The 115,343-nt window shown below is 36.2% G+C and carries 119 protein-coding genes, 2 pseudogenes and 4 riboswitches (1 of these 125 running past the window's edge); of the genes and pseudogenes, 44 read left to right on the forward strand and 77 right to left on the reverse strand.

Annotated elements, in window-relative coordinates:
* Positions 1-108: 108 nt before the first annotated feature.
* From RUH95_RS11955 to RUH95_RS11980, 6 genes are all read right to left on the reverse strand, one after another.
* The gene (locus tag RUH95_RS11955) at positions 109-1,428 is read right to left on the reverse strand and encodes a DUF4179 domain-containing protein (protein WP_313893108.1); all 1,320 of its coding nucleotides are present in this window, start codon (positions 1,426-1,428) and stop codon (positions 109-111) included.
* Positions 1,425-1,931: a sigma-70 family RNA polymerase sigma factor gene (locus tag RUH95_RS11960; protein ID WP_313893109.1), complete on the reverse strand. Its 507-nt coding sequence runs from the start codon at positions 1,929-1,931 to the stop codon at positions 1,425-1,427. The genes RUH95_RS11955 and RUH95_RS11960 overlap by 4 nt, the downstream gene beginning before the upstream one ends.
* A 192-nt stretch (positions 1,932-2,123) precedes the next feature.
* Positions 2,124-2,750: a DUF2238 domain-containing protein gene (locus RUH95_RS11965; protein ID WP_313893110.1), complete on the reverse strand. Its 627-nt coding sequence runs from the start codon at positions 2,748-2,750 to the stop codon at positions 2,124-2,126.
* 38 nt (positions 2,751-2,788) lie between these two features.
* Complete coding sequence (locus RUH95_RS11970; protein WP_313893111.1) at positions 2,789-3,571, reverse strand: YqhG family protein; 783 nt, start codon at positions 3,569-3,571, stop codon at positions 2,789-2,791.
* Between the two features lie 37 nt (positions 3,572-3,608).
* Positions 3,609-5,123 carry a DEAD/DEAH box helicase gene (locus RUH95_RS11975; protein WP_313893112.1) on the reverse strand — a complete coding sequence of 505 codons (1,515 nt, stop codon included), beginning with the start codon at positions 5,121-5,123 and terminating at the stop codon, positions 3,609-3,611.
* Between the two features lie 60 nt (positions 5,124-5,183).
* Positions 5,184-5,399 carry a hypothetical protein gene (locus RUH95_RS11980; RefSeq protein ID WP_313893113.1) on the reverse strand — a complete coding sequence of 72 codons (216 nt, stop codon included), beginning with the start codon at positions 5,397-5,399 and terminating at the stop codon, positions 5,184-5,186.
* A gap of 209 nt (positions 5,400-5,608) precedes the next feature.
* On the opposite strand from RUH95_RS11980, the gene RUH95_RS11985 reads away from it, so the two are divergent.
* The 5 genes from RUH95_RS11985 (at position 5,609) to RUH95_RS12005 (ending at position 11,049) form a co-directional block, all read left to right on the forward strand.
* Entirely contained in the window at positions 5,609-6,484 is an 876-nt protein-coding gene (locus RUH95_RS11985) for a radical SAM/SPASM domain-containing protein (protein ID WP_313893114.1), read from the forward strand.
* Between the two features lie 22 nt (positions 6,485-6,506).
* Positions 6,507-7,325, forward strand: a complete 819-nt coding sequence (locus RUH95_RS11990) for a purine-nucleoside phosphorylase (RefSeq protein WP_313893115.1) — start codon at positions 6,507-6,509, stop codon at positions 7,323-7,325.
* A gap of 63 nt (positions 7,326-7,388) precedes the next feature.
* The gene (locus RUH95_RS11995) at positions 7,389-8,201 is read left to right on the forward strand and encodes an aldo/keto reductase (RefSeq protein ID WP_313893116.1); all 813 of its coding nucleotides are present in this window, start codon (positions 7,389-7,391) and stop codon (positions 8,199-8,201) included.
* A gap of 473 nt (positions 8,202-8,674) precedes the next feature.
* Positions 8,675-9,709, forward strand: a complete 1,035-nt coding sequence (locus tag RUH95_RS12000; protein WP_313893117.1) for an ATP-binding protein — start codon at positions 8,675-8,677, stop codon at positions 9,707-9,709.
* Positions 9,710-9,750: 41 nt separating this feature from the next.
* The gene (locus RUH95_RS12005) at positions 9,751-11,049 is read left to right on the forward strand and encodes an ATP-binding protein (RefSeq protein WP_313893118.1); all 1,299 of its coding nucleotides are present in this window, start codon (positions 9,751-9,753) and stop codon (positions 11,047-11,049) included.
* 82 nt (positions 11,050-11,131) lie between these two features.
* On the opposite strand, the gene RUH95_RS12010 is transcribed toward RUH95_RS12005, so the two are convergent.
* The 10 genes from RUH95_RS12010 to dcm all read right to left on the reverse strand — a co-directional run bounded on the left by RUH95_RS12010 (position 11,132) and on the right by dcm (position 21,266).
* Positions 11,132-11,788, reverse strand: a complete 657-nt coding sequence (locus RUH95_RS12010) for a reverse transcriptase-like protein (RefSeq protein ID WP_313893119.1) — start codon at positions 11,786-11,788, stop codon at positions 11,132-11,134.
* A gap of 141 nt (positions 11,789-11,929) precedes the next feature.
* The gene (locus RUH95_RS12015; protein WP_313893120.1) at positions 11,930-12,370 is read right to left on the reverse strand and encodes a DnaA N-terminal domain-containing protein; all 441 of its coding nucleotides are present in this window, start codon (positions 12,368-12,370) and stop codon (positions 11,930-11,932) included.
* Positions 12,371-12,396: 26 nt separating this feature from the next.
* On the reverse strand, positions 12,397-12,729 hold the full coding sequence (locus RUH95_RS12020; RefSeq protein WP_313893121.1) for a hypothetical protein: 333 nt from the start codon (positions 12,727-12,729) through the stop codon (positions 12,397-12,399).
* 224 nt (positions 12,730-12,953) lie between these two features.
* Positions 12,954-14,603 carry a methyl-accepting chemotaxis protein gene (locus tag RUH95_RS12025; RefSeq protein ID WP_313893122.1) on the reverse strand — a complete coding sequence of 550 codons (1,650 nt, stop codon included), beginning with the start codon at positions 14,601-14,603 and terminating at the stop codon, positions 12,954-12,956.
* Between the two features lie 19 nt (positions 14,604-14,622).
* Positions 14,623-15,600: a BMP family lipoprotein gene (locus RUH95_RS12030; protein WP_313893123.1), complete on the reverse strand. Its 978-nt coding sequence runs from the start codon at positions 15,598-15,600 to the stop codon at positions 14,623-14,625.
* Positions 15,601-15,805: 205 nt separating this feature from the next.
* The gene (locus tag RUH95_RS12035) at positions 15,806-16,831 is read right to left on the reverse strand and encodes a threonine aldolase family protein (protein ID WP_313893124.1); all 1,026 of its coding nucleotides are present in this window, start codon (positions 16,829-16,831) and stop codon (positions 15,806-15,808) included.
* 284 nt (positions 16,832-17,115) lie between these two features.
* Positions 17,116-17,343, reverse strand: coding sequence for an HTH-like domain-containing protein (locus RUH95_RS12040; protein ID WP_313893125.1), 228 nt, complete (start codon positions 17,341-17,343; stop codon positions 17,116-17,118).
* Positions 17,344-17,408: 65 nt separating this feature from the next.
* A complete protein-coding gene (locus RUH95_RS12045) occupies positions 17,409-18,542 on the reverse strand; it encodes a PDDEXK family nuclease (protein ID WP_313893126.1) in 1,134 nt (377 codons plus the stop codon).
* On the reverse strand, positions 18,542-19,933 hold the full coding sequence (locus RUH95_RS12050) for a Sau3AI family type II restriction endonuclease (protein WP_313893127.1): 1,392 nt from the start codon (positions 19,931-19,933) through the stop codon (positions 18,542-18,544). The genes RUH95_RS12045 and RUH95_RS12050 overlap by 1 nt, the downstream gene beginning before the upstream one ends.
* A 79-nt stretch (positions 19,934-20,012) precedes the next feature.
* A complete protein-coding gene (gene dcm / locus RUH95_RS12055; RefSeq protein ID WP_313893128.1) occupies positions 20,013-21,266 on the reverse strand; it encodes a DNA (cytosine-5-)-methyltransferase in 1,254 nt (417 codons plus the stop codon).
* Positions 21,267-21,526: 260 nt separating this feature from the next.
* Between dcm and RUH95_RS12060 the strand changes: the two genes are divergently transcribed.
* The gene (locus RUH95_RS12060) at positions 21,527-22,864 is read left to right on the forward strand and encodes a Sau3AI family type II restriction endonuclease (protein WP_313893129.1); all 1,338 of its coding nucleotides are present in this window, start codon (positions 21,527-21,529) and stop codon (positions 22,862-22,864) included.
* 92 nt (positions 22,865-22,956) lie between these two features.
* On the opposite strand, the gene RUH95_RS12065 is transcribed toward RUH95_RS12060, so the two are convergent.
* From RUH95_RS12065 to RUH95_RS12075, 3 genes and pseudogenes are all read right to left on the reverse strand, one after another.
* Entirely contained in the window at positions 22,957-23,571 is a 615-nt protein-coding gene (locus tag RUH95_RS12065; RefSeq protein ID WP_313893130.1) for an NUDIX hydrolase, read from the reverse strand.
* Positions 23,572-24,321: 750 nt separating this feature from the next.
* The gene (locus RUH95_RS12070) at positions 24,322-25,311 is read right to left on the reverse strand and encodes a VanW family protein (RefSeq protein WP_313893131.1); all 990 of its coding nucleotides are present in this window, start codon (positions 25,309-25,311) and stop codon (positions 24,322-24,324) included.
* Between the two features lie 207 nt (positions 25,312-25,518).
* Positions 25,519-25,686, reverse strand: a pseudogene (locus tag RUH95_RS12075) (NUDIX hydrolase); the annotation flags it as partial.
* Here RUH95_RS12075 and RUH95_RS12080 point away from each other — a divergent pair.
* On the forward strand, positions 25,642-25,974 hold the full coding sequence (locus tag RUH95_RS12080; protein ID WP_313893238.1) for an alpha-hydroxy-acid oxidizing protein: 333 nt from the start codon (positions 25,642-25,644) through the stop codon (positions 25,972-25,974). The pseudogene RUH95_RS12075 and the gene RUH95_RS12080 sit on opposite strands and share 45 nt — an antisense overlap.
* A 116-nt stretch (positions 25,975-26,090) precedes the next feature.
* On the opposite strand, the gene RUH95_RS12085 is transcribed toward RUH95_RS12080, so the two are convergent.
* From RUH95_RS12085 to RUH95_RS12135, 11 genes are all read right to left on the reverse strand, one after another.
* A complete protein-coding gene (locus RUH95_RS12085; protein WP_313893132.1) occupies positions 26,091-26,312 on the reverse strand; it encodes a cysteine-rich CWC family protein in 222 nt (73 codons plus the stop codon).
* 762 nt (positions 26,313-27,074) lie between these two features.
* Complete coding sequence (locus tag RUH95_RS12090) at positions 27,075-28,760, reverse strand: methyl-accepting chemotaxis protein (protein WP_313893133.1); 1,686 nt, start codon at positions 28,758-28,760, stop codon at positions 27,075-27,077.
* 75 nt (positions 28,761-28,835) lie between these two features.
* Positions 28,836-30,008: an ATP-grasp domain-containing protein gene (locus RUH95_RS12095; protein ID WP_313893134.1), complete on the reverse strand. Its 1,173-nt coding sequence runs from the start codon at positions 30,006-30,008 to the stop codon at positions 28,836-28,838.
* A gap of 53 nt (positions 30,009-30,061) precedes the next feature.
* Positions 30,062-30,148, reverse strand: a riboswitch (cyclic di-GMP riboswitch).
* Positions 30,149-30,556: 408 nt separating this feature from the next.
* Positions 30,557-31,282, reverse strand: a complete 726-nt coding sequence (locus RUH95_RS12100) for a GntR family transcriptional regulator (protein WP_313893135.1) — start codon at positions 31,280-31,282, stop codon at positions 30,557-30,559.
* 89 nt (positions 31,283-31,371) lie between these two features.
* Positions 31,372-31,689, reverse strand: a complete 318-nt coding sequence (locus RUH95_RS12105; RefSeq protein WP_313893136.1) for a hypothetical protein — start codon at positions 31,687-31,689, stop codon at positions 31,372-31,374.
* Positions 31,671-32,684 carry an anti-sigma factor gene (locus tag RUH95_RS12110; RefSeq protein WP_313893137.1) on the reverse strand — a complete coding sequence of 338 codons (1,014 nt, stop codon included), beginning with the start codon at positions 32,682-32,684 and terminating at the stop codon, positions 31,671-31,673. Before RUH95_RS12110 ends, RUH95_RS12105 begins: the two co-directional genes overlap by 19 nt.
* The gene (locus tag RUH95_RS12115) at positions 32,674-33,171 is read right to left on the reverse strand and encodes a sigma-70 family RNA polymerase sigma factor (RefSeq protein ID WP_313893138.1); all 498 of its coding nucleotides are present in this window, start codon (positions 33,169-33,171) and stop codon (positions 32,674-32,676) included. Before RUH95_RS12115 ends, RUH95_RS12110 begins: the two co-directional genes overlap by 11 nt.
* 105 nt (positions 33,172-33,276) lie before the next feature.
* A complete protein-coding gene (locus RUH95_RS12120; protein ID WP_313893239.1) occupies positions 33,277-33,588 on the reverse strand; it encodes a YrdB family protein in 312 nt (103 codons plus the stop codon).
* A gap of 44 nt (positions 33,589-33,632) precedes the next feature.
* On the reverse strand, positions 33,633-34,310 hold the full coding sequence (locus tag RUH95_RS12125; protein WP_397469503.1) for an MBL fold metallo-hydrolase: 678 nt from the start codon (positions 34,308-34,310) through the stop codon (positions 33,633-33,635).
* Positions 34,311-34,322: 12 nt separating this feature from the next.
* Positions 34,323-34,946, reverse strand: a complete 624-nt coding sequence (locus RUH95_RS12130) for a TetR/AcrR family transcriptional regulator (RefSeq protein WP_313893140.1) — start codon at positions 34,944-34,946, stop codon at positions 34,323-34,325.
* A 245-nt stretch (positions 34,947-35,191) separates the two neighbouring features.
* Positions 35,192-35,962, reverse strand: coding sequence for a sporulation protein (locus tag RUH95_RS12135; protein WP_313893141.1), 771 nt, complete (start codon positions 35,960-35,962; stop codon positions 35,192-35,194).
* A gap of 162 nt (positions 35,963-36,124) precedes the next feature.
* Here RUH95_RS12135 and RUH95_RS12140 point away from each other — a divergent pair, with 162 nt between their 5' ends.
* From RUH95_RS12140 to RUH95_RS12155, 4 genes are all read left to right on the forward strand, one after another.
* Entirely contained in the window at positions 36,125-37,042 is a 918-nt protein-coding gene (locus RUH95_RS12140) for a DMT family transporter (protein ID WP_313893142.1), read from the forward strand.
* Positions 37,043-37,169: 127 nt separating this feature from the next.
* Positions 37,170-37,937, forward strand: coding sequence for an isocitrate lyase/PEP mutase family protein (locus tag RUH95_RS12145; protein WP_313893143.1), 768 nt, complete (start codon positions 37,170-37,172; stop codon positions 37,935-37,937).
* A gap of 20 nt (positions 37,938-37,957) precedes the next feature.
* Positions 37,958-38,524, forward strand: coding sequence for a bifunctional transcriptional activator/DNA repair enzyme AdaA (locus RUH95_RS12150; protein WP_313893144.1), 567 nt, complete (start codon positions 37,958-37,960; stop codon positions 38,522-38,524).
* Positions 38,521-38,997 (forward strand): methylated-DNA--[protein]-cysteine S-methyltransferase, encoded by a 477-nt coding sequence (locus tag RUH95_RS12155; RefSeq protein WP_313893145.1) that lies wholly within the window; start codon positions 38,521-38,523, stop codon positions 38,995-38,997. The genes RUH95_RS12150 and RUH95_RS12155 overlap by 4 nt, the downstream gene beginning before the upstream one ends.
* A 44-nt stretch (positions 38,998-39,041) precedes the next feature.
* Here the strand turns inward: RUH95_RS12155 and RUH95_RS12160 are convergent, their stop codons facing one another.
* From RUH95_RS12160 to RUH95_RS12185, 6 genes are all read right to left on the reverse strand, one after another.
* Entirely contained in the window at positions 39,042-41,084 is a 2,043-nt protein-coding gene (locus tag RUH95_RS12160; RefSeq protein WP_313893146.1) for a bifunctional diguanylate cyclase/phosphodiesterase, read from the reverse strand.
* Between the two features lie 158 nt (positions 41,085-41,242).
* Complete coding sequence (locus tag RUH95_RS12165) at positions 41,243-42,001, reverse strand: SDR family oxidoreductase (RefSeq protein WP_313893147.1); 759 nt, start codon at positions 41,999-42,001, stop codon at positions 41,243-41,245.
* Positions 42,002-42,170: 169 nt separating this feature from the next.
* Positions 42,171-42,845, reverse strand: coding sequence for a DUF6320 domain-containing protein (locus tag RUH95_RS12170; RefSeq protein WP_313893148.1), 675 nt, complete (start codon positions 42,843-42,845; stop codon positions 42,171-42,173).
* Positions 42,842-44,101: a condensation domain-containing protein gene (locus RUH95_RS12175; RefSeq protein WP_313893149.1), complete on the reverse strand. Its 1,260-nt coding sequence runs from the start codon at positions 44,099-44,101 to the stop codon at positions 42,842-42,844. The genes RUH95_RS12170 and RUH95_RS12175 overlap by 4 nt, the downstream gene beginning before the upstream one ends.
* A gap of 40 nt (positions 44,102-44,141) precedes the next feature.
* Positions 44,142-44,966: a DUF4097 family beta strand repeat-containing protein gene (locus RUH95_RS12180; RefSeq protein WP_313893150.1), complete on the reverse strand. Its 825-nt coding sequence runs from the start codon at positions 44,964-44,966 to the stop codon at positions 44,142-44,144.
* Positions 44,967-45,089: 123 nt separating this feature from the next.
* The gene (locus tag RUH95_RS12185) at positions 45,090-45,488 is read right to left on the reverse strand and encodes a MarR family winged helix-turn-helix transcriptional regulator (protein ID WP_313893151.1); all 399 of its coding nucleotides are present in this window, start codon (positions 45,486-45,488) and stop codon (positions 45,090-45,092) included.
* 234 nt (positions 45,489-45,722) lie between these two features.
* On the opposite strand from RUH95_RS12185, the gene RUH95_RS12190 reads away from it, so the two are divergent.
* Positions 45,723-46,550, forward strand: coding sequence for a DNA alkylation repair protein (locus RUH95_RS12190; protein ID WP_313893152.1), 828 nt, complete (start codon positions 45,723-45,725; stop codon positions 46,548-46,550).
* Positions 46,551-46,625: 75 nt separating this feature from the next.
* On the opposite strand, the gene RUH95_RS12195 is transcribed toward RUH95_RS12190, so the two are convergent.
* From RUH95_RS12195 to RUH95_RS12210, 4 genes are all read right to left on the reverse strand, one after another.
* Positions 46,626-48,014 (reverse strand): bifunctional metallophosphatase/5'-nucleotidase, encoded by a 1,389-nt coding sequence (locus RUH95_RS12195; RefSeq protein WP_313893153.1) that lies wholly within the window; start codon positions 48,012-48,014, stop codon positions 46,626-46,628.
* 100 nt (positions 48,015-48,114) lie between these two features.
* Positions 48,115-49,308, reverse strand: coding sequence for a quaternary amine ABC transporter ATP-binding protein (locus tag RUH95_RS12200; RefSeq protein WP_313893154.1), 1,194 nt, complete (start codon positions 49,306-49,308; stop codon positions 48,115-48,117).
* Entirely contained in the window at positions 49,305-50,198 is an 894-nt protein-coding gene (locus RUH95_RS12205) for an ABC transporter permease (protein WP_313893155.1), read from the reverse strand. The genes RUH95_RS12200 and RUH95_RS12205 overlap by 4 nt, the downstream gene beginning before the upstream one ends.
* 42 nt (positions 50,199-50,240) lie before the next feature.
* Positions 50,241-51,236: an ABC transporter substrate-binding protein gene (locus tag RUH95_RS12210; RefSeq protein ID WP_313893156.1), complete on the reverse strand. Its 996-nt coding sequence runs from the start codon at positions 51,234-51,236 to the stop codon at positions 50,241-50,243.
* A gap of 415 nt (positions 51,237-51,651) precedes the next feature.
* On the opposite strand from RUH95_RS12210, the gene RUH95_RS12215 reads away from it, so the two are divergent.
* The 3 genes and pseudogenes from RUH95_RS12215 to RUH95_RS12225 all read left to right on the forward strand — a co-directional run bounded on the left by RUH95_RS12215 (position 51,652) and on the right by RUH95_RS12225 (position 53,549).
* A complete protein-coding gene (locus RUH95_RS12215; RefSeq protein ID WP_397469504.1) occupies positions 51,652-51,816 on the forward strand; it encodes a LytTR family DNA-binding domain-containing protein in 165 nt (54 codons plus the stop codon).
* A gap of 180 nt (positions 51,817-51,996) precedes the next feature.
* Positions 51,997-52,845 (forward strand): annotated as a pseudogene (locus RUH95_RS12220) (ABC transporter ATP-binding protein).
* Positions 52,842-53,549: an ABC transporter permease gene (locus tag RUH95_RS12225; protein ID WP_313893157.1), complete on the forward strand. Its 708-nt coding sequence runs from the start codon at positions 52,842-52,844 to the stop codon at positions 53,547-53,549. Before RUH95_RS12220 ends, RUH95_RS12225 begins: the two are co-directional and overlap by 4 nt.
* An 82-nt stretch (positions 53,550-53,631) precedes the next feature.
* Here the strand turns inward: RUH95_RS12225 and RUH95_RS12230 are convergent, their stop codons facing one another.
* On the reverse strand, positions 53,632-54,591 hold the full coding sequence (locus RUH95_RS12230) for a 2-hydroxyacid dehydrogenase (RefSeq protein ID WP_313893158.1): 960 nt from the start codon (positions 54,589-54,591) through the stop codon (positions 53,632-53,634).
* A 255-nt stretch (positions 54,592-54,846) separates the two neighbouring features.
* Positions 54,847-54,953, forward strand: a riboswitch (TPP riboswitch).
* 83 nt (positions 54,954-55,036) lie between these two features.
* Between RUH95_RS12230 and RUH95_RS12235 the strand changes: the two genes are divergently transcribed.
* The 4 genes from RUH95_RS12235 to RUH95_RS12250 are packed head-to-tail and all read left to right on the forward strand — an operon-like array spanning position 55,037 to position 58,300.
* Entirely contained in the window at positions 55,037-55,618 is a 582-nt protein-coding gene (locus tag RUH95_RS12235) for a YkoF family thiamine/hydroxymethylpyrimidine-binding protein (RefSeq protein WP_313893159.1), read from the forward strand.
* 4 nt (positions 55,619-55,622) lie between these two features.
* Complete coding sequence (locus tag RUH95_RS12240) at positions 55,623-56,201, forward strand: ECF transporter S component (RefSeq protein ID WP_313893240.1); 579 nt, start codon at positions 55,623-55,625, stop codon at positions 56,199-56,201.
* Positions 56,194-57,564: an ABC transporter ATP-binding protein gene (locus RUH95_RS12245; protein ID WP_313893160.1), complete on the forward strand. Its 1,371-nt coding sequence runs from the start codon at positions 56,194-56,196 to the stop codon at positions 57,562-57,564. The genes RUH95_RS12240 and RUH95_RS12245 overlap by 8 nt, the downstream gene beginning before the upstream one ends.
* Positions 57,545-58,300, forward strand: a complete 756-nt coding sequence (locus tag RUH95_RS12250) for an energy-coupling factor transporter transmembrane component T family protein (protein WP_313893161.1) — start codon at positions 57,545-57,547, stop codon at positions 58,298-58,300. The genes RUH95_RS12245 and RUH95_RS12250 overlap by 20 nt, the downstream gene beginning before the upstream one ends.
* Positions 58,301-58,341: 41 nt before the next feature.
* Here the strand turns inward: RUH95_RS12250 and RUH95_RS12255 are convergent, their stop codons facing one another.
* From RUH95_RS12255 to RUH95_RS12265, 3 genes are read right to left on the reverse strand one after another with little or no spacing between them, the layout of a single operon-like run.
* The gene (locus RUH95_RS12255; RefSeq protein WP_313893162.1) at positions 58,342-59,460 is read right to left on the reverse strand and encodes a serine hydrolase; all 1,119 of its coding nucleotides are present in this window, start codon (positions 59,458-59,460) and stop codon (positions 58,342-58,344) included.
* Between the two features lie 19 nt (positions 59,461-59,479).
* Complete coding sequence (locus RUH95_RS12260) at positions 59,480-59,785, reverse strand: hypothetical protein (RefSeq protein ID WP_313893163.1); 306 nt, start codon at positions 59,783-59,785, stop codon at positions 59,480-59,482.
* A gap of 4 nt (positions 59,786-59,789) precedes the next feature.
* Entirely contained in the window at positions 59,790-60,017 is a 228-nt protein-coding gene (locus tag RUH95_RS12265; protein ID WP_313893164.1) for a helix-turn-helix transcriptional regulator, read from the reverse strand.
* A 132-nt stretch (positions 60,018-60,149) separates the two neighbouring features.
* Between RUH95_RS12265 and RUH95_RS12270 the strand changes: the two genes are divergently transcribed.
* From RUH95_RS12270 to RUH95_RS12280, 3 genes are all read left to right on the forward strand, one after another.
* Entirely contained in the window at positions 60,150-61,052 is a 903-nt protein-coding gene (locus RUH95_RS12270; protein WP_313893165.1) for a DMT family transporter, read from the forward strand.
* Between the two features lie 125 nt (positions 61,053-61,177).
* Positions 61,178-61,546, forward strand: coding sequence for a VOC family protein (locus tag RUH95_RS12275; protein WP_313893166.1), 369 nt, complete (start codon positions 61,178-61,180; stop codon positions 61,544-61,546).
* Between the two features lie 22 nt (positions 61,547-61,568).
* Positions 61,569-62,069, forward strand: coding sequence for a DUF1697 domain-containing protein (locus RUH95_RS12280; RefSeq protein ID WP_313893167.1), 501 nt, complete (start codon positions 61,569-61,571; stop codon positions 62,067-62,069).
* A 144-nt stretch (positions 62,070-62,213) separates the two neighbouring features.
* Here RUH95_RS12280 and RUH95_RS12285 read toward each other — a convergent pair whose 3' ends face one another.
* The 6 genes from RUH95_RS12285 to RUH95_RS12310 all read right to left on the reverse strand — a co-directional run bounded on the left by RUH95_RS12285 (position 62,214) and on the right by RUH95_RS12310 (position 69,421).
* Complete coding sequence (locus RUH95_RS12285; protein WP_313893168.1) at positions 62,214-63,245, reverse strand: ribonucleotide-diphosphate reductase subunit beta; 1,032 nt, start codon at positions 63,243-63,245, stop codon at positions 62,214-62,216.
* The gene (locus RUH95_RS12290; protein WP_313893241.1) at positions 63,205-63,660 is read right to left on the reverse strand and encodes a flavodoxin; all 456 of its coding nucleotides are present in this window, start codon (positions 63,658-63,660) and stop codon (positions 63,205-63,207) included. Before RUH95_RS12290 ends, RUH95_RS12285 begins: the two co-directional genes overlap by 41 nt.
* The gene (locus tag RUH95_RS12295; protein WP_313893169.1) at positions 63,660-65,885 is read right to left on the reverse strand and encodes a ribonucleoside-diphosphate reductase subunit alpha; all 2,226 of its coding nucleotides are present in this window, start codon (positions 65,883-65,885) and stop codon (positions 63,660-63,662) included. The genes RUH95_RS12290 and RUH95_RS12295 overlap by 1 nt, the downstream gene beginning before the upstream one ends.
* 163 nt (positions 65,886-66,048) lie before the next feature.
* Positions 66,049-66,227: riboswitch (cobalamin riboswitch) on the reverse strand.
* Between the two features lie 666 nt (positions 66,228-66,893).
* Complete coding sequence (locus RUH95_RS12300; RefSeq protein ID WP_313893170.1) at positions 66,894-67,721, reverse strand: undecaprenyl-diphosphate phosphatase; 828 nt, start codon at positions 67,719-67,721, stop codon at positions 66,894-66,896.
* A gap of 9 nt (positions 67,722-67,730) precedes the next feature.
* A complete protein-coding gene (locus tag RUH95_RS12305) occupies positions 67,731-68,333 on the reverse strand; it encodes a DedA family protein (protein ID WP_313893171.1) in 603 nt (200 codons plus the stop codon).
* A complete protein-coding gene (locus tag RUH95_RS12310; RefSeq protein ID WP_313893172.1) occupies positions 68,333-69,421 on the reverse strand; it encodes a metallophosphoesterase in 1,089 nt (362 codons plus the stop codon). Before RUH95_RS12310 ends, RUH95_RS12305 begins: the two co-directional genes overlap by 1 nt.
* 154 nt (positions 69,422-69,575) lie before the next feature.
* Between RUH95_RS12310 and RUH95_RS12315 the strand changes: the two genes are divergently transcribed.
* The 6 genes from RUH95_RS12315 (at position 69,576) to RUH95_RS12340 (ending at position 73,448) form a co-directional block, all read left to right on the forward strand.
* Positions 69,576-69,929, forward strand: coding sequence for a lmo0954 family membrane protein (locus tag RUH95_RS12315; protein ID WP_313893173.1), 354 nt, complete (start codon positions 69,576-69,578; stop codon positions 69,927-69,929).
* Between the two features lie 13 nt (positions 69,930-69,942).
* Complete coding sequence (locus RUH95_RS12320) at positions 69,943-70,581, forward strand: PspA/IM30 family protein (RefSeq protein ID WP_313893174.1); 639 nt, start codon at positions 69,943-69,945, stop codon at positions 70,579-70,581.
* A 129-nt stretch (positions 70,582-70,710) separates the two neighbouring features.
* Positions 70,711-71,412 carry a cell wall-active antibiotics response protein LiaF gene (gene liaF / locus RUH95_RS12325; RefSeq protein ID WP_313893175.1) on the forward strand — a complete coding sequence of 234 codons (702 nt, stop codon included), beginning with the start codon at positions 70,711-70,713 and terminating at the stop codon, positions 71,410-71,412.
* On the forward strand, positions 71,409-72,467 hold the full coding sequence (locus RUH95_RS12330) for a sensor histidine kinase (protein ID WP_313893176.1): 1,059 nt from the start codon (positions 71,409-71,411) through the stop codon (positions 72,465-72,467). Before liaF ends, RUH95_RS12330 begins: the two co-directional genes overlap by 4 nt.
* Positions 72,442-73,083, forward strand: a complete 642-nt coding sequence (locus tag RUH95_RS12335) for a response regulator (RefSeq protein ID WP_313893177.1) — start codon at positions 72,442-72,444, stop codon at positions 73,081-73,083. The genes RUH95_RS12330 and RUH95_RS12335 overlap by 26 nt, the downstream gene beginning before the upstream one ends.
* 59 nt (positions 73,084-73,142) lie before the next feature.
* The gene (locus tag RUH95_RS12340) at positions 73,143-73,448 is read left to right on the forward strand and encodes a hypothetical protein (RefSeq protein WP_313893178.1); all 306 of its coding nucleotides are present in this window, start codon (positions 73,143-73,145) and stop codon (positions 73,446-73,448) included.
* Position 73,449: 1 nt separating this feature from the next.
* On the opposite strand, the gene RUH95_RS12345 is transcribed toward RUH95_RS12340, so the two are convergent.
* The 7 genes from RUH95_RS12345 to RUH95_RS12375 all read right to left on the reverse strand — a co-directional run bounded on the left by RUH95_RS12345 (position 73,450) and on the right by RUH95_RS12375 (position 81,841).
* Positions 73,450-74,892 (reverse strand): M1 family metallopeptidase, encoded by a 1,443-nt coding sequence (locus RUH95_RS12345; RefSeq protein ID WP_313893179.1) that lies wholly within the window; start codon positions 74,890-74,892, stop codon positions 73,450-73,452.
* Positions 74,893-75,066: 174 nt separating this feature from the next.
* Entirely contained in the window at positions 75,067-75,225 is a 159-nt protein-coding gene (locus RUH95_RS12350; RefSeq protein WP_313893180.1) for a hypothetical protein, read from the reverse strand.
* Between the two features lie 14 nt (positions 75,226-75,239).
* Positions 75,240-75,707, reverse strand: coding sequence for a DinB family protein (locus RUH95_RS12355; RefSeq protein ID WP_313893181.1), 468 nt, complete (start codon positions 75,705-75,707; stop codon positions 75,240-75,242).
* Between the two features lie 108 nt (positions 75,708-75,815).
* Positions 75,816-78,053, reverse strand: a complete 2,238-nt coding sequence (locus RUH95_RS12360) for a histidine kinase dimerization/phospho-acceptor domain-containing protein (RefSeq protein WP_313893182.1) — start codon at positions 78,051-78,053, stop codon at positions 75,816-75,818.
* Positions 78,054-78,194: 141 nt separating this feature from the next.
* Positions 78,195-78,887: a response regulator transcription factor gene (locus RUH95_RS12365; RefSeq protein WP_313893183.1), complete on the reverse strand. Its 693-nt coding sequence runs from the start codon at positions 78,885-78,887 to the stop codon at positions 78,195-78,197.
* A 175-nt stretch (positions 78,888-79,062) separates the two neighbouring features.
* A complete protein-coding gene (locus RUH95_RS12370; RefSeq protein ID WP_313893184.1) occupies positions 79,063-81,012 on the reverse strand; it encodes a hypothetical protein in 1,950 nt (649 codons plus the stop codon).
* Positions 81,013-81,265: 253 nt separating this feature from the next.
* Positions 81,266-81,841, reverse strand: a complete 576-nt coding sequence (locus RUH95_RS12375) for a DUF3238 domain-containing protein (protein WP_313893185.1) — start codon at positions 81,839-81,841, stop codon at positions 81,266-81,268.
* A gap of 260 nt (positions 81,842-82,101) precedes the next feature.
* Between RUH95_RS12375 and RUH95_RS12380 the strand changes: the two genes are divergently transcribed.
* The gene (locus RUH95_RS12380; protein WP_313893186.1) at positions 82,102-84,543 is read left to right on the forward strand and encodes a winged helix-turn-helix domain-containing protein; all 2,442 of its coding nucleotides are present in this window, start codon (positions 82,102-82,104) and stop codon (positions 84,541-84,543) included.
* 220 nt (positions 84,544-84,763) lie between these two features.
* On the opposite strand, the gene yhfH is transcribed toward RUH95_RS12380, so the two are convergent.
* From yhfH to aceA, 3 genes are read right to left on the reverse strand one after another with little or no spacing between them, the layout of a single operon-like run.
* Complete coding sequence (gene yhfH / locus RUH95_RS12385) at positions 84,764-84,886, reverse strand: protein YhfH (RefSeq protein WP_313893187.1); 123 nt, start codon at positions 84,884-84,886, stop codon at positions 84,764-84,766.
* Between the two features lie 17 nt (positions 84,887-84,903).
* Complete coding sequence (aceB, locus tag RUH95_RS12390) at positions 84,904-86,499, reverse strand: malate synthase A (protein WP_313893188.1); 1,596 nt, start codon at positions 86,497-86,499, stop codon at positions 84,904-84,906.
* Between the two features lie 29 nt (positions 86,500-86,528).
* Entirely contained in the window at positions 86,529-87,812 is a 1,284-nt protein-coding gene (gene aceA / locus RUH95_RS12395; protein ID WP_313893189.1) for an isocitrate lyase, read from the reverse strand.
* Positions 87,813-88,002: 190 nt separating this feature from the next.
* On the opposite strand from aceA, the gene RUH95_RS12400 reads away from it, so the two are divergent.
* Entirely contained in the window at positions 88,003-88,659 is a 657-nt protein-coding gene (locus RUH95_RS12400; RefSeq protein WP_313893190.1) for a LytR/AlgR family response regulator transcription factor, read from the forward strand.
* Positions 88,660-88,836: 177 nt separating this feature from the next.
* Here RUH95_RS12400 and RUH95_RS12405 read toward each other — a convergent pair whose 3' ends face one another.
* Positions 88,837-89,142, reverse strand: a complete 306-nt coding sequence (locus RUH95_RS12405) for a DUF3817 domain-containing protein (protein WP_313893191.1) — start codon at positions 89,140-89,142, stop codon at positions 88,837-88,839.
* Between the two features lie 30 nt (positions 89,143-89,172).
* Positions 89,173-90,033, reverse strand: coding sequence for a DMT family transporter (locus RUH95_RS12410; protein ID WP_397469505.1), 861 nt, complete (start codon positions 90,031-90,033; stop codon positions 89,173-89,175).
* A 108-nt stretch (positions 90,034-90,141) separates the two neighbouring features.
* On the opposite strand from RUH95_RS12410, the gene RUH95_RS12415 reads away from it, so the two are divergent.
* Positions 90,142-90,372, forward strand: coding sequence for an excisionase family DNA-binding protein (locus RUH95_RS12415; RefSeq protein WP_313893193.1), 231 nt, complete (start codon positions 90,142-90,144; stop codon positions 90,370-90,372).
* Positions 90,373-90,635: 263 nt separating this feature from the next.
* On the opposite strand, the gene RUH95_RS12420 is transcribed toward RUH95_RS12415, so the two are convergent.
* The gene (locus RUH95_RS12420; protein ID WP_313893194.1) at positions 90,636-91,622 is read right to left on the reverse strand and encodes a homoserine dehydrogenase; all 987 of its coding nucleotides are present in this window, start codon (positions 91,620-91,622) and stop codon (positions 90,636-90,638) included.
* 116 nt (positions 91,623-91,738) lie between these two features.
* Positions 91,739-93,031, reverse strand: coding sequence for an O-acetylhomoserine aminocarboxypropyltransferase/cysteine synthase family protein (locus tag RUH95_RS12425; RefSeq protein WP_313893195.1), 1,293 nt, complete (start codon positions 93,029-93,031; stop codon positions 91,739-91,741).
* 118 nt (positions 93,032-93,149) lie between these two features.
* Positions 93,150-93,265, reverse strand: a riboswitch (SAM riboswitch).
* Between the two features lie 142 nt (positions 93,266-93,407).
* Between RUH95_RS12425 and RUH95_RS12430 the strand changes: the two genes are divergently transcribed.
* Together RUH95_RS12430 and RUH95_RS12435 are read left to right on the forward strand one after the other, a co-directional pair.
* Positions 93,408-94,049 (forward strand): glycerol-3-phosphate acyltransferase, encoded by a 642-nt coding sequence (locus RUH95_RS12430; RefSeq protein WP_313893196.1) that lies wholly within the window; start codon positions 93,408-93,410, stop codon positions 94,047-94,049.
* A gap of 18 nt (positions 94,050-94,067) precedes the next feature.
* A complete protein-coding gene (locus tag RUH95_RS12435) occupies positions 94,068-94,655 on the forward strand; it encodes a YdcF family protein (protein WP_313893197.1) in 588 nt (195 codons plus the stop codon).
* 788 nt (positions 94,656-95,443) lie between these two features.
* Here the strand turns inward: RUH95_RS12435 and RUH95_RS12440 are convergent.
* On the reverse strand, positions 95,444-96,262 hold the full coding sequence (locus RUH95_RS12440; protein WP_313893198.1) for a hypothetical protein: 819 nt from the start codon (positions 96,260-96,262) through the stop codon (positions 95,444-95,446).
* A gap of 383 nt (positions 96,263-96,645) precedes the next feature.
* On the opposite strand from RUH95_RS12440, the gene RUH95_RS12445 reads away from it, so the two are divergent.
* Positions 96,646-97,497, forward strand: coding sequence for a helix-turn-helix domain-containing protein (locus RUH95_RS12445; RefSeq protein WP_313893199.1), 852 nt, complete (start codon positions 96,646-96,648; stop codon positions 97,495-97,497).
* Between the two features lie 15 nt (positions 97,498-97,512).
* Complete coding sequence (locus RUH95_RS12450; protein WP_313893200.1) at positions 97,513-97,863, forward strand: YdcF family protein; 351 nt, start codon at positions 97,513-97,515, stop codon at positions 97,861-97,863.
* 79 nt (positions 97,864-97,942) lie between these two features.
* Here RUH95_RS12450 and RUH95_RS12455 read toward each other — a convergent pair whose 3' ends face one another.
* Genes RUH95_RS12455 through RUH95_RS12465 form a run of 3 tightly spaced genes read right to left on the reverse strand, consistent with a single transcriptional unit; the run spans position 97,943 to position 99,845 of the window.
* Complete coding sequence (locus RUH95_RS12455) at positions 97,943-98,716, reverse strand: GNAT family N-acetyltransferase (protein WP_313893201.1); 774 nt, start codon at positions 98,714-98,716, stop codon at positions 97,943-97,945.
* A 13-nt stretch (positions 98,717-98,729) separates the two neighbouring features.
* On the reverse strand, positions 98,730-99,080 hold the full coding sequence (locus RUH95_RS12460) for a GIY-YIG nuclease family protein (RefSeq protein WP_313893202.1): 351 nt from the start codon (positions 99,078-99,080) through the stop codon (positions 98,730-98,732).
* An 18-nt stretch (positions 99,081-99,098) separates the two neighbouring features.
* Positions 99,099-99,845, reverse strand: coding sequence for a DUF2087 domain-containing protein (locus tag RUH95_RS12465; protein ID WP_313893203.1), 747 nt, complete (start codon positions 99,843-99,845; stop codon positions 99,099-99,101).
* Between the two features lie 165 nt (positions 99,846-100,010).
* Here RUH95_RS12465 and RUH95_RS12470 point away from each other — a divergent pair, with 165 nt between their 5' ends.
* The 5 genes from RUH95_RS12470 to RUH95_RS12490 all read left to right on the forward strand — a co-directional run bounded on the left by RUH95_RS12470 (position 100,011) and on the right by RUH95_RS12490 (position 105,171).
* On the forward strand, positions 100,011-101,708 hold the full coding sequence (locus tag RUH95_RS12470; RefSeq protein ID WP_313893204.1) for a M3 family oligoendopeptidase: 1,698 nt from the start codon (positions 100,011-100,013) through the stop codon (positions 101,706-101,708).
* 53 nt (positions 101,709-101,761) lie between these two features.
* Complete coding sequence (locus RUH95_RS12475; protein WP_313893205.1) at positions 101,762-102,181, forward strand: RDD family protein; 420 nt, start codon at positions 101,762-101,764, stop codon at positions 102,179-102,181.
* A gap of 103 nt (positions 102,182-102,284) precedes the next feature.
* Complete coding sequence (locus RUH95_RS12480; RefSeq protein ID WP_313893206.1) at positions 102,285-102,932, forward strand: lysoplasmalogenase; 648 nt, start codon at positions 102,285-102,287, stop codon at positions 102,930-102,932.
* Positions 102,933-102,969: 37 nt separating this feature from the next.
* Entirely contained in the window at positions 102,970-104,196 is a 1,227-nt protein-coding gene (pepT, locus tag RUH95_RS12485; RefSeq protein ID WP_313893207.1) for a peptidase T, read from the forward strand.
* A 12-nt stretch (positions 104,197-104,208) separates the two neighbouring features.
* Positions 104,209-105,171 carry a DMT family transporter gene (locus RUH95_RS12490; protein WP_313893208.1) on the forward strand — a complete coding sequence of 321 codons (963 nt, stop codon included), beginning with the start codon at positions 104,209-104,211 and terminating at the stop codon, positions 105,169-105,171.
* Between the two features lie 429 nt (positions 105,172-105,600).
* On the opposite strand, the gene RUH95_RS12495 is transcribed toward RUH95_RS12490, so the two are convergent.
* Together RUH95_RS12495 and RUH95_RS12500 are read right to left on the reverse strand one after the other, a co-directional pair.
* Entirely contained in the window at positions 105,601-105,939 is a 339-nt protein-coding gene (locus RUH95_RS12495) for a DUF6054 family protein (protein WP_313893209.1), read from the reverse strand.
* 83 nt (positions 105,940-106,022) lie between these two features.
* Complete coding sequence (locus tag RUH95_RS12500) at positions 106,023-107,240, reverse strand: NAD(P)-dependent malic enzyme (protein ID WP_313893210.1); 1,218 nt, start codon at positions 107,238-107,240, stop codon at positions 106,023-106,025.
* 362 nt (positions 107,241-107,602) lie between these two features.
* Here RUH95_RS12500 and RUH95_RS12505 point away from each other — a divergent pair, with 362 nt between their 5' ends.
* The 3 genes from RUH95_RS12505 to RUH95_RS12515 all read left to right on the forward strand — a co-directional run bounded on the left by RUH95_RS12505 (position 107,603) and on the right by RUH95_RS12515 (position 108,867).
* The gene (locus tag RUH95_RS12505) at positions 107,603-108,292 is read left to right on the forward strand and encodes a hypothetical protein (protein WP_313893211.1); all 690 of its coding nucleotides are present in this window, start codon (positions 107,603-107,605) and stop codon (positions 108,290-108,292) included.
* 64 nt (positions 108,293-108,356) lie between these two features.
* The gene (locus tag RUH95_RS12510; protein ID WP_313893212.1) at positions 108,357-108,668 is read left to right on the forward strand and encodes a DUF3243 domain-containing protein; all 312 of its coding nucleotides are present in this window, start codon (positions 108,357-108,359) and stop codon (positions 108,666-108,668) included.
* Positions 108,661-108,867, forward strand: a complete 207-nt coding sequence (locus RUH95_RS12515) for a hypothetical protein (protein ID WP_313893213.1) — start codon at positions 108,661-108,663, stop codon at positions 108,865-108,867. The genes RUH95_RS12510 and RUH95_RS12515 overlap by 8 nt, the downstream gene beginning before the upstream one ends.
* Before the next feature lie 42 nt (positions 108,868-108,909).
* On the opposite strand, the gene RUH95_RS12520 is transcribed toward RUH95_RS12515, so the two are convergent.
* The 5 genes from RUH95_RS12520 to RUH95_RS12540 form a co-directional block, all read right to left on the reverse strand.
* Positions 108,910-109,449 (reverse strand): biotin transporter BioY, encoded by a 540-nt coding sequence (locus RUH95_RS12520; protein ID WP_313893214.1) that lies wholly within the window; start codon positions 109,447-109,449, stop codon positions 108,910-108,912.
* Between the two features lie 264 nt (positions 109,450-109,713).
* Positions 109,714-110,169: a PH domain-containing protein gene (locus RUH95_RS12525; RefSeq protein WP_313893215.1), complete on the reverse strand. Its 456-nt coding sequence runs from the start codon at positions 110,167-110,169 to the stop codon at positions 109,714-109,716.
* Positions 110,170-110,181: 12 nt separating this feature from the next.
* The gene (locus tag RUH95_RS12530; protein WP_313893216.1) at positions 110,182-111,261 is read right to left on the reverse strand and encodes an AI-2E family transporter; all 1,080 of its coding nucleotides are present in this window, start codon (positions 111,259-111,261) and stop codon (positions 110,182-110,184) included.
* A gap of 156 nt (positions 111,262-111,417) precedes the next feature.
* Positions 111,418-112,854: a DEAD/DEAH box helicase gene (locus tag RUH95_RS12535; RefSeq protein WP_313893217.1), complete on the reverse strand. Its 1,437-nt coding sequence runs from the start codon at positions 112,852-112,854 to the stop codon at positions 111,418-111,420.
* Positions 112,855-112,871: 17 nt separating this feature from the next.
* Positions 112,872-113,171, reverse strand: coding sequence for a cupin domain-containing protein (locus tag RUH95_RS12540; protein WP_313893218.1), 300 nt, complete (start codon positions 113,169-113,171; stop codon positions 112,872-112,874).
* A gap of 106 nt (positions 113,172-113,277) precedes the next feature.
* On the opposite strand from RUH95_RS12540, the gene RUH95_RS12545 reads away from it, so the two are divergent.
* Positions 113,278-113,499 (forward strand): DUF2187 family protein, encoded by a 222-nt coding sequence (locus RUH95_RS12545; protein WP_313893219.1) that lies wholly within the window; start codon positions 113,278-113,280, stop codon positions 113,497-113,499.
* Here RUH95_RS12545 and recQ read toward each other — a convergent pair.
* Both recQ and RUH95_RS12555 read right to left on the reverse strand, forming a co-directional pair.
* A complete protein-coding gene (gene recQ, locus RUH95_RS12550) occupies positions 113,484-115,250 on the reverse strand; it encodes a DNA helicase RecQ (RefSeq protein ID WP_313893220.1) in 1,767 nt (588 codons plus the stop codon). The genes RUH95_RS12545 and recQ overlap by 16 nt on opposite strands.
* A 59-nt stretch (positions 115,251-115,309) precedes the next feature.
* A protein-coding gene (locus RUH95_RS12555; RefSeq protein ID WP_313893221.1) for a hypothetical protein crosses the window boundary here: on the reverse strand, positions 115,310-115,343 show its end. The gene runs 200 nt beyond the window's last position; the window shows 34 of its 234 coding nt (coding positions 201-234); its start codon lies beyond the right edge, outside the window — the gene reads right to left on this strand; it ends in the stop codon at positions 115,310-115,312.

Consider the following 115,343-nt stretch of genomic DNA (forward strand, 5'->3'; position numbering starts at 1 on the left):
AAGACACCGCCCTTTCACGGCGGTAACACGGGTTCGAATCCCGTAGGGGTCATCTTAAAAATCCTGTCCATCTTTAATAGATGAACAGGATTTTTTCTTTGTACATATTTAATCTCTTTCATTCAATGGTATTTTTATCTCTGCTGAACCATTTAAGTAGTTTGGATAACTCCAAAAATACAGGCGAATTGGATTCACTTTATCCTTCATATTAAATGTATAACTCGAATTATTGTAACCACCTTCAGCTGAAATTTGAGAAACTTGTCTTGAGTAAAATTCTTGATTGTTTGCATCAACTACACTACTAAATAACTCATTGATATGGTTTTCCTTTGATTCTGGATATGTGAAACTAACCGTACTACTATCCTTTATTTCAATATCTAGCGGTGTCAGATCTGGTACGCTTACAACTTCCTTGTTTTCAAAATCAATTTCCACATAATCTTGTCCTTTTGGCAATGCCTCCACTTTCCCGATGTGAAGCGTTAGGCTTCGCGGCCCTCTAAAATAATTACTTTGAATGAAATAACTCCCTTTTCCTTTACGAAGATCACCAAATCCTGTAGATCCATTCGCTATCTTTCCCCACTCTTCCCCTTTTTCATCCAGTAGCTTCAATTCTCCAAATTGTAAAATTTGCATCGCGTTTGCTTGATCTAGGGCAAGCTTCACCTCAGCACGTAAGGGAGAAATTTTTAGTGATTGGATTATTATCGTTTGATCGTCGATTTCCACTTCTTTATTAATCTCATACAATTTAGATTTTGCTATATCTTTTTTTAATATAAACGGAATCGAAAAAGTTGTTTCATGTTCATCTTCTAATGTAAAATCCAGACGAAAATTTGGATGATCATAATTAATTCCTTCACTTGCTGTAATTTCAATTTTATCTTCAACAATATTTGTATTTTCCTTACCATACCAGCCGTAACCGATAGCCATTTGGATTGGTAGGTCATTTTGTACCACATTAATATCCTTTGTATTTAAATTTGAAATATCATATGGAGCCTCTAATCGATAAGATAATACCATCCCTGATTCATCCGCAATAACACCGAGTAACGTAAATGTTAAGTTATTTTTCGTATCTACAATATTCAGCTCTTCATAATAATAATTTTTAAAAATATCTTCTACTCCTTTATCATACGCAATCATTTCTACAAGTGAGGATAAGACCGGAATTTTAGCTACTGTAGCTGCGAATACTGGTGATACACGAATAGAAGTAACAAATACACATAGTATCGCTGCAATGACCACTAGTTGCTTTAATGATCGAGTTCGAAATTTTTTCTTATCATGCACTTTTTTTATACCTTGTAAGCGTGCTTGCGAAAGTGCTTCCTTTGGTATAGAAATCGCCTCTAGTTCTCCTGTTAATTTCTTATACTCATTATCGTCCATTCCATTCATTTAGCATCCTCCTCTTTGAAAAATAGGCGTAGTTTTTGAAGCGCAGTATGCAATCTCGATTTCACCGTGCCTTCTGGGATATTTTGCACTTCTGCGATATCTTGGTTTTTCATATCTCGAAAATATTTCAAAAAAATAAGCTCCTGCTGTTCGTGGGATAACTTTGCTAAGGCTTCTCTTAATTCTAAGCTTGAGTTGTCATGATATTCTCCAATTTCTACTGTATCTCGAAGTTGCATGCGACTCTTTTTCTTTTGTATGTCATGACACACATTGAGTAAAATCCTCACTAACCAAGTACTTAAATAGGTGGGCTCTTTTACCGTATGTATCTTTCTAAAACTTCGATAGGTTAATTCTTGCATCGCCTCTATTGCATCATGCTCATTGTGAAAATAACTGGACGCTATACGATATAGTACATCCTCGAATAATTCATGTATTTCAATAAACGCCTGCTCATCACCAGCAATCGCTTTTTTGGCTAGTTCAATTTCCAACATATCACCTCACCTCTTATCCCTCTTTATTATTAGACTCTACTACAAGCAAGTTCGTTCATGCCGAAAAAAATTAAGTTCGTACTGTTTTATGACATAAAAAAAGCTAAAAAGCATCTAAGCCCTTTAGCATTAACGTCACTTCATATAAAGCAATCCACCATTTAAAATTTCGATTTTGACTGTAAACATTAACTAAACCTTTCCACTCTTGTTTAACATTTTATCATGTAATTTCGAAAAAATGGCTAACGCGAGGATGGAACCTACAAAAGCTAAAAGCATATCCCATTGTGCATCCCATTTATCTCCTTGCATACCTAAAAAGTCTTTAGATACTTTCCCTCCTTTAGATATTTTAGTACTCAACCATTCGACGATTTCATACAATGCAGCGATTGAAAGCACTATGCTAGTACTTATACCAAACAGCCAAGCTCCTTTTACCAATTGCGTATTACGTAACAACACTTCTCTTATTACAATCGCTAGTAACCCTTTTAAAAAATGACCAAATCGATCATAATTATTTCGTTTTAAATCGAACTCATCTTTTATCCAATTAAATAGCGGAACTTCTGAGTATGTGTAATGACCGCCGATAAATGTCAGGATAGATAAAAGAGCAATGATAAAATAAGATAGTGTAGTGAAACGGAACTTATTATAAGTTACGATGACAATGATTATTATAATGACTCCAGGACTAACTTCCGCTAGCCAATCTAAATAATCTGAAGGATTAATAGCCGACCAAACAAAGACCAGTGCAACGACTAATAGTAGAGCAAAATGAATCTTTGAGCCTTTATCTAAAATCACTGTATGCACTCCTTACTGCATGTCGCTATAAATCAACTTCACTTCATATAAAATAGTCCACCATTTATTATTTCAATTTTAATGCGAGCTTCGTATTGTTCTTTCATTGCTTGCTTCTCCATCTCGTAACATTCTGGCTTGTTCTCCATCCCTTCATAGAAATATTCTAGTATGTCCTGATCCTTTTGCCATCTCCCTTTCGCTTCCTCGGCCCATAAGTGATCATCTTGTTCGATAATCTGTTCAATTATCTTATCCAATCGTTCAAGACCCCGAACAGGCTTTATAATAAACGGCAAATTAAATGTATGCTTTGACTGATATGTTTCTAAATTCACTTCATGTAACGATTCTTGAAAATCCTCTCTCACAATACCTGTAATTAAATTAATTCCGAAAGAATAAAGCATTTCCATTGTTTGATCGCTATAATACGATACTTTATAATTCACACCTAACCAAGGAGTCAAAATGGTTTGCGCTTCTCCTTTTCCCAAAACTCTCTCATACATTAGTACAAATGCCCCTAACTCCTTCGTGGTTTGAAACAATCGATTCAGCCGAGGAGAACCAAAATGGACAACTTCACCTTTTACGTCCGCACCTAGCTTGTTTTGATCTGTGATTAAATTTAATAAAGCTGGGTTCGGTACACCTCCCGTACTTTCTATATTTCTCCAATAAAAAGGACGATTCATAATCTTTTTATCCATATCTATCGTTAATTGAACAGTAATATAATCAGGATGATTCGATAATATTTGGCAGCTCGTTTCTTTAAAAAATACCGACAAATACTTGTGCACTTGCTGCGGATACATATGCATTCTCCTTTTATATTTTCAGCTTAAACAGACTTTAGAAAGTGGATAAAATATCATCCAACTCTCCCACCACTTTTTCAAAAACATCAATTTTTGCATAAAGAAAATCCAAAATATTCTGTTCGATCGTATTATTAATCGCTAAATTATAAATATGCACGTCGTACTCCTGCCCTAGCCGATGAACACGACCAATTCGCTGCTCTAACTTCATCGGATTCCAAGGTAAATCATAATTGATAACATGATGGCAAAACTGTAGGTTAATACCTTCCCCACCTGATTCCGTTGCAATTAAAACTTGCGCTTGTTCTTGAAATAAACGCTTCATCCAATCACGTTTACTTTTGCTGAACTTTCCATTAAAAAGGACACTTGTAATTCCTTTTGTATTTAAATACCATTGCAAATAAGCTTGCGTAGCACGATACTCTGTAAAAATAATTACTTTATCATTTGCCTCGGTAATAATTTCGTACGCTTTTTCTACTTTTGAGTTTATTTCCAATGCCATTAATTTTTGAATTACTGTTTCTACGTGGTCTATTTCCTCTTCGTTCGTACAATTTTGACGCATTTTATTTAAAGTTAAGTATGTCGCTTCCTTGCTACTGCACATTTCTTTTTGTAGTGTAATCATCGAAAATGCACCAGAAAAAACAGGGGAAATATTTTTAAGGTCGACAATTAAATCATAAACCTCTTTTTCTTCTTCACTAAATTCTATTGGAATGATTTGCACTCGACGATTTGTCCATTCGATTCCGGTATTTTGCCTTCTATTTCTCACCATTACTTGTTTAACTAATTCTTTTAAATAATCATCATGCTTACTATCAGAAAATGATGATTGAAATGCCTCAAGATTACCTAGATGACCGGGTTTCAATAAAGATATAAGATAAAATAATTCAAACACGTCATTTTGTACTGGCGTTGCAGTTAGCAACAAACAAAACTTTTTCTTTAAACTTTGCACAAACTCGTAAATTTGGGTTTTATGATTTTTAAGTTTATGTGCTTCATCAATAATAATCATGTCATAGTTTTGCGCGTGAATCAGTTCTCTATGTGGGCTCCTCTTTGCCGTATCCATACTCATGACAACGATGTCGTAATATTCTATTGGTGTGTTTTTTCTATAAGGAATTGCTGGAATATAAAATTTATAATTCAACTCTTCAACCCATTGATTAATCAAAGAAGCTGGTGCTAAAATCAACGCTTTTTTGACAAGCCCACGAATTAAGTATTCTTTCAATATCAATCCAGCCTCAATTGTTTTACCAAGACCAACTTCATCTGCCAGAATTGCTTTTCCATTCATCCGTTCGATAACTGTTTCAGCTGCTTCTAATTGGTGTGCAAGAGGAGTTAAATTCGGTAAATATTTGGGAGATTGTAGGCCGGAGAAATCAGAGATAATATTAGCTTTTACTACTTCATAGCTCATTTTATAAAGCTCCCAATTATTCCATGGTTCTACATTGTCCAATCTATTCATAAAGCCTTCTTTCCACTCAGTTGACCTTTCTATCTTCATCAACATCACCTCATGCTACTTTTGTCTTTCTTAAGTTGCCCCAAAATGATGATTGAATGCATCTTTTCAAGATTTGTTTATTCTATGATATTCGGATATTTGAATCACTCGAACATCCCGTGTATTTAATTCATGATAAATTCCTCTGCTGTCTCGAAATGAAATGTATTGATCTCGTTCATTTTGAACTAGCTCTTCCGCTATTTCTTGGCTTTCCAAATGAATAAACCTTCTTATGTAATGTTCCTCATCAAAAAAGTATGTTACTTTGAATTCTTTCACCACTTTTATCTCCTAACAGTTAGTTGACTTCATGCAATAGTATCTTATTTTCCCCAGTTTTCTTTAGAATATCCAAAGCTTCATGGTTTAGTTTTTTATTGTCTAGATTAGGGTTTTTCAAACTTTCAAAAACTGCTCAATGTACTAGAAATTCTGTTAGAATGGGGATAGTCATTTTATTAAATTTGAATTGGAATGGTGATTAAACATTGAAAACGTTTAAAAAAATGTATATTGAAATTACAAGCGTTTGTAACCTTGCTTGTAGCTTTTGCCCTCCTACTAGTCGAAAGGCAAATATTATCAAATTAGATGCGTTTAATAATATACTTGATCAGATTAAAGACCATACAAAATATATTTATCTCCATGTTAAAGGAGAGCCTCTCCTACACCCTAGAGTCGATCAGTTGCTAGATGCCAGCCACGCCAAAGGATTTAAAGTAAATATCACGACAAACGGGACACTTATTCAAAAAAATAGGCATAAGCTTTTAGGTAAACCAGCACTACGACAAATGAATTTCTCCCTTCATAGCTTCGACGGACATGAAGGATCAACAAATCGTGAGCAATATTTGTCGACCATTCTGTCCTTTGCCAAAGAAGCTGCGGAACAAGGCGTTATTATTTCATTTAGATTATGGAATTTACAGCGAGATAATGCTACAAGTGAAGATAAAAGACGAAACCAAGAAACATTAACAATCTTGGAGCAAGAATTTAATCTCGATTACAAAATTGAAGAAAAAGTCGTGCCTGGAAGCGGCATTAAAATTGCGGAAAGAATTTATATTAACCAGGATCACGAATTCCAATGGCCTAGTTTACTTGCACCAGAAGACGATGGGAAAGGATTTTGCCACGCACTTCGTAGCCAAGCAGCTATTCTTGTAGATGGAACAGTTGTCCCTTGCTGTCTTGACGGGGAAGGCGTTATTAACCTCGGCAATATCAATAAAACCCCTTTCTCTGAAATTGTAGAAAGTGAACGAGCAAATAATCTTTACGATGGTTTTACTAGACGGGAAGCTGTCGAAGAAATGTGTAGAAAATGCGGATTTAGACAGAGATTTGGAGTTTAAACATTTTTAGGAGGAATTATTCATGCATAACATTCAAGATATTATAGAAACTAGAGATTTTATTATGAGCAAGACAAACGATCGTCCTATGGTCGGAATGATTTTAGGATCAGGCTTAGGAACGCTTGCGGACGAAATTAAAAACCCTGTCAAAATCCCTTATAGCGAAATTCCCCATTTTGCAAAATCGGAAGCAATCGGACATGCAAACGAACTTGTTATTGGTGAGTTAAACGGAAAAATCGTGGCCGCTATGAAAGGACGTTTTCATTATTATGAAGGATATACTTTAGATGAAGTAACCTTCCCAGTACGTGTTATGAAAGCGTTAGGTATAGAAAATTTAATCATTACAAATGCTTGCGGTGCTGTTAATACAAGCTTCATCCCTGGAGATTTGATGATTATTACAGACCATCTTAATTTAGTTGGTACTAATCCATTAATGGGACCAAACAACGATGAATTAGGAACTCGTTTCCCTGACTTATCGCAAGTGTATAACAAGGAACTACGTACTATCGCCGAAACAGTAGCGAGCGAACAAAATATACCTTTGCAGCATGGTGTCTATGCTTGGTGGAGTGGTCCAGCCTATGAGACTCCAGCGGAAATCCGTATGATTCGTACATTAGGAGCTGATGCTGTCGGCATGTCAACAGTACCTGAAGCTATTGTTGCAACACATGCAAATATGAAAGTACTCGGTATTTCTTGCTTAACGAATATGGCGTGTGGAATATTAGACCAACCACTAAACCACAACGAAGTAATTGAAGTTGCTGGAAAAGTTAATGCCAAATTTGTTGGATTAGTTAAAGGTATTTTACAAGAGATTTAACAAGTTGTTTGAATACTTTTTAAAATGCATGGTAAGATGAAATCATAAAGGGGAGTGATTTTAGTGGATTTTATAACACTTAGCAATGGCTTGAAAATTCCACAGATTGGTTTTGGTGTGTGGAGAGTTGATAATGATACAGAGGCACCAGCTGCAGTCGCAGAAGCACTTCGCGTAGGTTATCGCCATATTGATACAGCAGCAGTTTATAAAAATGAAGAAGGTGTCGCAAAAGGTATTGCCACTTCTGGAGTTCCACGTGCAGACATATTCCTAACGTCAAAAATTTGGAACGATGATATCCGCTCCGGTCGTACGAAAGAAGCATACCAAGAATCGCTCAATCGCCTGAATACAGATTACCTAGACCTTTGTTTACTACATTGGCCAGTCGATGGTATCGTAGAAGCATGGCATGCACTTGTCGAATTATATGAAGAAGGCAAAGTAAAAGCAATTGGAGTTTCTAATTTCAAGCAGCACCATTTGGAACAGTTAAAAAATGCTGGCCTAATGACACCAATGGTCAACCAAATTGAGCTGCATCCACAACTTCCTCAAAAAGAGTTTGTAGCATACTTAAAAAATGAAGGCATTCATGTAGAAGCATGGAGCCCATTAATGCAAGGAAAGTTCATGGACATCGAACTATTCCATGACCTAGCAAATAAATACAGTAAAGCACCATCACAAATCGTGCTTCGCTGGCATTTACAATCAGGACATATTGCCTTACCAAAATCGGTAACACCAAGCCGTATCCAAGAAAACTTAAACGTTTTTGACTTCGAATTATCTACAGAAGATATAGCAGCAATTGATACAATCGCATCAAACGTGCGTATCGGTCCAGATCCAGACGAAATCGATTTTTAAAAAGAAAAATGGCAGGTACCTTTACGCCTAGCTTTAAGATTGTAGTCGAACTCAGATACTTGGGTTTATCTACAATCTTTTTTGTTTTGAAACGGAATCCTACTACTAATGTCTATCCATATATTAACCTTACTCCTTTAAATGATGTTTCTTTGCTAATATTGCAAAAATTTAATAAATAACATTGTATATTCCCCATTCTTTCTTTACTATTGATTTATATAAACTATTAGAAGAGGTATATTTTGGGTAATATAACAATGCATTTTCTATTTAATCTTTCCTTATTAATGATTCTATTTTTCCTTTGTTTTTTATTATCTAAGAGAATGGGTAGTATCTATTTGCTCAAACGAACAGCCATTTTTTATTTTGTCGTCTCATTAATACTTTGTTACCTTTTTTCTTATCCCATATACGATAAGTTTGTATTAGATTTGAGAATAGTTCCTTTTCTAATAGGCGGACTCTATATGAGGTTAAGTCCTATACTAGGATTTCTAGTTATTTTCATTCGTGCATTCCATGGAATAGATATTGGATTCTTTGTAGGTGCTGCTTTTTATACTATGCTTAGTTTTTTTATATGGTTTATTTCTCCTTGGTTTTTAAAACTTACTTCTAATAAACGAATACTTTTTTCCACCGGTATTACTTTACTGATAAGTGTTTGTATTCTATTAATCTTCGCATTAAGACTAGCATCTACCGATCAAATATTAGACTTGTTCATAGCTTACTTAATTGTCCCACCACTTGGAGTTGCAATTATTTCTTACATCATTGAGATAAGAGAAAAGATTCAACATATGCAACAACAATTAGTAATAGAGGAGAAGTTGGCCGCAGTTGAGCAAATGGGGGCTGCAATTTCTCATGAAATTCGGAATCCTTTAACTGCAGCTATTGGATTTGTTGAACTCCTCGACCAAGTTTCTCAAGATCATAATAATAAAGCAAAATATCTCTCCATAATAAAAGATGAGTTAGATTCAGCAGAAGCAATTATACAAGATTATTTAACGTTTTCCAAACCAATTATTGAATCGACAGAAGAACTAGATATTCAGAAGGAACTAACGAACATTATAAAATTATTACAGCCTCTAGCTAATTATCATTCCGTAAAGGTTTCTACTGATTTTTTTTCCTGTGGATCGATTGATGGAGACCAGTCGAAATTCCACCAGTGCTTTATTAATATTATTAAAAATTCAATTGAATCCATGCCTCATGGCGGTGCATTATTGATTAAGACAACTGCCAACCAGAGCAAGATAATTATTACTATACAAGATACAGGTTTAGGTTTGAGTAACGAAGAAATTAAACGCTTAGGGGAACCATATTACTCTACGAAGGGGCCTGAGGGAACTGGCCTCGATATCATGGTGGCTTACAGTATATTACGTGCAATGAGAGGTACAATTGAAGTTCAAAGTGAAATTGGCAAAGGTACCATTTCCCAATTTCACTTTAAGCTTCATAAAATTAAGAGAAAAAAATGATACATCTTTTATGTATAAATTAGTATTGGGGAGATAATCGCTTGGAATTAACAGTATATTTCTTTTTCAACTTATCTTTGTTAATCGCATTACTATTTTCAGGACTTTTATGGGCAGAAAAAACGACAGGATCTTTGTCTTCACAATCTATTCCCATTGTCTATTTTACCGTTAGTTTATTACTCTGTTTTATGTTTACTTATCACATAGAAGGTCTTAATGTCGTATTCGATTTGCGAAAAATTCCATTCATTGTTGGCAGCCTGTATTTGGGGTTAGGCCCTTTATTGGCTTCAATCATTATATTCGTAAGAAGCTTGCTTGGAATTAATTATGGGTTTTGGATGACGGTCTTTTACTATGGAGGACTTGCTATTCTTTTTTGGCGAATCTCTCCATGGTTTTTAAAACGCTCTCCCAAGCAGCGCATTCTTTTTTCCGTCTGCGTATCGTTTCTTTTTAGTTTAGCCCAAACTTTTACTATGGGAATTTGGGACTTGCCCTACACCAGTACGGAAGTTTGGTTCGCCTATTTAGTCATTCAACCAATTGGAGTTGGAGTTATTTCTTATATTATTGAAGAAGTAATTATGATCATCCAATTGCGCAAACGTACGATAAAGTCCAAAAGATTAGAGGTCGTTGAACGAATGGGTGCAGCTATTAGTCATGAAATTCGTAATCCCTTGACAGCAGCGAATGGTTTTGTTCAACTCTTGCAATGCGATTCTATTTCAAAAGAAAGCCAAATTCAATACCTCTCCATTATTAAAAGCGAGCTGAAATCAGCTGAAAGGGTTATTCAAGATTATTTGAATTACTCTAAACCTGAAATTAAATCAGTGGAATCCTTCCTTGTACACGAGGAACTAGAACAAGTCATCCAATCGTTACAACTAGTTGCAAAACGAAGTTCAGTCAAAATAGTTTCTATGTTTTCACTTGGTGTAAAAATTGAAGGAGATAGACAAAAATTTCATCAATGCTTTGTAAATGTCATGAAAAATGCAATAGAAGCAATGCCAAACGGGGGAATCTTAACAGTTGAAACGGAGTACACGCCAACGACTGTAAGTATTTTCATTAAAGATACTGGTTCAGGCATGACATTTGAACAATTAGCACGTTTAGGTGAGCCTTACTATTCAACAAAAGGAAACAAAGGGACAGGACTCGGCATCATGGTAGTCAATAGTATCATACGTGCTATGAATGGAATCATTCACGTAGAAAGTGAAGTTGGAAAAGGAACATCATTTAAATTTACATTCCCTTTAATTTCCGTTTTTCCGGAATTAGTAAATATTCAAGAGACAGGGAAGGATTTCGTTACGAGTTGATTTAATATGCGAAAGTGGTCAGATTCCTGGCATCGGTCCAAAAGATAGTCCCCAATCTAAAAGTCGATTGGGGAGCTATCCTTTAATCTAATTCACTCGTCGCGGTAATCTCAATATCATTCAAAGCTTGTGTCGCTAACCTATCCGCTTCTGCATTCAATTTTCGAGGAACCAACTTATACTCTGGTCGAATACCAAGATTCTCTAACTTGCGATCAATTTTATCTGCCCAGTTGGACAAGTCCTTCTCCACCACTGGCCACTCTTCATTCATCTGATTAATAACTACTTGTGAATCCCCGATGAAACGAACCGGCAAATGATGAACATTCAACTGCTCCAACTCCAGCACACTCAAATGAAATGCCGCATACTCCGCCTCATTATTTGACATAAGCCCAGAAGCAGAGGCATTTCTCCGCAGCCGATACGATTTCCCACTCTGCTCATAATAAATCACACACCCAAGACCCGAGCGATTCGTGGCACGATCGAACCCACCATCAAAATACACCGTAACATTATGCGGTTCTGTCTCCATCTCCTTCAAGTACTTCTTCATTTCCTTAACCGTCCACGTACTATCAAACTGATCAATAAACATCATACTTTTAGCTCGACCAATCCGCTCCAAATCCTCCGCAAACAATACTGCATCTGCTAGAGCCATCTCCTCAGAGCGAAAAACAGTTTCCACGCCATTAGGTAGCCTGTATGCCCATTCTATTCGGATATTCATCGGTGTATCCTCCTCGTGTTTATTAGTTGTATTTGAAATATACTCCCTACATCTAGAACATTCAAATAGTATATAAAAATCCTCCATCCGAGAAGTCATTCAAGGGTGGAGGATTTTCTATACAGACTATTTATAAATGACTTAATCGTCCTTTAAAACTTGAAACTCCAAAAAGTATTCCATACCTGTTACTTCTTCCACTGTTGAAAGGATTTTGCCATAGTAATGTTTTTTGACCCAATCTAATTGAAAGCTGTTATTAAAATTAATACAAACATGCTGGTTATTTCCTCTCACAGCAGTTGTTCCTTTCAACCACGTTTCGAAAGAAGCACTTGAAATGTCCCGCTCCAGTATCATCAATACTTTTTTCCACTCTGAAAAATCTTCCCCATCTATTATATCCAGTGCTTCATATTGTAGGTTCTTCTCCACATTTGAATCATCCTCTTCTTGAAAAAGGATTTTAAACTTGCCTACCCCAGGAATGTTAAGTGTTGATACAGAACCTTCTGCCTTCATGTTTTTAAAATGAAGTAAAAGTTCAGCTTCTGATTCTATTTTCACCATTTTATTTAACAAATCCTTTCCTCCATTCAAAACAACTATTATCTTCGTGCGGCTAGTTCTTTTCTAATCCGTGATATTTTATAAATTTGATTGCTTACCGGTATTGCTTTAAAACGCTTATAAAACATTGGCAGGACAAGCCCAACATAATCATCTAAAAACTTATTTTCCATTCTTTCTTCTATAAGCACTCTATACTTCACCAAAGCACTTACAATCAGCTCTTCATTTGGCTCAGACATACTAATTGTCTCTATATATTGAATAGTCCGAGTCTTCTTGGACTGTAAAATTTTCTCTACTTTTTTTTCATAGTCTTTCGTATTTTTTACTTCTACTATCATATTTACTACCGTTATTACTTCAATCATTTGTAATCCTCCATGCGAGATACTATTACTTATCGTACCATATTGCATTGCTATGCCACACGGATAATTTCTTGACTAATAGAAAATCCCTTAAATCCGTCAGTTCACTCTTCATGTGGTGAAAAAGAGCGTAATAATTGCAGATACATATGGTGCCATTACACAAAAAGCATGCTCATCATTTAACCAGATGAGGTTATTTGATGGCATGCTTTTTGATTAGGTTAAATAGTAAATTTCGATACTCTATGTTGCAACTCTTCCGCTAGATTAGCTAGGGATACAGCTGCAGCAGTAACTTCTTCCATTGATGCTAATTGTTCTTCGGATGCAGCACCTACTGAATTGGAGCTATCTGAAGTTAGCTTAGCAACAGCGGACATTTCTTTTGCATGAGCTGATACTTGTGTCACTTTAACTTTAATATCATTTGAAATAGTTGAAATATTTTCTACTTGTTCTTTTACTTGTTCTACAGCTACGAGAATATCATTAAAAGTGATTTGCGTGTCACTAGCAATATTTAGTCCAGAACGAACTCGATCCTTTACATCATTAATCGATGTAACTGTTTTTTTCGTATCACTTTCAATTTCGGTAGCTATACTTGTAATACCTAAAACAGAATGTTTCGTTTGCTCTGCAAGCTTTCTAACTTCATCTGCTACTACTGCAAATCCTTTTCCAGCTTCTCCAGCTCTTGCAGCTTCTATTGCTGCATTTAGTGCTAATAAATTCGTTTGTTCTGCAACGTCTGTGATTAACTTTAATACATGGACTATTTCTTTCGTGCGGTCATTTAGAGTTACAAGTGCATGATCTGTATACTCTACCGCTTCGTTTATTAAATTCATCTGTTCTACTGTACCTTTAACAAAATTAGAACCTTGTTGAGTCTTTTCATTTGTCGAAAGGGTTAGCTGTAATGCTAATTCTGCTTTTTCCGCTATTTGAGAGATAGCATTTGAGCTTTCTTCTGCTGATTGTGCTGACTCATCCGACATAGAAGTTTGTTGTTCTGCTCCTTCTGATACTAATTGAATGGAGGTAGAAATTAACTCGGTACCCTTCATCGTTTCATCTGCGCTTGCCATCAACTCTTCAGCTGAAGCCGCAACTTGATTAGAGCTATCAGAAACATGTGTAATAACGTCTCTTAAATTAATGGTCATTTGCTCAAAGGCATTTTGTAAGGCAGCCACTTCATCGCGCGTCTGTACTTTTACATGATTTACCGCTAAGTTTCCATTTGCAATTTCTTCAGCATTTTTTGTAATTCTTCTTATCGGTTCGACAATCCGATTGGTGAAGAAGAAAACGAGTATACTACTTCCTACTAAAAGTAGTAAAACTAAAATAACGGAAATGGATATAATTCCATTGATCTTAGTTTGTAAATCTGCTTGCATAGTCTCATATTGTGCTGTGATATCTCTTTTCATCTCAATAACGTCATTAGTTAAGCCTTTAGTTCGCAAAGACTGACGCTTAATTTCGGATTGATTTTGAACTATTATTGCACCGTTAGACTCGTCTAGTATTGCTTCGAATTTATGTAAGATTTTTTCAGATAATTTCTTTTGATCTTTACTTGTTAAGGAAGGCGATAATTGGTCGTAAATAGATTTAATAGATGCTAAGTCCATCTCTATGTCGTTTTTATTGCTTTCCGAAAGATTTAATGAGTAAGCATTTAAAGACTTTTGTAGGCTTTTTGATGAACTATTTAGTTCCTCTACCGTAACCAAAGTTTGGACAATCTCTTGCGTTGAAGATTTTAAAGCTGATAACTGAATAATATTGTACCCAATAATACAGGCAGATAACAATAAAGGGGTAATCGAAATCATTAATATCTTTTGTTTAAGTTTCATTTGTCTTTCATCTCACTTCCTATTCATTTACAGTGATAGTTCCATTTGCAATATCTTCTTTTAACTTTTCGAGTGTGTTTTTTTCCATTGGAGAAAGTTCAATAATACGTATAGGAGCTATATCTACACCAGCTTCTTTTATGCCTAATTCAAAATCCTTTTTGGAAACTTTTCCTGTTTCAACCCATTCTTTTACGGCATTATATATAGCAGCATCGACTTGTTTTAACATAGAAGAAACTACAGCTTTTTCAGCTAAATAAAACTGATCGCTATCTACACCAAAAGAATATGTTCCAGCTCGTTGCGATTCTAGTATGACACCTACTCCAGTGTATCCTGCAGCCGGATAAATAAAATCTGCATTTGATAAAATCATCTCTTGCGCAATACTTCCACCTAATTTATCGTCATCAAAGCTTCCTGCATATTTAGAAAGTACTTGAGCCTCTGGGTTTACTTCTTTTACACCTTTTATAAAACCATTTTCAAATTTTTTGATTATAGGATTTTCCATTCCACCAACGAATCCGACGACATTACTACTAGTTTTCATGCCTGCTATTGCTCCTATTAAATAGGATGCCTCTTCTTCCTTGAACGTTATATTAATGACGTTCGGTAATTCTGACTTAGCATCGACTAGCAAGAAGGTACTATTTGGATACTTTTTTGCAACAGTTTCAAGTTCCTCTTGTATAGCAAAACCTAACCCAATTATTAGATCATTTTTTTCCGCTACAAGCTGTTCCAGTCCTTCTTCATTCGTTTTCGTATCTTGAATTTCTCGATAATCGAAAGATATATTTAATTCGTCTCTAGCTTTTTCAAGTCCAGCAAATCCTAAATCAGAAAAAGACTGATCTCCTAATCCTGCTTCGGAAAGCATTATTCCTATCTTAACCTTTTTGTTTTCTGGGTTTTCATTATCATTTGAACATGCTGATAGTACTGATGCCAAAATGAATATTATACAAATAATAAAATGTTTGCGCATATAACCATTCCTAACTGTTTAATGTTGTCACGAGATTTCTATCGTCTAGATAATTAAGTTATTAACATTAGGTAGAATACACGAAATTGTAAGATACTTTCCAAGACTTATATAAAGGACAATTCACCTTCATAAACGAAAGCCGAGGGAAGCGACAATGTCACTTCCCTCGGCTTTTCTATATATATATATATCAATTGCTCAACTAATTAGATTTTTTTATATTCTCAACAAATGCTCTTACTTCTTCCTCTTTCGTTGCCCATGACGTTACTAGTCGAATTGCAGAATGTGTAGCATCAATCTTTTCCCATACAATAAACGAATAATCTTTTTCAAGCTCTGCAATTAGTGTGTTCGGTAATATCGGAAAGATTTGATTCGATGGAGAATGGGCCAAAAATGAAAAATGGGCATTGATACATTCTTCCCTCAAAATAATTGCCATCTTATTCGCATGCTGAGCCAATTCGAAAAACAAATCATCACGGAACAGCTCATAAAATTGAATACCTAACAGTCTCCCTTTTGCGAGAAGAGCCCCTTTTTGCTTCAAATGAAAACGAAAATCTTCTTTTAAAGAATTACAGCAAATAACTAACGCCTCTCCTAAAAATGCTCCATTCTTGGTCCCACCAATATAGAAAGCATCCACAAGTGCTGGAATATCACTTAGTTTCAGGTCATTCTCATCTGAGCACAGCGCTGACCCGAGTCTTGCCCCATCCATATATAAGATAAGATTATGCTCTTTACAAAAATTTCTTAAATCTATTAGTTCACTCTTTTTATAGATAGAGCCAATTTCTGTTGAATTTGATAGGTAAACTAACTTTGGTTTTACCATATGTTCATCTGTATGCAGGTCCAGCACTTCTTTTATTAGAGAGGAATTCAGTTTTCCATCTATCGTTTCTACCGCTATAACCTTATGTCCTGTAGCTTCAATCGCGCCTGTTTCATGTGTAAAAATATGACCCGTACTAGCTGCGATCGCAGCTTCATGTGGTCGAAGAAAAGCAGAAATTGCTGTTAAATTTGTTTGAGTACCGCCCGATAGTAGGTGAATATCAATGTCCTGGCTCCCTAACTTCTCCTTCAAAAGCTCAATTGCTTTTTGAGTAAAACTATCAGCTCCATAGCCCTCTTCTTGTACAGAGTTTGAATCTATTAAAGCCTGTAAAATTCTAGGGTGTGCTCCCTCTGCGTAATCATTTTTGAAGCTATACATATGAATTCCTCCATTTATAAATATTTTTATCTTATTGTGTGTTACAGGGATGCACTTTTTTAAGGAACCAACATAACACATACCAATTGATCAATCATCATTCGGATTCGTCTTTTTTCTAGTTTTATTAGATTATACTTAGAATTGAGAGAAGATAACAGGAGAATATTATAATGTTATGAATATAGTGTAATGAAAAGAAAAACCTAAAGGAAGTGGCATCGGTTAGATGGGAGTTTTCCTTTAAGTTTTTTTATTATCTATCTAGATCGGTATATCTTAGTCTAGTTTTTGGACACAACGTACCTTGAGAGTTTTATACCTTTACTCACTTCTGTAGCATAAGAACGATTTATTCCTGACGCAACAATAATATCACTAACTTTATATCGTCTTTCTTGAATTACTTCAGCATATTTCACTCCAAATAAATGGATATTAGCAACTTGATAACCATCTGGAGCATTTTCATACATACTTTTTAGTATTAAACCTAGTTCACTCTTTGTCATAGTTCATCCTCCAGTTTAGTAAAGTAATCCTACTTTTCATTTCTATTAAATAACTTTATATACTATCAACTCCCTACTTCTATAAATTCTAGTTTATTCTCACTTTCGTTATAGACATACTTAATTAATCTCAAATTCGACCAATGCATTGTGTTTGCTGGTCGACGTCCTTTGACAAAAGTGCGCTTTCCTATTTCTTCTTTCAAATTTACTACTTCCTCAGGAAATCCTTGGGCAATTATAAATGCTTCAATCATTGAATAGTCGCCGAAACTGTATTCTTGATTTATCCAGTCAACGTACTTCATCAACTGGTTGATTACCTCTATATCAGCAATATCCTTCTTTATCTCTATCGTTAAATATTTAGAAATAGTTGGAAAACCAGGGATAAATCTGTATCCAAAAACATCCATCTTATCCATGTAGTCTACTGGCTTAAAAGGTGAAGAAACAACTTGATGTGATAAGTAATCCCATTTACCAAAGACCCCATTTTGGCTCGCTTTTATGTAATCAATTACCCCTGCTTCTATAGCCATTTCATGTCTAATTTTTCTCCCGTCAGAAGCCAAACTTAAAATATTTTTGGCATTCACTATGTAATTTTCATTCACTAAGTTTTTTATTCGAGTATGCAGACTGCCTGATATAGAAAAAATATTTTGTGGATTAGTAATTTCAAGTTCATTTGTTTTAAGAATAATATCAAACAATGCTTTATTTTCAACATCATCTATTTTTATAAAAGACAATTTCCATAATACACGCAGCATTTTAAACGCCTCTGGGTTGGAAGCTAGTACATCATCCATATCAATCCCATTATTAAAAAAGTGTGGTGCACTATTAAATCTACATATAAATCGATTGGCTAGATTAAATGAAGATTTGTTCAAGATCATTTTGTCTTTTAGATTTGAAAATCCTTCTGTAACTGGAATATCTGCCCCTGGAAAGTTTAAGTGCTTACATTCGTTATTGATATTAATAAGTTTACCGATTCCATATATCTTTCTTTTTATAAAAAAATAAACATTGTCTCCCTCAGACATAGATAAGAAATCAGCAAATGTACCTTCATGAGAAATTCCCCAAATGTTCTTTTCTGGGATTTTCAAATTAGTACTATAAACTCCGTTTTTAATAATTTCATTTAATGATTCGATACTATCAAGAGTAAAAATATAACCTGCCATTAATTGTTCTCCTCGTCGTTAATCACCGATACTATGTATTCTTTATCAAACCAAAATGCCTGCTTTGCAATCATTTGGCCATCCGGTAAAAGAGTTTTGTCTTGTCCATTTCTTCCTTTAGGTCGAATATGGCAAAGACCATTAGTACCTGCAGATGGTAAATTATTTTTTGCTACTATTTTTCTTCCCCGCTGAATATTATCAATATGTACTCCTGAGATAAGTTGTTTCTGAAGACTAAAATAAAAATCTTTCAAAGTCACTTCAACTTCGGCGATTGGCATATTCCATAGTTTGATACCTTTAAAAAACAACTCCCTATTTTTATTTTCTACTTCTGTTTCTCTAAACTCAAAAATAACAAATAATAATTTTGTTTCTTCGAAGTAGTTCTTAAGCCAACTTTCTTCCCACTTTTCTTTCGCCCATTCAAGAAAATCCACATTTTTAAATGACATATGTTCACAGGGTTTTCCATTCTTATCTAATCGAATCGTTTTAAATTGAATATTAGCTTTTGAAAATTCTTCAATATCATCAAGTTTTGTTCCTTTTACCCCTAATAAAGCACTTACGAAATCAGGCACAAAACTTTTCGCTTTATTAATCGTAATATTATTTTCTTCTGCAATTTGTGTAAGTGTTTTACCTATATGAGAACGAAATCTACCCTGTAAAATCTCTTCAAAAGTTCTATTTTTTAATTCCTGCTTATTAGTAATAGAAATCATATCTTTGTTCGAAATAACTTTTCTTGCAACACCAGTTATGTAACTTGCTTTTAAACTATAGGCCCTTTGCATGGCAGGTGCAGTATTGAATGGTTGAGTTCTTAAAGAATCCTTATTTTTACCTTTCGTACATGCACCTAGATATATTGTATCCGCTTCAGAAAGCTCATGCGCTTTACCCATCTTAATTTTATTTGTTATGAACTCCCAATCTTTCTTAATAATATGCAGGTCTTCTTCACTAAAAGTTAATAGGTGGCTTTTTAGAACTTGATATTCCGAACGATGAATTTCAGGAATCCATTGATAAAACATAAGCAATATTTTTTCGTTTTTTGTCCAAAAACTCGAAGTCTCAAATGTATTTAGTACCTCTTTATGATAGTTAATAATATTTAATACTAATCGTTCTTTAGCAGAAATTGTTTTGTTCTTATTTAGTTTCAACGCAGTAACCTTCAATTCTATGCCTAAATTAGCGAAATCAGCTTCTGACTTAGAATTAATTTCATACCCAAAGAAACTTTCTTCTATTATTTGTCCAAGTTGCCCTTTTGACTTGGGATTAGCAATTCTTCCACTTCTATCAATCTCGCCAAAGGTTTTCCCTTCTGCTTCTTTCGCCTTATATAAGAGTACATCCTCAGTTTCATAGAACATCGTTCTACCTCCCATAAAATCTAAATATTAACAGTATTTTATCATATATAAAAAAAAGCCGATACTTGTAGTATCAGCTTTACAAAGACAATTCTAATTGAACGTCAGTTTTAACATTAATTTTTTCTATCTCTTCAATTCTATTACCCATACGTTCTATCAATCCAACAACAAGCGCATTTCCCATACAAAAATACCGCATGCGGTCTGACATAGTGCTTGTCCAGTTATCTTCAAATCCATTGAGACGCTCACATTCTAAAGGAGTTAAGAAACGTTTTCGACCATTTACCTCAATAATATGGGTGCTCCTGTTAGTCGAACCCTCACTTGTTAACATCGTTCTACCCGGCTTGTCTAAATCATCCGTTGGAGACATTCCTCCTTCAGAAAATTGGTAGACATGACCTTCAGCTGATTTTCGTTCTATTTTCTTAGGACCGCGTAAATAAGCAAACTTTTCACTAGTTGATTCAGACAAATAGAACTTTTCATCCACTTTAGATTCATCAATAAGAATATCTCGTAAAGTTATTGTTCTTTCTTCTACTGGTATAACTTGTGTAGTAAAAACATAACCACCCTTCATATATCCAGCCGTGTGGAATCCAAATGAAAAATTGTCCGATATTTCCACAATATCTGTCGGTAAAGTAACAGAAGTTATTCTATCCTTATAAGGTTCAATTTGGACTGGAAAAGGCTTAGCAAAAAAACCTTCTTTAAAAACAATCTGATCTTCTGAATAGTTATTTTGTGCCTGTTCAAAAGCAATCCCGTTTTTATATGCAAAAATAAAAACTCGTCTTCTTTTTTGAGCAAACCCATATTCCGCTGCATTTATAACGCGCCATTCTACTGTATAATTTAAATCTCTAAACGTCGCTAACATTACAGCAAAATCTCGACCACGCTGGGATGAAGGTGATTTTAATAAACGATCTACATTTTCTAATAAAACATACTTAGGTTGTGTTTTTTCTATTACTCTTTTGATTTCCCAAAACAAAACTCCCTTTTTACCTTGAAGCCCTTTTTCTCCGGAAAGAGTACGTGCGACAGAGTAGTCTTGGCAAGGAAATCCTCCAACCACTAAATCCGGTCCTAAATCTATAAAAGTTTCATTCGAAACCTTCGTTATATCTTCATTTGAATGTATTCCCGATTCAAAATTGTGTACATAGCAATCGAAAGCATCTTGTGCTTTTCGAGATGGTTCCCATTGATTACCCCAAACCACTTCAAATAATTCAGGGTTCGCTTTTTTTAGTCCTAAGCGAAAGCCCCCGACACCAGCAAATAATTCAATTACATTAATTTTAGAATTTTGCATATACGAACACCCTTTCGTAGTTTCAATCTATTATACAACATTTCTTCTAAAAGATCAAGATCTTTTGCTCTTTTTTTTGCGAAATCTAGTTTTTATAGACGTTTAGAAGGAGATTGTTAAAAAAAGATATTCTGTCCGCTACCTAGCACTACATCAATGCAGTAACTATATTTAAACCGATGTATGGTGATATAATTAAGGAAACCCAAGACTGAGGTAAAGAAAATGATGGCTAAGTACAGACCGCGAGGTAATAAATATTGAAATTTCAATCTATCGAAGAGTTACTAAATAAAACAAAAGAAATCCTTGGGAAAACTTTTGGAGAAATCGACAAACAAGGCTTGCTTCAAACAAAAACACAGGATAAAGGAATTTTAGGTAAAGTCGTTGAAACAGGATTCTACGGATATCCTTTAAACAATCTAGCTCAAGCAGATTTTGAGTACATCGGTGTAGAACTTAAAGTATCTGGTTTTAAAACTTTAAAAAAGGCCAGGTGGTCTGCAAAAGAACGAATATCACTTAGTCAAATTAATTACAACTCTATTGTTCATGAGCCCTTTGAATTTAGCAGTGTGATTACGAAAAATCGAAAGTTATTATTCGTTTGGTATGAATACATAGATGGGGTTAACCAAAAAGATTTCATTATTCACGATTTCCAATTATACGATTTATCGAAAGTAGAAACTGTTATCCAAAATGACTACAATATGATTCAAAAAAAAATAGCGAATGGTTTTGCACACGAACTATCCGAAGGAGACAGTGTTATTTTAGGTGCTGCTACAAAAGGAGCGTCTGGCCAAACACAAAGCCAACCATATTCATCAATTCCTGCCCCAACACGAGCATTTTCTTTGAAAAATTCATTTTTAAGAGGGGTGCTCAATGAACATAGACAAAATCAACCAACACAATTAACAATACAACTAACTCCTGAAGATTGGGTTTGGGACAAAATCAAGTCTTATAAAGGATTGAAACAATTAGATATTTTAAAGATGATTGACCCAACGTATGTAATAGATAAAACTCCTAAAAATATTAGTGACATGCTAGTAAAGCGTATTATTGGTAATAAAAAAGAACTTGAGAAGCTTGAGATTTTTAGTAAATCTACATATGAAATTAAGAGTATTCCGATAAAAAAAGACTATACACCCATCGAAAAAGGAACCTTCCCCACATTAAATATCAGTCATTTTGAAGACAGCTGGGAAGAATCAGAATGGAAGTTATTCTTTGAAGAGAGTACTTTTTTATACATAGGCTATATTGGAAAAGACCAAGACAATAGAAACCTATTAAACGGAGAGCGAATCCTTCATTGCTTATTTAAAGTAACATATACCGCAGATGAAATTGAACGCTTCGGTGAAACTTACAACCTTATAAAAAAGGCAATAGTACAGAATGATATATCTTTGCTTCCGACAGCAACAAAGTATCATGACATCCCGCTTGTCATTTCAACAAAAGGAGCAAAAAAAGGGGCATATGAACTTTTTTTTGCGGGTAAGAACAAAGCTTGTTTTATGTTTAACAAAGAATTTTTGCAACAAAAATTCAGAGAGTCAAAAGTGGTATTGTAGACTTGATTTTAATCAATTTAATCAGGCGCTTTAAGATAAAAATCCTTTTTTTAACCAAAAGGATTTTTTATTTTGTCTCAGTGCCTACCCTCTCACCTAATCATCCCCACAAAATGCCTCAAAACCCTAGCAGTCAATCCCCATATCGTATACTTCCCGTAATCATAAAACCATTCCTCCATCACCCGTGTTCTCCATTGGTATTTATCGCCGTTCATTATTTTTTCGTAAGGGAAATCGCTTGAAGGCATTGGTTGAATAGACACTGTATGCATATAAGGTTGATAGTTCAATAACCACTCAACAGGGATCGTGAATACCTCTTCCACCTCTTGTTTGTTAAACGAATGGATTGGATGTTGATCGATGGTTGCTACAAATGGATAGACAACGAAGGATGATGATGGAATATATGCACTCATCTGTCCTAGAACGTTGATAGTTGCCAGATCGATGCCTAATTCCTCATGAGTTTCTCGTATGGCTGCGTCTAACGGGGATGCATCTGTTGGATCGATTCTGCCGCCTGGAAAGCTAATATCACCTGGTTGGTTTCTCATTGTTAGTGATCGTACTTCGAAAAGGACATGCCATTCTTCATTCACTTGAACAAGTGGGATTATAATGGCAGAACGTAATGCTGTTTCCTCTCCGATAAATAGAGGCTGCTTTTGATTTATTTCATTTTTCAGCTTATCCAAGTACATGGAATCTCCTCCTAAACATTCAAAGAATATTCACAAAAGCATTGCTTGCAAATACTCCACCTAATTTTATTTCTTTCTATTGATGTTGGTTGATTCTTCATTCTAGATCCTCTTCCCATATCCAATCAATAGAATCATGTAAATAGCATAATGGTAGCCCCACCTGATTCATCTGCACCGGCGAATAAGCGCTCTGCGAAGATATTGTATGTTTGCTCATCTGTGTCGCGTGCCGAAATTATACCCAGCTTTCACAATAGCTTTAATTACTTGATCATGAAAGGAATGCATATTCAATTTTCCTGACAGGTAATAGGTTTTTCCTATTTTAAAAGTAGTAAAGTCACATAATTGCTTAATTTTCGTTTCATTCATCGAAAAATTCATTTTCCAATTCTTTCTCGATCACTCTTTCGGTTATCTCTTGTATCGGTTTAATTGGTTATATTTTAGCACGTTTGGGCAGACAACTTTATTTAGATATTCTTTATACGCAGGACACTAAAATAAGAAAAGCACATCAACTTTATAATTGATGTGCTCAGACTAAAGAGAAAAGGTTTCACAAGTGGCAAGATTATTTAAACATTCTTAATTTCCATTTTTTCCCACTTATTCTGTAGATTTTTTATATCATCTCAGAATACTCCTTGATTAACAGAAAGAGGAAAAAGTAACAAGAGGAGGCTCGATGGTTCGCCCGCGGAAAGTAAGTATCTTTTTCACGATTCAATTTCACTCTTTTCAGACTTACTTCACAATACCTTCATACTCCTTAGAAGTTCTTACTTCTATCGTAAGGAAGCCATTGCCATAGATTGCTTTTATTAAAAAAGGTGCTTCTCTTGTATTTTGAAATCTAAAATCTAATGCACCATATGAAACAGTTGCATCTCTTCCTTTTGGAACATAACCTATATCTAATGAATGATGATGTCTTTCAACATATTTTACGGGTAATTGATCCACTACGTTAAAAAGTGTGGAGGACGTTTGGCAAACCCCTCCCCCGATACCCATAACGTGTTTCTTATTAATAATTTCCGGTGCCGGTTGGTAGCCGTTTGCTTCATCTCTCGGACCTGTCATCTCGTTAAACGAGAAATAATCCCCACTTCCAACGATTACATTATGGATTGCCTTCGCTGAAATTTCTATATTTTTGTTCCTGTTTACATCCGAGGGATTAAAATAAGTTGTATAAGAAGCAATTATTACTTCCTCTAAACGAGGAATATCTTCCATATTATAACTACTTTCTGTCACATACAAAGGAATTTCAACGTTGTTACCAGTAATTGATGCCTCTATAATTCTATCGACTAATTCACTTTCTTTTAAAATAATCCTCGGGTTTCCTTTTATGATTTGACCATCTTCATCCATTTTATCAAGAACCATTCTCTTATCATAACCAGCTTCTGTTTCTGTGCCTCTTGCCAACTCATAAGCTAATTTTTCAATTTCCTTTTTATATGTTTCGATATCTGTTTCATATCCTAAATCTTTCGGTGATATAGTTTTTATTATTTCTAATGTATTTGGATCAACAATATTTACAACTAAAGGCTTTATTTCCTTTACAGCTTCTCCGTTAAGAGTAACCGGATTATTTGGTTCCTCAATCGGTTGTTCTTGTTCATCCGCATTTGTATTTAATTCTTCATTTACTGATTTTCCAAGACAACCCGCTAGTCCTATTGAACATAAAATTACCAGTGCAACAATCCAACTTTTCACACTATCTTACTCCCTGCTATAAGGTATTTCCAATTAGACATCTTATTCAAGTAGTAGTGATAGTGTGAAATGTGCGCACATAGTAGCATGCGTCAGTGTCCTATGAAATAAAGCTGCCCCGGTTTTTATGCGAGGCAGCGCAATTTTTTCTAAATGAATTATCATCATTGTTCAAACAATCACGTTTGTTTCGGTGCCCATTGTTTTGGCTGCATCCAATGGCGATGCATCTGTTGGATCGATTCGACCACCTGGAAAACTAATATCACCTGGTTGCTTTCTCATTGTTAGTGATCGCACCTCGAAAAGTCCATGCCATTGTTAATTCACTTGAACAAGCGGAATCATAATAGCGGAACGCAACGCTGTCTCCTCTCTTCATTAGAAGCTTTACCTCCAATTGTAGATGTAATTCAAGGTAGAATACCGATTTTGTTAGACAGTGGTATTAGAAGAGGATCAGACGTTATTAAAGCACGTGCTCTTGGTGCCTCAGCGGTTTTACTATGCAGACCCTTTGTCTATGGATTAGCTGTTGAAGGCGAACAAGGTGTTCGACACATTCTAAAGGACTTTATAAATGATATCGACACCTCCTTGGCGTTAACAGGATGTTCGTCCATGAGCCAGGTTAATGATTCTCTAATTCGCAGAAAGAAGTGAGGCTGAAGCGACAAAATAAGCACCCACTTTTGGCGCTTATTTTAAATTTGTTTCTAACAGAGATGCTGCACTCCCGATTAAATAGCCTACCTTTTTAACAACTAAGTCCCTCTGCTTTATTTATCTACATTAGAAACCGACTCGTCAATAAACTCATCAAGACATTCCTCGCAAATACAATGTTTGTGCACGCTTTCAGGTGGAACATGTTCGAAAATTTCAGCCGGGAATTGTCTATTATCACACCAGCAATTTCCTACGTCTTTTTGATTATTATTACAACACTTATTGTTCTTACCACAAAGTGGGCAAGACTTCTTGCTGATCGTTTCACTCATCTTTCTACTCCCCCGTAGCATTCCCATTGTAAATTTTCAACGGTTCATTTTCCAAATAAAAGATCAGAAATTCCAACTAAATACCCCAAGATTTCAACTAACAATCCATATTTTCCGACTAACCTACCTTAGTTTCGTGGTATGTATATCCAAATTATAGCATGGTGGCTGGAAGTATTAAGTAAATCAATCAGGATATTTTTTCATAAGAAAAGCACACCAACTTTATAAATAGCTTCTCCGTGCCCTCCCAAAAATTTGTTTGGAAGATTGATCGATTATGCGCGAAGATCGATCGATTCTACATTTTTACCGAAATATTAAAACTGTTTAAGAAAAGCACAAGCGTCCTTTAAGTGCAACTTGTTCTTCACTAATTCCCGAGTGCTTTGGACGAGACATTCGCTATACTATTAACGGGGGATTTTCAGAGGAGCTTATGGCAAATGTTTGCCCCTCTCCCTCTTGGATTGTTGATGCTCTTCGCTTACTTTTCAATGGATACTACCTATTTTTCTCTGTATCCACTTACTATTATCATTCACTATAGAAGGTATTATTCTAGTGGTTTGGAGAAGCGTCCGCTCGACTCCTGCGGGAAAGCGGGCGGTAAGCTTCAGGAAACCTTATTTATCTCCATCAAAAAATAATTAAAAATACCTGAAAATCGGATTTCTGACATACTAGTTTCGTATATTTCTAATCTTTCTATAAAAAGCCAGCATCGTATCAGAAGTTACGATGCTGGCTTTACTACATATCCTATTTAATTTTAAAATGAGAAATTTGTTCTTTTAAATGCTCCGCCATTTCATGGAGTTGGTTAGCTGTTCCGAACATCTCTTCCATGGAAGCCGACTGCTCTTCTATAGAGGAAGCTATATTTTGCGTATGATCTGACGATTGTTCTAACGATTGAACCGTCAAGTTTGTAGTAGCTAACACTTGCTCAGACCCTGCTGAGATTTCTTCAACCGTTGCAGCAACAGACTGCATTTTTCCAGTCATATTATTAATTAATAAAGCTATATTTTCGAAAGTGTCTCCAGCAATACGTACTGCTTCTGTTTCTTTGTCTATTTCATCTACTACTTTAGATATAGACACTACAGATTGGTTCGAATCCTTTTGCATTTCGTTAATTAGCTGGGAAATATCGGTAGCTGAATTTGCAGCTTGCTCCGCTAAATGACGGATTTCTCCTGCTACAACAGCAAATCCTTTTCCATATTCACCTGCACGAGCTGCTTCAATTGCTGCATTTAGAGCAAGTAAGTTAATTTGTTCAGAAATATTTGTAATAACCTGTGTGATTTGACTTACTTCATTCGAGCGATGGTGCATCTGTTGTGTTATTTGCATAGATGCTTTTGCTGATGTATTTATTGATTCTATTCCTCTTACTGTTTGTTGGATAGTAGTGTTTCCTTGCTCTGCTTCTTTAGATGCTTCTAAGGCTTCATCTGAGACATTCACAGTTGAGCGAGAAATCTCCAAAATCCCATCTGAAATTTCTTGAATAGCAGCTTGGTTTTCTGTTGCACCACTTGTTACCATTTCACTACTCATCGCTACTTCTTGAATAGCACTTGAAATTTGATTGATCACGTCTGTAACTTGACTAATACTTTGTGACAGGTCATCAGAACCGGATTCAACATGAATAGAGGTAGTGGAAACATGATGAATTGTTTCCTTTAATTGTTGTTGCATACGATTAAAGCTATTTGCTAATTGCCCTATTTCATCCTTGCTATCCATTGTTATTTCTTTTGTTAAATCACCTTGTGCTACTAATTCCGTGAAACCTACAAGTGTAACTAATGGTTTAGCTATTCTTCTAGAAAGAATTAGAGCAGTAACATAACTAATCGCTATAAATAAAACAGAAAGACCTATGCATAAGATGAGAAGCATTTTCTCTAAGTCTAATATAAAATCTGCATCCTGATCTAGACCTAAAACTGAATCAGTTCCTTCAATTTGTAAAAAAGTAGATTTATGTGCTCCATAATCATCTTCATAAAAGTCACTTATGACCATATCCGTTGTTGTAAGTGCTTGTGATTGGTCCTCCGTAAATGCTAAAGGAGTTAAGTGATCCTCTGCATTGCTAAGGAGTAAAATTACCTCTTCTCCGTTCACTTTACTCATAATATAAACACTTTCTAGATTCATCTTTTTCTGGAAGTCATTTGCTTTAGATAGCATTTCTTCATATGCTGTTCTATCTGTTTTCGCTTTATGGACCATGTCCGCGTCAAATAGCTCATTATATTTCTCCATCTTCATTGTCAGACCATCCTCAAATTGAGGAACGAGATGCCGTTGGATTATAAAGTCGGAAACCATAAAAAGTACTAAGCTAAAGATGATACTAAGTAAGGTAACTGGAATTAGGACAGCTGACATAATTTTTTTGCTAACAGATTTTTTTCTTTTAAACATTGGTAAAAATCTCCTTTAAATTAAAAAGCAATTATTTCTCTCTAAATAGTAGGATATATAAATATGCGCTAACTTTTAAACGAGCTCAAGTTCTTTCATTGTTAGAAAATCGCTTAAATCAAGACTGAGAATTCGTTTGTTTTCCTCAAAATTCGACGCTTTATGAAATACGACGGAGAAGGTTGAATATGCATTAAAATCCATCGGACGATATGCAAGGATCTCTTGAAAATGTTCCTTAAATGCTTCGTGATCAACGGATTCAATCGCCTTGCAATCAATCGAAGGATCAAATTCTGCACAGCAAAAGCTATAAATAGAATCATCCATATTCTCCATAATACTATCCCAATCTGGTTCTAATTGATTGAAGTAATATTCGTAAACATTTACATTGTATGCATATACACCAAGCTCAGTAGTACCGATTCCTGCAAAACGTAGTGGGTTTGCTTCGATTGGAACAACGAGTCCTTTGCTATTGATGCGAACTTCAATATGCACGGGCACTGATAGTAACCCAAATATTGGACCTATACTCTCAAGAAAGTCCTCTACTTTATGTAACACTTCTTTTAACACTTGTTTACTCGTATAGTAAATTCTATCGCTCATATCTTTCTCATGACTGAACATTCTTTTGAAAAGATTCAGAATGACGGGTTTACCATCTTCTGAATAATAGGCATCGATTGCGTATTCGTCGCCTTCGATTAGCTCCTCAATAATCAAAGTTTGACTGTCAATAACATCCTTTGGATAGGCACTACCAGCCATCGACATATCTTCTTTAAGCATGTTAATCGAATCGATAAAATCTTCCTTTTGATCAATACGATAAACACCAATGCTTGAATAGCCCACAACAGGTTTAATAATGATTGGGAATGGAACGGAATTCATGTCTAAATCATCTAGTTCTGCAAAAGTAATTTCTCGAAAAAAGAATTCTGGGAAATGTTTTGTTAATACTCTTCTAAATTCAGCTTTATTTTTTAATGTCGCTGCAATAGTAGTTAAGTAATGATTCGGCAAATACTCATTTAAAATACGTAACCCATTCTCTGAATTAAAAAGTAGAGGCGATTGAGTATTTTGGAATTCCCTTAGAAAGTCCTCTTTTTTAGTAATAGTTAATCCCGATTCATTTGGAATAGATACATCGTTCACTTTAATAATAGGAATTTGAAGATTTTTAACCGATGTAGAAAGTAGAATAGATACGTAAGGCTTATCAAGTATAATCAATTGTTGTCCTCCTTAAGTGTTTTACCTAGATGTAAAAAAATATTAGAACACTATTTGGCAGCCCGGCTATCATAGTAGGTAACTACTTTAGACCCGTAGCTTTGCGTCCCTATTTTTCAATAGGTTTGCCCCTTCGAGGGATATGGATATATGTATATAGCCCCTTTAACAAAGAAACCAATGGATCTATTATCCCAGAAAAATATTGGTAAATATATGTTACACTAAAAATACCAAATTATTGTTATTATCAAATATTCTTAATCGTTAAATTATAATAATTTCCACCTTAAGAAAAGCGCAGATGTCTTTTAAACAACTTTAAAGGGTGATGCTACCATTCATAAGTAGTAGATCACCCTTTGTTATTTACATCAAAATGAAACGACTTTATTATCCTTATAGAACGGAAATCGGAATAGTTGCTTTCGGTACAACGACTTCGGTGAAGATCGATCGATTCTACATTTTTACCTAAATATAAAAAATGAGCGAAAAAAAATAAGCCGTTGCATATGCAACGGCTTATACTTTTACCTTTTCGATAGTCAATCCATCGTTATATCATATTTAAACTTGTCACTGCGATACATTATTTTCGTATGTTCCAATACTTTACCGGTTTCCAGATCTATACAGTCACTTTCCACGACGATAAGTGGCACCATACTTTTACAACATAATAATTGTTGTTCATTAGAAGTAGGAAACGTAATACTTAACAAGCTTTTTTTACTTGTAAACTCCATGAAACCAAGTTGCTCATAGTAAGCAAACATTGACTCGATTTTTGGTCCGTCTTTCGCAATTGTTGGGAACATTGTTTCACTGACATACGAATAATGAATGGCTATCGGTTCGTCGTTTATATAACGAATTCTCCCAACATTATAGACATTATCTTCTTTTCTTGCATTTAGCTTTTGAAAAAGTTGCTCGTTATAAGTGACTTTCTCACATGCAATATTATGTGTTTTTAAATCATGTCCCGCTTGTTTCATTTTTTCCGTAAAGCTCGTTTTTCCTGTTAAATGTAGCTGAATTTGAGTAGATTCTTCTTTTAAATATCGACCTTTTCCTTGTAACGAATAAATGTATCCCCGTTCTTCTAATTTCGTCAGTGCATTCCTTACCGTCATTCTAGGTACTCGATATTTTTTAGAAAGTTCATTTTCAGAAGGCATTTTTTCCCCATGTTCAATAGTCTTTGAAACAATTTGATCCATTATGTCATCAATAATTTGAGTTTCCATATCCGCTGAAATTGGAATCATCTCCCCTTAGATACATCCTGTACACTTATTTTTATTATAACTATAACAAGGTAGATGAAGCTTAACTTTTTTTATAATGTCACCCTAGTTTACGGCATAGGATTGATAGACCATGCAAAGCCAATCATAAAGAAGAAGAAAAAAGTGATGAAACCACTTATTGCTAATCCCCAAAGTGCAAACGTCCGATTTCTCTTATTTGTGAAAAGGCCTGCCAAACCAAAAATCATAGCCCCTATAAGACAATTTCGAATAATTCCAGTTGGCATAAAAGAAGAATTCACGATTAACGCTACATTAATCATGAAAAGAGCAAAGAGAGCCAATAGAATAGAAATAGTGCCTGTTACCGTTTCTTTCGTTCGAAACGGTTGATTTTTCTTTCCCTTTACGAATGCCAATTCCATAACCTCACTTCTCCTCTTTTCATTCCTCTAACAAAGGATTCCTCTTGTAACTTCAAAACTTCCTTAGTAGGACCTGTAACTACTGCCCCATAAACTTTAATACCATTTTGTTCAACATACTTTAATCGTTTTGTTAAATCGAGTTCCTTTGATCTTGCAACCATTGTCGCCACATCTTCATGCTTTTGTAAAAACTTCAAACTATCTAAAAAGTTCTTTTCATTCGACTCTTCTCCGTTAAATGGAGACCAAGAATCTGGATCAATTTGTGCTGGGAATCCGATTGGAGAAACGTATACTCCATTATCAGCTTGTTGAATATGCTCATTTCCCGTATAAACTGCATACCAACGAAGCTCCATATTTTTTCCTTCAAATAATTGCTCTAGTTCTTCTATTGAATATTCTTTATCAAATGATAAGTATGCTTCGGCTACTGTACCTTCCGGAAGACCTTTCAGCTTATCCCATTCCTCATTTTCATTGTAAGTCAGTGATGCTTTTGGATGGACTAACTCATCGTTGAAATAAGGAATTTTCTTTGGAGGTGAATCAACATTATACTGACTAGCCGGTTGGTCCGCTTTATTGAATAAAAAAGGAATGGACGTATCGCCAAATCGAATCATCTCTTTTCCAATTTTTTTCTCCAAGTTTAAGTGAACATCCATTGAAAAAATGTCAATTGTCGTTTCTACTTCTCTTTCTTTTACACTTACATTAGGCTCAGTCAAATATATTGTTTTATCGGCTACTTCTATTAATTCGTTTGCTCGCCCTCCAATAGCATAATAACTAAACGAAAAAAGTGTCAAAATAGGCAAAATCAATAAAAGGATCGCAAGTATCGTTACAACAATCGTCAACTTTGCACGTGTCTTCCCTTGCTTCATGATTTTTTGCTGTTGTTCTTCAGAGATTCCAAAATTCTGTTCTTCCAAGTCTTTTTTTGCTCCATTAATTAGATTCTCATACGCTTTATCCTTATGATTCATGTATTTCCATCCTTTCTTGTAGCATCTTCCTTAATTTTCTTCTTCCTCGATGTAAATGACTTTTCACTGTATTAATATTTTGAACAAGGATTTCTGAAGCCTCTTTATAAGAAAAATCATGTACATCACAGAGCAGAATGGCTTGTTTCTCATTTATCGGAAGATCTTCTATCAATGTCAATAGTTTTCCATATCCATCTTTCTCCAGAACTGTTTCTTCCGTTAAATCCTTTGCCACCCAACTAGATAGAAGTGGCGTATCCGTAAGCACTACCCTTTGATCTCTTCGTATCGAATCGATGAACACATGATATCCTGTCTTAAACAACCATGGTTTGACGTATCCTTGATAATCATCTATATGAAGAAAAGCTCGATAAATTGTTTCCTGTACTAGCTCTTCCGCTCTATAATGATCTTTTGAAAGGGATAGCAAATAGCGGTACAAATCATTCACATACAACCGATAAATGTCTTCAATTTCCATGTACCCGCCTCCATTCGTACAATCAACGCAGAACTACATCTAAAAGTTGCAAATTTTTTTATTTTTTAATAAAAAAAAGCCAAAAACACGTTATATGTTTTTGGCTCAATTGAAATTAGGGTTATCGACGATTGAATACATTAATATCATTCCAATCAAAACTACTACTCCAAAAATAAGCGCGAGCAGGCTTTTATCTGAGAAATATAGCGCAGCGGCTGCAAAAGCAAATATAACGAATTGCAGTATGATTCGCACTGGAACAGTCACTGGAAAAGTTGCTTTTGGAGATATAAATGTACCCCAAAAGATCGCGATTATAAGAGGGGTCGCTATACCGAATAATATTTTGAAAAACCTGCCTCGGTCTATATGAAATCCCCAAAAAGCGAAGGCCGCTAATGCGCATATTTCCATCAAGAAAAATATACTAAGCACGGAGTATTGAACAATTAGCACGTTTAAATGGCACCTAATTTCTTCTCTACTTTTTTAACATACTCATCTAACTGTTCGGCGGGATGAAATACCGTGCTTCCATGGCATACTTCTAATCTTAAAGGTTTTAGCTCCCATACAATGTTACTACTTTTAACCGCTTCAACCATATTAGCTGTAAACATAGGGGGACGAAGCTTTCCTTTTTTAGAGGTAAAAAGGTCACCGGCTAGCAACACTTTATCTTTTTCATGGTAATACACAACATGCCCCGGAGAATGACCAGGTGTTAGAAAAGGTATAAGTCCACCTATGGTTTTCAAACTTCCAATTTCGTCTTCTAAAAGGGGCTGAGTTAGTTGTTTCGGTAAGTTTTGTTCTAGTTTCTTTCGTTTCGGATAAAGTAGTTCCCCTTCTAAATATGGAATTTCTATTCGATGTGCAAATACTGGCACTTTACTTTCTCTCAATATTTTCTTTACAGCTCCAACATGATCAACATGACCATGAGTTAAGAGAATTCTTTGCAAAGGTCCAGCGTTTAATTGTTTAATAAATTTCATAATTCCTTTAGCCATCATCGGCATCCCTGCGTCTACTAATGTAATTCCATCCTCTTCTACTACAATCCACACATGAATGGGAACTAACATCCACGTTTTCAAACTCCAAATATGCTCAGAAACTCTTTTTATCTTCATCATCATGTCCCCTTACTTTAATTTTTCTTTGAAGCCTAATAAAAGAATTTCTATAGAGAGGTCAAACGTTGATGTCAATCTGTCCATTAATATTTCGAGCGGTTCATGTTGATACGAATATGTACTTAAAATACCATTTAGGTGGTAGTAAAAAATACGGGAAAAGGTCAATAATTGCTCACCGTTTGGAAAAGAAAGACATTCCTGAATAACAGCCTTCATAAGAGCAAAAATTTCCAAACGAAGCTTATTAATTTCCAGCTCAGGTACTTCCTCGTCTATTCTTGAGGATTTTGCATTGAAAAAAATATCGTACATATTTCGGTTGTTTAGGCAAAAGTAAATATATTCACGACTAATTTCTTTTAGTTTTTCTTCCGGTGATTGCGCTTTTACATTCGAAATCCTTTGCAATTGTTGATGTAATTCATGTAAGGAAGGCATTGAAAGTTGGTGTAGCAATGCTGCCTTATCTTTAAAGTAAAGATAAATCGTTGTATGTGAGCATCCTGCATCCTTTGCAATTTCTCGTATCGTTACGGAATCGTATCCTTTTTTAGCAAATAATTTTCCTGCTGATTTTAAGATTTGGTTTTTCGTTTCTTCTGATCGTTGTTCTTGTTTACTTTTCATCATCAAATCTACTCATTTCTCCTTTAGGTAACTAACCACTGGTTACAATATAACCAATGGTTACCTAATTGTCAATATTTCTATTGCCATATTTTTCATTTGCCTAATGCAGCAAATTGAAATAAAAAATAAAGGATAAAGATCAGATGTTATTCTGAACTTTATCCTTTTCTATTTGGAACATACTAGATGGTGAATCACTTTACTTCATTAGGAAAATATCGCTAAAACTTTAGGTTTATTTAACATTAAAGGTATTTAGAAATAACTTGTTTTAACTTTTCTTTTAAGTACGGTGCATCTTGTGCGGATATGGAAAGGCGGATATGGCTTTCATCCATTTCAAATGCTTCGGAAAGGAAACCTCCAAAGCCTCTCGCCTTACGGTCTACTTGCATAAGAAAATCTGCTGATTGCTCAGATTGCGATATAAAAACTATCTCTACTTCATCTAACTTTCCTCTGAAAGCACCGCTTGTAGGAACAAATTCAAATTCCTGCACAAATGGATACTGCGTGCGAATTTTTCTGGAAGCCTGTTCACATTCTGCTTTTCGTAGCTCAAAGCCTAATTGCTCTACCGCTCCTAAAATTTGACCGGCAAGCTTAGATGGACGAACTTCTATGAAATCTTTATCTTCAGGGTCTGCTGCATTTTTAATATCTAAACCTGTACTCACCCATACTTGTGTTTTTCCAATTGTAACTGGAGTGTTAATCGGAAGCTCAATAGTAAATGGTATTACTTTTGTTTCGTTTGCGCCAATTGTAAATGGCTCGTTAACTTTATACTTTTGTACTGCAGCAACTTGCGTGTATTTTCTATCATCCGACTCTCTAATATATGTTGTATTTACTGTTAAATAAATAGAGTCCACTTGCTGCTCTAAACTTCCTCCATAAACCTCCACTTCTCCTTTCATTGTTTCTCCGGCAGTATACGTAGACTTTTCTAGCTTCGTATCTACTTTTGCTCCACCTATTCCAAAGCTAGCGAGTACTTTATTAAAAAATGACATCTATTCATGCTCCTTTACATTGTTTTATTACTGTACGAAAACGACATTTAAAAGTTTCAAGGAAAGAAATATTTCTTGTCACACTGATTTGAAAGGTCTATCATGAATAAGTTCCCTATGTCGAATAGGGTTTATTTATGTAGAAAGTTTGGTGGAAGAAAATTGAATACGAAAGCTTTCATTTTAGCGTCTATGACGGTTCTTATATGGGGGTCCTCTTTTGCAGCTATAGGTGCCAGTTTAAAAGGTGGCTATTCTGCAGGGCATTTGGTCTTAATTCGTTTTATCATTGCTTCATTAATATTTGTCGTTATTGCTTTATGGCCAGGCGTTAAGTTTCGATTGCCGAAAAAAGAAGATATTTTTAATATTTTACTACTTGGCTGGGTAGGAATTAGTGTTTATCATATATGCATCACTTTTGGTCAATTAGCGATTTCTGCCGGAACTGCTGGTATGCTTATAGGATCAGCTCCGATTTTCACGACAATTATTGCTGTTATCGTTTTAAAAGAAAATCTGGGGACGACCGGCTGGCTTGGACTCGCAGTTGGCTTCACGGGAATTTTGCTCATTGCATTAGGTACCGGTAGTTCAGCTTTTAGTATTTCTCCAGGTGTTTTTTTGGTTTTTATTTCTGCTATTGCAACATCCATATTTTTTGTCTATCAGAAACCATTATTCAAAAAGTATAATCCGATTGAATTAACAGCTTACTTCACATGGGCTGGCACGATACCATTTCTCATTTTTTCACCTGGTCTTGTGCAGGGCATTCAACAGGCAACACTAGAAGCTAATATTTCAGCGGTATATCTTGGGATTTTCCCTACTGCTGTTGCTTACCTTACTTGGGCTATCGCGTTATCTCTTAGCAAAGCTAGCTCTGTTTCGAGCACATTGTATCTAGAGCCGGTCATTGCCATTTTTATAGCATGGGTTTGGTTACATGAATTGCCGACACCGATTTCCATTATTGGAGGAACTGTTGCTATTTCAGGTGTACTTATTGTGAATATATTCGGGAAAAAGCAGAGTTTAGTTCGAAAAGGAATTATGAAATCTGTATCTAATGAATAGACCCCAAAAGACCTAGGAACTTGTTTCTTGGTCTTTTTATATTTAGACCATAAGCGCAAGAAAGAGGACGAAATTTACTCCCACTACTTGTTAAAATGAATTACATCATTCATTAGGAGGAAGTAGTATGAACAAAATTGAAATGTTTAATAAGCTTCATCATTCAGAGGAATTTTTGTTTTTAGGCAATGCATGGGATTTACTTTCAGCTTTAACTTTAGAAAAAGCTGGGTTTCAAGCAATTGGTACGACTAGTTGGGGCATTGCTAATTCACTTGGTTTGCAAGATGGTGAACTTGTAGACTTTGGTGAGCATTTACGCATTATTCAAACGATCGCTGAGCATGTAACAATTCCAGTCTCAGCAGATATTGAGGCTGGTTACGGGGACAATGTTGAAAGGATTGTGCAAAATGTTTTACGCACAGCAGATGTAGGAGTTGCCGGTATTAATATTGAAGATTCCTTCAAAAAAAAGAATGGACTAAGAGATATTGCCGAGCATGCACACCTTTTATATAAAATACGTCGTGCTTTAGATGAACGAGGATATAAAGATTTCTTTATTAATGCCCGAACGGATACATATCTTCAAAAGGAACAGCCACTTTTAGAAACTATCGAACGTGGAAATGCATACGTCGAAAGTGGAGCAAGTGGAATTTTTGTTCCTGGTGTATTATTAGATGAAGACATTCGTGAACTTGCAGTAAAAATTCAAGCACCACTGAATGTTTTATCTTTACCTGGATTAACTAATTGTAATAAGCTTAAAGCATTAGGAGTGCAACGATTCAGCTTTGGAAATGCATTATCTGACAAAATCATTGCTTTTATGGACATGAATGCAACACAACTATTCGAGTTAAAGGATACAGAATCTTTATATTCATAACTGAAAGGGTGGGAAGGTGCATGCTAGCTACAGTCAATCTTTCATTCGAAGAAAAATGGGAAAAGATTATTGCTTGTGACCAGACATATGACGGATTATTTTATACCGCTGTGAAAACAACAAAAATATATTGCCGCCCTTCCTGCCGTTCTAGAAAACCGAAGAAGCAAAACGTCAAGTTTTACCTCGATCGAAAACAAGTAGAAATAGATGGATACCGAGCTTGTAAAAGATGTAAGCCAGAAGTAGATCACTCACCAAATACCCAGCTAGTTCAAAGCGTTATCGCATTTTTGATCAACCATTCAAATGAAAAGATTATGCTAAAAGATATCGCTAATCATGTTGGATTGAGCGCCTATTATTTAGAACGACTTTTCAAACAAGAAACACTCGAAACGCCACGTATGTATTTAGAAAAAATAAGAATAGATAAGGCAGCTTATCTGTTGAGAAATACTAATAAAACAAATTTAGAAATATGTTATGAAATAGGCTTTCAAAGTACATCTAATTTTTATAAAGTGTTTCTCCGTTTCAAAAATTGCACTCCAAGTGATTATCGGAGAAAGGAGGTTTCAATATGACAACGTATTTTCAAGTAGATTATCCAACTCCAATCGGGGTTTTAGAAATTGTCGGGACAAGCAAAGTTATTACATCTATACTTTTTGCAGATCAAGAGGTGGTTGTACATACACTTACCGCGGAAACTCCGGCAGTTTTACAAGATTGCTATAATCAAATGGATGAATATTTTCAAGGAAAGAGACAACAATTCACTTTCCCACATACTAGCACTGGTACTGAATTTCAAAAAGGTGTGTGGAATGCATTAATGACAATTCCTTACGCTGTAACTGGATCTTATAAAGATATTGCTATTGCAATTAACAATGAAAAAGCGATTCGTGCAGTAGGGAGTGCGAATGGTAAAAATAAGCTAAGCATCGTAGTTCCCTGTCATCGAATTATTGGTTCAAACGGAAAGCTGACTGGCTATGCAGGTGGTCTTTGGAGAAAAGAATGGCTACTGGAGCACGAACAGAAGTTTCAATAAAAATAACCGCCTACCTCTATTAAGGTAAGCGGTTATCTTTCATTCTATATACGGGACTTAAATACTTGATGCCAATCGAGCAACTCGTCTGTTTTCAGTGGCTTCGAGAAATAATATCCTTGAATAATTGGCTCATCACATGTAGACGCTAGAAACTCTACTTGTTCCTTCGTTTCAACTCCCTCGAAAACAATCGATAAGTTTAATGAACTACCTAACGCTATGATCGCTTGAATAATTGAAGAATCCTTGGAGGACTCTGGAATACCATCGACAAATGACTTGTCTATTTTTAGTGTAGAAATAGGCATTTGTTTTAAATAGGAAAGGGACGATACCCCTGTGCCGAAATCATCTAACGCTACCGAGAAACCTTCTTGACGGAAAGTACTTACAGCACGCATTGCTTCTGCAATATTTTTCACAAAACTAGTTTCTGTAATTTCCAGCTCTAATTGTTGCGGTTCCAGCTTATAGTCATGTAGCGTACGTTTCAATACTTGCAATAATCGTGGTGCAGTAACATACTGACCTGGAATATTGATTGCTACTTGCCCAAAAGAAGTTTCCTCACTACGCCAAGCAGAGATTTGCTGACATACACGCTCAATAATCCAATCCGTCACATCAATCATTCGGTCATTCTCTTCCAGTATTGGGATGAAGACTGCTGGTGAAAGCATTCCATATGCAGGATGATGCCATCTAAGCAATGTTTCAACACCCATCACTTCATGCGTATTCACACTAATTTTCGGTTGATACACAAGGAATAGCTCATCTTCCTTCATTGCACGTACAACACTATCAGCAATTTCTCGTTCGAAAGTATATGTATGGATTGCTGGATCATAGTAAATTACTTCATGATTAAATTGAATCGAAGGGTAATTTAAAACGGCTAGTGCATTCGAGTAAATAGTTACTGCTTCTTCTTCATTAGATGCAGTTGATACTGCGCAAACTGTCGGAATAATAATTTCTTGATTGCGAATAATATGTGGTTGATGAAGTGCTTCTGCCATTTTCATCAGACCTTCACGAAATTGCTTTTCTCCCGTTTTGTCTCTTGTTAACAATGCAAAACGATTTCCTTCAATACGATAAAGGTCAATTAAAGGAGGTGTTAACGATTTTAGTAAAGCAGCTAACCGCTGAATGACTTCATCACCAAATTGATAATCATATTCTCTATTTATATACTCCAAGTCATGTATATGTATAATAGCTAGATGCTCGGGAAATAATGCCTTCTTTAATTTCTGTTCAAACAATCGGCGATTCGGTAGTTTTGTTAATACATCGTAATAATTTGCCCGATATTCTACATAACGATCTACTATACTTGAAATTAGTAAAGAGCCAAGTAACATTGCCATGCCAATTGTTACACTTATCGCTATTCCGTACATCCCCTCCATATGGGCATGTACTGGATCTGGTACAAAACCTTTCGGAACATAAAATGTAATGGCTGCCATTCCTGTATAATGCATACTTGAAACTGCTAGACCCATAACTATCGACGTAATAATTTGGATGAAACGATTTTTCATATACCTTTGCAAAGTAGAAAAGATATAAATAGCTACTACCGAAACAACAACTGCAATGAGAATGGATGCTGCAAATAGACTTTTATCATATGCGTAAATAATATCCATTTTCATGGCGTACATTCCAAGATAATGCATCGAAGAAATACCTATGCCCATCGCAATACCAGCTAATGTATAAGACCAAAAAGTTCTCTTTTTGAGATCAGCCAAATAAAAAGCTAAAAATGAAGCAAGCATCGCCGGTATAACCGAAAAAACCGTTAAAAGCTTGTCATATTTCATATCTACTGGTAAAGAAAAAGCACTCATCCCAATAAAGTGCATGGACCATATACCAAATCCCATTGCGATCGCTGCAAGTATAAGCCAAAAACTTTTATGAAAAAAACTATTTTGCTGCGCCCGTTCATTCATTGATAATGCAGTATAAGAAGCTACTATCGCAACAAAAATTGATAAAGCTACAAGAGAAATCGAATATTCTCCATCTAGTACTAGAAAACTAGTTTGTGAAGGGCTATTAAACACAGCTGCCTCCCCCTTTCTGCGAACATTTTTGATTTTAAAACTATACCACGTAACGTTAATACTGTGTAGTTAAAACTATGTAATAAAAAAAGAGAACTACTAAAAGTATTAACACTTTAGTAGCTCTCTCAGGTATATAGATATATTACTAATTTATTTTAGTAAGCAGTCCAACCTGCATCTGCAGTAATTACTGTTCCATTTACAAAACTAGAATCATCAGAAGCTAGGAATAATGCAACTTTCGCAATTTCTTCTGGTTCTCCCGATCTTGGATTAAAGCCAGCTCCAGACATTGCTTTTCCCATTCCAAATTCATTTGGGTTGCTCATTGTCGTTCCAATGTTTGTATTTACTCCACCTGGTGCAATCGCATTACAACGAATTCCAAGTGTCGCATACTGGAATCCTACACTTTTCGTTAATCCTATAACAGCATGTTTCGATGCAGTGTATGTCGCCCCTGCTCTAGATCCCATTAAACCACCCACAGATGCAACATTTACGATCACTCCGTTTTCTTGTTTAAGGAAGATTGGGAGTACTTTTCTAATTGCACGCATTGGTCCAGTTGTATTGATCGCAAATACTTTGTCCCATAATTCATCTGTTACTTCAGCTGCTGGAACAAAGTTATCCATGATACCAGCGTTGTTGACTAAAATGTTTACAGTTCCGTAAGTACTTACAGCTGTATCAATTAGATGTTGAATATCTTCTTCTTTTGCAACATTTGCAACTACTGCTATAGCTTCGCCGCCATTTGCTTTAATTTCTTCTACTGTGACATTAGCTGAATCTGTATTAATGTCAGAAACGACTACTTTTGCACCTTCTTTTGCGTAAAGATTAGCGATTGCTTTTCCCATACCTGAACCTGCACCTGTTACTACTGCAACTTTGTCTTGAAGTTTCATTGTTTTTTTCCTCCCAATCAAATTGTATGCGCTTTCATTTATATATTAAGGATGCAGCTAATGAACATCCTATCTTTATTATATTAGAACTAACATACTATATTCAATTAGTCAGCAAAGTATTTTATGTTAATTATGTGACATATTTATTAAGTTTAATAAGAAAAAACTACAAATGAAAACGTCTAATAAATTCATTTTTAAAGCGTTTATCAGCAAAAATGAACATTCCTACAATAGCTAAAACGGAAAATAGTGCGGCCACTGCACTTGGCCAAAGTATATTAGAAACCCCTATAAGAAACAGGATAATAGGGATGAAACCAACAAGAATCATGGAAATAGTGTATCCAATATACTCATTCCACTGCATCTTCCTAGTCGACATTTTAAATGTGATAAAGAGAATACCTACCATTACAATAACTGGTATAACGATATTGACAGACCATTTACCATAACCAGAATTGAGATCTATTGCGAACAGTAAAAATGATGCACCAAGCGTTTGTAATAAAATTTTTGACCCTATGCTTCGTTTCGATTTAATCGTATGACCTATGAAAATCCATAGATAAATAACAATTATTAAAACATAGATAAACCATAAAATTGGTGCTATCTGGAATGTTAGTATATTTACTAATGTTAAAATACTACAAACAACGATGGATAAAAATAGAAATATTTTAAACTTTAAATTCTTTTTTTCAATACCATTGTTATAAACAGGATATAGACTTTCCCCTGTATGATCAGATTCAAATTGAAGAGCCTTTAAACATAGAGGACATCTCGATAGTTGTCCACCAAGAGTTACGTGGCAATTTTCACATTTGGTCATTTCCGTATACCCCATTCATTCGAATAAATTGTAACATCAAGTTTCGTGACATCTGCCAAATGACGAAAGAAATATTGAATAATTTCCGTTTCAACGATTCGTCTTGTAAAAGTTATCGTTAACTGATCATTTACCGAACAAATCCCACAATTGATAGGGCTTTTCGCTGTCGGGTACACGACAGTTTCCATTCGATCCACATGTTTGCTCATCTCTTCTGGCAAAACAATTCTACCTAGATTCGAGAGCGTAACCGTTTTTCTACTATCCCCCAAGCTGTCAAAACTATATTTCAAAAAGGCATGTTTGATAAAAAGAGGAACAATCTTAATCCAAATACTCTTTTCCATTAGGACATTGCTCGATATGTTTTGCTGTAAATTTTCTTTTTCGGTCTTTTGAGTAAGCTGTTTAATAACTTCTTCCAAAATCATCGAAAATGTTGTATTTTCAGTAACTGTAGCTCCAATATTTACGACACTAAAAAAGTTTCTCAATGTCTTAGAAGGGAATAGTTTTCTTAAACTAACTGGAACTGCAATAATTATTTTTTCTTCGTCTTTCTCATATTTCATCGTTTCGGAATAAATACTGTAAATCAATAAAGCCGTTAAGTAAGCTGTAATTGTAGCTCCCTCTTGCTTCGCAATTTTATTCAATTGTGATGCACTTACAACCCCACTTATGACATTATTTCCAAAGGGTTCGATAGGTGTTCCATATAGTTGGAATGCTTTTTCTTCTTTTAATCGTTGTGACTGTGATGGCTCATAATATCTTAAATAGCTATCTTCTATTTCATGCTTAGTAGGCATCTCTTCTGGAAGTATGATTAATCCTTCGCTTTTTATGTTGTGACCAAGCAATAGCAAATATTGATGCGCCAATGTTTTCAGAAACTCTACTGCCCCTGCTCCATCTGTAATGCTGTGGAAAACTTCCACTGATATTCGTTTGTTATAGTATAAAACTCTCAATAATCGGCCGTCAGTTATCGGATAACATGGATAGTCCTTTTCCTGCTCAATCACTACTGTTCCATCTTGTTCACTCAAATAGTTCCAAAAAGTCCCCATTCTAATTTCTACAGATAACATAGGATACCTTTGAATTGTTATATTTGCTGCTTTTTGCAAAATGTCACTTTGTATGGCTTCATGAAGAATCATAGCAACACGAAAGATAGATGTATTGGATTCATTTTTTACTGCAGGAAATATCTTTGCAGCATTGTCTAATTTATGCCATTTATTCATAGTGGTGCTCCTTTATTTTAGAGAATCATTCACATAATGACTAATAAATCTCTATATTTCCAACTGAAACAGATATCGACAATTTATTCGTTTCCTCAGGTCGTATGTTCAACTTTTGACCTGTAGTTTGTTTTTGAATGCTATCCCTTGGAAGTTTCATAGATTCGTCTTTGATTTTCCCATTTTTAGTTTTCAGGTTCAATCCATATCCTAACCCATTCTCATCACTAGGTAATGTAAGCTTTATTGTACCATTTCCAGATGCAATAGTACTCTCACCTTTTATTGTTAATAGTCTGACCACTTTTATTTTTCCTATCCTATTTTTCACATGAACTTCCCCATCTATTTCACCTAACTCGATCGAACCATTTTTTGCATTTATATTCAGTCGATTTCCTTTGAAAGAATCCAATTGTATTCTACCAACATTTGATGCCAAAGTTAGTTCATCTAAACCTGTCATGTCTTCCAGATGAATATTCCCAACTCCTGTATGTATTTGAACACTCTGTACTATATTCGGAGGAATATTTATGATCATTTCTCCTTTACTATGAGTTCCGGGAATAATATTTAGCCATTTTCCAATCGTTCCTTTTATCTCAACTTCCCCATCGTTGTTAGTTACTTTTAATGAAGGATTTTTGAAAAAAGGTTTGTTCCCTTTGAATGTGACTTGGAGTTCCGACCCTTCCGAAGTTACTTTAATATCTGCTACGTCTGTATCTATCCGTATTTTAGTTACTTCTTGTACATTATCTTTGAGTGTTTCTTTATATTGAAATGAACCTTCTATCCTACTAAATAACAAACCACCAACAACTGCCACAACACCCGCTCCAATCATAATAATTTTTTTCACTTGAAATACATCTCCTTTTATATATTTTAACAACTAAAACATTTATTCGTTACAATATATAAATACTGAAGTTAAAAGTCAATAAAAAAAAGACTATTTTCGAAAAAATAATCTTTTTGCTCTTTATAATTTGCTAAACAGGACATTAATCTCTGCTAATACTTTTGAAATATGTTCTAATTCTGCTTGTGAGTACTTCACAAAGATCGATTCCACTTTTTGCTCTCCTTTTTTTGTAAGTGAAACTCTAACAACCCTTCTATCGTCCTTTATTCTTACTCTTTCTACATAATCCAACTCTTCAAGCTTATCGCACATATTAGTTGCTGCACCAGGAGTTAGCATGAATGCTTCTGCTATTTCCGTGATTTTCATGTGTCGATAAAGTCTAAGGTGAAATAATAACATCATAAGATTTTTCGAAATATGTTCATCATAGTTGAGAGAAGCCATAAATCTTGTTGATTTATCTTGAATCCCAAACATTTCTTCCAATACCTTGTGTGAAACTTCTTGTTCCATGTTTATCATCCTTTTATATGTTTAATAACTAAAATATATTGTTTTTATATATTTTATTATAATAACATATTTTTATCTTTATAAGTGCCCATATATGAAATGCTATGAGTTGAGCAAGAAAAGTGCCTATAAAAATAGGTACGTTTTATTAGCCAAAAACAAACTTATGTTCTATACTATTTTTAACTTTCAGTTTTTTTCATATAACAACTGAATTTTAAAGGAGGATATGAAATGGTTGTGAGAGAAGACATTCTTAATAGAAAAGGTGCCAGAAAAGTAAGCGAAATCCCGAAGGAAGTTTTCACGTTACTTAATCAAGGAAAAATAGAGAGTGCTAATCTAACAGAGTGGCTAGCTATTAATCATATTTGCTTACTAGAAAATGTTTTGCCATCGATAGGTTTAGAACATAAGTTAGAGTTTATAATAGCTGAATTGAGAAAGAACGAAGTGGAAACTGGGATGAAAGCTATACGCATGACTGGAGCTTTATTAGATATAGCTATTATAGAAGAAAGTAATAGTACAAGAGAAGACGTTACGGCGAAATGCTCTAACCATGTTTCCGACAGTGTCAGATGTTGGGCAGCATTTATGAATAAAAACCCAAATGACTCCTTAACAAATAAATTACAATATATCCTTCCTTTTGCTGCAGATCACCATTTTGGTGTGCGAGAAATTGCTTGGATGTCAATTAGAGAAGATCTTTCGCAAGATATAGACAAAAGTGTGGGGTTATTAGTAGATTGGGCAAAAAGTGAAGATGAAAATATTCGCAGGTTTTCTGTAGAGTCTATTCGTCCGCGAGGTGTATGGACCAAGCATATTGACATATTAAAACAAGAACCTCAGAAAGTACTTCCGATTCTTAGTCTACTCAAATCCGATTCGTCCAAGTATGTTCAAGATTCTGTTGGAAACTGGTTAAATGATGCGAGCAAAACGCAATCAGAATGGGTGATTGACCTATGCAAACAATGGGAAAAACAATCTGACACAAAGGCAACGGCAAAAATTATTAAAAAAGCGAAAAGAACAATCATGAAAACCTGCTAGTAAAAATGGAGGGGCGTAATGTCATACGCCCCTCATTTCCAACAACTATATCTTTTTAAAGCTGCTTTTGTAATTTCATTGGTATACTTCAGCAGCCTCTTTCCATCTATTCACATAAGCCTTTTCTATAAACCCATCTTTATTTGCATATAGTCGAATGACGTCTTTGATATGCTCTGCACGATATTTTTCGTTCCGATTATGTGCAAGACACTTATAACCTGAGCCTCTTTGTAAGTAATCTGAGCTCGCCACTGTATACCAAGCCTCCTCTTCAAGAGGTTTAGTGCCCATATAGATTGCATGAACTGTTTTTCCATCATGCACTATTTCAGCACCAGCAATGTGTAACCTTCCAACAAATCTCCCTCTAAATCCTGCTCCCCGTCCGTCACCAAGACAAATCTGCGCATCTAGTGATTGTTCGATAGCCATTTTAATATATTTCCCTTGCATCTCAAAGGAAGTAGGATTTAATGGTGATGGGCATATTTCAATTAGTTTTTTATTGGATAGATTGTTGAACGCACCTGCATTACAAATACCGCTATTAATCAGTCCGATATCACAGTTCAGCATATCTTTTAAGCCATCTGCTATTAAATTGGTAATTGGATTTTCTTCGACAACGTCATGCCATAACGGTCTTTCGAGCTCATAAAGTGACTGACTTAGCACTACAATTGCTTTTTCTTTATTCACTTTCAATAAAGATATTATCTGCTCATCCTTTTCCACATTTACTGTAGAAATAGTTTCAGAATGAATCAGCTTTACGTTATTATTCATTATTTCAAGTTCAACTATTCCAACATGTTCTCCGTATTGACCCGCGCTGTTCGTAACTATGTTATTAATGACCCTTGCTTCAGCATATAGCTTATGATCATGTGCAGAAATAATAATATCGATTTCTGGTATTTCCTCTGCAAGTACTTCATCGACAAAAGTTCCAACATGACTTAACAAAATACAAATATCGTATTTTCCTTCGTTTCTTTTTATTTCATCGATAATTGCTTCTTTATAAGAACTTATATAAATACCTAAACCATCATTGAACTCCCCCATATCAGGAGAGGAACCAGTAATTAGAATTCGCAGACCATTTTTCAGTAAAATAGTACTCGGGACAATCCCATTAATAGCTGTTTTATCTTTTTTAAATAAGTTGTTACTAATGAAAGGAAAAGGGCTATTGCTTGCCATATGCTCAAGCGTGTCTACTCCGTTAAACATTTCATTGTTTCCAATAGTCAATGCGTCATAACCGACTGATTCTAATAATTCAATCGCAGCTATTCCTCTCGTCCCTTGAAGTTCGATACTTTTAAAATCAGCGAAATCTCCACCGTCCAGAATTATCGTGTCATGATCTTTATGTTGCTTAATAAGCGTTACGGCTTTTGCAAAATTATCAAAGTTACTATGTACGTCATTCGTATGTATAATTTTTATTCTCATGATTCCCTCCCAAGATACTATTTTCAATTAAGGTTAATACAAAATTTTACATTAGTCTATACAAAAAAAACCGAGAATTGATCAATTCTCGGTTAATGTATTATAATTCTTCGCCATTATCGCTTATTAAACTTGCAAGCACGTGGACTCTCAAAATAATTCCTTTTATCGTTTTGTCTTCATCAACTACAACAAGCGGATATTTGGAGTCTAGGACATATTGAATAATATCTTGTACGTACTCATCCGGACTTACCGTTTTTACATCCGTAGACATTACTTCTAGCAGCGTCTTCTTTTGTTTGATCCCCTCAATTGCTTGGTCGATTGTAACAATTCCTTGCAATTGACGTTTTCGGTCCGTAACAAACGCACTAGATATACCATTTTCTCTCATTACTTGAGTCGCTACATTAAGACCATCTTTTAACGAAACTAAGCCATATGGTTTTGTCATAATATGCTCTGCTTGCAATATTTTCGATCGATCGATGTCTCGAATAAACTCAGAAATGTAATTGCTCGCTGGCTGATCCAAAATTTCTTCCGGAGTGCCTATTTGCTCCACTTTTCCATCCTTCATCACCGCTACACGATCACCGATTTTAAATGCTTCATTAACATCATGGGTAATAAAAATAATCGTTTTTTGAAGTCGAGTTTGAATATCTAGAAGTTCCAACTGCATTTCTCGTCGAATCAACGGATCAAGTGCACTAAAAGGTTCATCCATTAATAAAATATCTGGATCATTTGCTAGTGCTCTTGCAATACCTACACGTTGGCGCATACCCCCAGATAGTTCATCTGGATACTGATGTTCATATCCTTTCAGACCAACTGTTTCTAAGTGCTTTTGTGCAATTTGCTGACGCTCACTTTTCGACATTCCTCTTACTTCAAGTCCATACTCGATATTCTCGAGAACTGTTCTATGGCTAAATAGTCCAAAGTGTTGAAACACCATTGCAATTTTTTTCTGTCTATAGTATTTCAATTGTGTTTTATTATAACCAACTACATTTTCTCCATCAACGTAAATTGCACCGGATGTTGGGCGATTTAGTAGATTTAAACAACGAATTAATGTAGACTTCCCGCTTCCAGAGAGCCCCATAATTACGAAGGTTTCTCCTTCTAAAATCTCCATAGATGCATTATAAACTCCTACTGTATGGCCTGTTTTGGCAAGTATTTCTTCTTTGGAAACACCATTTTCTATCATAGGTATGACTTTTTTGGGTCTTGCTCCAAAGATTTTAGATACATTTTCAATTTTTAGTTTAACTGTCATGCAGCATCCCTCCTATGTTTCTGAAGGCGCTTCGCGATTCCCCCGGTAATTCGGTCAATAATAATAGCTAAGAAGACAATACTAATTCCCGCTTCAAATCCTAGTGAAATATCAATTCGATTGATTGCGTAAAGTACACGTTCTCCTAAACCTTGTGCTCCAACCATTGACCCAACAACTGCCATAGATAGGGCCATCATTGTTGTTTGATTGATACCTGCCATAATCGTTGGTAATGCTTGTGGCAACTGTACTTTCATTAACATTTGTCTATTAGACGAACCAAATGATTGTGCAGATTCGACCACATCCTGATCAACATTGCGAATTCCTAGTTCTGTTAAACGGATGACAGGGGGGAGCGCATAAATAATCGTCGCAATTACTGCAGGTACATTTCCTAATGGAAAGAAGAAAATAACAGGAATTAAATAGACAAAGCTTGGCATCGTTTGCATAGCATCGAGAATTGGCCTCATAAGAGTTGACATTACTTTACTAAATGCCATTCCAATTCCAAGCGGTATACCGAGCGCAAGAGATAGTACAACGGAGATCAATACAATTGAAATCGTAGTCATTGTTTCTGGCCACAAATCAAAAGTACCTATAAGGAAAATAAAAAAGGAAAAAAGTAGACCTCCGGACAGAGTAGTGAAATACCATCCCAATAAGAAAATAATGATGATAAATACCCACCATGGAGTAGCAAGTAAACCTGCTTCAAGTCCCTTAATCAGTGTAGAGGAAATGATAAAAATAAAATCAAAAAACGCTTCAAAGTTTAATGCTAAAAAATCTATAAATTTTTCGACGCCATCGCCTATTGGCATTCGTATATCTGGAAATTCATTCATAAGTGTTGGACTGTATCGTAAGATCAGCCGCACTCACCTCACATTTCATAGTCGGATTACTTCGTTCATAGGCCATTAATTTAAAGCTGCTTTTACTTTTTTAGCAACTTCGTCGGACACCCAAGTTGTCCAAAGGTCCTCATGTTCTTTCATCCACCAGTGTGCGGCTTCATCAGGCTCAACATCATTTGTTTCCATATAATCAAGTGCGCTTTCTGTTAATGCATTACTTGTTTTATATTTACTTAAAAAGTCCACCACATCTTTTGCTTGTGTTGGTAAATCTTTATGAACTGCAATTACAACATCATTCGGAGGAAATGCTGTTCCTTTCGTCGCTTCCCATTCAGCTTCGTCATGTACACCATCTTCTAATAACGTCAAATCATAACTAGCTGTTACCCATGTTGGTGACCAATAATACCCGACCCATGGATTTCCCTTTTTGTACGCTCCAGCTAAATTGGCAACGATTGCTGAATCTGATCCAGGTGCTAGATAGTTGTATTGCTCGTCAAGGTCATATGTTTCAAGTTTCGTCTCCAAGTATTCACTTACTACCCAACTTGACGGTGCACCAACAATGCGTCCTTTGTTGCCGTCTTCGGGATCTTGGAAAATTTCAGGATATTTCTCTAAGTCTTTGACAGTTTTCAAATCTGGTGCAACTGCCTCAATACCTCTTTCTGTATCCCCTTTTATCACGTAAGTTGGAACATATAATCCTTGTGAATTATCATCGAAATTAGTAGCTACCTTAATGATATTTCCACTTTCAATTGCTTTTTCGTAGACTTCTTTTACGTTATCGGACCAAACTTCCATGTAGACATTAATGTCTCCTTGTTCAAGGGCTTGCATTGTTGTTGCAGTAGTTCCACTTGTAACTTCAGTTTTGTAGCCGTAACCTTCTTCAACAATTAACTGTGCGATACTATTGTGGACACGAATACTGTCCCATCCTGCATCGGCAAATTTAATCACCTTAATACTGTCTTTGCTAGCCTCATTGCTACATGCGGCTAGTACTAAAAGCGTGCATAGTGAAAAAAACAACATCATTTTTCTCATAAGAATTACTACCTCTTTTCATTTATTTTAAATTAGACGCTCGGATCGTGCCTCCTTTCATTAACCTTAAGATTTAGAATAATCGCCGAAAAATTAACAACAATTAAACCTCCAAAATTACCAAAATTTTGGGACGTCTAATTTATAAGTGTTAATACTACTAGACTTACAGAGCCATTGCAAATAAAATTGGCTGAAAAGTGTTGAAATTAAGTCTAATTCTGAATATTCAATCCACGTTTAATTGATTGGTTATTATAGAATTAAAAACAGCTTCAAACCATTGTATTTACTGCGTTTTATAGTAATTGAATGTAAAATCATAATGTGTTGATATTAGGCAGTAAATCGTTAATATTAATTTTAAAAATTTTTTTATTTTTTTGTCGATTTCCTGGGAAATAAATCGAGTTATTTGATTGATACATCCGACAAATTAAACGCATCAGAGGAACGATTATTACCTTTCGGATTTTTTCGTAGTCATCAATCTTATATTGTAAATTCACAAAAAGTTCGGGAAGTGATTACGTGGACGAGAAATAGTTCTACTCTTGTTTTTGAAGACAATGAAAAATAATTTGTTCCAGTTATCTTAAACAAAAATGAAGGATTTAAAGAGATTGTTGGACCTTAAATAAGCTCCATTCACCCCAAAAATAACTCCTTTCACCGAAAATATGCTGTGCTTAATCAGAAAAACTCTTAATGTAAAGCTATCGAACAGAAATGTTCCGCCAACACAATTAGGAGGATGATTATGGAAAATGCAATCGAAGTAAAAGGTTTAGCGAAATATTTTTCGAATTTTAAAGCTGTTGAAGGTGTCGACTTTCATGTGAAAAAAGGAGAGATTTTTGGTTTCCTTGGACCAAGTGGATCGGGTAAAACGACGACGATAAAAATTTTAACTGGTCAATTAGATCAAACAGCCGGATAAGCATTTATTTTTGGTGAAAAGGTTTCTACATTAAAAAAATCGAGTGCACGTAAACGTTTTGGTGTTTTAACAGATAATAGTAGCCTTTATGGAAGATTATCCATCCACGAAAACTTGAAGCTATATTGCCAGCTATACGATTTACCTGTTTCGAAAATAGAAGAAGCACTTGGATTTGTGAACTTAAAAGAAGCGAGTAAAAAGAAAGTATCCGAATTATCTAAAGGAATGACGCAACGTGTATTACTAGCGAGAGCTACTCTTCATGAACCGGAGCTGTTATTTTTAGATGAACCTACCTCAGCGTTAGATCCAGTTAATACGCTGCATATATATGAGGGATTACGTGCTTTAAACAAAAAAGGAACGACCATTTTTTTAACGACGCATGATATGCAAGAAGCCGATACATTATGTGACCGAGTTGCTTTTTTAAACAAAGGGAAAATCCAAATAATGGATGAACCAAGTGAGTTAAAAAAGAAGTTTTCTGATTTAACCCTTACAGTAGAACTAGAAAATAAAGAAAAAGTGGTACTGCAAAAAGATGCGACAGGAGCTGAAGAAATGTATCAATTAATGAAGGAAAATCGAGTAGTGACGGTACATTCAAATGAGCCAACTTTAGGGGATATTTTTGTCAAAGTGACAGGAGGAGAATTAGTATGACTTTTTCATGGAAACGCGTAAACGCTATTTTTCAAAAGGATTACAAAGATTTTTCAAGGAATATGGCCGTATCAATCGTCATTTTCTTACCACTTATTATGGCAGCTCTATACAGTCGTATGGGAGTAGATTCGATTCAAGGACATTTTATGACGATTAATATGACTTTTGCAATGGTTGGAACGTATGTGCAATGCTGTTTAATCGCGGAGGAAAAAGAAAAAAATACATTGCGTGGACTTATGTTATCGCCAGCGAGCACTTTGGAAATCCTAGGTGGAAAGAGTTTATTATCATTTGTCTTAACAATCGTCATTATATTTTTCAGTGCATTTTTATCCGAGTACAAACCTGCAAATATCGCAATCGTGGCAGTTGCTATTATTTTATCTAGTTTATTTTATATTGGAATTGGGACGTTATTAGGGCTAGTTGCAAGATCCGTGATGGAGTCCTCTGTCATCGTACTTCCTGTCATTGGTATTTTTTCGGTAGGTTCATTTGTAACTGTTTGGGCGGAGAAGTATCCAATACTTAAAGTGGTGGAATATATGCCGAACGTCCAACTGATTGATTTAGCTGAAAAAGTTGAAGCTGGTGCAGGCTTCGCAGACGTCTTGTCGAACTTTGGAATTATTAGTGTTTGGGTAGTTGTCGTTTGTCTGTTAACAGTATCTGTATTTAAAAAACGTATGATGGACTAATATAGAACACTAAAAATATTAAACCTGCAGAAAAATGTCCTAAAAGTTGATATTCACTCGACTTTTAGGACATTTTTATACATTACACGACTCGATTTTCTGGCTCTTTATTTTCAAAAACTGCTTCAATTGCTTCTACGTTCATTTGCATCATTGCAAGTCTTGTACGCACGCTTGCGCTGCCGATATGAGGTAACACAGTGACGTTCGGTAAAGTTAATAACGGGTTGTCCATAGGAACTGGCTCCGTTTCAAAAACATCTAACCCAGCTGCCCAAATTTTGTTTGTTTTAAGGGCGTCATATAATGCTTTTTCATCAATGATTCCTCCGCGAGCAACGTTTATAATAGTTGCCGTTTCTTTCATCAAGTCTAGTTCACGTTCCCCGATTAATCCCTTCGTTTCAGGCGTTAGTGGTGTCAATAAAACGATAAAATCAGATTCCTGAAGCAGTGCATCTAGCTCAGCATAAGTGAATCCAAACTCTTTTTCAGCTTCTATTTTTCGTGTACGATTATGGTAAAGGACATTCATATCAAAGCCTTTTGCACGTCTTGCTACCGCTTCTCCAATGCGCCCCATCCCAATGATACCTAGAGTTGCACCAAAAACATCCATTCCTGTATATTGCATAGGTGACCGTGATTTCCAAAAACCTGCACGAAGATCACGTTCTGCCTCCGTTATACGACGAGCACTAGCTAATAATAAGGAAAATGTTAAATCTGCAGTAGTTTCAGTTAACACTCCCGGAGTATTTGTCACGATAACTCCATGCTCTTTTGCTGCTTCAACATCGATATTATTGTATCCAACCCCTAAATTACTAATCACTTTTAAATTTGGCAAACTCTCAATCAGCGCTCGGTCCACTTTATCTGAAAGCATCGTCCAAATTGCTTGAACATCTTTTGCTTCTGACTTTAGTTCTTCATAAGTCATTTGCACATCATCACTATGCCACATCTTTATTTCAAATTTATCTTTTAAAGGTTTCACTACTTCATCCGGCAACTTGCGGGTAATTAATATTTTATTCAAATTTGTAACCTCCAAATATTCTGATAGCTCAAGCATGGATTAAAACACAAAATATTGCAACTCCATTTACAATGATAATTTAGTAGGTTATACTGATGGCACATAAGAAATCAGATTGTCTTGAAAACGCTTGCCAGTCGAGGCGCGCCAGTACGAGGCGGAAGCGAATTGAACTTAGGTTCATGAGCTTACAACGAAGTACAAGCAACGAAGAATGAAAGCGTTTGTCAACAATCTGCAAAACTACATACCGTTTTTTTGCACTAGGGGTGCCCACTTTGGCTGAGATGCGAGCTTTTTGCTCCGATCCCTTATAACTCGATCAGGATAATACCTGCGTGAGGAAGTGCGGTGACTTTCCGAATTTTTTCATATTGGATAAGTGACTGCGTCTTCACGGATGTGGTCTTTTTTTTATGAAAATTTTTCGGGAGGTTTTTTTATTATGCAATGCGGTTTAAGCCCTATCGTCGGATTTCGATTTTCTCTTCATCCGATGACCAATGATTTTATTTCGGTAATTAAAGGAGCACTACAAGAAACAGATACTTCAAATGTATGGATGCATACGGATGACGTGTCTACTGTTATTCGTGGTAAACAAGTACATGTGTTTAATGTCGCAAAAGCACTTGCTTTACACGCTGCTAAAACTGGAGAGCATATTGCGTTATCTGGTACTTTTTCTGCTGGTTGTCCTGGAGATACCGCTGGAGATGTGTTTTTAGATAAAGGGGATGAAGTTGCGAATACCGATACAACAAAGCAGTATGTTTCTTCCCAATTCGCTCTTTATCCAATGAATAATCCTGATTATATGAATGTTATTTATGCTGAAGTAGATCGAGCTAAAGCTCATGGTGTTTATAATGAGTCCATGCATTATGCAAGTGGAATTCATGGAGATATTCATGATGTGTTTGCGTTTTATGAAGAGTCGTTTACACATGCGCGCTCGGAGGAACATAAGCATCTTACAATGACTGTTTCGATGAGTATTAATAGCCCTTCCCATGGAGGTCGTTAAAATGCTGAAGTCTTGGAAGCTAAAAGAGATTGTACTAATGTCTTTATTTGCAGTTGTGTTTGGTATTGTTTATTTACTTTTCCTCCATGCCGGAAACATTTGGGCAGGATTTATCGGTCCAATTGCGTATGAATGGATTTTTGGCATTTGGTTTATCGTGTCTATTATTTGCATGTACATTATTCGTAAACCTGGTGCTGCAGTCGTTTCAGAAACAATTGCCTCTGCTATTGAGGTTTTATTGGGGAATGCAGTTGGTCCTCGTTTAATACTTGCAGGCCTGATTCAAGGTTTGGGTGCAGAAGCAGTTTTTGCGGCAACACGATACAAACGTTTTGATCTATGGGTATTAATGTTAGCAGGTGTCGGCTCATCCGTTTTTAGCTTTGTATATGGCTACTTTTTAGGAGGATTTGCAGTGTACAGCACTGGCTATGTCATGCTAATGCTCGGAATTCGTATATTAAGTGGTGCTATGATTGCCGGTGTCGGTGGAAAAGTTTTAACAGATGGATTGCTCGCTACTGGCTCTCTACGCGGATACGCCATTTCACGCACGAAAAAAGGTGAAGTACGTGCATGATGTCATCCGTTTCGAAAATGTCTCTTTTTCTTATCCAGACGAAGAACAGCTTGTTTTAGAGAATGTTTCATTATCTATTCGTCGCGGGGAACGTGTTGTAATCACGGGTCCTAGCGGGTGTGGGAAAACAACATTACTGTACTTATGTAATCGGTTGTATCCAGATAATTGTGACGGTGTATTAACTGGCTCATTAGAACTTTTCGGGAAAGACAGTCTTTCTTTTATTCCTGGGGAAATAAATCACCGGGTAGCGACTGTTTTTCAAGATCCCGATGCACAATTTTGTATGCAAACCGTAGAGGAAGAACTTGCATTTACACTGGAAAATTTGCATATACGACGAGAAGAAATGGAGAACCGAATTGGTGAAGTGTTGGAGTTGACGGACTTAAGTGAATATCGTCATTCCGTTATTCAAAAGCTTTCTGGCGGACAAAAACAGCGTATCGCTACTGCTTGTGCACTTATTATGGAACCTGAAGTTTTATTATTAGATGAACCGATTGCCCACTTAGACCCTTATACTGCACAAAAATATGTGCAGTGGCTGGATCAACTTCAACGAAAACGGAAAATGACTATTGTTGCTATTGAGCATCGATTAGAGCTTTGGGGGAACTTTTTTGATCGAAGCATTCCATTGAATAAAACCGAAGAAATTGCACCTTTACAAAAGCGGAAGAGTTCACTGCAAAAAGATGCCTCTTTTATGGCGAATAACGTAAGTGCGAATCCATTTCTTCAAGAGCTCTCCTTTTCTTTAAATCACGGAGAAGTCGTGGTTCTTGCTGGTCCAAACGGCAGTGGAAAGTCAACATTATTGAAGGCATTATGTCGGCTGATCCCTTCTAGTGGAACCGTTCAACCAGAGCGTTTAGGATATGTGCCACAATCACCAGAGTTTTTATTTCTGACGAAAAGTGTACGGGAGGAAGTAGCATTTGGTGGAGGAAATGATGTCGATGAAATGATAACTCGGCTAAAATTACTGCCAATTTCCGATGCCCATCCGTTTGCAGTCAGTCATGGGCAGAAACGTCGAGTTGCCATTGCAGCAATGCTTTCCGACGGCAGGGATATTATTTTGATGGATGAGCCGACTTCAGGTCAAGATGCCGCTGCTTTGTCTGAGTTATTTCAATTAATAGATGAACGCTCAAAAGAAGGAACCACTTTCCTCATCGTCACACATGATATGGAGTTTGCTTATTGCATAGCGGATTCGATTTTATTAATGAATAATGGGCGACTTACTGGGAAGTTTCCAGCCACTGAAGTTTGGCAAAATGAAGATTTGTTAGTAGAACATCATTTAGTACCGCCGAAAGGATGGATGACTCGTGAAGCATGCTTTGCATAAGATGAATCCCTCGGTGAAGTTTTTATCTATTACTATTTGCATGTTTACGATGGCTTTCTTTTTTGATCCGTGGACACCTTTTGTGTTTTGGATAGGTGTACTCCTTTTACAAATTGGATTTAGCCGAGTTGATTGGAAGAAGTGGCTGTTGTTTATGATTCCATTTTTTGTGACGGCTTTCGGTTATTTCTGGACGACAATTGTATTTGCGGAAGATCAGACAGGACCAATCATTTGGTCTATGGGAACAATAGATATTACAGAAACACAGTTGTATCATGCTTTATCATTAAGCTTTCGTGTTTTGGCATTTTCAAGCCTTTCTCTCTTATTCGCTTTTACGACTAATCCAACTGCCTTTATTATGAGCTTAATGCAACAATTAAAGCTATCACCTAAAATTGCTTATGGTGTAATGGTTGGATATCAATTTTTGCCTGTTTTGAAGGATGAATTTATTCATATTCAGCAAGCTCACAGGTTAAGAGGGGCTACTCAAGAGAAAAATGTTATGCAAAGATTGCTTGGCGTTCGAAGAGTTTTGATCCCGATGCTAGCAGGGGCTGTTCGAAAAGCCGAACGAGCTGCCTTTGCGATGGAGGCTAGAGGATTTACAGGAGAACGAAGAAGCAGTTATTTCAAAGTTATTTCCATTGGTAAAGTAGATGGTGCATTAGCTGCTTTGTTTCTAGCAGTTCTTGTTGTTAGCTGTACGAGTAAACATTGGCTTAGTTGATAAGGTGCTCCTCGTTTTGCAGGAGCATCTTATTTTTTCATTTAAGATTCGTAAAGATCTTTTGAAACTTTTTCACGGTATTCCTCATTCGTGAGCATACTAAAAATGAATGAGTCAAAGTTTTCATATACTAACGTTCCATCCTCCATGGATAGATCATCTATCATTATTACTAACTCTACTTTTTGTCCATCTTTGTTTTCTACATACATAGCCTGATTAAGAACAAATGCAGTAGAACCACCTTTTGCACCAAAATGAGCAAATAATTCACGGTTACTTTCATGTAATTCCATCGGCCATTCCAATAAATCTCTTAAAACTTCCGTGACAACAGGTGAAAATTCATCTCTTGAAATAGTCGAAAGTAGTTTGCCATACTCCGAAGCAGATGATCCAGTTAAGCGATCTGACCATACACGTTGTACATCTAAGGATATATCTCCAATATCATTCGATTGAATTGTTCCATCTTTTAATTTCCCGCTCAATTCCATCGCTAATGCACGATATGAATCTATCGGCATATTCGTCAGTTCTTCAATCAATTGCTCTTCTGTATGTTCCTTTTTAATATAATTTGAAATAAATAAAGCCCCTACAATCGGATAAATTTCCTCATGCTGTATTATTCCTATATTCTTTAATCGATTATTTATCGCATTTGCTCCTAGCAGATCAATTAAAAAATCAGTGTTTGCATTGGAGCTATATAAAATCATCCCTTTAGCTGCTTCATGCAACGTGACTTCTTTATTTGGCTCTAAATTGCTCACCCATGCTTCATGAGCGCCTCCATCAGTTCCTTCAACATAGTAACGACTTAGTTCATCTAGCTGCACGACCATGTTTTGGTCTATTTTTCCTTCTTCAATTTGCATTGCATACTCTAAAGCAACAACAATTTTCACAACACTTGCAAGCGGTCTAACTACATCCGATTGATATGTAATTAGTTCTTCTCCATCTTGGGCTACATATAAAGACGTCGTTTCCGGATTATCCTTCAAATATTTCCAAATAACATCTGAGCTTTCTATCATATCAGGCTCATCTCTCATCATTTTATATATCGCTCCTCCGAGTAGTAATAAGATAAACAAATACATAACTATTCGTTTTTTCGTAAATGCTTTCTTGTTTACCATACGATTAGCCATTTATAAAGTTCCCTCCATACTAATATTTTCTTTTCAAAATAGTTATATTAATAGCATGTAAAATATATAAACCTGTTAGTAAAAACCAGATGGCTGATTTATATGCGGAATAATCTAGGGCACTGATATAATCATTGTATAGCTCGATTAACAACCATCCTAAAGGGATTAGCGGAAACACTATACTATATGACTGTTGGGAGATGCTACGACCTCTTTCGTCCTTTCCTTCACTTCCCCATTCAAACTTAAACGTCCAATACATTGCAAGGAAAAAGATCAACACATATGCAAGCCTCAAAACAACAAATAAATTTTCTAACATTTCATTATTCCTCCTCTGATCCATATTGAAAAACTTCATGTAAATCTACTTTGAACAACAAAGCAAGTTCAAAAGCCAACTTTAATGAGGGGTTATATTTGTTTTTTTCCAATGAAATAATTGTCTGTCTGCTTACTCCTAGTCGATCAGCTACTTCTTTTTGCGACATTCCTCGTTCTGCTCTTAATACAACAATTCGGTTGGTTATTTGTTTTTCATTTAAAAATGCCAAATTTTATCACCTCTATTCGAGAGTAATATATTTTTTACATAATGTAAAGTATTTATTACTTTATGTAAAAAAACTTTTACCTATTTCACAATTTTAAGTTATTCGTTATGATAGTAACAGGAGTTGATTTTTGTGGATTTATCAAAAAAATGGGTAATGGTTGTCATTGCTATTTTTTGTTCTGTACTATGGGGAAGCGCCTTCCCTGCATTAAAACTTACATATGCTGAGCTTCAAGTAGAAAGCAGTGACGTAACAGCGCAAATGGTATTGGCGGGTATCCGTTTTTTGATCGCAGGACTAATCGTTATCATTGGATTACTTATATTTAATCGTTCTGCTTTAATCGTTACACGTTCTCAATGGGGAGTATTATTGTTATTCGGAGTTATTCAAACTTCTTTGCAATATCTTTTCTTTTATATTGGTGTTTCTAATACGACTGGTATTCAGTCCGCAATCATTACATCAAGCAATACTTTTTTCACGATTTTAATCGCTCATTTTATTTATTCAAATGACCGCCTTAATTGGCAAAAATGTATTGGGTTATTCGCTGGATTTATAGGGATTATTGTAGCAAACTGGGGACAATCATTTGATGCTAATTTCACATTAACTGGCGAAGGATTTATGTTCTTGTCCGCGTTTACTAGTGCAGTAGGAACAATTATGGCGAAACAAATGGGGAAAGGAATTCATCCATTTGCTCTTTCTGGATGGCAGCTTACGATCGGTGCACTTATTTTACTAGTCATTGCTGTTCCATTTTTACCAGCAGGCTCGTTTCATTTTACTCCTTTGGCAATTGGGCTTTTAATCTATATGGCGCTATTATCCGCCGTTGCATTTGCTTTGTGGTATTCCATTTTGATGTATCATAAAGCGAGTCACGTAGGGATTTACAAGTTTTTCGTGCCCGTTTCAGGTGTCGGACTTTCTATTATGCTTTTGCCAGGTGAAAGCTTTAGCATCCAAATTGCTTTTGCATTAATATTTGTTGCACTTGGTATTTATCTAGTGAATAGAAAATAATTTTCTTGAGACAAGATTTCACCACCTCCATAAGTATTTCTTATACCTAATCATAATTACAATAAAATTTCCAAATGATATTATTTAAGATAAGCTTAACCTAGAAAAACAAGGGAGGATTTATCATGTCATTTATATTTAAATCAATCGACCATGTTCAACTAGCGGCTCCTAAAGGTTCAGAAACAATTGCAAGAAACTTTTTTGGTGAAATTCTTGGATTACAAGAAGTAGAAAAGCCTGAAAAACTAAGACGAAAGGGTGGAGTTTGGTTCGCATTTGCAAATTACCAGATTCATATAGGTATTGAAGAACCATTTGCTCCCGCCAAAAAAGCACATCCTGCTTTTCAAATAGAAAATTTAGAAGCATTAAAAATACATTTAACGAAAAATGAAGTCCGTTTTACTGTAGATAGTGATTTGCCAGGAGCAAATCGAATTTATATTCATGACCCTTTCGGAAATCGGATTGAAATTTTAGAGTGGATATAACACACTTATAGGGGGAGTCCATATGCCGTCTGTTGCTTTGCTAAGAGGTATTAATCTTGGGGCTAAAAATAAAGTCGATATGAAATCATTGAAGATATTATTTGAAGAAATGGGCTATGAAAATGTGCGGACGTATATTCAAACGGGTAATGTGATTTTTGATAATGCTTCCCATGATGTCGGGCAAATTGAATCTGTTCTTCGAGAAAAGTACGGATTCGATATTCCAGTTGTTATTCGAACGAAGGAAGAGCTTGAAGAAATACAAAAACATCCCATTTTCTCAAAAGACCAAGTGTATGTCATGTTTTTAGAAAAAGAAATTACAGACGAGCAGCAAGTGCTTCTTAACAGCCTAGTCGACGATGAATTTATCGTTTGGAATCGCCGAAATGTCATTATCAATTTATTTAAAAACTATCACCAAACAAAGTTTACAAATGCTTTCTTTGAAAAGAAACTCGGCATGACATCTACTGCGAGGAATCAAAATACGGTGAATAAAATATCGTTGAAAATGTAAACTAGTTTTGGCGATTTATTAGTGGATTGTCCAATTTTAGAATCCGTTTGTCCAGTTATGCAAAAAGATTGTCCAATTGTCCTTAATAACGTCTTTTCCATTGGAAAAGGCAGGCACTTTTTAAACAGTGCCTGCCTTCTTTTATTACAAATCATCAAATCCATTATCAATCGCATTCACTTTTACGTATTGGCGTGATTTTTGTTCGAAGAAATCTGTCTTTGTACCATCGATATTATCTGCATACGCACGAATCCATTTCATCGGATTTTCAACATATTCAGGGTAGATTTCCTCAAGACCAATTAGACGCAGCATCTTGTTTGCACGATATTTAACATACCCGTGCATTTCTTCCACATCAATTCCTTCAATATCTTTTAAAACATAATTTGACCATTCGATTTCTAGTTCTACAGATTCCTTAAACTGATCATAAACCCAACCAATTAACTCATCATTATTATGCTCTGGATTTTCAGATAAAGTTGCTCTAAATAATTCGGAAATATAGCGGCCATGCTCCAGTTCATCTCGGTTAATATAACTAATCATCGTTGACGTACCAACCATCTTATTATAGCGAGCTAAATTATAGAAAAATGCAAAGCCAGAATAGAAGAATAGTCCCTCTAATAAAGTTGTATACGTTAATGTTTTCAATATGTTTTCGGTTGTAGGATTTTCTACGAATTCATTATAATATTTTTCGATATTTTTATTTCTTTTACGCAAAATAGCATCCGTTCTTCCAAGTTCAAATGATTTATTTTGCTCATCCAACGACACGATTGATGATAAAACGTAAGAATAGCTTTCATTATGCACAGCTTCTTGTTGTGCAATGACTGCCATAATCGACTGAACAGAGGCATCTGTTGCATATAACGAGAGTAACAATGCCGTTCTTGTTTGTGGTGCGTCTAGCGTTGCAAGCAAGCCAATAATTTTTAAATAAGCATCTTGCTCTGCTTTTGTTAATGAAGGGAATTGCTTCACATCACTAGACATATTTACTTCATCTGCTTGCCAGTAGTTCCCTAATAATCGTTTATAAATTTTATACCAGTGCGGATATGCAATGTCGTTCCAATTTAATATTCCGCTGGATTTCCCGTTAAAAATTCCCGTTGATTTATTCGGATTTCTCGGGTCTAATGTTTTTGCCTTTTGCATTTTTTAATACTCCCTCTAACCATGTAGTTACTATTTTCTCTTGGCTTCCTCTTGGCGATTGTTCTATTTTCAAACCACGAATATCACTATTAAAAAACTTCACTAGTTTATCAACAGCTCCACAAAAAAGATCATCTCCACCAAACTGCGTGTCTCCAGAACCAAATACAAAGACGTTATTCGGTTTATAACCAACTTCCCGAACAAAGTCTTTCATCTCATCTGGCGTACTTCCCCTATCCCATGTGAACGTTCCTAAAAATACTTTGTCATATACAGATAGGTCTGGCACTAAGCCATAACCTATCATGTACATATCTACAGCATAATCGTTCTCGATTAGCTGCTTTTGTAGCAATTCCGCTACTTCCTCTGTATTTCCGCTATAGCTCAAAAAACAAATAATTGCTTTCATTAGCTTGAGCAAGAATCACAATCAATCAATTCAACAGATGTGGAACGAACGTAATACGTTGTTTTCAAGCCACTATTCCATGCATCTAAATGTAAATCTAATAACTCTTTTGCTTTAATCGTATTTTGTACATATAAATTCAGCGAAACACCTTGGTCAATATGGCGTTGACGTGCTGCATTTTGTTTCAATGTCCAGTGCTGATCAATGAAATAAGCCGACTTGTAAAACCATGTTGTTTCCGAATTTAAATCTGGAACAGTAACTGGAATTTTATAATCCTTTTTCTCTTCGGAGTAAGACTTTTGGAAAATCGGGTCGATACTTGCCGTACTTCCAGCTAGAATAGATGTCGAAGAGTTCGGTGCAACAGCCATTAGATAGCCATTACGCATGCCGTGCTCCGCTACTTGATTACGCAATTCATTCCACTCATTGCTCTCGTACTGACGCTCTTCAAAGTAAGCCCCTGTTTGCCAGTCTGACCCGTCGAATAAAGGATAGGCCCCTTTTTCTCTCGCCAACTCCATAGAAGCCTGGACAGTTAAGTAAGCAATGTTTTCATATAATTTATCCGCAAGTTCTACCGCTTCATTGGATTCCCAACGAATACTGCTTAACGCAAGTAAATGATGCCAACCGAACGTACCAAGACCGATTCCACGATATCTCGCATTTGTTCGCTCCGCTTGAGGAACTGGAATCATATTCAAATCAATTACATTATCTAGCATGCGTACTTGGATTTTAATCAAACGCTCTAGCACGTTTTCTGGAACCGCACGTCCTAAATTAATAGAAGACAAGTTACAAACAACAAAATCTCCTGGTTTGCGTCGTGTGACAATCACGTCATCCTCTAAAGCAATCGATTCAAACGAAGTAGCGCTCATGTTTTGGAATATTTCCGTACAAAGATTACTACTATAAACCATCCCTGCATGCTTATTTGGGTTGCTGCGATTCACTTGATCACGATAAAACATAAATGGTACACCTGTTTCTAATTGACTTTTCATAATGCGTTTCATCAAGTCGATTGCAGGAACTGTTTCGCGCGATAAACGACTGTTATTGACACATTCCTCATATTTCTCTCGGAAAGAACCTTGGCCACGCTTTTCATCATAAAAATCTTCCAGTGAATAGCCCATTTCCGTACGCACTTCATGTGGATCAAACATATGCCACTCCCCACGTGCATCAACTTTTTCCATAAATAAATCCGGTAAACAAACACCTGTGAATATATCATGTGCACGAAGTCGATCATCCCCGTTATTTAGCTTCAAGTCTAAAAACGTAAATATGTCCTTATGCCAAACATCTAAATATACTGCAATTGCTCCTTGGCGTTGTCCAAGCTGGTCTACACTAACCGCTGTATTATTTAGCTGTTTAATCCAAGGAAGCACCCCACTTGATGCACCTACAAATCCACGAATAGAAGAACCTCGACTGCGAACTTTCCCCATATAAATTCCGATTCCGCCACCGAACTTAGAAAGTGTTGCAACATCTGTATTGCTATCGTAAATTCCTTGTAGGCTATCATCTACCGTATCAATGAAACAACTAGACAATTGCCCATGCGGTTTACCTGCATTAGAAAGTGTCGGCGTTGCGACCGTCATATATAAATTACTAAGCGCCCAGTATGCTTCTTTTATCTTTTCGATTCTATTCACTTTTTCCTGTTGCATTAAAGACATTGCAATGATGAGCCATCTCTCCTGTGGCAGCTCCGCAGTTGATTTATCAAAGTCTTTCGCAACATAACGATCGATTAATGTTTTTAAAGCAATGTATGTAAATAAATTATCACGCGCTGGTACAAGCACTTTTGATAATTCTTCTAGTTCACTTTGTGAATATGCCTGCAGTAAACGTTGATCATACAACCCTTTGGCAGATAAACTATTCACATGCTGTGCAAAATTATCGTAAACAGTATCGGCAGTCAGCCCACGAATACCCGCTTGTGTTTCATACAAATCTGCTAAATAAATTCGAGCCGCAACAAATGTCCAGTATGTTTCTTGCTCATCTAAAAAGCTTAATACCTCAAGTGCCATCGACTTCGACCAGTCAGATGACGTTCCTTCTGGAAATTTCTTCACCCATTTTTCATGTGATTTAATAAGTGGAGCTATATTTTTTTCACCAAATTCTTTCACTAATTGCTCTATTATTTCTTGTTTGACTGTATACGTAATCGACGTCATTATTTATTCCTCCTTATTTTCAAAACACACAAAAAAACGATGCCCCTAGCCACTTCGGCTGAGTCATCGCTCATGTTTAAAAAGTAGGAAACAATAAGACACTTCTATCCATGTAGACAGAGAGAGTCCTTCGCCCCCACCTCTCAACCCCCGAAGAAAGTGTTGCTTCATCGATCAAAAGGCAGGTCTACTGGCTCGTGTTTCATCCTCCCGTTGCCCTTCCCACGAATTTTCGCAGTGGCTGTTTCAACAGTCGTCTACACTTACAGTTGCGGGGACAGCTTCGGCATTTTACCGAATTCCCTATTAAACCATAAAGGTACCTTTAAATCGTTCACATACTATATATTGTGTTTAATTCACTTATTTAATCTAACATATTGTGTTTATGCTTGTACATAGGAAAAAAGACTATTCGTTTTTAATAAAAAAAACACGTCTGTTGATTATCCTATTTTTTGAAAATTTGTGCTAATAGGCGTCTTAGTGAATAGCCACTATACCTTCGCGCTTGCCGCACCTTGCATTAGCCAACTTGTACTGCGCCAAATTAGGTCTAATACTTCGGCTCATGCGGCCCGACGCGCTACGGCATTAAGTAAATCTCTATCTGTCACTCTACGTTTTAGTAAGAAACTTTTTTAATAGAGGGATAGCCTGAAAGCTTCCGATATGCTCCAATGGATTAGAGCGAAAGAATCGACAGAAGCAGGCCCGAGATAAGCGTCCGACCCTGTAGCGCAAACCCCTGCAGAAACCACTAAACTGAATAAAATACTTAATCAACACGCGTGTAAAAATTCTCGGCATAATTAATGAGTCTAAATACCCATTTTCCAAATAGCGCATCAAGAACACCACATAAAACTCTATAAGTACTACATATTTTCACTAAAAGCACACATAAACCACTACGAGCACCGCATAACCTAAGCAATAAAAAAACAGACACTCTAAGAATGTCTGCCTGTTTAAACTGACAAGAAAGAATACGCTTCCACTTTCTTCTTATAAAAATAAAACAACTGCAAGCACTGCGGCTAACACTAAGCGATAAATTGCGAATGGTGTTAACTTAATCCGGTCAATAAGTTTTAAGAAAAACTTGATCGAAAGAAGTGCGAATATAAATGCACTTATAAATCCAACAGCATAAAAACTCATATGATCCATATTAATAGCATCCCAATTTTTCAGAAGGGATAAAAAGCTTGCTCCCGCCATAATTGGCACGGCCATAATGAATGTGAAGTCTGCAGCCGTTTTATGGTTCATTCCGAAAAGTACACCACCTGAAATGGTAGCTCCTGAACGAGAAAACCCTGGCCATAACGATAGACATTGCACAAGACCGACCTTTAATGCTTGAGAATATGTAATTTGATCTAGTGTTTTAGTTTTTGGATTTTTTGGACCAAATTTATCAGCAAAAATCATCAAAATTGCTCCGATTACTAAGCCAACCAATACAGTTTCCGTTCTAAATAAGTACTCATCAATATAATCTTCAAACAATACTCCAAGTACTCCCGCTGGAATTAAACCGACCAATACGTGCGTTAGTTTTAACTGTCCACCAGACGCAGTATCTTTCATCTTATAAAGGCCAACCAAACTGAATAATCGTTTCCAAAAAACAACTACTACCGCTAAAATAGACCCTAACTGCACAACGATCTTAAATGTATTCGCAGAAGGTCCACCTAGAAATTCCTTCGTCTGCAACCACATATCATCCACAATAATCATATGTCCTGTAGAGGAAACAGGAGCGAACTCTGTCATCCCTTCTACAAAACCTAATATAAGTGCTTTTAACAACTCTATAAATTCCATATGATCTCCTTACGTTCGTTTTTTAAAATACCAAACAAGAAAAGCTACTCCTACTATTGCTAAAATAATATACACTATGTTCGAGTAAATATCCATATACTCTACTATATCCGTCCAATTATCACCAACTGCAGCTCCAACTGATACTAGCGTCGTATTCCAAATTAACGTTCCTAACGTTGTGAACAATAAAAACAATGGAAATGTCATCTTCGACATACCTGCTGGAATCGAAATAAGACTTCGCACGATCGGTACGAGCCTACCAAAAAACACTGCCCATACACCGTACTTATTAAACCAAGATTCCGCTTTATGAATATCTTTACTCGTCAGTCGCAAAATCTTTCCATACTTTCGAATTATTTTCTCCAAACGCTCTACATCTAGCAGCGTCCCAATCCAGTATAAAATCACTGCACCTATAACCGAACCAGCAGTCGACGCAAAAATCATGCCAACTTTCGTCATGCTAGTCGTAGTCGTCATAAACCCTCCAAGCGTTAAAATCACCTCAGAAGGAATAGGAGGGAAAATATTCTCGATTAAAATTAATAAAAATACACCTACATATCCAAACTGGTTCATCCAGTCGGTAATCCATGCTTCCACTACACTTCCACGCCCTCTAATAGAATGTTTACTGACCATAATTCCGATTGACTACCTAAACGGATAGGGGGACCCCAAAAACCAAATCCGGAAGAAACGATTGCATGTAAACTACTTTTTTGTTTATAGCCATAATCTAGTTCAAATAATTTTCGCGTGAATAAATGATTGGGCCACATTTGCCCACGATGCGTATGTCCCGACACATGAAAGTCTACCCCTTCTGTCTCAGGGATTAACAAATTCGACGGAGTGTGATCCATCACTAGCCAAGGGAAATTTCGTTCCATTGGTGCTAATTCTGAAAGCTGTTTTCTCTCTTTATTCGTCAAATCTTCTCTACCAGTTATATAAAACGAATTAGCTACTAAAATAGTTTCATCTAATAGCATCTGTACGCCCGACATGCTCATTTCTTCTACTAATAGCGGAATTTTCTTTCCATAATACTCATGATTTCCTAGTACTCCATATTTACCATACGTTGAAGTGAGCTGCTTCATAACCTCAGACATTCCATTTTTCACAAACCAAATTGGATCATCGTCTACTAAATCCCCCACGAGTAATACAACATCTGGTTTTTGCTCGTTCGATTTTTTGACAAAGCGTTTTAAATGCGCCTTATTGGATAATAAACCAAGATGGAAATCGGAAGCAACGACTACTTTCAATTGCGTTAACTTCGAATCTCTTTTAGGCATTTTAATCGATAGCTCTCGAACTACTGGAGTATATGCGTTGTATGTTCCTACTATAAGAATCAAAGCAAACACGGTAAGCACAAGTCCACCAATTATTTTTAGTTCGCTCGGAAAAATCCACGCAAAAATAGTGGCAATCGGAAATAAAATTAATCCATACTGCATAATAATCATCCAATAAGAACCTACTATATTAAATAATCGTAGTCGATGATCTATTCTCCCTATTATAATTGCATATGCAATCAATCCCCATATAATACTAAAACCCCACACGTTTACAGGTGTGAATGCTTCAAGCCATGTGTAAACACTCCATCCAAAGTAAAAAACAATCGCTGAATAGAGGAGAACTACTAATATACCTGCGCCAAGTTTTTTCATTTCTAGCTCCCCTTTTTTTCATTTAGTATAGCAGATTTTGAAAGCCCGACCTCATCTAAGCCTCTAGACCGAGACGAAAATCGTTTCCTAGACCGTTTGGAATCATTAGTGGAATTGATAAGCTATAAATACAAACGAGAGGAGGAACAATCATATGAAAAAATTTGGTTTATTAGTACTTGGTATTACCGCTGGAATAGTAGCTCTTGCAAGCTTAGGTTCTTTATTGGGACTTGGGGTGTCTGCGTTAATCGTATTTGCTGGTATACACTTCTACCTAAAGAGTGAATCTACTTTCTTGAAAATTATTTGGGCAATCGTAGGTATCATCGGATTACTTACTGCTGTTTCTAACGTACCTGGTTTCTTCGGAATTTTAGCAATCGTAGCTATCTGGTATGTAGTGAAAAAATGGAATAACGAATCTGTGAGCTTTTCAACACCTACAGTAAAATCGGATGACCCTTTTGTTAATTTCGAAAAACAATGGAACGAACTTTCAAAATAAGGAGGAAAATTAAATGACAACACTTTGGAAACGATTCAAATACTCGGTAGAGGCTGATTTACACAAAATGTTTGATAAAAAAGAAGAAAAAAATCCAATTTCTATGCTGAATCAGTACATTCGTGAGGCTGAAAAGCAAACAGAACAAACTGGTAAATGGTTAGAACGCCAAGGAAAGCTGAAATTAGAGCTTGAAAAGGAGCTTGCAGAAACAACACAAATGGTGGAAAAACGTCAGCGACAAGTAGAACTTGCAGTAGCTAACAATGAAAAAGATCTGATCGAATTCGCACAAGCTGAAGTACACGCATATAGCGAAAGAACAACAGTACTACAAAACAGCATTCAACAAACAACAGAAGAACTTTTCGGTTTAGAGCGTAAATACGAAGAGATGAAGCATAAAATTAAAGATATGAAAGTTCGCCAACTGCAATTGATGGGCAAAGAAAATGTAGTACGTGCACATCATCAAATGGATCGTATGCTACAGCCTGAACAAAAAGAAAAAAACTTCGGTACATTCGAAGACATGGAAAACTACATCGAACGCCTTGGACAAAAGATTGAACAAGAGCACGAAATCACATCGATGGAACAACGTTTAGAAATGTTAGAAAAAAATGAACAACCAAAGAAAGAAATTGTGTAAACTAAAAGAAAGAGGAGAAGAAAAATACCTTCTCCTCTAATTTTTTCTATCATCACGAACAATAAGCTATATACTTAAGGTATTAAATATATAGCTTACTGTTTGTTCAACAGAAGGAGGAATACGTATATGAAAGATGGTCAAACAAACAAACTTGCTTTTATCCTTATTTGTTTTGTTTTTCTTATGTTCATAGAAGCTACAATTTTCGGAAACGGCAGTATTGTATTAGTCCTTCTTGGCATTGGGATGATTTATTTTAGCCTCCGAAGAAGAGCTCGCTTTTTATTTTGGACTGGATTCATTTTTATTATTATGGCTATCTTTTCTATGTGGAGCCTGCGTTTATTGCTCATCGCCATTATGATGTATGCACTTTACAAACTATGGAAAAACGAACCAATTCGTCAAATAATAAAACCTTTTGATACTGTATATAAAGAAACGCCTAATAGCATTATTCAAAACAAGCTTTTTTCTGCACAAACAACACCATTCAATGCCTACGAATGGCAAGATGTACATGTGCAAAGCTTTTACGGAGAGCATATGGTCGACGTAACGCAAACCGTTTTACCGAAAGGCACTTCTTTCATATCCATCCGTCAATCGCTTGGAAAAGTAACCATTTATGTTCCTTATGAAGTCCCAGTAAGAGTACATTATGCGACGATTATTGGGGAAGCAAATATTTTTGGTCGAGGCGTTCAACGTCTGTGGAATCAGTCTGTCGTATTGAAAGATGGTTATTTAGACGATGTAACTTATGCTTCTGAACTAGTCATCACTGTATCTACTTGGATTGGAGATATCGAGGTGGTTCGTAAGTGAAGATATTTTTCGGTCAAGGATTCTCTATTTTCTTCACTTTATTAGCATTGGCAACGGCGCTTTTATATGGTCTTTGGGGTTGGCCCAATGATAATGCTTGGTGGTCTTTACTTGATACTGCTTATGCGAATATTCCGTTCGGCGCTTGGATCATTATGATACTAGCTATCATAAGCTTTAGTTTTTCATTGAATACGCTGCAAAAAGTTCGTGATCAGGAGAAAAAAATCGAAGTTAGCTTACGACCGCTACTAGAAGCTGAAACATTCGTACCGACCAATAAAAAATATGCCTACTCTAAACGATTACATATGACCACAAACCAATTAGAGCAGCTTATTTTGACCCAGCGTAAAACGTTGCAACGAATTACAAACGAAAAAGCTGAAGCACAGGATAAGCTTATTCAGGAACGAATCGTGCAAGAGAGGCAACGTTTGGCAAGAGAGTTACATGACTCTGTATCTCAGCAATTATTTGCCGCATCCATGCTCCTTTCTACTATGGTTGAAATTGAAGAAGCACAGCACGGTGAAGCACATAAGACATTGACACAAACAGAAAAAATTGTGCAACAAGCACAGCTAGAAATGCGCGCTTTACTGCTCCATTTACGTCCAGCTGCACTGCATAATAAAACATTGAAACAAGGTATGGAAGAATTATTAATAGAATTACAACAAAAAGTATTTTTCACGATCCGTTATCGATTAGAAGAAGTACCTTTGCCAAAAGGAGCCGAAGATCATTTATTCCGCATTGCGCAAGAAACATTATCGAATACGCTACGACATGCAAACGCAACAGAAGTGGATATTTTATTCGTGGAGCGAGATGGTCTTGCAATTTTGCGCGTACAGGATAATGGTGTTGGATTTGAAATGGCAGAAGGAAAAGCTGGCTCGTATGGCTTAGAAAGCGTCATGGAAAGATCGGTAGAAATCGGGGCTGCTTGTAAAGTGGTATCAGTTCCGTCGCAAGGAACGATTGTAGAAGTGAAATTGCCGATCGAGAGAGGAGATGTAGACAATGATTCGAATATTATTAGCGGATGATCATGAAATGGTGCGCATTGGCGTGTCCGCTTATTTGCAAGCTCAGCCGGATATGGATGTTGTTGCAGAAGCAGTTAACGGGCAGGAAGCAGTTGAACTTGCACTTCAGCATAGGCCGGATATTATTTTAATGGATATGGTTATGCCCATTATGAACGGGGCGGAGGCGACTCATGAAATTGTCCAAAGATGGCCTGAAGCAAAAGTGATGATCGTGACAAGTTTTATCGATGATGATAAAGTATATCCTGCTCTTGAAGCAGGTGCTATTAGTTATTTATTGAAAACATCGAAAGCCTCTGTAATTGCAGATTCGATTCGTAAGACGTTAAATGGAGATGCTGTTTTAGAGCCTGAGGTTACGAATAAAATGATGAAACGCATGCGCCAAGGATCTTCTCAGGCACTACATGAAGATCTTACAGATCGTGAACTTGAAGTATTGTTACTGATGGCTGAAGGCAAAGCGAATCAAGATATCGCCGATACATTGTTCATCGCACTAAAAACTGCTAAAACACATGTGAGCAATATTTTATCGAAACTGGAAGTAAGCGACCGCACGCAAGCCGTCATTTATGCATTTGAACATCAGCTTGTACCATCGAAAAAATAACGCATATGGCCCTGTTATCATATGCTATGAAAAAGACGGGGTAAAGGATGTTTAAGTAGATGAGACCTGAAGATCTGTGTAACCAGTTTCTACCTGTAGATCTGTGTAACCAGTCGGAACCCGAAGATCCGAGTAACCAGTTACCACCTCGATTAGGTGCCACAGTAGGATTAATTGGAGCTATTATTATTACAATCGGCTTTATCGTCGATACCTTAGGTGAGGGAATCGAATTATCTGAAACGATTAAAAAAGACAAGATCGCTACGAAAGAAGCTGGACAACAACAGTCACAGCTTCAACAAATACACAATAAATTAGATTACTTAATGAATGAAGTAAATGAAATAAAGAGAAGAGGATGACCTAATTGATTGGGGCATCCTTTTTCAATTCTAGCCATTCTTCTAAAAAATCACTATAATCCCCTTGAAAATACTCATTGAAAAAAACCGAGAACGAATAGCTATCTACATATTTAAATTGAAATTGTTTAAAATATGCTGACAAGAATTTTAATGCCTCTTCTTGACCTCCAAGCTCTTTAAAGAAATCCCTTAATAAGATAGGGACTTTACCGTATATAGTAGAAACATAACCTTTTCCAAATTCCTCTTGAGCAATATTTACAATTTTTTTATTAGACTGGTACGCTGAAATGCGGAGCGCTCTTTCAAACCCAGTTGTCTCATCCCCATACTTATTTAATAAATACGTAGACGTTAGAAACACAGTTAAACTTTCATCCAACCAGGCGTCATTATATGGATTATTTGAAACCATAAAATAAAACCATTGATGTGCAATTTCGTGAACAAGTGTATTCTCGTAGTTTTGCTCGTTGTTCGATACTTCCACAATGTTTGGATATTCCATACCTCCATTGTTTGCTATAATATCTAATTCAGAGAAAGGATAATCCCCTATGTTTTCTTCAAAATAGGCAAATGCATCACTGGCATCCTTAATCATGAGTCCAGCAACGTTGGTTTTATTACTTGGAAAAAATAATCTCAAAGTGGTACCATTCACTGTCGATGTCTTGCTAATCCAATCTTTTGGGTCCAACAAAGCCATATAAAAGTCTTTAATATTATTCCCTTCAATTTTTCCTGCTGAAGTTTGTTTTATGTCCCCTTCATATCCTGAACTAGCAACAAGAAATTCTTTTGGAAGATCATAATTCACTACATAGCTCCCATAGCTTGTGTCGTACGATTCCCCTTTTATCAAATAATCATTAATATTCCATCCATTTTGGTAGTGTCCTAACATTGGATACCAATGGGCTAAGTAATAACTATCATCCACTCTTGATAATCTAAAACCATTTTCTGGGAGTTCCAGTGTATATTCTATTTTTACTTTCGTTGATTTTCCAGGCTTTAAGCTTTTTTCAAGTTTAAGAAAAAGTTTATTTTTTGTTAACTCGTATGGTATCTCTTTGCTAGATTTAGTAATTGAAATGATAGAGACCTTTCCTGAGTTTGGTAGAAGATATGGCTTATTTTCCTTTGTTAGTGCATTTGGAATAAAATCGAATCCAATATCCTTCCACGACTCTTTTGAATCATTCGTCACTTCAACCTCAGCACTAATATGGAATTTCTTATCATTATTTAGCTTTATATCTATAACGTAGGCTCCTCTTGCACCGGGAAGAATATTTTCTGAAGTTTCTAGTTTCACTTCTCCCGATGTTTTCTTTTCCTCACCTTGAGTTGTATACGCAAACAGACACAGAACACCTGTAAGTAAAGCTAACCCAACAAAAATGGCTACCATCTTAAATCGATTATTAGTTTTCATATAGTTACTAGCCCTCCGTATCCCACGATTGGTTGAAATTCTTCTATAACAGTTTCGACATATTCAAAGAAAACCCCTCTCTAATTTCTGAATTATGGAATAATTCACAGCGAATAAAAAAAGCCGACCTTGAAAATTTTTATTTTCGACAGTCAGCCTCATCTTTGTAAACAATTATTTGGTTAGACACTTGTTGATTTGATCGGCATTTAATAATATCGCATCCGTCCAATCTATATGAACTCCTTCTATAGCCCAATGTGGTGACCGCATTGCCTCTTCAAGCAACTGATCTCGCAAGAGTTGTTTTGCCGCTTCCAACTGCCCCGGCAATAAGACCTTCATCCCTATTCAACAATTGTTGCACGATTCAATGCGTGAATAATGCCTGAGTGGACGCCTTCGTGCCAACTTAAAAATTGGACTATCGCTTCTACTGTATTCATTTGATGATATTTACCAATAGACACTGGCTCAGCTAATACGTTTTGAAGGTTTCCTTCTAGCGCTGCTTTAATTCGTTCTGATTGATTTTTAAGCGCATTTACTAATTCCTCATTCGTTGGCGGTTCAACTTCCCATCCTTTTGGTGTTGTTCCAGGCGCGAATAATGGAATCCATTCGGCGTGTTCTAGCTCGTAAGTTGGGATTGCTTTTTGCGTCAGTTTTTCCACCAATACAAAAATATGCCCGATGTTCCAACGAATTGTATTGTTAAATCCTTTTGGCTGTATGTCCCAAGCTGCCTCATTGCTTTGTCTCAGCTTCCCCAATGTATAAGTTCGTGCAAAGTTTAACTGTTTAATCGTTTCCATCCTAACATCCCCTTTAGGTATTTTATTTAGTATAACAAAAGTTTGAAAATTCTGTTTTCCAACTAACCGAAAAAAGCGAGAAACCCTCACTCGGATTCCTCGCTTTTATTAAATTACGCCTATTTTCACCGTTACTTTAAACAAATCACCGTCTACTTCAACTCGTAAAATGCCTCCATGTAAATCCACGATCGATTGTGCAATCGCAAGACCTAGGCCTGATCCTTCTGTGTTTCGAGATGTGTCTGCACGTTTGAAACGCTCCGCTAACTCATCTACATCATCCCCTAGCTCATACTTTGTAATATTTTTCACTACAAAAATAGCTTCTTTGTCTACTTCATCTAACGCAATATATACGCGTGTTCCAGGAAGTGTATATTTAATTGCGTTCAAGATTAAATTGTCTAGTACTCTCCACCATTTTTGTCCATCTACATAAGACATAATTGGTTTCGTTCCAATCGTTACTCGGAAATCTAATCCGGACTTATCAATTTCTTCTTGATGCTCTGCAATCGCTTGCTGCAATAATTGAGTAAGATCTACTTTTCGTCTGTCTAACTCCATATTGCCAGAAGCCATTTTCGACACTTCAAACAAATCTTCAATAAGTGTTTTTAAACGCATCGATTTTTTATCCAAAATCGCAATATAGGATGCTCGCTCTTCATCCGTAACATTTGGATTTTTCAACAAATCTGTATACGTAATAATAGATGTTAATGGTGTTCGTAAATCATGACTTACATTCGTAATTAGCTCCGTTTTCAATCGCTCACTTTTTGCTTGTTCCGAATGCGAAGACTTCATTTGATCACGAAGGGCATTTAAACTTGCTGCCTGGTCCGCAAAAACTGATTTCCCCTTTACTTCCATTTCATTGCGAAGTACACCTCTTGCCATTTCTTCCGTTTTGACGAATAAACGATTCAAGTATGCTGTTTTTGACAATAAAACAACGAGCACAGGAATACCTATGAATAAAGTCGCCGGTATCCACACAAGTATTGCTGCTCCAGCCACAAATACAAGCATCGTTCCGAAGCCCCAGAAAAAGACAACAACTAATAAAACAAGTATTTGAACGCCAATTGATCGCTTCAAAAAGAACCCTTTTAACGAAAGACTCCATTTATAAACTAAACTATTTTCCCATTCTCCTAAAAACGACTGCACAGTTCGATTATTACTAATTAGCCATTTCCACTGATACAATGCGAATAAAGTTAATACAATTGCACAAAGAGCATTAAAAATGATAGATGTGAAATTGAAGTAATGATTATTATTCAGCGTGTAATTAGCATACAAATAAAAAGCACTACTTGATAAGCTAGAAATAAAGCCTATTGCCGCCACAATTATTACCATGATGACCGCTAACTTCACATCAATTGGCAAGCGACGGTACGTTTCTTCCACCTCTACTAAACGGAAGCTATCTTTTGTCTTTCTCCAAAGAACAATAAATGCGATACCTGCTATAAGTCCAATTGCCGATACTGCATAAAAGAAGCGTTGCTGTGCAATAAATGCATTATAATCACTCGATCTTGCTCCATTTAGAATACTTGCATTGGGAATAGCAATCGTTCCTTCAAAACGTCCCAACCGATCTCCCAGTAGATCGCTCATATCAGTATCAGCTTCTACTTTTACAGTTGTTGTTTCACCAGTAACTGCTGTATAGCTAGTATCAAAAGAGTTTTCCACATATTCACTAAAACCTACTGAATAGTAAATTCTAGATTCATGTAAATAACCTGAATTACCGGAATATACTTTCTTAAATGCATTTTTTGCTTCCATTTTACCATTCGTATAATGTTCATTTGTCTCCACATTTTTCAAATCATACACAAAATCACTGTATGATTTTTCAAAAACACTTTTCTCTCTAGCAATTGATTTAAAATAAGATTCTATTTTCATTTCTTTTTCTTTTCTTATCTTCTCTTCAATATGCTTGTCATCTGTAAAGTTTTTTGAAATATCATCGATTTTTTTATCTCGTGCAGCAATCGATGCCTCATCTGTTCTACCTTCGTATTGAGATTTAATAGAATCCAATTGCTCCTGCATATCCCCATATCTGTAACGATGTTCTTGGATATCATCCATTGATACAGTAATGTTTTTTATCAATTCGTTTTTATCTGGTGTAGCAATAATTAAAGGTACAAGTCCTTGCTCAAAATTTACAAGTTCGTTTTGAAACCGGTCACTTTTAAAATAGTCTTTCCCTATATATTGACCCCCTCTGTCTAATACTGTAAAAACAGAAAACACTGTTATAACTGCAAGTAGCGCTAATAATATATTTTTCCCTATAGAATGCTTCATTTCTACACTCCCCCCTTTACAATTCGTATAATTTGAACAAAGCTTTGGTTAACTTCCAAAAAGGGAAGTGCATTGATTAAGCAGTAGGACAAGCTAATGATCCCGCATAAAACAGCTGAAATGGATAGGATTGCATTCCATCTATTTCTCGATTTTATAGCCAACGCCCCACACCACCTTTAAATATCTTGGACTTTTTGGATTTGTTTCTATTTTTTCTCGTATTTTTCGAATATGAACTGCCACTATATTTTCTGCGTTGTACGCTGGTTCATTCCAAACACGCTCATATATTTCATTTATGGAAAAGACACGACCGGCATTTATCATGAGCAACTCGGTAATTTTAAATTCAATTGGTGTCAGCTTTACGATTTCCCCTTCAACGGTTAGTTCCTTTGCGTCTTGGTTTAACGTAAGCCCATCAATCTCAACTACTGCCTGCTGTCCTTGATATGTGCCTAGTTTTGTATAGCGTCTAAGCTGGGATTTTACTCGCGCAACTAGCTCCATTGGATGAAATGGCTTTGTTACATAATCATCTGCTCCAACAGACAATCCATGAATTTTATCCGAGTCCTCTGCTTTTGCACTTAGCATAATAATCGGGATATTTTTTTGCTCCCGTATTTTAAACGTCGCCGCAATGCCATCCATTTTCGGCATCATAATATCTAAAACAATGACATGCACTTCATTTTCTTCTATTAACTGTAGCGCTTCTAATCCATCCGCTGCTTTTAGTACATTGTATCCTTCATTTTTCAAATAAATTTCAATACCATCTCGTATATCCTGATCATCATCCGTCACTAAAACGGTAAACTGTGTCATATTGTTACCTCCTCACTTGGCTTTCTTATGTTTCTTATTGTACCCTTCATTTATGAACATTCCAGTAGGATAAATATGAAGAAATTCTTAAGAAATGAAAAAGAGCACCCAGATGGATGCTCTTGATGTTTAATTAATATCTTATCGTACTTCAACCGTTGTGCAGGTGCCTTATTTAATTTAAAATTTCTACTCCTACGTTAAAATCTATAGTTATTTTCCTCCCATCTCGATCAATAACATATCCTTCTTTATCGCCTGCATATATATATTGAGCATAATCAAGATTTTGTTTACTTTCAACAGTAGTTGCTAGTTCAAAATTTGACATTATTATTTTATTGTCGTCAATTTTTGTAATCGGATTGAAATAACCAAAGAAAAAACGAACCGCATCAGTAGAACTAACCCTCCAGTATAACTCACCAGAAATCTTTGTTGTAATGTCTGCTCCATCATCTCCAAGATTATCGAAACCATTTCCAATAATGGTTAATTCATCTTTAACCCTATCATACTGAAACTTAGTAACTTCAAAACCTCTTTCTACCTTTATGGTTGGTCGACTTATGGCTTCTATTCCTCTCGTTTCTCCTACACTTTCAACAGGCGTTACTCCAAAGAAGATATATTTTCCTATATCATCCGCTTTTAAAGTGTACTTATCTGAAGTAGCACCACTAATTTCTATTGTGTTCGTACCAGAGGCATCATTTGCACGATACCATTTGAATAAAGATGTACCTTCAACATCCTGTTCATTATCTGAATACGTATAAGAACCAGTTAACGTATATCCCGCTTTCACGATTCCACTTATCGTTACATTTGTTGCTGTTGGTGCATTATTGGCTGCTACAGTTATATTTACTGTATATGTGGTAGTAGTTCCGTCTTCCGAGGTAACTACTACTTGCCACGTAGATCCGTTATTCAATGTTGTTGCTTGGCCTATAACTGCTTTTGTGTCTGTTGGTGTTGCCAAGATATTTACGATTGCTTTATCAGTTCCTGCTGGGAGTGTGACATTATAAATCTTTGAATCAACCGCATCCTTCGTAGCGAGGTCGCCGTTCACAGTAATTTCACTTACAGAAGAAATGCTCGATTTTACTTGAATTAAATCAATTGCTGCTTTTGCATTAGCTAATGCTAGTGTAACTTCTGTTGTAGTTTTGGCAGAATTGATAGCAATTACTCCAGTTGCTTTGCCCTTTTCTATTTCTGCCCAGTTCGCAGCACTATAACCGGCTTTTACATCCACTTTATATCCAGATAGTACTTTTATCGCATCTGCCTTCGCTAAACGTAATGCTCGTTGCGCCGAATTTTCAGATGAACCTCCTCCACCGCCGCCTGTTGGTGGTGGTGATGTCGGAACTACTGGTGGTACTGGCAAAACGATTGCTTGGATTCTTTTCAATTCTTTTAGTAACGCTTGATGGAATGGATTTGTACTTGATAGTTTAGCTGCTAGAGCTTGGATTTCTTCTATCACCTTTTGTGCTTCTTCTTTTTTTCCTTCAAGTAATAATTGCTGTACATTTGCAGCTTTCATGATGATCGTTACAGGAATAATTAGGTCATCACGTTTTGCATCTGCTGGATTTTTATATTTTTCTAGCAGTAGATCACGAGCTGCTTTTCCTGTGAAACGATATAAAATAGACGATCTTGATTTTAGTTGGACCGAAAGCTTGTGATACGCTTTTTCCACTGCTAAGAAATCATTTTTTGCTTCTGCTTCTTTTATTTCTTTTAGTAAGGGCTCTAAATATTTTGTTGCGTAGTTGTACGCATCAATGTACGGAATGAGCCCTTTGCTAATTTTTTCTTCGTACAATGCTTCTAGTTCTTTCAACTTCGCTTGTTTTTCTTTTTCTGACAAATTAGATGCCAGAATGAGTTTTTTCGTTGCTTCGTAGTTTTTCTTCACACTGTTTAATAGTGGATAAAGTGCAGAGCTTGGTGCAAGTTCCCCTTTTAGTGTTGGATCTACATAAGCTAACGCCGCTTGTTCCATTTCCATTTTCACGGTATCCATTGATTGTTGGACGGAAGTAGTTTCTCCGTAGGCAACTGGTGAAAAAGATAGGATTGTCGAAATGAGTAAGACAGCTATCACTATTTCTTTCCATCATTTACTTTTCATAATTCCCCTCCTCTTATAAAGGTAGTTTTTTACATACTATCTTTAATGATAAACTAGCTATTGATTATAACAATATTGACAAATGTTAGTGATCCAAAAGCCACACTTGTTATATATGGTTTCAATGAGCTTGTGATTCCCCTTCTTTTGGGAGATGTTTTAAAAAAGTAAAATCCCCTTAAGTCCTAAAAGGCTTAAGAGGATTGTTAATACCCATAAATTTACATCACTTTTCAAAATGATATTCCATGTCACCAGCCATTGCTTCCGGAGTATCGCCTGTTTTACGGAAATCATGTGTATAAATTTCTTCAAATGGACCAAAGTCAATTTGTTTATAAAATTCAAAGCAAGGGAAACCATCGTGTGAACCTTTGATTGTTACAGAGCCATCATTCGATGCAGAGACCTGAAGTAAGTAATCGACTGCTGGTGCTATAGGACTTAAAGGATTAGATGCGCTAGCGTGCATATCAAATGTCACTGAATCGTCTTGCCATACAATATTCTCACATAAGATTCCATCACTACTTGCCTGTCCTTTATGTAGTTCTACAGAACCGTCAGCATGTGTAACTTTTAACGTTGTAATACCAGTATTGGCATAATTGAAAACCTCTTTTTTATAAAAATCGATTGTGACATCTTGCTCGACACGTGAACGCATCGTGTTGACCGTATGCGGTGTAAATTCTCGAGAATCCCCTTCAAATTCAATAACATCCTGTGTTTCTTCATTTTTAAAAGGGGGTAACCAGTTTAGCGGGATAAAAACGCTTGCTCTAATTTTTAGTACATTCATTCATATGACCTCCTAAGGTACAAATAGTAGACTTTGATCCTTATTTTTATAAAAATCTCTTTCACTATAAACTAAAAAAGGACTATGCAATACTGAGGAATGTTAATGTTTTGACTCTTAACACTACTAAATTTAAACTTTTTGTACTAAAATGAAAGATAATAATGCTTTCTATTAATTCAAAAAGAAAGGAGGGAAATGAGATTCTTAGCACTTTATTATCTTCTAAAATAAACATACCTTTCAGCACGGCAGAAGCTTTGGAAAGACCTAGATTATACGATAATTTCAGCAACAGTACGCTTAAAAAAATAACGATTCTTCGTGCACCTGCGGGTTATGGAAAAACAACACTTTTAAGTCAATGGCTCAAACAGACAGAGGAACCAATCGCTTGGCTATCAATCGATCGTGCAGACAATGATCCGATTCGGTATTGGACATTCCTTTTCCAAGCAGTAGCTAAAACCTGTCAATCAGATGTTGATAAAGTAATCGCGCCACTTTTGCATTCACGAGACGCAGCTACATATGAATTTTTAATCGACTCCTTTTTAAATGAAATTAGTGTTACTGAAAAAGCCTTACATATTGCGATTGACGATTACCATTTAATAGAGAATGATACAATTCACCAAATGATGACTAGGTTAATAGAACATCTACCTGCACATGTACATATTTATTTAGCTACTCGGACTGTCCTTCCATTGCCAATTGCTAAATGGCGAGTAAAACAATGGGTACAAGAATTCAATATTGAACATTTACGTTTTACTTACCAAGAAACAAAGCAATTTTTTTCCTTAAAAAATTCAACTTTCGTCAATCAACTACAGTTACAAGATATCCAAGACAAAACAGAAGGATGGATAGCTGGATTATTGTTAACGAATCTAGCAAATGTAAATGAAACACACCCAAACAGCGAACTAGATCAACCGTTTGTTTCTGAATTTTTATGGCAGGAAATTATCCACAGTCTCCCACAGGAAACACAGGATTTTCTATTACGTACATCTTTATTACACGAATTAGAACCTGCTATATGTGACCAATTAACAGGGAGAACAGATAGCGCAGAACTTTTGGCTTATTTAGTAGAAAAAGGACTTTTCACAGTACGCATTCAATTTTCGAAACCTGTTTTTCGCTACCATCATTTATTTGCAGAAGCTTTACAAGCGGAGCTTTTTAAACAGTATTCTTCTCAGGAAATAAAGCTAGCTATTGAAAAAGCTGCGCAATTAATTTACATGCAAGGGTATTACGTTTCCGCTATTGAACTAGCATTGAAACATAAACTTTATGAACAAGCACAGCTTTGGATAACAAAACACCTTATCGAGATTTCATCATCAGGACAAACTGCTACTTTCATGCGTTGGTTGCATCAGCTTCGAAGTAATCACCTTACAGTTCCTTATGAAATGCTTATAATAGGATTTCAAAATGCCATTACAATAGGAGAAATTGAAACTGCAAACTCGCTTATGCAAGAACTAGAGATGCGTCAACAAACGGAACAGTGGATGGAACAAAAGGAACATGCGGCAATGGCAAGTATTTTTGAAAGAGCAAAAGCTTATGCGATTGTTGCGTTAGGTGGGGATTTAAAAGCGGCAAAAAAAATCTTGAGAAAACAGCTTACTAAACAGTACGAGGCCTCTCATTGGGATAAAACGCCAGTTATCTATAATAGTTTTGAATATAAGCTTTTACGAACAAGTTTAGCTTCGAAAGGAAAATTGCCTTCCATTGAGGAGTCCGAAGATGTTGCTAAGCTATTTCGGGATACAGATTTCAACACATTATACGTTACTCCGTTCATCTGCGGAGTTTTCGCTGAAAATTTATATGAGCGGAATTTTTTAGAAGCTGCTCAAAAGGAGCTTGAAATGGTCATCCAATTAGGCCATCAATCTAATGATCCCGGTTTATTTATCCCAATGTACTTACTAAAAGCAAAAGTTTATGTACAACAGAAACAAATAAGTTCAGCTCATGGGCTGTTAATAGAGGTAATTGAAAATGTTTCCGAAAAACATTGGAGGACATCCCTTCAAATCATGCAAGCATATTGCTATATAGCTGGTGGAGATATTCTAAATGCAGAAATGCTCCTACAAGCAACAAAATCCAAACAACCTTTTTGGATGTTAGTGTATGCACGTTTATTGTTAAAAAAGGAACAACCTAACGATGCCTTATCTATTCTGATTCAAGTGAAAACAAAAGCACTGCAAGACCAGCAAATAGCAACAATTTTGGAAGCTACGGTGCTTGAAGTAATTTGCCATAATCGATTAGGTAATACACAAATCGCTTTAGATATTTTACATGAAGCATTAGTGTTGGCAGAAAAATTTTACTACGTTCGTACTTTTTTAGATGAGAAGGAAATAATTCCTCTTTTAGATACCTATTTCAATTTGGAGATACTTGAAACGAAATGGGATGCTATTCCGACGCATTATTTTAGCTATCTCCAAGAAAATATCGAGACAAGTCCTGTTATAAACAAATTACTGACACCTCGTGAAAAAGAAATTTTCGATATTTTAACAGAAGGTTCCTCCAACTACGAGATCGCACGCCAGCTTCAACTATCGGAAGGAACCATTCGTGTTTATTTATCAACTATTTATAGAAAACTCGGCGTCAACTCTAGGGCAAAAGCAATTCTTCTGAAGAAGCAATGAAAAGAACGCTCTGTATTCCTGTCATATTTCAATAAAAGTTCTTCCCTCTTTTTCCTTTAGAATATATAAACGCTAATAAAAAACAGAATCCAAAAACAGATAAGGAAATCACAACATATATAAGAAGACCCATAAATCTCCCCCTTTTTACTATTTATAATATCATTTTTTCAATATAAAAAGCTCAATCCTTCAAGAGAGGATTGAGCTTTTTTAGAACTTATTCTTCGTTCATGCCGATGCAACGTTCGCATTCATATAAGGATGATTCTACTTGCTCGTTAATCACGCATCCACATTCACGACAATGTTTTGTGTTTACATCTTGAGTAGCTATTATCATGCAAATCCCCTCCTCATTTAGCTAATTTTTTCGTAACCAGGTAAAGTAAGAAACTCGATAAAATCATCTTTATTAATTAATGAAAGAAATAACTCCGCTGCTTCACCATAGCGACCAGTGGTGTAGTTTTCATTACCAAACGTACTTTTTAACTTATCTAATTCTTCCTGTAATATTTCTTGCACTAGCTCTTCGGTGATTTTGCGACCATCCGTGATTTTTCCTTTTGGATGGCGTATCCATTGCCACACTTGAGTCCGTGAAATTTCCGCAGTTGCAGCATCTTCCATCAAATGATTAATCGGTGCTGCTCCATTTCCTCGTAGCCATGAAGCTATATATTGAACCCCTACACTACAATTTAAACGAAGCCCTTCTTCTGTAATAGAACCTTTTGGAATTTCCAATAAATGCTCTGCCTTTACTAGCACATCTTCTCGTTTACGATGAATTTGGTTAGGTGTTGGCATTTGCTCATCGAATTCTTTCCACGCTACTGGCACTAAACCTGGATGCGCAACCCATGTTCCATCATGACCATCCGTCGCTTCTCTACGTTTATCTTCCCTCACTTTGGCAAACGCCGCTTCATTCGCAGCTTCATCATCTTTGATCGGAATTTGCGCTGCCATCCCACCAATTGCAGGTGCATTCCTGCGATGACATGTTTGGATGCATAGTTGTGTATACGCTCTCATAAATGGGGAGGTCATCGTCACTTGGCCACGATCCGGCAAAATAACATTTGGTTGATTGCGAAGACGTTTAATATAACTAAAAATATAATCCCAACGACCACAATTCAACCCCGCCGAATGATCTCGCAGCTCATATAAAATCTCATCCATTTCAAACGCAGCCATAATTGTTTCTATTAAAACAGTCGCTTTAATCGTTCCATTTTGAATACCTAATTGCTGCTCCGCAAAAACGAAAATGTCATTCCACAATCTTGCTTCTAAATGACTTTCAAGCTTTGGCAAATAAAAGTAAGGGCCTGTTCCGCGTGCTAATAGCTCTTTCGCATTGTGGAAAAAATATAATCCAAAGTCGAAGAAACTTCCTGCAATAGGTTCACCATCGATGAGTATGTTTTTCTCTAACAAATGAAAGCCTCTTGGACGAACCATCAACACTGCCGTTTCCTCATTTAAGCTATACTCTTTTCCATTGTCTTGCTTAAAAAAGATTGTTTTGCAAACAGCATCTCGCATATTCACTTGCCCTTCGATCATATTGCCCCAAGTTGGTGACGTGGCATCTTCAAAGCAAGCCATAAATGTTTTCGCACCAGAGTTTAAAGCATTTATGACCATTTTGCGATTCACAGGTCCAGTTATTTCTACGCGGCGATCTTGCAAATCATGAGGAAGTGGAGCTATTGTCCAATCTCCCTCTCGAATTCCCTTTGTTTCTTGTAAAAAATCGAGCGTGTCACCTGCGTCAAGCTGTTGCTGACGTACTTGGCGAGCTGCCAATAGCTCTTTTCTTCTATTATTAAACAAGTAATGAAGAGAAGACACAAAATCGAGAGCTTCCGCTGTTAGTATTTCTTTACTCTCGTCTGTTTCTCTTCCTACTATTTCAATCTTTTTAGCAGTTGTTTGTTCCATCTATCGTAACCTCCCACCCATAGGATTTATCAAGCAAATTGAGCGACTTCTGTAGAGCCTTTCATTGCCGTAGTTGAAGATGTTCCTCCTGAAATTACTTGTGACACATCATCAAAATAGCCTGTTCCTACTTCACGTTGATGCTTAGTAGCAGTATATCCTTTTGCTTCATTCGCAAATTCTGCTTGTTGAAGTTTAGAATAAGCAGCCATTCCATTTGTTTTATAATCATGTGCAAGCTCGAACATACTGTGGTTTAGTGAATGGAAGCCTGCAAGTGTTACAAATTGGAACTTATAGCCCATTTTCCCGAGCTCCACTTGATATTTTGCAATGGTTTCCTCATCTAAATTTGCTTCCCAGTTAAATGAAGGAGAACAATTATAGGCAAGCATTTTCCCTGGAAATTCTGCATGAATAGCATCTGCAAATTGCTTCGCTTCTTCTAAACTAGGATGAGACGTTTCGCACCAGATTAAATCAGCATAAGGCGCGTATGCTAAACCGCGTGCAATTGCTTGCTCAATTCCTGGTTTTGTGCGGAAAAATCCTTCTGGAGTTCTTTCTCCTGTTATAAATGCATGATCTCGTGGATCAATATCACTTGTTACCATATCTGCCGCATCTGCATCTGTACGAGCGATTAATACAGTAGGTACGCCAGAAACATCTGCAGCTAAACGAGCTGAGATTAAATTACGGATCGCATTTTGTGTAGGAAGTAAAACTTTTCCACCAAGATGGCCACATTTCTTTTCCGAAGCAAGTTGATCTTCTAGATGCACGCCAGCTGCTCCAGCCTCAATCATTCCCTTCATTAATTCGAACACATTGAGAGGGCCACCGAATCCTGCTTCTGCATCTGCAATAATTGGTGCGAACCAGTCAAACTGATCTTCCCGTCCCTCTGCTTGGTCTATTTGATCTGCACGTTGTAATGCTTGATTGATACGCTTCACAACTGCCGGAACACTGTTTGCCGGGTAAAGACTTTGATCCGGATACATTTGACCAGAAAGATTTGCATCTGCTGCAACTTGCCAGCCACTCAAGTAAATTGCTTGAAGTCCAGCTTTTACTTGTTGCACTGCTTGATTTCCGGTTAGAGCTCCAAGCGCATTAATAAAATCTTCCTCATGAAGCGAATTCCATAAACGCTCCGCTCCTTTGCGGGCTAGCGTATGCTCGATTTGCAAAGAACCTCTCAGTTTAATCACCTCTTCTGGTGAATAAGGGCGTTCGATTCCCTTCCAACGATTTTCTTGGTTCCACTCCATTTGTAATTTCTCCACTTGCTGTTGTCTCGTTAACATACTCCACACACCTCTCGATTTTTTGAAACTGTCTGAAAAATACAACTTTTACACTGTTCCATAACAGTTCGTTTTCTTGTATATTAATATATAACAGATAGAAGGTTTTTGTATCGAGATTTGGATAAGTGACCTTTTTTGAAAGATGAAATCAGAATAGGATGGACAAATGATAATTGGAGGGGAATCGATGGAAATATCAAAGGAGCAATTAAAGCAATACAGCACTTTATTGGAAGAATGGATCCCGAAAGAAGCATCTATCGCTATAGCGGTGGGCGATCAGTATGTTTATTACTCTGCAGGAGAACATGACTTACGATTAAAGGAAGGACAAAAGATTCAAGCGGGAAGTATAGCAGATGCTGTACTAAAAAAAGGAATTCGAACAGAAGCCGTGATGAACGATACATTATTTCAAGTCCCTTATTACGGCGTTGGCTATCCGATAGACATTCAAGGAGAACGAGGTGCACTTGTCATCATTTTACCTCCTAAACACGCCTTGCAAAATGCCGCTCCTTATCGATTCCTAACAGGCAAGCAAGAAGAAGAGTGGCGACCAATTCCCATTGAAAAAGTCTCTTACATGGAAAGTCTCCAGAAAAAAACATGGTTTTATGCAAATAAAGAGCCGTATAAAATAAATATTCCTTTAAAAGAACTACAACAGCGACTGCCAGACAATTTTTTGCGTATTCATCGCTCTTATATAGTAAACGTTTCATTTATCGATCGAATTGTCCGAGATTTTTCCTCCAATCTGTTAGTCCTTCTTCACGATGGCACAGAACTACCAGTCAGCCAGTCATATATTCCGGAGGTGAGGAGTGCTTTGGGGTTTTAGCCGTTTTTTTGCTACGCGCAACATTTGAGAGCTTACTCGCAATATATAGACAATTTCTCGCAACATTATTTTCGGGTGGCGCAATATTATGGGCTGTTCTCGCAAGTTTTTCGCTATGCGCAACATACTTCATTCAAAAAACGAGCTTCGCCATTTATTGTGGCAGAGCTCGTTTTCTTAAGATGTTTTCTTTATTCTCCTATACACCAAATATGGACCGAATGGAATAAATGCTGCAAGAAATGCAACTATAATACGCAAAATGGACCATCGATTAAAAATAGCTGCAAAAATAATGGAGACTGCATACAAAATAAATAAGAAACCATGCGCTGCTCCAACAAAACTAACCGGTTCTGGTATGTCCATCCAATATTTTAACGGCATAGCAATCGCTAAAAGAATTACATATGACAAACTTTCGATATTCCCTATAACTCTAAAAAGATTTAAGGTTTTTTCTTTCCAACTCGTCTTTAACATGTGACCAGCCTTTCTATTTTTCACAATTTACTATAAGCTTTTTGACCTTGCTCCTAAAGTTAGTACTACAATTCCGCCCAATAAAAACAATATTCCAATCCAAGACGTTACACTAAGCGCTTCTCCAACGATAAACACACCTAACAAAGCCGCTGTTGTCGGTTCCGCTAAAGATAACGTCAACGCAGAAGACGCAGGAATTTTAATAAGCCCTCTTCCATATAACACATATGCCACACTCGTTGTTGCAAGGCCTAAGTATAATACAACGCCAACATTACTTGTTTCCTGTAGCCAGCTAACATCATATAAGAAGAAAAACGGCATTAACATAACTGCACTTGTTGAAAAAGTCATTGCGATAACTGGAATCGTCTCTTCTTTTTTCAATAAAGATTTACTAGCAATCGTATATATTGCAAATCCAAGCCCAGCAATAAGTGAATATAGGACGCCGACTGGATTGATCGTAATTTCACCTTTATTCATGAATAAAAATAAACACCCAGTAATAGCGAAAGACGTCGATATTCCCCAAACTTTAGTTGGTTGCAGTTTTAAAAATACCCACTCAATTATTCCGGAAAATACGGGCGCGCTTCCGATTGCCACTACACTTGCAATGGCTACTCCTGTTAATCGAACAGAAGAGAAAAACAATAGTTGGAAAAGTGATATACAAATTGCAGCATAAATTGTTTCTTTCCAGGGCCATGTTTTGAATTTTATTTTATTTAGTAGTACCATAAAAATTAATAAAGAGAACCCACCAACTGTGGAACGACTTGCGCTAATAACAAATGGATGAGCGCTTTCTGGTAAAAAGGTTTGTGCAGTTCCTGTCGTTCCCCAAAGAATTGCACCAAGTAAAACAAGTATGTATGGAATAATAGCCAAGTTTTTCACTCCTTTAGGAAATCTTTGCGTTAACTTTCAATATAGCACATATTGAGATAGTCACAATCGTATCTTATACTATTAAGGATAGGAGGCTTTTACATGTATATGACAGTAGAAGAAACTGCGATTTATTTATCGATGCCCGTTGAACAAGTAAGGCGGTATATTGCGGAAAAAAAAATCCGTGCCGTTTACAATGGGGAAGACTTTTACGTAAATAGCAACCAATTTCAAACTCACTTAGAGCAAGTGGAAGACCTGAAACGCCAAATAGATGAATGGCGAAACACGCCGATTCCTGATGACATTGACGTCAAAGATGAAGACTAACTAACGCAAAAAGGACTTTCTCCGAATGAGGAGATTGTCCTTTTTTTGTCAGAAGAGGATGGGCTAATGGTTTTCCAAATAAATGCTCTAAAATTTCCAAATAAAAAGTATTCTACCCCCTCAAATCAATCGACATAATACATATAATCCATTTTATTACACACTTTGAACCGATTAAGTAACTATTTCACACAAAAGCACCTAATGATAAAAAAACAGGACAATCCTCTACAAGTAGGGATCATCCTATCACTTCTCTTACATCAAATCGTAATAAAGAATCCTGCACGCTTCCCGATAATTTCTGCATAGTCTTCTACCATAACACTTGCAGTTGGGTACATTCCTGCTCCAGGACCAACTAATGTAAGCGTACCGATATAATTTGTATCTAGTGATACAGCATTGTTTACTCCTTCTATCGCATATAAAGGATGATCTGGACCTACTAGCTGCGGACCGACAGAAGCAAATAGCTCACCGTTTTCGTCTTGTGTAATTTCTGCTACATGGCGATAACGCAGTCCTTCTTTTTTTGCTTTTTTCACATCTTCTAATGAAATTTCCTCGATTCCATCTACTCGGACATCATTCCAATTTGGCTGTTTGCCGAAAGCAAGTGCACTTAAAATCATCAATTTTCGGAAAGCATCTTGACCAGAAACATCATTGTACGGATCTGCTTCTGCATAACCAAGCGCTTGCGCTTCTTGAAGAGCATCGTTGAACTGACATTCATCTAAACGCATTTGCGTTAAAATGTAGTTAGATGTTCCATTTAAAATTCCTTGAATTTTCTTTACTGTATTCACTTGAAGTAAATTTTTCAGCGTTTTAATAACAGGAACTCCACCAGCAGTTGTTGCTTCATATCCAATAAAGACTCCGCGTGATTTTGCACGCTCTTGAAGTGGAATACTATATTTAGAGAACATCACTTTATTCGCCGTAATGACGTGACATCCTTTATCAATCGCTCTACATAAGTAACCATAGGCTGGCTCTTCATTGACAATAGCTTCAAAAACGACTTGAAGTCCTGGAATATTAATAATGTCCTCAAAATCATCTGTTACTAACACACCCGGTGTTTCTGGTCTATCCTTCGCTAAGTTATTAATAAGAATGGCACTGATCTCGATGTCCAAGCCCAATGACTTTTTCAAATCCTCTTTTTTCTCGTTAACGATATGATAGATTCCTTGACCAACTGTTCCAAAACCTAAAATTGCTGCTTTAATTTTCGCCATGCTTTCTCCTCCAAATGAATCAGTACAATTGAGCTTCTAGAATACATACTCTACTAACATCCTGATTGACTATTTTACATATTGTAGACTATTTCTGCCCAATTAACAACAAAATTCTATACAGAGAGGACATTTGTTTTTCTGACAAGTACTTTATCGAGCGCATTTTGTAAATCTTCTACTGCCTCAAGCCCTACAGACAAGCGGATTAAGTCTTCTGTGACGCCCGATTTCACTAGGTCTTCTGCTGTCAGTTGCTGATGTGTTGTCGAAGCAGGATGAATAATTAATGATTTGGCATCCCCTACGTTCGCTACATGTGACCATATTTCTATATTATCAATGACGTGGCGACCCGCTTCCCTTCCGCCTTTTACTCCAAAGTTTACGATTGATCCAAAGCCGTTTTGCAAATACTTTTTCGCTAGTTCATGGGATGGATGGTCCTCTAACCCTAGATAATTTACCCACTCTACCCCTTCATGATTTGCTAAGTATTCTGCAAGTACTTGCGCATTTTCGTTATGCTTTGGTACTCGAAGGTGAAGCGTTTCTAAACCTTGTAAAAGTGAAAATGCACTTTCTGGACTTAATGCCGGACCAAAATCACGAAGTAGTTGTACGCGTAATTTAATCGCAAATGCTACATTCGGTACATCGATTCCATAGCGTAAGCCGTGGTAAGTCACGTCTGGTTCTGTAAATCCAGGGAATTTGTCTGAATTCCAATTAAAATTTCCACCATCGACTACTACGCCACCTATCGTCGTTCCATGTCCACCAATCCATTTCGTTGCAGAATGAATAACGACATGTGCACCATGTTTGATTGGCTGAACGCCATATGGTGTAGCGAATGTGTTATCAACTAATAGTGGCACTCCTACTTCATTGGCAACTGCTGCTACTTTTTCTACATCTAATATATTTAAACTTGGATTTCCGATAATTTCAGCAAAGATTCCTTTTGTTTTATCCGTCACAGCTGCTCGGAAATTTTCCGGATCCGTAGAATCAACAAACTTTACTGTAATGCCGTAACGAGGTAATGTATGTGCGAATAAATTAAAAGTACCACCGTATAAGTTTTCTGCTGCAATAATTTCATCGCCTGCTCCTGCAATATTCAAAATCGAAAATGCGATAGCTGCCATTCCTGAAGATAAAGCAACTGCAGCTGTTCCACCTTCTAATAGCGCAACTCGTTGTTCAAATACATCAACCGTTGGATTACCGATACGTGTGTAAATATTCCCTGCTTCCTTTAATGCAAAAAGGTTTTGTGCATGCTCTGTGTCGCGAAATACAAAAGAAGTTGTTTTGTGAATCGGAACTGCTCGTGAACCTGTGATTGGGTCTGACTGTTGACCACCGTGTAAAAGTAGTGTTTCTGGTCGAAGATTTGTCATTTGAATTCCTCCTGTAAAGTAGTTTAGATGGATGCTTTGGGAGGCGGGAGAGGATTAATTGAACAAACAAAAAACCCCTCTTCGCTTAAGAAGAGGGGTGCAGTTTCGCATGTTCCTCCTCTTATCTTCCAAATTCATAGCATGAATTTGTAGGAATTAGCACCTTTTCAAGTTCAAAACTTGTTGGTTGCCGGGCATCGTAGGGCCTAGTCCCTCCGCCACTCTTGATAAGAGTATTAGATTCAGTTTTCCATCTTGTTACACAGTATAAGATTTTACGAATCTATTCGTCAAGTGTTTTTTATAAAAATTCTGAAACTTCTTTGTTTTACGTACGTTACAATATATGGGGAAGTTTTTTAATGGAGGTGAGGCAATGACAATTTGGATTATTAGTGCAATTATTATTAGTTATTTAGTTGGATCGGTTCACGGATCGAAAATTGCTCAATTTTTTAGCGGAATTAATGTTAAAAATGAAGGGCTAAAAAATTCTGGTGCTTCTAATGCAGCTATCGTTCTCGGTTTGAAATACGGCATACTAGTGGCGATGATTGATATTTTGAAAGGTGTTTTTATCGTAATAGGCTTCCGCTATGCTACTCAGCATTTTGCAACGTTTACGGAAGCAGAACAGGCAATGATTCTTTATTTAGCTGGCGCAGCTGTGATTTTGGGACATAACTTCCCCATTTTCACTCGTTTTAAGGGAGGAAAAGGTACTGCTTCTATTATTGGCATATTGCTTGCAATTAATTGGCCAATCGGACTTATCGGATTTTTATTATTAGTAGTTACTACTTTGTTAACGGATTATTTATTAATCGGCGTATTTGTTTTTTATTTCGTTTTCATTGCATCGTCGATTTGGTTTGCAGCAGGCTCAGCACCCGTGATTATTGCTTGCTTCTTATTTATAATGGCTAGCTTACTGCATATAGAAAACTTCAAGCGACTGTTTCGTAATGAAGAGATGAAAATTTCAACATTTTTGAAGCGGAAGAAACCAGCTGCTTAATAGAAAAGAGTGAACGAGATGAAAAAAAGAATGAGGTGGATTGTGGTTATTCCTTTATTAGTTACTGCTTCTACTGGAATTGGTTTATGGGTTCTCACTAGCTACTGGCTTAACGATGGACTCGAACCAAAAGCAGACGGCACGAATGAATATGCAATTGTGCTCGGAGCAAAAGTGAAAAAAGGGAATATCCCTTCGCTCGCATTACAATATCGACTGGAAACAGCACTAGCGTACGCTATTGAAAATCCACATGTGAAAATTGTCGTGTCTGGTGGACAAGGATCGGATGAAGATATTGAGGAAGCTGTAGTAATGAAAAATTTCCTCTTGGAAAATGGGATTCCAGAAGATCGACTCATTGTTGAAAATCAGTCGACTTCTACTTACGAAAACTTATTGTTTTCCCAGGAAATATTGCCGGATAATGTGAAATCGATAACAATTATTACGAGCGACTACCACTTGAAGCGTGCGAAAGTTCTCGCTGAAAAGATTGGTTGGGATGCTGACGTTGTAGCAGCCAAAACTCCAAAAGTGGTGGAGATGAAAGTGCGCTTACGCGAACGTGCGGCGTTGCTGAAGACTTATATTGTAGGGAAATAACTCCGAATTTGTTCGGAGTTATTTTTTGTTGGAATTCAAAGTCTCCTAATGAAACTTCATTCTATTCCCTGTTCTTTCAAAATGGCTATAAATTTATTCAACTTCCAAAGTAAATCTAAAACTACATCAATCTCTAGCAGTTTGTTTTAATAGGATGGCCATATGTCATTCTCAATTATCCACGAGAAAAGAAAATTTTTTTCAAAAAAAGTGATAATCTTATAGAAATCTATGAAGACAAATTAATTACAAAAATGATATACAAGGAATATAAAATATATTTCAAACCTAACAATAAAAAGTAAGCGTAAGTTTAACGCTTACAATAAAAACATACCCATTAATTAACTAAAAAAATTGTAACCACCTATATATTGCTTTGATTCATTTTCATCATTTCTTTCATCTCTATGATGTAGAACAAACTTTTTATTACAGACAATACGGTGTTGTTTATCGGTACGGCTGCGACTTCCGCGTTAACAGTACTAGTAGGGAAGAGCCCGACATACGTCAGACTCTTACTACAACTTATTTATTGTTTAATCTCTTTTTGCGATCTATAACAAAACTCCAGACTACTAATATTAATATTACTACTGATACGATCTTTACAGCTAATTGATACTCATAGTGTGAAAAGAGAACAAAAAACAATGTTAATACTCCAATAACAATAGGATATTTAATAAATTTTTCCGCATTATCCCTTTCTTTATATGCATAAATAAAAAGCAAAAATGCACAAATTATATACCCAAACATTATTTTATCCGCTCTCCTCTCCCTTACATTGGCTTATCGCTAAACCACCACGAACCAGTTGTCCCTTTGAACGTCCATGTCGGTGATGTATAGATACCTATCTTAAATTTAGCAGAGACTACTCCATCTTGATATCTTAATGCTGTTTGATAGGAACCATATCCCGTAGGTACAGCTTCTTTAGTCTTGTATAACTTGTACGTGATTTTACCACCTAACATATCTCCCATAAGAGTTGTTGCAAAACTAAAACCAAAACTTGTTAAATAGGCCTTAACACTGGCTAACACTGCTGGCACAGTAATACCCATTCCAGTTAATATTGCTACTCCTACAACAATTAATGCAGTTGTGTAAATAGCTGCCTTACTAAGATCTCCACCCAGATTTTGTAAATCATAATTATAAGTTGCTACATATACAGGATCATATGCTCCCCTTACTAATTGATTTCTTTTTAACAATTCTTCTTCAACTTCCACCGTTTTATGAACTACTTGACCAAGATTTTCACCATCAACAATTAGTTCACTTGTTTTAGTATCAATTACTAATAATATTGGGTTACCTTCACTATTAGTAGTTTCTATTTCTATTTTATTACCTTCTAAAACCTTAAATAGTATTTTTTCTCCAGTCCCATCTAGAACCTCTTTCTCTACTTCCTTTAAATATGATTCTAAATCAATATTCTCTGAAAAATTCGAACCAAATATTTCGTAATTAGAAACCTGTGATTGAAACTCTGCTGATACCTTATTATTTAATGATAAGCTTGAAAGAATCAACACAAAAGATAAAGTTAAACAAATTAATCTCACTATACTAAATTTTTTAGACATTCTTTTTCCTCCTTTTTATATCTGAATACATTCAATCATCTTTCAACTAGAGATATTTAATTAGGCATTTAGTAAAATTATTACTGTCAAATGAAGAATACTAAATTCTTTATAAATATCAACTACTAATAAAAATGAGATTCTCTTTTTTTGAAAATCAATTTTATCCTACTCAGAAATGATACATAAGAATTAAAAAACTACCGACAAACAAAAGGTGAAACATTGTAAATAAGACTAACTAGCTGATATAATCCAAATATCGACAAGTACTTGTATCCATTCCACTATTCAAATCCCCACCTTTCTCCAATAACTATAAAGGATAAATCAAATTACACGACAAAATATTCCATATGGAATAAAAGAATAGGGAGATGAATATGTATTTTGGAAAAGAATTTAGAAAGATTCGACAGAATAGAGCATATAGCCAATCGGAAGTAGCAAGCAGCATTATTTCACAAAGTGCCTATTCTAAATTTGAAACTGGAATAAGGGATATAGATGCTAGCATCTATCTCCAGTTGCTTAATCGGTTGAATATTTCAGCGGAAGAATTTGATTATGTTCGGAACGGTTATAGTTATGGACGAAAACAAAATCTTATACATAAATTATTTTCGATAAATTACAATCATATGGAACTCCTACGAAGTTTAAAACAACAAGCAGTCAATTTTTTAGAGGAACAGTATGATCAGGATATAAAGAAGGTTTACTTGATATGTGAGGCATTTATTCAAATCCACGATACAAAAGATATAGAAAAAGCTCAAAATATAGTAGATCCTATCTGGCGAGATATGTCAAAATATGAACAATGGTATCTAAACGATATCCGTATTATCAACACCATTTTATTTTTATTTCCAGTAGATATTGCGATTAAGTTCACAGAAACAATACTAATAAGATTAGATACATATAAAGACTTTCGGGATGCGCCGAGATTAAAGATAGCATTTAAGATTAACCTTTCTTTGTTACTTATAAAAAATAAAGATTATGTAATAGCACTTAAAATTATCGAAAATTCACTTCAATATGCAAAAAAAAGAATGGATTATTCCCTTTTGGCCCTCCACTTCTCAAGAGAAGCTATTTGCAAAGCTAATATACAGGGAGAAGGATCATCAGAGCCCTTGAAAAAAGCACGGCAACTATTAACGTTCTATGAAGATTACGACTATTGGGAACGTATTCAACAAGAATTTAATCATTATACTTCTTGAGAAATTGATGGTCTTGTGAAACTAGTCGTGTCTGGTGGACAAGGATCGGATGAAGATATTGAGGAAGCTGTAGTAATGAAAAATTTCCTCTTGGAAAATGGGATTCCAGAAGATCGACTCATTGTTGAAAATCAGTCGACTTCTACTTACGAAAACTTATTGTTTTCCCAGGAAATATTGCCGGATAATGTGAAATCGATAACAATTATTACGAGCGACTACCACTTGAAGCGTGCGAAAGTTCTCGCTGAAAAGATTGGTTGGGATGCTGACGTTGTAGCAGCCAAAACTCCAAAAGTGGTGGAGATGAAAGTGCGCTTACGCGAACGTGCGGCGTTGCTGAAGACTTATATTGTAGGGAAATAAAAATATGACTCCAAGCGACTTTGGAGTCATATTTTTTGTTGCTTATTTTTGAATTGCTCCTGTTACCGTGGTACATAATTTATCTTCTGACATAAATAGAGTATTTTATCGGATTTTCAAATCCTAATCTTTCTGCCATCTTTATTGATGCTACATTATTTATATCGCAATCCCATTTAGGATTTATCCTTTTTTCAATACAGCGTTCCATAAAAATCTCTGCTACTTTTTGACCTAATCCCATTCCTCTATACTTTTCCTGAGTTGTAATATCAATCTCAGCATATTGTGGAGAGCAAAATATAGAAGTGCATTCACTCACAACGGTTTCGCTATGTAGAAGACAATAACCAAAACCGTTTTCAAGAAATTTTGAAACAGATCCCCAATACTCATTAAAATAAGATTCATTAAAATCAATGCTTTTAGTAATTGTTTTTTCATCCATTTCTACTAATGTAAATTCTTTTGGGATTTCACTCTTTTTTATAGAAGAGTAAGTTCCCTTATTAAACTGAAAAGAATATCTGTATATTTGCTTTAATTCTTTTCCAAATAATTCATTTATAGCTTGGTCCCATTTCTGTGATGGAGAAAATAAAGTAAATCGCTCATTCGCATTTTTTCTGATGTTATAGTTTTCTTTAAGTAATTGATAAAAATCTTTGTTCATTTCATCTCCAGCAACAACAAAAATACCTGAATCGGTTCTGATTAATAGGCTTTTCTCCAACTCATCCAAATAAAACTGTCCGTTAATATATTTGTTTAATATTGAATATGCAAATACTGGGTAAATTTCCTCATCATTATTTTCAAGTAATTTTATAACCTCTTTCAAATTTTCATTCATTACATTTATTCCCCTATTTTTTCTTATGATAACCTTTTTCCCCGTATGGCTGTAGCTGCTCCATCCATTTCGTCAAAAGCTTTTCTAGTTCTTTCTTTTCATCCATATACTCATTTTCAGGTTTTTTCAACACTTCCACTGGAGCAATTTCAAACCCCTCTTCACCATATTTTTTCCACTCTTCTTGAAGCACACGATTTGTATGCGTGCCTGTTTCCAATGTAAATCTGGTGCCATTTAATGTTTTGAAATTTCGAGTAGATGCTACAAATTTTTTACCATTTTGCTTATTCGTAATGGCATAGATACCACCTTCTACTTTAACCTCTTTGAATTCTTGCTTTAGTTCCTTTTTACGTTCCATATTCACTCAACCTTCTCTTTAGTTTTTCACCCAATATGAACTACAATCATCTTTTCTATCTAAAAAACCATACTCTATTAAATAACGTCTTAAAGTGACGAAGTCAGCATATATATTTTTGAGTACTTCATTTATTTCTTTTTCGCTATACATCTTTTCATGTTCAAATTGCTTAATAATAACGCGTAACGTCGCCAATTTTTGTTTTTCTTTTCTAGGGAATTTTAATAAGAGCCCATCTAGAAAAAACTTCTTTTCTACATCTGCTTGTTCTTCTTGCGTCATGTTATATCGATCGTCTACCATCGTCGCATTTTTATGAACGGCTAAGAAAGTAGGTGCATGCTCATCTTTTTCTGTTAACAGCTCCATCATCGTTAAGAAAATTTTTGCTTGGCGTTCTTTTTCCTTTAAAACAAATCGATGATTTCTAATTGTCGAAGCACTGCCGATACCTAGCTCCTTCTGAATGTCGGTATCGCTCTTCCCTTCATAAAATAAGCGCAACAAGCTATTTTGATGATCTGTTAACCCTGTAATTTTTTTATTTAAGCTTATTAAATAATGAAACATCGATTCATGCTCCAGTTCAATATGCGTTTTCATAAATCGCTCTGCTTCCAATAAAACGTTATTATGCGGATAAATAATCCCTTTTTCCACTTTTTCACTGCAAATCAAACAAATAAAAGCATCTTTTTCTTCAATAAACCCTTTTTTCAACTGTTCTATACTAGCATTCCAAAGTTCTTCCGAATTTGACATTTCATAAACACAACCATTCATTGTTTGTTAATTTATAAACATAATATAATATTGTTTGTAAATAGTCAAACACCAAAAAATACAGTTGCAATTTTTCTGAAAATAATGAACAATTAAATGGAAAACGCTTCGTGTATCGAAGAAGCGTACGAGAGGAGAATAACATTGGTTACATTTAAAGATTACGAGTACAAACGACCAAGTTTTGAAGAAGGAAAGGCAAAATTCACAGATTTACTGGAGAATTTTAAAAGCGCAGCAACAGTAGAAGAACAGAGTTCAGCTATCGAGGCAATTAACGCTTTTCGGAATGATTTTTCCACAAACGCAAATTTAGTTTATATTCGTGCTTCTATTGATACAAACGATGAGTTTTACCAAAAAGAACGGGATTACCTAGATGAGCTTAGCCCACAAATGGACGAGCTAATTACGGAATACTACAAAGCACTTGTTGCTTCTCCATTCCGTGAAGAACTAGAAGCAAAATGGGATAGCCAACTTTTTGATCTTGCTGATTTTCAAATTAAATCATTTGACCCAGAGCTTATTTCACTTATGCAGCAGGAAAACAAATTGACTTCCGATTACTCGAAGCTTGTTGCTTCTGCACAAGTAGAATTCAACGGGGAATTTTTAACACTTGCACAGCTTGGGCCATATGCAGAATCTACGGATCGTGCTATTCGTAAACAAGCAAAGGAAGCAAACTTCAACTTTTTCCAAGAGCATGAAGAGAAATTTGATGCTATTTACGATCAATTGGTGAAAATTCGTCATGAGATGGCAACGAAGCTTGGGTATAAAAACTTCGTAGAGCTTGGATATGTTCGGATGAATCGCATTGATTATAATGCAGAAATGGTTAAAAAGTTCCGTGACCAAGTACGTGATTTTATCGTTCCTTTAGCTAGTAAGCTATATGAGCGCCAAGCAATGCGAATTGGTGTCGATAAACTGAAGTTTTACGATGAGTCTCTTAATTTCCTAACTGGAAATGCAACTCCACAAGGATCTCCTGAATGGATCGTGGAAAACGGGAAGAAAATGTATGAAGAACTTTCTCCTGAAACTGCAGAGTTCTTCCAATTTATGATTGACCGTGATTTAATGGATTTAGTTGCGAAGAAAGGGAAAGAATCTGGTGGTTATTGTACATTTATCGATGACTACGCATCACCGTTTATCTTCTCGAACTTCAATGGAACTTCTGGAGATATCGACGTATTAACACATGAGGCTGGCCACGCGTTCCAAGTGTACACAAGCCGCAATATCGGAATTCCTGAATATGTTTGGCCAACATTTGAATCGTGTGAAATCCACTCAATGAGTATGGAATTTTTCACATGGCCTTGGATGGAACTATTCTTTAAAGAACAAGCAGACAAATATAAATTTGCCCATTTGAGCAGTTCACTTTTATTTTTACCTTACGGGGTTGCAGTAGATGAGTTCCAACATGCAGTATATGAAAATCCAGAAATGACACCTGCTGAACGAAAAGCTGCTTGGAAAAAAATCGAGGCGATCTATTTACCTCATCGTGATTACGATGGCAATGAATATTTAGAAGCAGGCGGATTCTGGCAACGCCAAGCACATATTTACGCTAGCCCATTCTATTATATTGATTACACATTAGCGCAAATTTGTGCATTCCAATTTTGGAAGCGTTCAAGAGAAGATCACGAAACTGCTTGGAAGGATTATTTACATCTTTGCCAATTAGGTGGATCTAAATCTTTCACGAAGTTAGTAGCTGAAGCAAATTTAATCTCGCCATTTGATGATGGTTGTGTAGAATCCGTTATTGGTTCTATTGACGCCTACTTAAGTAGCGTAGATGATTCAAAACTATAATCCACAAGCTAGCCTGTAATATTTGTTACAGGCTAGTTCGCTAAAAAGGAAGAATGTATAATGTTAAATCCAGTTGGTTTTTGGAGACGATTAGGTCCAACCTGTTAGATGGTATTAATGTCGGAATTACTGTATCACTTATTAGTTTTCTCATTTTGGGCGAATCTGTTGAAACTTGGATTGCCTCAATGGGTCAACCTGTTTATGCACTCATCTTACCGCTTGTGTGGACTGGATACACAATTGGGAAGCGAATGATTGGCATACGAATTGTCAAAATAGACGGAACAAATGTAGACGTTTGGACAATGGTAAAGCGTGAGATTATTGGCGGACTTGTATATACGCTTACGCTTGGTTTCGGCGTTATTGTTAGTGAATTCATGGTTGGTCTTCGAGAAGACAAGCGAGCTATTCATGATTTTATCGCGGGCACATATGTTACAGACAATCTACCTGAGAGCAAGTATTAGTTCACCTAATGCTTGTTCTTTTTTATTTTTAATATACATAGTTTGATGCAGGACATTTTCATATTTTCACGAACAATATAAGTAGAGGGGGTATTAATCATTTATGTGGAACAAAATTATTGCTACTTTTATCGTAATTATGAGCATTGTGTATATTTTCTTTATACCAAGTGATCCAGTACTTGTGAAAATTGCATTTAAGCTTATTCCGATGCTGTTGATTCTTTTATTTGCGTGGTTACAACCTGCTGGAGCATCTAGTAGGTATAAAACACTTATTCTGATTGGCCTTTTTGTTTGTATGCTGGCAGATGGTTTAATTTACTGGTTTATCATCGGACTTATTACATTTTTAATCGGGCATATTTGGTATATTTTCGCTTTCCGTCACGTGAAAAAAACGACTATTCCGAGATGGGCTGCGATTATTTTAATTGGATATGGAATTCTAATGGCTGGTTGGTTATCTGGGACACTTTGGTCAAAAGGGGAAACTATTTTAGCAGCTGCAGTTATACTTTATATTGTCGTTATATTACTAATGGGATGGAATGCTTTTCAAACTGCCAATAAATTCGCTATCATCGGTGCCATTCTATTTATGTTTTCAGATTCAACACTTGCTATTAATAAATTCATTGCAGATGTTCCTTTTTCAGACGTCATTATTATGACTTCCTATTATGGCGCTCAATTTATGTTCGCCCTTAGTATTAATTATTCCGCAGTTCGAAAGAATCTGTTAAAATAGAAACATACTTTGCACTAAAGAAAGGGGATTTATTCTCATGAAAGAAATATTAATCGAGCGTTTAACTCGCTATGCAAAAATAGACACACAATCGGATGCGGCAGGTACTACTTGTCCAACAACAGCAGGACAATGGGATTTGCTACATGTATTAGAAAAAGAGCTAGCAGAGATTGGCTTAGTCGAAATAACATTAGATGAAAATGGCTACTTATTTGCTACATTACCTGCTAACACAGACAAAGATGTTCCGACAATCGGATTTTTAGCACATGTCGATACAGCAACTGATTACACAGGGAAAAATGTGAATCCACAACGTATTGAAAATTATGACGGGCAAGATATTACACTAAATGCTAATACAGTTATGGCTGTGAAAGATTTCCCAGAGCTTAAAAACTATGTAGGACATACACTTATTACAACAGATGGAACGACGCTTTTAGGCGCGGACGATAAAGCAGGAATTTCAATCATTATGACAGCAATGGAATATTTCGTACAAAATCCAGATGTTAAGCACGGAAAAATTCGCGTAGCGTTTACGCCAGACGAAGAAATCGGTCGTGGGCCACATAGTTTTGATGTAGAAAAATTCGGAGCAAAATTTGCTTACACAATGGACGGAGGTCCACTTGGTGAATTACAATTTGAAAGCTTTAATGCTGCTGGTGCAAAAGTTGTAACGAATGGCACGAGCGTACACCCTGGTTCTGCCAAAGGAAAAATGGTGAACTCGATTACAATCGCTACAAAATTCCAATCACATATGCCAGTAGACGCTGTTCCTGAAAAAACAGAAGGTCATGAAGGCTTTATTCACTTAATGAATATTAATGGCGATGTAGAAAAAACAGAGCTAAGTTATATTATTCGCGATCATAACCGAGAAAGTTTCGAAGCGAAAAAACAATTATTCGTAGATACTGCTGCGAAAATTACAGCAGAATACGGTGCAGGTGCTATCTCTGTCGAATTAAACGACCAGTACTATAATATGGGTGAAAAAATTACACCTGTAATGGAAATTGTAGACGTGGCGAAAGAAGTAATGATTTCATTAGATATCGAGCCATTAATCATCCCAATTCGCGGTGGTACAGATGGTTCACAGCTTTCTTATATGGGATTACCAACTCCAAACATTTTTACTGGTGGGGAAAACTATCACGGGAAATATGAATATATTTCAGCGGATGATATGAAAAAATCAACAGAAGTAGTAAAAGGAATTATTCAATCATTTGAAAAACAAGCATAAGTAGGTGTTTTCATGCGGGCAATATTACTCGGTGTTCTTGCTTCATTGTTTTTTGCAGTAACCTTTATATTGAATCGTTCTATGGAGGTATCGGGAGGAAGCTGGCTTTGGAGCTCTTCCCTCCGCTTCTTCTTTATGATTCCGTTTTTATTGCTTATTGTGTCGTATCGCAAAGGCCTTAGTCCTACATTTAAGGCGCTAAAATCATCGCCTGCTCCGTGGCTTATATGGAGCTTTGTTGGTTTTGTATTATTTTACGCACCACTTACATTTGCAGCGGCTTACGGTCCTGGCTGGCTCATTTCTGGAATGTGGCAGTTTACGATTGTCGCAGGGGTTTTATTGGCACCATTTTTCTCTGTAAAGATTAAAGATCGTATCATTAAGCAAAAAATACCGATGATTTCTCTTTTAATCTCACTTGTTATATTAATAGGTATCATTCTTATTCAAATCCCGAACACAAATTCACTTCAAATGAGTGCCATTTTTCTTGGCATATTACCAGTCGTTATTGCAGCATTTGCATATCCATTAGGTAATCGTAAAATGATGGAGCATTTAGACGGCAAACTCGATACATTTCAACGAGTACTAGGCATGACGATTGCTTCACTTCCGGCTTGGATTGTTCTCGCGATTTATGCGATTAGTACAGTTGGCCTTCCTTCTATGAGCCAAGTCGTCCAATCATTAATTGTTGCGATTAGCTCTGGCGTTATCGCCACTATCTTGTTTTTCATGGCAACAGATAGCGTTCGCAATCATCAAGGCAAACTAGCTGCAGTAGAAGCAACGCAATCAACCGAAATCATTTTCGTTATTCTCGGAGAAATGCTTATCCTACATATTCCACTTCCAGAACCAATTGCACTTATCGGACTTGGCATAATTATTTTAGGAATGTTTTTACATAGCTACTATACGAAAGTTTTAAATACGAAAGTTCCAGTGGTTAAATCAGAAAAAACGTAACGGGTCAGAATCCGTTGATTTCCGCTACGGCGGACGCTTTTCGCGGGCATGGGTTGAAGGGAATGTTCGGATGATACGTAACAAGAGTTTAATATGAATTAGTGAAATTAAATATTAAATAGAAACTACAAAACATAGAAGGTAGTACTCCGTGAAATCAATAAATAGAAAGAACATGATTATATTTCTGTAAAATAGATGGATGGAGTGAAAAGTGGCGACTCCAGCGGAAACAGCAAATGTTTTCTGCGACGAGTAACCGCAGGAGCACCGAGCTGAAGACCCTGGACTGAGCTTATCGAGGGAAGCGGCTGAAGCCGTGCCCGCAAAAAGCGTCCGCTTGAAACGAAATCCACTCTCTATATATACTTGTCTTTCCAGAAAAAACGCAAGGTTATGAATGACTTCCCTTCATAACCTTGCGTTTTTTTAAACCATATATGTCTCTAAAGCTCTTTCTACACTGGTTACAAAGCTATCTCCAGCTCCCCAGTCAAATCGTAAAAAAGCGCCTGCTCCTCCGCCCGATGCCGCAGCATGCACTTTCGTATTTTCTTCTAAATTATCAATTGTAATAGTCACTGAAGCACGGTTACTTGTGCGCATATAATACTTCTCTAACACACATACAACTACTTGCTTATCCCCTACTATGCGCTCATAAACATCTACCATTGCCCCGGAAATGGTTCCTCGGACTAATGATTCCTCTAGAACACCTAATGCAGATTTCGGTGACAATGAAACATAAAACTCCCGTACATCCATTACAATCCCCCCCTCATCCTCTACTTATTTCTACGTTTGAATGAGGGAATGGTTTCTATTTTTCATCAAATTCATTTGGCTATTTATACAAGTGGGAGACTTCTGCTAGATAAAGTTACTGCTTGGAAAAGATCGGATACCCCTGATTCAATAGCTGCATCGCTAACCGCTTGCGCTACTACGTTTACAACTCGCTCATCGAACGCACCTGGAATAATATAGTCTTCTCTTAATTCACTTTCATCAATAAGAGCAGCAATTGCTTGCACCGCAGCGAGTTTCATCTCTTCATTAATATCCGTTGCCCTTACATCTAACGCACCTCTGAAAATTCCTGGGAATGCCAACACATTATTCACTTGGTTCGGAAAATCCGATCGCCCTGTTGCAACGACTCGAACACCCCATTCTTTCGCTAAATCATACGAAATCTCTGGTGTTGGATTAGCCAATGCAAAAACGATTGGATCATAATTCATCGAGTCTATTAAGTCTTTCGTCAATAAATTCGCTACAGACACACCGATAAATATATCTGCACCTTCCATTGCCTCTTTAAGTGCTCCTTTTAAGCCATAAGGATTAGTCACATTGGCGATTGTTTCTTTCACCGAATTCATCCCTTCTTCTCGGCCCTCATAAATAATTCCAGTTGAATCGCACATAATAATTTCTTTATAACCGAGTTGGAGAAGAATTCGCAAAATAGCCATTCCAGCTGCTCCGGCTCCATTTATAACAACTTTCATAGACGAAATATCTTTGTTCACAAGCTTTACGGCATTTTGAAGACCTGCACCAACGACAATTGCCGTTCCATGCTGATCATCGTGAAATACTGGTATATCTAATTCATGACGTAGGCGGTCTTCTATTTCAAAGCAACGTGGAGCTGAAATATCTTCTAGATTAATCGCTCCAAACGTCGGACTTATCGCTTTTACAATTTGAACGATTTCATCGACATTTTTTGTGTCGAGACAAATCGGAAATGCATCGACATTCGCAAACCTTTTAAGTAAGATTGCCTTCCCTTCCATAACTGGCAAAGATGCTTCTGGACCAATGTCTCCAAGACCAAGTACAGCCGTCCCGTCCGTTACTACTGCAACGAGATTTCCTTTCGAAGTGTACTCATAAATAGTAGATGGGTTATTTTTAATCTCCATACATGGTTCTGCTACTCCAGGCGAATAAGCTAAGCTTAGATCCCCCATGCTCTCCACTTGAACCTTTGAAACTAATTCTATCTTCCCTTTACTCTCCCGATGTAAATTCAACGCACGTGTCTTCAAATCCATCTTCTCACTCACCCATCTTCTAATTTTTATTATATTCTGAGAATTATAGAGTTGTACGATTTTAATGTCAATAGTAAAGTATTAGTGAATTTCTTCACATATAATTTCCTTTGTTTATATTTATATGTAAAATTTTGTTTTAAATATAATAAAAAAAACCGGCAGTCAATTTTGACTACCGATCAACATGAATGCACTATCTTAACGTTGAGGGGGGTTAAGTGTGCGATTAGTCAGCTACAATTTGGAGAAAAGTCGCTGTAAGAACCTTCTCGCATATAAGAGTAAGTTTCTATACGATAATGATAATCATTTTCAATTAAAAAGTCAACAGTTTTCATAAAAAATTGTATACTAAACATATGACAACTTTAACGAATGACCAAATCAGACAATTTAATAATTATAGCGTGTATTTTGAAGCTTCTAGCACTCCACTTTTCAATGTAAAAAGTTTAGGCAATACTCTACCAATGATTAAACTCATTTCTGGAGCATCTAATGACCCAATTGCTGCGTCTTTTTTCATGCGAAGGATTGGGATGTTTATTTCTATGCAGTTTTATATGATGACTGCATACGACGAAATTTGGGACGGTCCACTCGAACAAATACAGTTTTTCGCAACGACTGAGTATGGCAATAAAACAATTAGCACATATATACCTGTAGAATATTTTCGAGAAGTTGATGAAAATAGAGGCGCGGATGTTCAGTTAATCTGGGAGCAACAATGCAACGCCATTATAAAGCTGCTGCGAGCACAATGCAGCATTTCTCCCATAACACTTTGGGAAAATGTTTTTGGCTACTTATTATGGCATTACTATGTTTTTTTAGACAATCCTGTCCTTTCCGAGCAAGCAGAAAAAGACTGGGCACTTCTTCAAGATGAATCCATTTGGAAAAAATTCTCTTCCAAGTCTCACTTAGCTGTGTATTTAAAAGGGAAACAACCTTCCGAGTTAATGAACACAACCGTTCGAACAACTTGCTGTTTTTCTAAAGACGTTCCAGGTTTGATAAAGTGTGGATTTTGCCCACTTGTATAAATGCATGATTTTATTTTTTATGGGAATAGCTAATAAAGATCACACACTAAAGGAGTGAGGAAATTTGGGAAATAAAATTGATGAACGAGTAGAACAAAAGTTAAACAGTATTGGCACTGAAGAAAAAGAAGAGATTTTGAAAAATTTTTCAACCTTTACATCATACTTGTCTGGAAAGGTAGCTGCTGGTGAAAAAATGGGTTTAAGCGATGAAGTGCTAGCGAAAGCGACCGAAAAAGTTGCCGGATATTTAGCAAATCATGAAGAACCCCGTAATCGAGAAGAACATCTCTTGCAACAATTATGGAAAAATGGCGACAAGGAACAACAACACGCACTTAGCCATATGCTTTTAAATCTCGTAAAAAATGGATAGTAAACGGAAAGATGCTGCAGGAAGATTTCTGGACAATCCAGATGGTGTAAGGACGACAAAAGAAAGCTTATTTGATATGCATGAAGATATGCAGACTGTTGATCCCATTCCAGTCGAAGAGCTGAATATTCAAGTACAGGACGAAAAATTCCACCACCATACAAAAAATCGTTCACTAAGCGAAGAACGATACCCCTAATAAAAATAGCTTGCCCCAAAATTCAGCTTTGGGGCAAGTTTTTTATATTAATTTTGCCGAAACTAAACGATTTCGTATAATAATTCCGATTAACGCTGCCACGACTGCTTTTGCAAGATCCGGTAATATAAATGGAAGCATACCACCTTTAAATGCTCCTACCCAAGGTAAATCAGCTACGAATTTAAGCCAAATTGAGCCAAGTATTAATATGATAAATACTGCAATAATATTAGCCGCTATCGCTTGCACCTTCGTATATCCAAACTTTTCTAAGTAGACTCCTACTAAAAATGCAGCTGGAATGATCGCTAAAATATATCCACCTGTTGGGCCAAGTACGATTCCAAGTCCACCCTTCATCCCAGCAAATACAGGAATCCCTATAATGCCCATTAGTACATAGACAGTAACCGCCAATGTCCCATATTTCCCTCCTAATATCGTCGCAGTTAACATAACTGCAATCGTCATTAAGGTGAAAGGTACTGGTGGAATATTGATCATAATTTGTGCTGCAATCGCAATAATTGCAGAAAATAACGCTGCGACAACCATCATTTTCAAACGCTTATTTCTCATTTTATTTCCCCCTAAGTAAAATGAGTTAACTATTATATTCAATTAGTTAACACAAAACTAATCGTAATAAAAAAACAATGCTTCGTCAATATAAAAATATTGGCTAAGCGCTGTTTTCCAACTAAATGCTCTATTTTTCCAACTAAACCTTAAAAAATTCCAATTAAAGGTCCATTTTTCCGATTAAATGTAATTCCATCAAAAAAGCAGCACCTCTTATGAAAACGAAGTGCAGCTTTTTAGTTAACATATCCACTTTTAAAATCATTTTTTCACAAAATTAATATGCGGTGCTTTTTCTAATAGAATGTTCAAAAATTCTTCTTGACGTTCTGGAGAAATAATAACACTCCCCAATAATGATTTTGTATAATGAATTTCAATCGCATCTTTCGACGATAGTATTCGGTAGCCTGCTATAATATTTGATGTATGATTTACTTTTGTCATATCTTCATATTGAATTTTACTTTTGAATATCCCGCCACGAACAAGCAGATAATCAGCCTGAAATGTATATTCAATATCTACTACAATCCAAAGTAGGAAACCAATAGTCAATAGACATAGGGCACTCATAATAGTTATTGCTACAAGGTCTGGTTTCTCTGTGAAAAATAATTCATATACTACTGGCCAAAGTGTAGCTATTGCAATCAGCACAATTGCACCAGTCATTAACCCCATAAATGTACGATCTCTTTTTGATTTAAACTTCATTTTATCACCTAACTAAACTGATTTTACCGCTGCATCCTTTATTCCTTCCCGGTGTGCATATAAATTTTTCAAAATCGCTTTTATTACTGCATATGTTGGGACTCCTAAAATGACCCCACCTAATCCTGCAATATTTCCAGCAGCCAAAATAATCGTAATGACTGTCAGCGGATGGATATCTAAAGATTTCCCCATAACATTTGGAGTAATAAGGTTGCTCTCAATTTGTTGTGAAACAAGCATAATTATCGCTACATATATAGCCATTTTCGGCTCTTGAATAAATGCAATAATTAGAGCTGGAACAAGCGCAATATACGGTCCTAAAAATGGAATTACATTCATCATCATTCCAAACAAAGCAAGTAACAGTGCATAGTCGAGGTCGATTACAGAATAACCAATTAGCAGCATTACACCAACTAAAAAACTAACAAATAATTGCCCTTGAATATAAGCACGTAATGTATCATCAATATCTGATAGCGTTTTACGTATCCATGTCTTCTTTTCCCCTTTGAAAAATTGAGCAACAAAAGGAGCAAACTTTTCATGATCCTTCAACATATATACAAGGAAGAATGGAACTAATACAAATAAGAAAACTCCTTGGAATACACCTTGGATGAATTTTATTAAAAGACTACCCGCAGTCGTTGCATATGCACTAAGCTTTCCTTCCGCATCTTTAATATATTCTTCCACAAAATCAGGGAAGTTTTCTCGCTGAGACATCGTGTATTTTGTTATCTCTTCTACTTCCTTTATAATTGCAGGAGCATTTGCGGCAAGCGCATTCACTTGTTTGGAAAGAACTGGTCCTACTAATCCGTAAAACATCCAAAACACAAGGCCAATAACGACAAAAACAGACACCATACTAGCCCATCTTGGAAATTTTTTCGATTCCAACCAAGTTAAAAGAGGTTTTGTTAAATAAAACAAAACACCCCCAATTAATAAAGGTAAAAATATTGTTTTCCCAATTATAACTAGAGGAGAAAAAATGCTTTGCACTTTCATAAACATATAAATAATAACTAGTGTAAGCAGTACTGCTACACCTACTTGGAACCAAAGCTTCTTCGCCACCTAATCCTCACATCCTCCATCTATTTGATATACTTTAATCCATTATACGATTCTCCATGACTGAAGTTTCACTTTAATACGTATCTTACCATTTTTTCTGCAAACTTATAATAGAAAACGAGCTGGAGATTTTATACGCCTCAGCTCGTTCAAGTATTATTTATGTGCAATATGCACTTTTAATAATTTTCCTTTTATAGTTGTGTTTCTCATTGTCTTTAAAACGAGAGAGCCTTTACCATTCAAAATCTCCACATACGTTACATTGTCTTGAATCGTAATGATACCGATATCATCAGCAGTCATCCCGTCAATTTTTGCGATAGTTCCTACAAAATCAACCGCGCGAAGTTTCTTTTTCTTTCCACCGTTGAAATATAGTTTCGTAATGTTTGCATTTAACTGCTCACTTTTCGATACTTTTGCTTCCGGCTGCTCTTTCATTTTCGCATTAAATGCTGCACGATTTTGCGCTACTTTATCTGCGGATAAATCTATACCAGTAGGAATGCTAAAGCCAATAAATGCTTCAATTTCTCTCACAAACTTATCTTCATGAGGAGTTGCAAACATAATCGACTTTCCACTGCGCCCAGCTCGACCAGTACGACCAGTACGATGCACATAGCTTTCTTGCTCAAGTGGTACATCATAGTGAACAACATGGGTAATATCTTCAATATCAATTCCACGGGCAGCTACATCCGTAGCGATTAAATATCGGAACTCACCCTTACGGAATTCATCCATTACTTCAAAGCGGTCTTCCTGCATCATACCACCGTGAATTTTGTCAGCTGTGTACCCTTTTTCATCCAGAGAATCTACTAACTGATCTACACGTTCCTTTGTACGGCAAAAGATAATACAGCTATCTGGATTTTCAATAATTGTTAATTTCTCAAGAAGAGAAAGCTTTAATTCTTCCATTACTACATATTTCACATGCTCAATGTTCGGTGCATTTTCTTCTGCAGAATCAATTTCTATCGAAACGGCTTGCTTCATATATTTGCTACTTAGCTTTTTAATCTGGTCAGATAATGTTGCAGAAAACAGCATCGTTGTACGATTTTTTGGTAGTAGCTTAACAATCGATTCTACTTGCTGTAAGAAGCCCATATTCAACATTTCATCTGCTTCATCAATGACAAGATACTCTATTTTCGATACATCTAATGTACCTTTTTCGATATGGTCAAGTACTCGTCCAGGCGTTCCAACAATAATATGTGTTTTTTGTTTAAGTGCTAACTTTTGTTTAGAAAAAGGAGACTTTCCGTATAATGCCAATCCTTTTATTCGCTTAAAGCGCCCTATGTTTGTTATGTCTTCTTGCACTTGAACCGCTAGCTCTCTTGTTGGAGTTAATACTAACGCTTGTGGCTTATTTTCTTCCCAATCGACAAGTTCACATAATGGAATCGCAAATGATGCCGTTTTTCCACTACCTGTTTTTGACTTTACAAGTACATCCTGTTTATCTAACGCAACTGGAATAACCTTTTCCTGTACTTCTGTTGGCTCTGTGTATCCTAATTGTTCGATGGCACGTAAAATCTTTTCTTCTACTTTTAATTCATTAAAATGCATTATGCATAATCTCCTCTTTAATTACTTATCTTAATAACTACTATATCCGAATCTTCCATTGCTTTTAGCGCATGCTTTTCAAGTGGGTCCATATGCAGCATATTGCCTGTCGTTACCACTTGTTCTACACCTTCAACCGTAAATATAACTTTCCCTTTTCTTACAACAATCAATACATGCGCATTTGCATCATGCTCTTTTATTTCTTCATTTGTTCGTAATTGAATGTTTAACACATTATGCCCATCAAATTGAAAAACTTTCGACACGTTCTTTTCTTTTTCTTCCAATAAATATGGAGTTTCGACTAGTTTCATAACTATTCCTCCTTAAATAATGTCTATATCGCCTAATTACCCATCATCTGTGGTATAATTGAAATATCGCTATTTGCGTGAAAACAACTAGAAAAGAGGTATATACATGAGTTTCCAACGACAACCAAAGGAAGTTTCACCCTTCGTAGCAGCAAGGACAATTGATGAAAAGATCTCTTTTACTCGTAATAGTCACGAAGTGCAAGGTACTATTTTTAAAATTTTAGAACAATCGGTTATTGTCGAAATATCATCAGATGATGCTAAAAAGATTAATTCACCATCTAATTTAACTGTTGTTTCACATAAAAATTATACAGTACTGTAACGAAGAATCTCTGCGAGAAAGGCTTCTCCATATCTTTCTTGTTTATTAGCACCTACACCGTGTACTTCTAGTAGTTCTTCTTCGGTTTGCGGACGCTTTATACACATATCCTGTAGTGTTTTATCAGAGAATATGACAAACGGTGGTACACCTGCATCGTCCGCAAGTTTTTTCCGAAGCACTCTTAAATCCTCAAATAACGGATCATTCGTTGCGATTTGTTTCGTTGCAACTACTCCTTTACGCATCACTTGTCTTTTCCCAAGCAATACATCCTTCCCTTTATCCGAAACATAGATTGTCGGTAAACTTCCATGATTCACTAATAGTAATCCTTCTGAAATCATAAACTCCATTAGTCCAGAAACATCTTTTGTCGACATATTTTTTAGTATTCCGTATGTGGATAGTTTGCTAAACCCAAAATCAATTACCTTTTTATTTTTTGAACCTGTTAGCACTTGCGCAGTTAATATTTTTCCGAATTTCTGTCCCATACGTACAACACATGATAAAACCATTTGTACTTCTTTCGTGACGTCCATTACTTCTCTTGAATCGGTACAGTTTCCACATTGCCCACAAAGCTCTCCGTTTGGCTCTCCAAAATAATGAATGATGAATTGCTGTAGGCAGCTTTCTGTGTGACAATAATCGACCATTCCTTGTAGTTTTTCCAACTCTTGCGGAATTCTATCACGATCCATTGCTTGATCGATTAAAAAGCGCTGTGTTTGTACATCTTGTGATGCATACAACACGATACATTCACTCGGGAGCCCATCCCTTCCCGCTCTACCAGCCTCTTGATAATAGCTTTCCATATTTTTCGGTAGTTGATAATGAATCACATATCGCACATTGGATTTATCAATTCCCATACCAAACGCATTTGTGGCAACCATTACCTGTGCTTCATCTGTTAAAAAGCGCTCCTGCTCTTTATTGCGAAAAGCTTCTGGAAGTCCTGCGTGATACTTCGCTGCTGAAACACCACTCTTATTAAGCATGTCATACATATGATCGACCGTTTTTCGTGTTGCCGCATAAATGATGCCAACCTCTTGTGCATTCTTTTTTATAAAGTCTTTCACAAGACGGTCTTTATCTTGTCCTAACACAACGGAGAAAGACAAATTGGATCGAGCAAATCCTGTAATAACTGTATTATCTTCTTTGATTTGCAGTAATCGACAAATATCTTCGCGTACGTCGGGAGTTGCAGTAGCTGTTAAAGCAAGTACCACTGGTTGCTCCTCAAATAATTCCTTTAAACGATGAATTGCTCGGTAGCTTGGTCTAAAATCATGTCCCCATTGTGAAATACAATGTGCTTCATCAACTGCAATAAGCGGAACTTTCAATTGTTGTAGCTGACTTAAAAAACCTGGTGATTCTAGTCTTTCTGGTGCTATATAAAGAAGTCGATAATGCCCGTTCATCACTTCTTGCATCGTTTCTCTTACTTCTTCAGCAGTTAAGGTACTATTAATAAAAGTCGCTGGTATTCCCGCTTCTTTTAATGCATCTACTTGGTCTTTCATAAGAGAAATAAGCGGAGAAATAACAATCGTTGTGCCGTCTAGTAGCAGCGATGGAATTTGATAACAGACTGATTTACCCCCACCTGTTGGCATTACACAAAGACTCGATTTATTTTCTAATACAAAATTAATGATTGTTTCTTGGCCTTCACGAAAGGAATCGTATCCAAAATATTGTTGTAATAATTGTCGTGCATTTTCAAGCATCCCGGTCACTCCTATCCTACTAAGATTAACATATAACATAAGAAAAAAAGGAAAACAGATTATTTTCCGCTTTCCTTCTTGTTAGGTTTGCTA

Origin of the sequence: Psychrobacillus sp. (genome assembly GCF_032154225.1) — a bacterium.
Classification (GTDB): domain Bacteria; phylum Bacillota; class Bacilli; order Bacillales_A; family Planococcaceae; genus Psychrobacillus.

Excerpts from the sequence above, each read along its gene's own strand:
- RUH95_RS12495 (WP_313893209.1), bottom strand. The coding sequence starts at position 105,939 with ATGGATGTACGGGAGTTTTATGTTTCATTGTCACCGAAATCTGCATTA.
- RUH95_RS12465 (WP_313893203.1), bottom strand. The coding sequence starts at position 99,845 with ATGTCAAATTCGGAAGAACTTTGGAATGCTAGTATAGAACAGTTGAAA.
- RUH95_RS11975 (WP_313893112.1), bottom strand. The coding sequence starts at position 5,123 with ATGTTGATGAAGATAGAAAGGTCAACTGAGTGGAAAGAAGGCTTTATG.
- RUH95_RS12425 (WP_313893195.1), bottom strand. The coding sequence starts at position 93,031 with ATGACAAATCTTCGACCAGAAACACTACTTTTACACGGTGGTCAACAG.
- yhfH (WP_313893187.1), bottom strand. The coding sequence starts at position 84,886 with ATGATAATAGCTACTCAAGATGTAAACACAAAACATTGTCGTGAATGT.
- RUH95_RS12190 (WP_313893152.1), top strand. The coding sequence starts at position 45,723 with ATGGTTGTGAGAGAAGACATTCTTAATAGAAAAGGTGCCAGAAAAGTA.
- RUH95_RS12320 (WP_313893174.1), top strand. The coding sequence starts at position 69,943 with ATGACAACACTTTGGAAACGATTCAAATACTCGGTAGAGGCTGATTTA.
- RUH95_RS12045 (WP_313893126.1), bottom strand. The coding sequence starts at position 18,542 with ATGGCAGGTTATATTTTTACTCTTGATAGTATCGAATCATTAAATGAA.
- RUH95_RS12535 (WP_313893217.1), bottom strand. The coding sequence starts at position 112,854 with ATGCATTTTAATGAATTAAAAGTAGAAGAAAAGATTTTACGTGCCATC.
- RUH95_RS12440 (WP_313893198.1), bottom strand. The coding sequence starts at position 96,262 with ATGTCTAAAAAATTTAGTATAGTGAGATTAATTTGTTTAACTTTATCT.
- RUH95_RS12010 (WP_313893119.1), bottom strand. The coding sequence starts at position 11,788 with ATGAATATCCGAATAGAATGGGCATACAGGCTACCTAATGGCGTGGAA.
- RUH95_RS12025 (WP_313893122.1), bottom strand. The coding sequence starts at position 14,603 with ATGAAACTTAAACAAAAGATATTAATGATTTCGATTACCCCTTTATTG.
- dcm (WP_313893128.1), bottom strand. The coding sequence starts at position 21,266 with ATGCAAAATTCTAAAATTAATGTAATTGAATTATTTGCTGGTGTCGGG.
- RUH95_RS12000 (WP_313893117.1), top strand. The coding sequence starts at position 8,675 with ATGAGGTTAAGTCCTATACTAGGATTTCTAGTTATTTTCATTCGTGCA.
- RUH95_RS12415 (WP_313893193.1), top strand. The coding sequence starts at position 90,142 with ATGTATATGACAGTAGAAGAAACTGCGATTTATTTATCGATGCCCGTT.
- RUH95_RS11990 (WP_313893115.1), top strand. The coding sequence starts at position 6,507 with ATGCATAACATTCAAGATATTATAGAAACTAGAGATTTTATTATGAGC.
- RUH95_RS12375 (WP_313893185.1), bottom strand. The coding sequence starts at position 81,841 with ATGAATGTACTAAAAATTAGAGCAAGCGTTTTTATCCCGCTAAACTGG.
- pepT (WP_313893207.1), top strand. The coding sequence starts at position 102,970 with ATGAAAGAAATATTAATCGAGCGTTTAACTCGCTATGCAAAAATAGAC.
- RUH95_RS12400 (WP_313893190.1), top strand. The coding sequence starts at position 88,003 with ATGGAAATATCAAAGGAGCAATTAAAGCAATACAGCACTTTATTGGAA.
- RUH95_RS12170 (WP_313893148.1), bottom strand. The coding sequence starts at position 42,845 with ATGACCAAATGTGAAAATTGCCACGTAACTCTTGGTGGACAACTATCG.
- RUH95_RS12315 (WP_313893173.1), top strand. The coding sequence starts at position 69,576 with ATGAAAAAATTTGGTTTATTAGTACTTGGTATTACCGCTGGAATAGTA.
- RUH95_RS12335 (WP_313893177.1), top strand. The coding sequence starts at position 72,442 with ATGATTCGAATATTATTAGCGGATGATCATGAAATGGTGCGCATTGGC.
- RUH95_RS12300 (WP_313893170.1), bottom strand. The coding sequence starts at position 67,721 with ATGGAATTTATAGAGTTGTTAAAAGCACTTATATTAGGTTTTGTAGAA.
- RUH95_RS12275 (WP_313893166.1), top strand. The coding sequence starts at position 61,178 with ATGTCATTTATATTTAAATCAATCGACCATGTTCAACTAGCGGCTCCT.
- RUH95_RS12065 (WP_313893130.1), bottom strand. The coding sequence starts at position 23,571 with ATGTACTTGGATAAGCTGAAAAATGAAATAAATCAAAAGCAGCCTCTA.
- RUH95_RS12285 (WP_313893168.1), bottom strand. The coding sequence starts at position 63,245 with ATGCAAAAGGCAAAAACATTAGACCCGAGAAATCCGAATAAATCAACG.
- RUH95_RS12235 (WP_313893159.1), top strand. The coding sequence starts at position 55,037 with ATGCAATGCGGTTTAAGCCCTATCGTCGGATTTCGATTTTCTCTTCAT.
- RUH95_RS12340 (WP_313893178.1), top strand. The coding sequence starts at position 73,143 with ATGAGACCTGAAGATCTGTGTAACCAGTTTCTACCTGTAGATCTGTGT.
- RUH95_RS12030 (WP_313893123.1), bottom strand. The coding sequence starts at position 15,600 with ATGCGCAAACATTTTATTATTTGTATAATATTCATTTTGGCATCAGTA.
- RUH95_RS12165 (WP_313893147.1), bottom strand. The coding sequence starts at position 42,001 with ATGAAACTTCAAGACAAAGTTGCAGTAGTAACAGGTGCAGGTTCAGGT.
- RUH95_RS12430 (WP_313893196.1), top strand. The coding sequence starts at position 93,408 with ATGACAATTTGGATTATTAGTGCAATTATTATTAGTTATTTAGTTGGA.
- RUH95_RS12150 (WP_313893144.1), top strand. The coding sequence starts at position 37,958 with ATGCTAGCTACAGTCAATCTTTCATTCGAAGAAAAATGGGAAAAGATT.
- RUH95_RS12435 (WP_313893197.1), top strand. The coding sequence starts at position 94,068 with ATGAAAAAAAGAATGAGGTGGATTGTGGTTATTCCTTTATTAGTTACT.
- RUH95_RS12525 (WP_313893215.1), bottom strand. The coding sequence starts at position 110,169 with ATGAAGTTTAAATCAAAAAGAGATCGTACATTTATGGGGTTAATGACT.
- RUH95_RS12490 (WP_313893208.1), top strand. The coding sequence starts at position 104,209 with ATGCGGGCAATATTACTCGGTGTTCTTGCTTCATTGTTTTTTGCAGTA.
- RUH95_RS12260 (WP_313893163.1), bottom strand. The coding sequence starts at position 59,785 with ATGTTAGAAAATTTATTTGTTGTTTTGAGGCTTGCATATGTGTTGATC.
- RUH95_RS12255 (WP_313893162.1), bottom strand. The coding sequence starts at position 59,460 with ATGGCTAATCGTATGGTAAACAAGAAAGCATTTACGAAAAAACGAATA.
- RUH95_RS12185 (WP_313893151.1), bottom strand. The coding sequence starts at position 45,488 with ATGGAACAAGAAGTTTCACACAAGGTATTGGAAGAAATGTTTGGGATT.
- RUH95_RS12500 (WP_313893210.1), bottom strand. The coding sequence starts at position 107,240 with ATGGATTTGAAGACACGTGCGTTGAATTTACATCGGGAGAGTAAAGGG.
- RUH95_RS12110 (WP_313893137.1), bottom strand. The coding sequence starts at position 32,684 with ATGAATCATAAGGATAAAGCGTATGAGAATCTAATTAATGGAGCAAAA.
- RUH95_RS12100 (WP_313893135.1), bottom strand. The coding sequence starts at position 31,282 with ATGATTCCAATTTCAGCGGATATGGAAACTCAAATTATTGATGACATA.
- RUH95_RS12355 (WP_313893181.1), bottom strand. The coding sequence starts at position 75,707 with ATGGAAACGATTAAACAGTTAAACTTTGCACGAACTTATACATTGGGG.
- RUH95_RS12345 (WP_313893179.1), bottom strand. The coding sequence starts at position 74,892 with ATGAAAACTAATAATCGATTTAAGATGGTAGCCATTTTTGTTGGGTTA.
- RUH95_RS12085 (WP_313893132.1), bottom strand. The coding sequence starts at position 26,312 with ATGAGTGAAACGATCAGCAAGAAGTCTTGCCCACTTTGTGGTAAGAAC.
- RUH95_RS12200 (WP_313893154.1), bottom strand. The coding sequence starts at position 49,308 with ATGACAGTTAAACTAAAAATTGAAAATGTATCTAAAATCTTTGGAGCA.
- RUH95_RS12455 (WP_313893201.1), bottom strand. The coding sequence starts at position 98,716 with ATGAATGAAAATTTGAAAGAGGTTATAAAATTACTTGAAAATAATGAT.
- RUH95_RS12460 (WP_313893202.1), bottom strand. The coding sequence starts at position 99,080 with ATGGAACGTAAAAAGGAACTAAAGCAAGAATTCAAAGAGGTTAAAGTA.
- RUH95_RS12105 (WP_313893136.1), bottom strand. The coding sequence starts at position 31,689 with ATGGAATTGGCATTCGTAAAGGGAAAGAAAAATCAACCGTTTCGAACG.
- RUH95_RS12090 (WP_313893133.1), bottom strand. The coding sequence starts at position 28,760 with ATGTTTAAAAGAAAAAAATCTGTTAGCAAAAAAATTATGTCAGCTGTC.
- RUH95_RS12115 (WP_313893138.1), bottom strand. The coding sequence starts at position 33,171 with ATGGAAATTGAAGACATTTATCGGTTGTATGTGAATGATTTGTACCGC.
- RUH95_RS12475 (WP_313893205.1), top strand. The coding sequence starts at position 101,762 with ATGTATAATGTTAAATCCAGTTGGTTTTTGGAGACGATTAGGTCCAAC.
- RUH95_RS12360 (WP_313893182.1), bottom strand. The coding sequence starts at position 78,053 with ATGAAGCATTCTATAGGGAAAAATATATTATTAGCGCTACTTGCAGTT.
- RUH95_RS12195 (WP_313893153.1), bottom strand. The coding sequence starts at position 48,014 with ATGAGAATAAAAATTATACATACGAATGACGTACATAGTAACTTTGAT.
- RUH95_RS12210 (WP_313893156.1), bottom strand. The coding sequence starts at position 51,236 with ATGAGAAAAATGATGTTGTTTTTTTCACTATGCACGCTTTTAGTACTA.
- RUH95_RS12040 (WP_313893125.1), bottom strand. The coding sequence starts at position 17,343 with ATGACAAAGAGTGAACTAGGTTTAATACTAAAAAGTATGTATGAAAAT.
- RUH95_RS12020 (WP_313893121.1), bottom strand. The coding sequence starts at position 12,729 with ATGATTGAAGTAATAACGGTAGTAAATATGATAGTAGAAGTAAAAAAT.
- RUH95_RS12545 (WP_313893219.1), top strand. The coding sequence starts at position 113,278 with ATGAGTTTCCAACGACAACCAAAGGAAGTTTCACCCTTCGTAGCAGCA.
- RUH95_RS12420 (WP_313893194.1), bottom strand. The coding sequence starts at position 91,622 with ATGGCGAAAATTAAAGCAGCAATTTTAGGTTTTGGAACAGTTGGTCAA.
- RUH95_RS12035 (WP_313893124.1), bottom strand. The coding sequence starts at position 16,831 with ATGTATAGCTTCAAAAATGATTACGCAGAGGGAGCACACCCTAGAATT.
- liaF (WP_313893175.1), top strand. The coding sequence starts at position 70,711 with ATGAAAGATGGTCAAACAAACAAACTTGCTTTTATCCTTATTTGTTTT.
- RUH95_RS12295 (WP_313893169.1), bottom strand. The coding sequence starts at position 65,885 with ATGACGTCGATTACGTATACAGTCAAACAAGAAATAATAGAGCAATTA.
- RUH95_RS12280 (WP_313893167.1), top strand. The coding sequence starts at position 61,569 with ATGCCGTCTGTTGCTTTGCTAAGAGGTATTAATCTTGGGGCTAAAAAT.
- RUH95_RS11955 (WP_313893108.1), bottom strand. The coding sequence starts at position 1,428 with ATGAATGGAATGGACGATAATGAGTATAAGAAATTAACAGGAGAACTA.
- aceB (WP_313893188.1), bottom strand. The coding sequence starts at position 86,499 with ATGGAACAAACAACTGCTAAAAAGATTGAAATAGTAGGAAGAGAAACA.
- RUH95_RS12480 (WP_313893206.1), top strand. The coding sequence starts at position 102,285 with ATGTGGAACAAAATTATTGCTACTTTTATCGTAATTATGAGCATTGTG.
- RUH95_RS12175 (WP_313893149.1), bottom strand. The coding sequence starts at position 44,101 with ATGAATAAATGGCATAAATTAGACAATGCTGCAAAGATATTTCCTGCA.
- RUH95_RS12445 (WP_313893199.1), top strand. The coding sequence starts at position 96,646 with ATGTATTTTGGAAAAGAATTTAGAAAGATTCGACAGAATAGAGCATAT.
- RUH95_RS12310 (WP_313893172.1), bottom strand. The coding sequence starts at position 69,421 with ATGAAAAAACTTGGCGCAGGTATATTAGTAGTTCTCCTCTATTCAGCG.
- RUH95_RS12050 (WP_313893127.1), bottom strand. The coding sequence starts at position 19,933 with ATGTTCTATGAAACTGAGGATGTACTCTTATATAAGGCGAAAGAAGCA.
- RUH95_RS12145 (WP_313893143.1), top strand. The coding sequence starts at position 37,170 with ATGAACAAAATTGAAATGTTTAATAAGCTTCATCATTCAGAGGAATTT.
- RUH95_RS12520 (WP_313893214.1), bottom strand. The coding sequence starts at position 109,449 with ATGAGAAATAAGCGTTTGAAAATGATGGTTGTCGCAGCGTTATTTTCT.
- RUH95_RS12405 (WP_313893191.1), bottom strand. The coding sequence starts at position 89,142 with ATGTTAAAGACGAGTTGGAAAGAAAAAACCTTAAATCTTTTTAGAGTT.
- RUH95_RS12225 (WP_313893157.1), top strand. The coding sequence starts at position 52,842 with ATGACTTTTTCATGGAAACGCGTAAACGCTATTTTTCAAAAGGATTAC.
- RUH95_RS12130 (WP_313893140.1), bottom strand. The coding sequence starts at position 34,946 with ATGATGAAAAGTAAACAAGAACAACGATCAGAAGAAACGAAAAACCAA.
- RUH95_RS12290 (WP_313893241.1), bottom strand. The coding sequence starts at position 63,660 with ATGAAAGCAATTATTTGTTTTTTGAGCTATAGCGGAAATACAGAGGAA.
- RUH95_RS12515 (WP_313893213.1), top strand. The coding sequence starts at position 108,661 with ATGGATAGTAAACGGAAAGATGCTGCAGGAAGATTTCTGGACAATCCA.
- RUH95_RS12505 (WP_313893211.1), top strand. The coding sequence starts at position 107,603 with ATGACAACTTTAACGAATGACCAAATCAGACAATTTAATAATTATAGC.
- RUH95_RS12365 (WP_313893183.1), bottom strand. The coding sequence starts at position 78,887 with ATGACACAGTTTACCGTTTTAGTGACGGATGATGATCAGGATATACGA.
- RUH95_RS12155 (WP_313893145.1), top strand. The coding sequence starts at position 38,521 with ATGACAACGTATTTTCAAGTAGATTATCCAACTCCAATCGGGGTTTTA.
- RUH95_RS12135 (WP_313893141.1), bottom strand. The coding sequence starts at position 35,962 with ATGTCATTTTTTAATAAAGTACTCGCTAGCTTTGGAATAGGTGGAGCA.
- RUH95_RS11970 (WP_313893111.1), bottom strand. The coding sequence starts at position 3,571 with ATGTATCCGCAGCAAGTGCACAAGTATTTGTCGGTATTTTTTAAAGAA.
- RUH95_RS11960 (WP_313893109.1), bottom strand. The coding sequence starts at position 1,931 with ATGTTGGAAATTGAACTAGCCAAAAAAGCGATTGCTGGTGATGAGCAG.
- RUH95_RS12120 (WP_313893239.1), bottom strand. The coding sequence starts at position 33,588 with ATGGAAATATGCGCATTAGCGGCCTTCGCTTTTTGGGGATTTCATATA.
- RUH95_RS12540 (WP_313893218.1), bottom strand. The coding sequence starts at position 113,171 with ATGAAACTAGTCGAAACTCCATATTTATTGGAAGAAAAAGAAAAGAAC.
- aceA (WP_313893189.1), bottom strand. The coding sequence starts at position 87,812 with ATGTTAACGAGACAACAGCAAGTGGAGAAATTACAAATGGAGTGGAAC.
- RUH95_RS12125 (WP_397469503.1), bottom strand. The coding sequence starts at position 34,310 with ATGAAGATAAAAAGAGTTTCTGAGCATATTTGGAGTTTGAAAACGTGG.
- recQ (WP_313893220.1), bottom strand. The coding sequence starts at position 115,250 with ATGCTTGAAAATGCACGACAATTATTACAACAATATTTTGGATACGAT.